Source organism: Allobosea sp. FG18 (assembly GCF_057809495.1).
In genome coordinates, this window is sequence record NZ_JBMDKB010000008.1 from 1 (window position 1) to 113480 (window position 113480).

98 protein-coding genes and 1 riboswitch (1 of these 99 running past the window's edge) are annotated in these 113480 nt (G+C 66.2%); of the genes, 52 read left to right on the forward strand and 46 right to left on the reverse strand.

Features of this window, described 5'->3' with window-relative positions:
* Positions 1-293: hypothetical protein (locus ACODTJ_RS10735; protein WP_488848662.1), on the forward strand; the 293-nt coding region annotated here is incomplete at its 5' end.
* A 251-nt stretch (positions 294-544) separates the two neighbouring features.
* Here the strand turns inward: ACODTJ_RS10735 and ACODTJ_RS10740 are convergent.
* Complete coding sequence (locus ACODTJ_RS10740; protein ID WP_454659055.1) at positions 545-2170, reverse strand: long-chain-fatty-acid--CoA ligase; 1626 nt, start codon at positions 2168-2170, stop codon at positions 545-547.
* 134 nt (positions 2171-2304) lie between these two features.
* Here ACODTJ_RS10740 and ACODTJ_RS10745 point away from each other — a divergent pair, with 134 nt between their 5' ends.
* The 4 genes from ACODTJ_RS10745 to ACODTJ_RS10760 all read left to right on the forward strand — a co-directional run bounded on the left by ACODTJ_RS10745 (position 2305) and on the right by ACODTJ_RS10760 (position 6335).
* Complete coding sequence (locus ACODTJ_RS10745; RefSeq protein WP_454658408.1) at positions 2305-2769, forward strand: MarR family winged helix-turn-helix transcriptional regulator; 465 nt, start codon at positions 2305-2307, stop codon at positions 2767-2769.
* Between the two features lie 6 nt (positions 2770-2775).
* Complete coding sequence (locus ACODTJ_RS10750; RefSeq protein WP_454658409.1) at positions 2776-4239, forward strand: amidase; 1464 nt, start codon at positions 2776-2778, stop codon at positions 4237-4239.
* A gap of 301 nt (positions 4240-4540) precedes the next feature.
* Positions 4541-5917, forward strand: a complete 1377-nt coding sequence (locus ACODTJ_RS10755) for an aspartate aminotransferase family protein (protein ID WP_454658410.1) — start codon at positions 4541-4543, stop codon at positions 5915-5917.
* 208 nt (positions 5918-6125) lie between these two features.
* Positions 6126-6335 carry a hypothetical protein gene (locus ACODTJ_RS10760; protein WP_454658411.1) on the forward strand — a complete coding sequence of 70 codons (210 nt, stop codon included), beginning with the start codon at positions 6126-6128 and terminating at the stop codon, positions 6333-6335.
* Positions 6336-6649: 314 nt separating this feature from the next.
* Here the strand turns inward: ACODTJ_RS10760 and ACODTJ_RS10765 are convergent, their stop codons facing one another.
* Positions 6650-7246 carry a L,D-transpeptidase gene (locus ACODTJ_RS10765; RefSeq protein WP_454658412.1) on the reverse strand — a complete coding sequence of 199 codons (597 nt, stop codon included), beginning with the start codon at positions 7244-7246 and terminating at the stop codon, positions 6650-6652.
* Positions 7247-7468: 222 nt separating this feature from the next.
* Between ACODTJ_RS10765 and ACODTJ_RS10770 the strand changes: the two genes are divergently transcribed.
* Positions 7469-8398, forward strand: a complete 930-nt coding sequence (locus ACODTJ_RS10770; protein ID WP_454658413.1) for a histone deacetylase family protein — start codon at positions 7469-7471, stop codon at positions 8396-8398.
* A 161-nt stretch (positions 8399-8559) separates the two neighbouring features.
* Here ACODTJ_RS10770 and ribB read toward each other — a convergent pair whose 3' ends face one another.
* Both ribB and aroC read right to left on the reverse strand, forming a co-directional pair.
* On the reverse strand, positions 8560-9840 hold the full coding sequence (gene ribB / locus ACODTJ_RS10775) for a 3,4-dihydroxy-2-butanone-4-phosphate synthase (RefSeq protein WP_454658414.1): 1281 nt from the start codon (positions 9838-9840) through the stop codon (positions 8560-8562).
* Between the two features lie 183 nt (positions 9841-10023).
* Complete coding sequence (aroC, locus tag ACODTJ_RS10780) at positions 10024-11142, reverse strand: chorismate synthase (protein ID WP_454658415.1); 1119 nt, start codon at positions 11140-11142, stop codon at positions 10024-10026.
* 388 nt (positions 11143-11530) lie between these two features.
* Here aroC and ACODTJ_RS10785 point away from each other — a divergent pair, with 388 nt between their 5' ends.
* Positions 11531-12316: a pseudouridine synthase gene (locus ACODTJ_RS10785; RefSeq protein WP_488848667.1), complete on the forward strand. Its 786-nt coding sequence runs from the start codon at positions 11531-11533 to the stop codon at positions 12314-12316.
* A gap of 15 nt (positions 12317-12331) precedes the next feature.
* Here ACODTJ_RS10785 and ACODTJ_RS10790 read toward each other — a convergent pair whose 3' ends face one another.
* Both ACODTJ_RS10790 and ACODTJ_RS10795 read right to left on the reverse strand, forming a co-directional pair.
* Positions 12332-16351: a Pls/PosA family non-ribosomal peptide synthetase gene (locus ACODTJ_RS10790; protein WP_488848669.1), complete on the reverse strand. Its 4020-nt coding sequence runs from the start codon at positions 16349-16351 to the stop codon at positions 12332-12334.
* 251 nt (positions 16352-16602) lie between these two features.
* Complete coding sequence (locus tag ACODTJ_RS10795) at positions 16603-17214, reverse strand: histidine phosphatase family protein (RefSeq protein WP_488848672.1); 612 nt, start codon at positions 17212-17214, stop codon at positions 16603-16605.
* Positions 17215-17339: 125 nt separating this feature from the next.
* On the opposite strand from ACODTJ_RS10795, the gene folP reads away from it, so the two are divergent.
* From folP to folK, 3 genes are read left to right on the forward strand one after another with little or no spacing between them, the layout of a single operon-like run.
* Positions 17340-18182, forward strand: coding sequence for a dihydropteroate synthase (gene folP / locus ACODTJ_RS10800; protein WP_488848674.1), 843 nt, complete (start codon positions 17340-17342; stop codon positions 18180-18182).
* On the forward strand, positions 18179-18553 hold the full coding sequence (gene folB, locus ACODTJ_RS10805; RefSeq protein ID WP_488848676.1) for a dihydroneopterin aldolase: 375 nt from the start codon (positions 18179-18181) through the stop codon (positions 18551-18553). The genes folP and folB overlap by 4 nt, the downstream gene beginning before the upstream one ends.
* Entirely contained in the window at positions 18543-19058 is a 516-nt protein-coding gene (gene folK / locus ACODTJ_RS10810; protein ID WP_488848679.1) for a 2-amino-4-hydroxy-6-hydroxymethyldihydropteridine diphosphokinase, read from the forward strand. The genes folB and folK overlap by 11 nt, the downstream gene beginning before the upstream one ends.
* Before the next feature lie 60 nt (positions 19059-19118).
* On the opposite strand, the gene fabI is transcribed toward folK, so the two are convergent.
* From fabI to ACODTJ_RS10825, 3 genes are all read right to left on the reverse strand, one after another.
* On the reverse strand, positions 19119-19958 hold the full coding sequence (fabI, locus tag ACODTJ_RS10815; protein ID WP_488848681.1) for an enoyl-ACP reductase FabI: 840 nt from the start codon (positions 19956-19958) through the stop codon (positions 19119-19121).
* A 155-nt stretch (positions 19959-20113) separates the two neighbouring features.
* A complete protein-coding gene (locus ACODTJ_RS10820; RefSeq protein WP_488848683.1) occupies positions 20114-21049 on the reverse strand; it encodes a DnaJ C-terminal domain-containing protein in 936 nt (311 codons plus the stop codon).
* A 166-nt stretch (positions 21050-21215) separates the two neighbouring features.
* Complete coding sequence (locus tag ACODTJ_RS10825) at positions 21216-21671, reverse strand: RT0821/Lpp0805 family surface protein (RefSeq protein ID WP_488848685.1); 456 nt, start codon at positions 21669-21671, stop codon at positions 21216-21218.
* A 124-nt stretch (positions 21672-21795) separates the two neighbouring features.
* Here ACODTJ_RS10825 and pdxH point away from each other — a divergent pair, with 124 nt between their 5' ends.
* The 5 genes from pdxH (at position 21796) to ACODTJ_RS10850 (ending at position 24590) form a co-directional block, all read left to right on the forward strand.
* A complete protein-coding gene (gene pdxH / locus ACODTJ_RS10830; RefSeq protein ID WP_488848687.1) occupies positions 21796-22410 on the forward strand; it encodes a pyridoxamine 5'-phosphate oxidase in 615 nt (204 codons plus the stop codon).
* Between the two features lie 67 nt (positions 22411-22477).
* Positions 22478-23200, forward strand: coding sequence for an SDR family NAD(P)-dependent oxidoreductase (locus ACODTJ_RS10835; protein ID WP_488848873.1), 723 nt, complete (start codon positions 22478-22480; stop codon positions 23198-23200).
* 15 nt (positions 23201-23215) lie between these two features.
* The gene (locus ACODTJ_RS10840; protein WP_488848689.1) at positions 23216-23695 is read left to right on the forward strand and encodes an NUDIX hydrolase; all 480 of its coding nucleotides are present in this window, start codon (positions 23216-23218) and stop codon (positions 23693-23695) included.
* Positions 23692-24138 carry a TIGR02301 family protein gene (locus tag ACODTJ_RS10845; RefSeq protein ID WP_488848691.1) on the forward strand — a complete coding sequence of 149 codons (447 nt, stop codon included), beginning with the start codon at positions 23692-23694 and terminating at the stop codon, positions 24136-24138. Before ACODTJ_RS10840 ends, ACODTJ_RS10845 begins: the two co-directional genes overlap by 4 nt.
* 182 nt (positions 24139-24320) lie before the next feature.
* A complete protein-coding gene (locus ACODTJ_RS10850; protein WP_488848693.1) occupies positions 24321-24590 on the forward strand; it encodes a hypothetical protein in 270 nt (89 codons plus the stop codon).
* 9 nt (positions 24591-24599) lie between these two features.
* On the opposite strand, the gene ACODTJ_RS10855 is transcribed toward ACODTJ_RS10850, so the two are convergent.
* Positions 24600-25613, reverse strand: a complete 1014-nt coding sequence (locus ACODTJ_RS10855; RefSeq protein WP_488848875.1) for a Gfo/Idh/MocA family protein — start codon at positions 25611-25613, stop codon at positions 24600-24602.
* Between the two features lie 247 nt (positions 25614-25860).
* The gene (gene ggt / locus ACODTJ_RS10860; protein WP_454658429.1) at positions 25861-27456 is read right to left on the reverse strand and encodes a gamma-glutamyltransferase; all 1596 of its coding nucleotides are present in this window, start codon (positions 27454-27456) and stop codon (positions 25861-25863) included.
* 191 nt (positions 27457-27647) lie between these two features.
* Between ggt and ilvA the strand changes: the two genes are divergently transcribed.
* Both ilvA and ACODTJ_RS10870 read left to right on the forward strand, forming a co-directional pair.
* A complete protein-coding gene (gene ilvA / locus ACODTJ_RS10865) occupies positions 27648-29174 on the forward strand; it encodes a threonine ammonia-lyase, biosynthetic (RefSeq protein WP_454658430.1) in 1527 nt (508 codons plus the stop codon).
* Between the two features lie 19 nt (positions 29175-29193).
* Positions 29194-30072, forward strand: coding sequence for a LysR family transcriptional regulator (locus ACODTJ_RS10870; protein WP_454658431.1), 879 nt, complete (start codon positions 29194-29196; stop codon positions 30070-30072).
* Between the two features lie 3 nt (positions 30073-30075).
* On the opposite strand, the gene ocd is transcribed toward ACODTJ_RS10870, so the two are convergent.
* Positions 30076-31134 carry an ornithine cyclodeaminase gene (ocd, locus tag ACODTJ_RS10875; protein WP_454658432.1) on the reverse strand — a complete coding sequence of 353 codons (1059 nt, stop codon included), beginning with the start codon at positions 31132-31134 and terminating at the stop codon, positions 30076-30078.
* Positions 31135-31262: 128 nt separating this feature from the next.
* Here ocd and ACODTJ_RS10880 point away from each other — a divergent pair, with 128 nt between their 5' ends.
* The 3 genes from ACODTJ_RS10880 (at position 31263) to mgrA (ending at position 34661) form a co-directional block, all read left to right on the forward strand.
* Positions 31263-31700, forward strand: a complete 438-nt coding sequence (locus ACODTJ_RS10880) for an Lrp/AsnC family transcriptional regulator (protein WP_293799244.1) — start codon at positions 31263-31265, stop codon at positions 31698-31700.
* Between the two features lie 414 nt (positions 31701-32114).
* Positions 32115-33545: an aldehyde dehydrogenase family protein gene (locus ACODTJ_RS10885; RefSeq protein WP_488848696.1), complete on the forward strand. Its 1431-nt coding sequence runs from the start codon at positions 32115-32117 to the stop codon at positions 33543-33545.
* A gap of 93 nt (positions 33546-33638) precedes the next feature.
* On the forward strand, positions 33639-34661 hold the full coding sequence (gene mgrA, locus ACODTJ_RS10890) for an L-glyceraldehyde 3-phosphate reductase (RefSeq protein WP_488848698.1): 1023 nt from the start codon (positions 33639-33641) through the stop codon (positions 34659-34661).
* A gap of 15 nt (positions 34662-34676) precedes the next feature.
* Here the strand turns inward: mgrA and ACODTJ_RS10895 are convergent, their stop codons facing one another.
* Positions 34677-35165: an Lrp/AsnC family transcriptional regulator gene (locus ACODTJ_RS10895; RefSeq protein ID WP_488848700.1), complete on the reverse strand. Its 489-nt coding sequence runs from the start codon at positions 35163-35165 to the stop codon at positions 34677-34679.
* Between the two features lie 169 nt (positions 35166-35334).
* Here ACODTJ_RS10895 and ACODTJ_RS10900 point away from each other — a divergent pair, with 169 nt between their 5' ends.
* Complete coding sequence (locus ACODTJ_RS10900) at positions 35335-36696, forward strand: aminotransferase-like domain-containing protein (RefSeq protein ID WP_488848702.1); 1362 nt, start codon at positions 35335-35337, stop codon at positions 36694-36696.
* A gap of 15 nt (positions 36697-36711) precedes the next feature.
* Here the strand turns inward: ACODTJ_RS10900 and ACODTJ_RS10905 are convergent, their stop codons facing one another.
* The 5 genes from ACODTJ_RS10905 to ACODTJ_RS10925 all read right to left on the reverse strand — a co-directional run bounded on the left by ACODTJ_RS10905 (position 36712) and on the right by ACODTJ_RS10925 (position 42248).
* Positions 36712-37119, reverse strand: coding sequence for a DUF983 domain-containing protein (locus ACODTJ_RS10905; protein ID WP_488848703.1), 408 nt, complete (start codon positions 37117-37119; stop codon positions 36712-36714).
* A 124-nt stretch (positions 37120-37243) separates the two neighbouring features.
* Positions 37244-38641: a dihydrolipoyl dehydrogenase gene (gene lpdA, locus ACODTJ_RS10910; protein WP_488848705.1), complete on the reverse strand. Its 1398-nt coding sequence runs from the start codon at positions 38639-38641 to the stop codon at positions 37244-37246.
* 10 nt (positions 38642-38651) lie between these two features.
* The gene (locus tag ACODTJ_RS10915; RefSeq protein ID WP_488848708.1) at positions 38652-39968 is read right to left on the reverse strand and encodes a dihydrolipoamide acetyltransferase family protein; all 1317 of its coding nucleotides are present in this window, start codon (positions 39966-39968) and stop codon (positions 38652-38654) included.
* Complete coding sequence (locus tag ACODTJ_RS10920; RefSeq protein ID WP_488848711.1) at positions 39968-40984, reverse strand: alpha-ketoacid dehydrogenase subunit beta; 1017 nt, start codon at positions 40982-40984, stop codon at positions 39968-39970. Before ACODTJ_RS10920 ends, ACODTJ_RS10915 begins: the two co-directional genes overlap by 1 nt.
* 4 nt (positions 40985-40988) lie before the next feature.
* A complete protein-coding gene (locus ACODTJ_RS10925; RefSeq protein WP_091858827.1) occupies positions 40989-42248 on the reverse strand; it encodes a 3-methyl-2-oxobutanoate dehydrogenase (2-methylpropanoyl-transferring) subunit alpha in 1260 nt (419 codons plus the stop codon).
* Between the two features lie 204 nt (positions 42249-42452).
* Here ACODTJ_RS10925 and ACODTJ_RS10930 point away from each other — a divergent pair, with 204 nt between their 5' ends.
* Positions 42453-42974 carry an Lrp/AsnC family transcriptional regulator gene (locus tag ACODTJ_RS10930; RefSeq protein ID WP_488848713.1) on the forward strand — a complete coding sequence of 174 codons (522 nt, stop codon included), beginning with the start codon at positions 42453-42455 and terminating at the stop codon, positions 42972-42974.
* 58 nt (positions 42975-43032) lie between these two features.
* Here ACODTJ_RS10930 and ACODTJ_RS10935 read toward each other — a convergent pair whose 3' ends face one another.
* Positions 43033-44064: an LLM class flavin-dependent oxidoreductase gene (locus ACODTJ_RS10935; RefSeq protein WP_488848716.1), complete on the reverse strand. Its 1032-nt coding sequence runs from the start codon at positions 44062-44064 to the stop codon at positions 43033-43035.
* 209 nt (positions 44065-44273) lie between these two features.
* Between ACODTJ_RS10935 and ACODTJ_RS10940 the strand changes: the two genes are divergently transcribed.
* From ACODTJ_RS10940 to ACODTJ_RS10970, 7 genes are all read left to right on the forward strand, one after another.
* Positions 44274-45188 carry a LysR family transcriptional regulator gene (locus tag ACODTJ_RS10940; RefSeq protein WP_488848717.1) on the forward strand — a complete coding sequence of 305 codons (915 nt, stop codon included), beginning with the start codon at positions 44274-44276 and terminating at the stop codon, positions 45186-45188.
* A gap of 227 nt (positions 45189-45415) precedes the next feature.
* Positions 45416-45892 carry an NAD(P)H-dependent oxidoreductase subunit E gene (locus ACODTJ_RS10945; RefSeq protein WP_488848719.1) on the forward strand — a complete coding sequence of 159 codons (477 nt, stop codon included), beginning with the start codon at positions 45416-45418 and terminating at the stop codon, positions 45890-45892.
* Positions 45889-47454, forward strand: a complete 1566-nt coding sequence (locus tag ACODTJ_RS10950; RefSeq protein ID WP_488848721.1) for a formate dehydrogenase beta subunit — start codon at positions 45889-45891, stop codon at positions 47452-47454. Before ACODTJ_RS10945 ends, ACODTJ_RS10950 begins: the two co-directional genes overlap by 4 nt.
* 10 nt (positions 47455-47464) lie before the next feature.
* Complete coding sequence (fdhF, locus tag ACODTJ_RS10955; RefSeq protein ID WP_488848723.1) at positions 47465-50347, forward strand: formate dehydrogenase subunit alpha; 2883 nt, start codon at positions 47465-47467, stop codon at positions 50345-50347.
* Positions 50334-51176 (forward strand): formate dehydrogenase accessory sulfurtransferase FdhD, encoded by an 843-nt coding sequence (fdhD, locus tag ACODTJ_RS10960; RefSeq protein WP_488848725.1) that lies wholly within the window; start codon positions 50334-50336, stop codon positions 51174-51176. The genes fdhF and fdhD overlap by 14 nt, the downstream gene beginning before the upstream one ends.
* Entirely contained in the window at positions 51173-51430 is a 258-nt protein-coding gene (locus ACODTJ_RS10965) for a formate dehydrogenase subunit delta (protein WP_488848727.1), read from the forward strand. The genes fdhD and ACODTJ_RS10965 overlap by 4 nt, the downstream gene beginning before the upstream one ends.
* A 95-nt stretch (positions 51431-51525) precedes the next feature.
* Complete coding sequence (locus tag ACODTJ_RS10970) at positions 51526-53184, forward strand: OFA family MFS transporter (RefSeq protein ID WP_488848729.1); 1659 nt, start codon at positions 51526-51528, stop codon at positions 53182-53184.
* A gap of 85 nt (positions 53185-53269) precedes the next feature.
* Here ACODTJ_RS10970 and ACODTJ_RS10975 read toward each other — a convergent pair whose 3' ends face one another.
* Entirely contained in the window at positions 53270-53566 is a 297-nt protein-coding gene (locus ACODTJ_RS10975) for an antibiotic biosynthesis monooxygenase (protein WP_488848731.1), read from the reverse strand.
* Positions 53567-53726: 160 nt separating this feature from the next.
* Here ACODTJ_RS10975 and ACODTJ_RS10980 point away from each other — a divergent pair, with 160 nt between their 5' ends.
* Complete coding sequence (locus ACODTJ_RS10980; protein ID WP_488848734.1) at positions 53727-54158, forward strand: OsmC family protein; 432 nt, start codon at positions 53727-53729, stop codon at positions 54156-54158.
* 4 nt (positions 54159-54162) lie between these two features.
* Here the strand turns inward: ACODTJ_RS10980 and ACODTJ_RS10985 are convergent, their stop codons facing one another.
* From ACODTJ_RS10985 to ACODTJ_RS11015, 7 genes are all read right to left on the reverse strand, one after another.
* Positions 54163-55167, reverse strand: a complete 1005-nt coding sequence (locus tag ACODTJ_RS10985) for an ABC transporter ATP-binding protein (protein ID WP_488848736.1) — start codon at positions 55165-55167, stop codon at positions 54163-54165.
* Positions 55160-56149, reverse strand: coding sequence for an ABC transporter ATP-binding protein (locus ACODTJ_RS10990; RefSeq protein WP_488848738.1), 990 nt, complete (start codon positions 56147-56149; stop codon positions 55160-55162). The genes ACODTJ_RS10985 and ACODTJ_RS10990 overlap by 8 nt, the downstream gene beginning before the upstream one ends.
* Positions 56146-57609: an amidohydrolase family protein gene (locus ACODTJ_RS10995; RefSeq protein ID WP_488848877.1), complete on the reverse strand. Its 1464-nt coding sequence runs from the start codon at positions 57607-57609 to the stop codon at positions 56146-56148. The genes ACODTJ_RS10990 and ACODTJ_RS10995 overlap by 4 nt, the downstream gene beginning before the upstream one ends.
* 38 nt (positions 57610-57647) lie before the next feature.
* Positions 57648-58844, reverse strand: coding sequence for an amidohydrolase family protein (locus tag ACODTJ_RS11000; protein WP_488848740.1), 1197 nt, complete (start codon positions 58842-58844; stop codon positions 57648-57650).
* 32 nt (positions 58845-58876) lie between these two features.
* Positions 58877-59812, reverse strand: a complete 936-nt coding sequence (locus ACODTJ_RS11005; RefSeq protein WP_488848742.1) for an ABC transporter permease — start codon at positions 59810-59812, stop codon at positions 58877-58879.
* Entirely contained in the window at positions 59802-60794 is a 993-nt protein-coding gene (locus ACODTJ_RS11010) for an ABC transporter permease (protein ID WP_488848744.1), read from the reverse strand. The genes ACODTJ_RS11005 and ACODTJ_RS11010 overlap by 11 nt, the downstream gene beginning before the upstream one ends.
* Positions 60795-60926: 132 nt before the next feature.
* On the reverse strand, positions 60927-62495 hold the full coding sequence (locus ACODTJ_RS11015; RefSeq protein ID WP_488848745.1) for an ABC transporter substrate-binding protein: 1569 nt from the start codon (positions 62493-62495) through the stop codon (positions 60927-60929).
* 245 nt (positions 62496-62740) lie between these two features.
* Between ACODTJ_RS11015 and ACODTJ_RS11020 the strand changes: the two genes are divergently transcribed.
* The 5 genes from ACODTJ_RS11020 (at position 62741) to ACODTJ_RS11040 (ending at position 66985) form a co-directional block, all read left to right on the forward strand.
* Positions 62741-63448 (forward strand): GntR family transcriptional regulator, encoded by a 708-nt coding sequence (locus tag ACODTJ_RS11020; protein WP_488848746.1) that lies wholly within the window; start codon positions 62741-62743, stop codon positions 63446-63448.
* Between the two features lie 299 nt (positions 63449-63747).
* On the forward strand, positions 63748-64563 hold the full coding sequence (locus ACODTJ_RS11025) for an alpha/beta fold hydrolase (protein WP_488848747.1): 816 nt from the start codon (positions 63748-63750) through the stop codon (positions 64561-64563).
* Between the two features lie 89 nt (positions 64564-64652).
* Entirely contained in the window at positions 64653-65039 is a 387-nt protein-coding gene (locus tag ACODTJ_RS11030) for a c-type cytochrome (protein WP_488848749.1), read from the forward strand.
* 82 nt (positions 65040-65121) lie between these two features.
* Positions 65122-66333 (forward strand): Na+/H+ antiporter NhaA, encoded by a 1212-nt coding sequence (nhaA, locus tag ACODTJ_RS11035; RefSeq protein ID WP_488848751.1) that lies wholly within the window; start codon positions 65122-65124, stop codon positions 66331-66333.
* Positions 66334-66535: 202 nt separating this feature from the next.
* A complete protein-coding gene (locus ACODTJ_RS11040; protein ID WP_488848753.1) occupies positions 66536-66985 on the forward strand; it encodes an NUDIX hydrolase in 450 nt (149 codons plus the stop codon).
* Between the two features lie 9 nt (positions 66986-66994).
* Here ACODTJ_RS11040 and ACODTJ_RS11045 read toward each other — a convergent pair whose 3' ends face one another.
* Entirely contained in the window at positions 66995-67240 is a 246-nt protein-coding gene (locus ACODTJ_RS11045) for a hypothetical protein (protein ID WP_488848755.1), read from the reverse strand.
* A 630-nt stretch (positions 67241-67870) separates the two neighbouring features.
* Between ACODTJ_RS11045 and ACODTJ_RS11050 the strand changes: the two genes are divergently transcribed.
* Entirely contained in the window at positions 67871-68368 is a 498-nt protein-coding gene (locus ACODTJ_RS11050) for a GNAT family N-acetyltransferase (RefSeq protein ID WP_488848757.1), read from the forward strand.
* Positions 68369-68371: 3 nt separating this feature from the next.
* Here the strand turns inward: ACODTJ_RS11050 and ACODTJ_RS11055 are convergent, their stop codons facing one another.
* The 3 genes from ACODTJ_RS11055 to uvrB form a co-directional block, all read right to left on the reverse strand.
* Positions 68372-68791 carry a DUF2267 domain-containing protein gene (locus ACODTJ_RS11055; RefSeq protein WP_488848879.1) on the reverse strand — a complete coding sequence of 140 codons (420 nt, stop codon included), beginning with the start codon at positions 68789-68791 and terminating at the stop codon, positions 68372-68374.
* A 494-nt stretch (positions 68792-69285) separates the two neighbouring features.
* Positions 69286-70161, reverse strand: coding sequence for a hypothetical protein (locus ACODTJ_RS11060; RefSeq protein ID WP_488848759.1), 876 nt, complete (start codon positions 70159-70161; stop codon positions 69286-69288).
* A 125-nt stretch (positions 70162-70286) separates the two neighbouring features.
* Positions 70287-72992 carry an excinuclease ABC subunit UvrB gene (uvrB, locus tag ACODTJ_RS11065; RefSeq protein ID WP_488848761.1) on the reverse strand — a complete coding sequence of 902 codons (2706 nt, stop codon included), beginning with the start codon at positions 72990-72992 and terminating at the stop codon, positions 70287-70289.
* A gap of 142 nt (positions 72993-73134) precedes the next feature.
* Here uvrB and ACODTJ_RS11070 point away from each other — a divergent pair, with 142 nt between their 5' ends.
* A complete protein-coding gene (locus ACODTJ_RS11070) occupies positions 73135-76572 on the forward strand; it encodes a class I SAM-dependent DNA methyltransferase (RefSeq protein ID WP_488848763.1) in 3438 nt (1145 codons plus the stop codon).
* Positions 76573-76655: 83 nt separating this feature from the next.
* Here the strand turns inward: ACODTJ_RS11070 and ACODTJ_RS11075 are convergent, their stop codons facing one another.
* Entirely contained in the window at positions 76656-77879 is a 1224-nt protein-coding gene (locus ACODTJ_RS11075) for a TIGR03862 family flavoprotein (RefSeq protein WP_488848765.1), read from the reverse strand.
* 214 nt (positions 77880-78093) lie between these two features.
* Here ACODTJ_RS11075 and ACODTJ_RS11080 point away from each other — a divergent pair, with 214 nt between their 5' ends.
* A complete protein-coding gene (locus ACODTJ_RS11080) occupies positions 78094-78414 on the forward strand; it encodes a YnfA family protein (RefSeq protein ID WP_488848768.1) in 321 nt (106 codons plus the stop codon).
* A gap of 9 nt (positions 78415-78423) precedes the next feature.
* Here the strand turns inward: ACODTJ_RS11080 and ACODTJ_RS11085 are convergent, their stop codons facing one another.
* The 7 genes from ACODTJ_RS11085 to ACODTJ_RS11115 all read right to left on the reverse strand — a co-directional run bounded on the left by ACODTJ_RS11085 (position 78424) and on the right by ACODTJ_RS11115 (position 87615).
* Positions 78424-80151 carry a Na/Pi cotransporter family protein gene (locus tag ACODTJ_RS11085; RefSeq protein WP_488848770.1) on the reverse strand — a complete coding sequence of 576 codons (1728 nt, stop codon included), beginning with the start codon at positions 80149-80151 and terminating at the stop codon, positions 78424-78426.
* A 161-nt stretch (positions 80152-80312) separates the two neighbouring features.
* Positions 80313-81380: an ABC transporter ATP-binding protein gene (locus ACODTJ_RS11090; RefSeq protein ID WP_488848772.1), complete on the reverse strand. Its 1068-nt coding sequence runs from the start codon at positions 81378-81380 to the stop codon at positions 80313-80315.
* A 14-nt stretch (positions 81381-81394) separates the two neighbouring features.
* Positions 81395-83602: an ABC transporter permease gene (locus tag ACODTJ_RS11095; protein ID WP_488848774.1), complete on the reverse strand. Its 2208-nt coding sequence runs from the start codon at positions 83600-83602 to the stop codon at positions 81395-81397.
* Positions 83603-83832: 230 nt separating this feature from the next.
* On the reverse strand, positions 83833-84870 hold the full coding sequence (locus ACODTJ_RS11100; protein WP_488848776.1) for an ABC transporter substrate-binding protein: 1038 nt from the start codon (positions 84868-84870) through the stop codon (positions 83833-83835).
* A gap of 91 nt (positions 84871-84961) precedes the next feature.
* Complete coding sequence (locus tag ACODTJ_RS11105) at positions 84962-85744, reverse strand: inositol monophosphatase family protein (protein ID WP_488848778.1); 783 nt, start codon at positions 85742-85744, stop codon at positions 84962-84964.
* On the reverse strand, positions 85744-86754 hold the full coding sequence (gene iolG / locus ACODTJ_RS11110; protein WP_488848779.1) for an inositol 2-dehydrogenase: 1011 nt from the start codon (positions 86752-86754) through the stop codon (positions 85744-85746). Before iolG ends, ACODTJ_RS11105 begins: the two co-directional genes overlap by 1 nt.
* A 60-nt stretch (positions 86755-86814) precedes the next feature.
* Positions 86815-87615 carry an SDR family oxidoreductase gene (locus ACODTJ_RS11115; protein WP_488848780.1) on the reverse strand — a complete coding sequence of 267 codons (801 nt, stop codon included), beginning with the start codon at positions 87613-87615 and terminating at the stop codon, positions 86815-86817.
* A 475-nt stretch (positions 87616-88090) separates the two neighbouring features.
* Here ACODTJ_RS11115 and ACODTJ_RS11120 point away from each other — a divergent pair, with 475 nt between their 5' ends.
* The 4 genes from ACODTJ_RS11120 (at position 88091) to ACODTJ_RS11135 (ending at position 93761) form a co-directional block, all read left to right on the forward strand.
* Positions 88091-89878 carry a peptide ABC transporter substrate-binding protein gene (locus ACODTJ_RS11120; protein ID WP_488848782.1) on the forward strand — a complete coding sequence of 596 codons (1788 nt, stop codon included), beginning with the start codon at positions 88091-88093 and terminating at the stop codon, positions 89876-89878.
* A 146-nt stretch (positions 89879-90024) separates the two neighbouring features.
* Positions 90025-90984: an ABC transporter permease gene (locus tag ACODTJ_RS11125; protein ID WP_488848784.1), complete on the forward strand. Its 960-nt coding sequence runs from the start codon at positions 90025-90027 to the stop codon at positions 90982-90984.
* Positions 90950-91891, forward strand: coding sequence for an ABC transporter permease (locus tag ACODTJ_RS11130; protein ID WP_488848786.1), 942 nt, complete (start codon positions 90950-90952; stop codon positions 91889-91891). Before ACODTJ_RS11125 ends, ACODTJ_RS11130 begins: the two co-directional genes overlap by 35 nt.
* Before the next feature lie 19 nt (positions 91892-91910).
* Positions 91911-93761 (forward strand): ABC transporter ATP-binding protein, encoded by a 1851-nt coding sequence (locus ACODTJ_RS11135; protein ID WP_488848788.1) that lies wholly within the window; start codon positions 91911-91913, stop codon positions 93759-93761.
* Between the two features lie 120 nt (positions 93762-93881).
* Here the strand turns inward: ACODTJ_RS11135 and ACODTJ_RS11140 are convergent, their stop codons facing one another.
* Positions 93882-94811, reverse strand: coding sequence for a LysR family transcriptional regulator ArgP (locus ACODTJ_RS11140; protein WP_488848791.1), 930 nt, complete (start codon positions 94809-94811; stop codon positions 93882-93884).
* A 68-nt stretch (positions 94812-94879) separates the two neighbouring features.
* Between ACODTJ_RS11140 and ACODTJ_RS11145 the strand changes: the two genes are divergently transcribed.
* Positions 94880-95506: a LysE/ArgO family amino acid transporter gene (locus tag ACODTJ_RS11145; protein ID WP_488848793.1), complete on the forward strand. Its 627-nt coding sequence runs from the start codon at positions 94880-94882 to the stop codon at positions 95504-95506.
* A 46-nt stretch (positions 95507-95552) separates the two neighbouring features.
* On the opposite strand, the gene ACODTJ_RS11150 is transcribed toward ACODTJ_RS11145, so the two are convergent.
* A complete protein-coding gene (locus tag ACODTJ_RS11150; RefSeq protein WP_488848795.1) occupies positions 95553-96218 on the reverse strand; it encodes a class I SAM-dependent methyltransferase in 666 nt (221 codons plus the stop codon).
* A 231-nt stretch (positions 96219-96449) separates the two neighbouring features.
* On the opposite strand from ACODTJ_RS11150, the gene ACODTJ_RS11155 reads away from it, so the two are divergent.
* Positions 96450-97541 carry a YeiH family protein gene (locus ACODTJ_RS11155; protein WP_488848798.1) on the forward strand — a complete coding sequence of 364 codons (1092 nt, stop codon included), beginning with the start codon at positions 96450-96452 and terminating at the stop codon, positions 97539-97541.
* 123 nt (positions 97542-97664) lie between these two features.
* Here the strand turns inward: ACODTJ_RS11155 and ACODTJ_RS11160 are convergent, their stop codons facing one another.
* Together ACODTJ_RS11160 and ACODTJ_RS11165 are read right to left on the reverse strand one after the other, a co-directional pair.
* Positions 97665-98099 (reverse strand): 6,7-dimethyl-8-ribityllumazine synthase, encoded by a 435-nt coding sequence (locus tag ACODTJ_RS11160; RefSeq protein ID WP_488848800.1) that lies wholly within the window; start codon positions 98097-98099, stop codon positions 97665-97667.
* 77 nt (positions 98100-98176) lie between these two features.
* Positions 98177-98321, reverse strand: a riboswitch (FMN riboswitch).
* Between the two features lie 111 nt (positions 98322-98432).
* Positions 98433-100472 carry an NAD(+) synthase gene (locus ACODTJ_RS11165; protein ID WP_488848802.1) on the reverse strand — a complete coding sequence of 680 codons (2040 nt, stop codon included), beginning with the start codon at positions 100470-100472 and terminating at the stop codon, positions 98433-98435.
* A gap of 185 nt (positions 100473-100657) precedes the next feature.
* On the opposite strand from ACODTJ_RS11165, the gene ACODTJ_RS11170 reads away from it, so the two are divergent.
* From ACODTJ_RS11170 to ACODTJ_RS11200, 7 genes are all read left to right on the forward strand, one after another.
* Positions 100658-101086, forward strand: a complete 429-nt coding sequence (locus tag ACODTJ_RS11170) for a hypothetical protein (RefSeq protein ID WP_488848804.1) — start codon at positions 100658-100660, stop codon at positions 101084-101086.
* A gap of 248 nt (positions 101087-101334) precedes the next feature.
* Positions 101335-102702 carry a nucleotide sugar dehydrogenase gene (locus ACODTJ_RS11175; RefSeq protein WP_488848806.1) on the forward strand — a complete coding sequence of 456 codons (1368 nt, stop codon included), beginning with the start codon at positions 101335-101337 and terminating at the stop codon, positions 102700-102702.
* 34 nt (positions 102703-102736) lie between these two features.
* Positions 102737-103675, forward strand: a complete 939-nt coding sequence (locus ACODTJ_RS11180) for a Gfo/Idh/MocA family oxidoreductase (RefSeq protein WP_488848808.1) — start codon at positions 102737-102739, stop codon at positions 103673-103675.
* 3 nt (positions 103676-103678) lie between these two features.
* On the forward strand, positions 103679-104281 hold the full coding sequence (locus ACODTJ_RS11185) for an acyltransferase (protein ID WP_488848809.1): 603 nt from the start codon (positions 103679-103681) through the stop codon (positions 104279-104281).
* Positions 104281-105438: a DegT/DnrJ/EryC1/StrS family aminotransferase gene (locus tag ACODTJ_RS11190; protein WP_488848811.1), complete on the forward strand. Its 1158-nt coding sequence runs from the start codon at positions 104281-104283 to the stop codon at positions 105436-105438. The genes ACODTJ_RS11185 and ACODTJ_RS11190 overlap by 1 nt, the downstream gene beginning before the upstream one ends.
* Positions 105435-106532: a glycosyltransferase gene (locus tag ACODTJ_RS11195; RefSeq protein WP_488848813.1), complete on the forward strand. Its 1098-nt coding sequence runs from the start codon at positions 105435-105437 to the stop codon at positions 106530-106532. The genes ACODTJ_RS11190 and ACODTJ_RS11195 overlap by 4 nt, the downstream gene beginning before the upstream one ends.
* A 224-nt stretch (positions 106533-106756) precedes the next feature.
* The gene (locus ACODTJ_RS11200) at positions 106757-107923 is read left to right on the forward strand and encodes a glycosyltransferase (protein WP_488848814.1); all 1167 of its coding nucleotides are present in this window, start codon (positions 106757-106759) and stop codon (positions 107921-107923) included.
* Between the two features lie 16 nt (positions 107924-107939).
* On the opposite strand, the gene ACODTJ_RS11205 is transcribed toward ACODTJ_RS11200, so the two are convergent.
* The 3 genes from ACODTJ_RS11205 to ACODTJ_RS11215 all read right to left on the reverse strand — a co-directional run bounded on the left by ACODTJ_RS11205 (position 107940) and on the right by ACODTJ_RS11215 (position 112261).
* The gene (locus ACODTJ_RS11205) at positions 107940-109289 is read right to left on the reverse strand and encodes a glycosyltransferase family protein (protein WP_488848815.1); all 1350 of its coding nucleotides are present in this window, start codon (positions 109287-109289) and stop codon (positions 107940-107942) included.
* 142 nt (positions 109290-109431) lie between these two features.
* Complete coding sequence (locus ACODTJ_RS11210) at positions 109432-112047, reverse strand: glycosyltransferase (protein ID WP_488848816.1); 2616 nt, start codon at positions 112045-112047, stop codon at positions 109432-109434.
* Between the two features lie 16 nt (positions 112048-112063).
* Entirely contained in the window at positions 112064-112261 is a 198-nt protein-coding gene (locus tag ACODTJ_RS11215) for a hypothetical protein (protein ID WP_488848817.1), read from the reverse strand.
* A 301-nt stretch (positions 112262-112562) separates the two neighbouring features.
* On the opposite strand from ACODTJ_RS11215, the gene wecB reads away from it, so the two are divergent.
* Positions 112563-113480, forward strand: the 5' portion of a protein-coding gene (gene wecB / locus ACODTJ_RS11220; RefSeq protein ID WP_488848819.1) for a non-hydrolyzing UDP-N-acetylglucosamine 2-epimerase. It continues 120 nt past the right edge of the window; only the first 918 of its 1038 coding nucleotides appear in the window; its start codon is at positions 112563-112565; the stop codon falls past the right edge of the window.

A 113480-nucleotide genomic window follows, 5' to 3' on the forward strand; every position in this document is an offset into this window, starting at 1 on the left:
CGCTGTCCGGCCGGATCGAACAGCTCAACGCGCTGGTCGCAACCTTCAAGACCAACCGTGAGGCTGCAGGCCAGACGGCTTACGCCCAGCCGGCGACGGGACCGCGCGCCGTCAAGGCGCCGATGCGGGCGGCGCGGCCTGCTCCCGTTGCCGTGTCCGACTCCGGCGAGCCGGCGCGGCTGCGCCAGCTGGCCGAGGCCGCCTTCGTCCAATCCAAGGCCATGCCCGCCCCGCGCAAGGTCGCCAATGGCGGCAGCGGCCGGGCCAGCGACTCCGGATGGGAAGAGTTCTGAGGCAACAAGCCCCCGAACGGCTCGAACATGACTCGCGGCGCCCCAAAAGGGCGCCGTTTGTGTTTGCGGCCTCAACTGGTGCTCTTCGACTACGCTTTGAAACACGACGGTCATCCCGGGCGACCGCAGGGAGACCCGGGATCCATGCCTGAACCTTCATCGGAAGCGCTCCGGCATGGATCCCGGATCTCCCTGCGCTCCGTCCGGGATGACGTGCTCCTTTTGAGGATGCTGAGGGAAGCCCCCTCCGATCACCCCGGCAGCCGATAATCCCGGAACATCTCGCGCAGCTTCGTCTTCTGGATCTTGCCGGTCGCGGTGTGGGGGATGGCCTCGACCAGCACGACATCGTCCGGCAGCCACCATTTCGCGATCTTGCCGGTCATGAACGCCAGCATCTCCTCCTTGCCCGGCTTGCGCCCCGGCTTCGGCACGATCACCAGCAGCGGCCGCTCGTCCCATTTCGGATGGGCGACGCCGATCACCGCGGCTTCCGCGACATCGGGGTGCCCGACGGCGAGGTTTTCGAGGTCGATCGAGGAGATCCACTCGCCGCCGGACTTGATCACGTCCTTCGAGCGGTCGGTGACCTGCATGTAGCCGGCGGGATCGATGGTCGCGACGTCGCCGGTGTCGAAGAAGCCGTGATCGTCGAGGATACCGTCCTCGCTGCGGTAATAGGCGCCCGCGACCGCCGGCCCGCGCACCTTGAGCCGGCCGAAGGTCTTGCCGTCCCAGGGCAGGTCCGCGCCGGCATCGTCGGTGAGCCGGAACTCGACGGTGAAGGGAGGATGGCCCTGCTTGACCTTGAGATCGTAGAGCGCATCGCCCGAGAGCCCTTCATAGACCGGCTTCAGCGAGCAGAAGGAGCCGAGCGGGCTCATCTCGGTCATGCCCCAGGCATGGGCGACAGTGACGCCGTATTTGCGCTCAAAGGTCTCGGTCATCGCGCGCGGGCAGGCCGAGCCGCCGATGACGACGCGCTTCAGCGTCGAGAGCGTGCCGTTCGTCGCCTCCAGATGCTGGAGGAGGCCGAGCCAGACGGTCGGCACCGCCGCCGTCATGGTCACGCCCTCCTCCTCCAGCAACTGGTGCAGCGAGGGGCCGTCGAGCTTCGCGCCAGGCATGACCAGCTTGGCGCCGGTCATCGGCGCCGAATAGGCCAGCGACCAGCTATTGGCGTGGAAGAGCGGCACGACAGGCAGCACCGTGTCGCGCGCCGACAGGCCCATGAAATCCGGCGCGGCGCAGGCGAGCGCATGCAGCACGTTCGAGCGATGCGAATAGAGCACGCCCTTCGGCCCGCCGGTCGTGCCCGAGGTGTAGCAGAGCCCGGCCGCCGTATTCTCGTCGAAGCGACCCCAGGCGAAATCGTCGTCCGCCTCCGCCAGCCAATCCTCATAGGCGACGGCGTTCTTGAGACCGCATTGCTGCAGATGGGCAGCGTCGGTCAGGACGACATAGCGCTCGACGCTCGATAGCTTGTCCTGAAGCGCCTCGATCATCGGCACGAAGGTGAGGTCGAGGAAGAGCAGCCGGTCATGCGCGTGATCGACGATCCAGGCGATCTGCTCCGGGAACAGCCGCGGATTCACCGTATGCGTGATCGCGCCGATGCCGCTGATCCCGTACCAGAGTTCGAGATGGCGGTCGGTGTTCCAGGCGAGCGTCGCGACCCGGTCGCCGAGCGCAATGCCCTGGCGCTGGAGCCGCTTCGCAACCTTCAAGGCGCGGCTGCGGATCTCGACATAGCTGCGTCGCCTGAGGGCGCCATCCTCGACGGCGCGGCTCACGACCTCGCGCGTGCCGTGCTGAATCGCGGCGTGGTCGATGATGCGGTGGAGCAGAAGGGGCCAGTCCTGCATCAGGCCGAGCATGCGCATGTCCTCCCAGATCCGTTTTGCCGAGAGGATAGCGAGGGGCTTCCGGGAAAGGGAAGTCATCCCATCGAAGGCTCGCCTGCACGCGCGAGATGGTTTAGGTCTAATCCGTCAAAAGCGGGGGGAACGCCATGACCGCAGCGAAAGCCGTGCCGCAGGCAGCGACGGAACCGGACCGGGTCTGGTTCCGCTTCATGCGGCTGCACCAGCGCATGTTGATGCAGATGACCGGGCGCATCCGCACGCTCGGGCTCTCGATCCCGCAATTCGACCTGCTCTCGACCCTGACCGAGCAGGAGGGCATCAGCCAGAGCGAGCTGGCCGAGAAGCTCTATGTCACCAAGGGCAATGTCTCCGGCCTCGTCGACCGGCTGGTGCAGGCCGGTCTGGTCGAGCGCCGCGCCATCGCCGGCGACCGGCGCTCCTATGCGATGCACCTGACGTCGGAAGGCCGCCGGCTCGCCGAGGCCGGCATCGCCGCCCAGCGCGATTTCGTCGCCAGCACGCTCGGCAAGCTGAAGCCGGACGACCTCGCCGAGCTCGACCGGCTCGTGCTGCTCTGGCGCGATCTCGCCCGCGCCGTCGATGCCGAGTGAGCGGGCATGGCCGACGGCATCGATCTGACCGCCTCCGCCACCACGTTGCGCGCGGCGCTGCTCGCCCGCCGCTTCAGCGCCACCGATCTCCTTGAGGCGACCTTTGCCCGCATCGATGCGCTGAACCCGCGCCTCAACGCGATCGTTGCGCAGGATCGCGAGGCCGCCCGTGCGATGGCGAAAGCCTCGGATGAGCGCCTCGCCAACGGCACGGCTCGCCCGCTCGAAGGGCTGCCGATCACGATCAAGGATGCCTTCGACGTCGCCGGCCTGCCTTCATCGGGTGGACTGCCGGCCTATCGCGAGCGTGTCCCCACTGAGGATGCTGCCGCAGTCGCAAGGCTGCGGGCGGCCGGCGCGGTGATCATCGGCAAGACCAACGTCCCGGTCTTCTCCGGCGATTTCCAGAGCTACAATCCGGCCCATGGCGTGACCAACAATCCCTGGGACGAGACGCGCTCGCCCGGCGGCTCGTCGGGCGGTGCGGCGGTTGCGGTCGCCACCGGCATGAGCGCCTTCGAGCTCGGCTCCGATCTTGGCAGCTCGATCCGCTGGCCGGCCCATGCCTGCGGCGTCTTCGGCCTGAAGACGAGCTGGGGGCTGGTCTCGACCTGGGGTGCGATCCCGCCGCCGCCCGAGCGGCGCACGCTGCGCAATGTCGACCTGATGGTCGCCGGGCCGATCACCCGCGCCACTGAAGATCTCGACCTGACCCTGCCGGTGATCGCGGGACCGCGCGACACCGCCCTGCCCGGTCCCGCCCTGCCGGAGCCGCGACAGACTGGCGCGAAAGGCCTGCGCGTCGCTGTTTGGGCCGACGATCCCTTCGCGCCCGTCAATCGGGAGGTATCCGATGCCGTGCGCGAAGCGGCCCACCGCTTGGCCGAGGCGGGGGCAATCGTCGACGAGACGGCCCGCCCCTCGATCCGTTTCGCCGACGCGTTCGAGGTTTATGCGCTGCTGAACCATGCCGTCGTGGCCTATGGCCTGCCGCCGAAGGTGCGCGCCCGCATCCAGGCGCAAGCCGCGCGCTTCAGCCCGAACGACCTGTCGCATCAGGCTCTTCAGGCGCGCGGCGCGCGAATGACACCCGGCTTCTATCAGCAGATCGACCAGCGCCGCCGCGCCCAGAAGCGGCAATGGGCGAGCTTCTTTGCGCGTTACGACGTGGTGCTCTGCCCGCCGGCGCCCGTCGCCGCGATCCCGCACGACCATGGCCCGGATATCCATGCGCGGCGCCTGATCGTGAACGGCGAGCCGCGGCCCTATCTCGATTTCCTGCTCTGGGCGGCGCTGGCGACGGGAGCCGACCTGCCGGCGCTCTCGGCGCCGGTCACGCGCTCGCGCGACGGCCTGCCGCTCGGCGTCCAGATCATCGCGCCCTTCGGCGAGGACCGCACCGCCATCGCCGTCGGCGCGATGCTGGAGAAGCTGGGCGGTCGTTTCATCCCGCCGCCGGTCGCACCATAGGTCATTTCCTGAGAAACCACACCGTCATCCCGGGCTTGCCCCGGGATCCATCGAAAGGCGTCGTACTCAATGATGGATCCCGGATCTCCGCTTCGCTGCGTCCGGGATGACGCGCGCTTTCCCCCGGGGCTCGGCTTGTTTTCAGGCCGCGTGAGCGGCCCCTTCGCCCGTTTGGCGCGAAGCCTTTCCGTTGCGCTCGCCCTGCGGCAGAGTCTACCGTCCCTTGCATCAAAATCGCTCAACATTTGCGGTCAATTCAGATTACACTGGCAAGAATATTAAACAGAACCGGGAGCCCATCATGCTGTCGAATGTCGCCGTCAGGGATATCGAGACCCTCGTCCATCCCTATACCAACCTCGCCACGCATCGGCAGACGGGCCCGCTCGTGCTGGAAAGCGGCAAGGGCATCTATGTCTACGACTCCGCCGGCAAGGAATATATCGAGGGCATGGCGGGGCTCTGGTGCACCTCGCTCGGCTATTCCAACCAGGAACTGGTCGAGACCGCCTATGAGCAGATGAAGAAGCTGCCCTTCACCCATATCTTCGGCGGGCGCAGCCATGATCCGGCGATCGAGCTGGCCGAGAAGCTGAAGGAGATCGCCCCGGTTCCGATCTCCAAAGTGTTCTACGGCGCCTCCGGCTCCGACGCGAACGACACCCAGGTCAAGATCGTCTGGTATCTCAACAACGCGCTCGGCCGTCCGCAGAAGAAGAAGATCATCTCGCGGCTGAAGGGCTATCATGGCGTCACCGTCGCCTCGGCCTCGCTGACCGGCCTGCCGAACAACCATATCGATTTCGACCTGCCGCTGCCCGGCATCCTGCACACCTCCTGCCCGCACCATTACCGCTTCGCGGAGCCGGGCGAGAGCGAGCAGGATTATTCGTCGCGCCTCGCCGCCGAGCTGGAAGAGATGATCCTGCGCGAGGGGCCGGACACGGTCGCCGCCTTCATCGCCGAGCCGGTGATGGGCGCCGGCGGCGCGATCATCCCGCCGGAGGGCTATTTCGAAAAGATCAATGCCGTGCTCGCCAAGTACGACATCCTGTTCATCTCGGACGAGGTCATCACCGGCTTCGGCCGCACCGGCAAGATGTTCGGCACCGAGACCTACGGGCTCAACGCCGACTCGATCTCGCTCGCCAAGCAAATCACCTCGGCCTATTTCCCGCTCAGCGCCGTGATGATGAACGACAAGATCTATGACGTTCTGGTCGACCAGAGCCGCAAGATCGGTACCTTCGGCCATGGCAACACCTATGCCGGCCACCCGGTCGGCTGCGCCGTCGCGGTGAAGACGCTGGAAATCTACCAGCGCGAGAAGATCGTCGACCATGTCGAGAAGGTCTCGCCGACCTTCCTGCGCCGCCTCAGCAAGCTGAACGAGCATCCGCTCGTCGGCGAAGCCAAGGGCGTCGGCCTGATCGGCGGCGCCGAGCTGGTCAAGGACAAGCAGACCAAGGCCTCCTTCGAAGGCAAGAAGGGCGTCGGCGCCAAGGCCGTGGCCTATGCGCTGGAAGAGGGCTTCATCACCCGCGCCATGGGCGATCGCCTCGCCTTCTGCCCGCCGCTCGTGATCAACGAGGCCGAGATCGAGGAAATGTTCAACCGCTGCGAGCGCGCCCTCGACAAGACCCTGAACTGGGCCAAGGCCGAAGGCCTGCTGGCCTGAGCGCACCGACATCGCCAGAAGACACAAGGCCGGGCGGCAGCGCCCGGCCTTTTTCGTGTCCGGCAATGTGGCGAAATCCGGGATCACCGCCCGAAAACGCCACGAGCAGATCACAGAGGCGCCCCGGCGCCGTCCCGATCCGGCGTCAGACAAGCGCAGTCGGCAGGCGCGAGCCGCCGGCGCGAGGTCCACAGCTTGAGTAGAAGCCATGCTTCAACGCGACGCCCATTCCCCGACACCGGTCAGCAAGGGTTTCCACGACGCCACGGCGCGGGTGATCTATGCGACCTTCTTCCGCCCGATCGCACTTCAGGCGGTCGCCGCGGGAACCCGACAGATGTCACCTGCGTTGAAGCAGCACGGTGAAGCGCGCAAGGCCGAGTTGCCCGGCGTTCTCCGCCACGGTTTCTACGACTGAAACCTCCCCTTCGAGACCCTTCACTTGGCCGGTGCGGAGCTTGCTCTCACCGGCCTTTTTCTTGGGCTATCCCCAAGTTCACCCCAGAGCGAGCCCTTCGTCATTCCGGGGCATGCCGCAGGCATGAACCCGGAACCCACGACTGAGCGCAACGCTCGGCTTCACTGATCGGGCAAGCGCTCGCCCAGTCGTGGGTTCCGGGTTCTTCGCTGCGCGAAGCCCCGGAATGACAAAGGGGCTCAACCAAAAGCATACCCAAACGAAAACGGGCGGCCCCGAGGCCGCCCGCCGAATTCTCCGGATCGTCCGATCGCTCAGACGACGATGACCTTCGCGCCGACCGGCACGCGGTTGAACAGGTCGATCGCGTCGATGTTGCGCATCCGGATGCAGCCGGACGAGGCCGAGCGGCCGATCGTCTCCGGCTCGTTGGTGCCGTGGATGCGGTAGAGCGTGTCGTGGCCGTTCTGGTAGAGATAGAGCGCGCGCGCGCCGAGCGGGTTTTCCGGCCCGCCATTCATCCCGCCGGCAACCGGCTTCAGATGCGGCCAGCGCTTGACCATCTCGGCCGGCGGCGTCCAGCGCGGCCACTCGGCCTTGCGCTGCACGACGGCTTCACCGGTCCAACCGAAAGCCTCGTCACCGGTGGCGACGCCGTAGCGGATGGCCTTCTTGTTCGGCAGGACGAGATAGAGGAACTTCTCCTTCGTATCGACATAGACCGTGCCGGGCGGCTGCCCGGTCGGATCGGCGATCTCGTAGGGAAGATAGGGCAGGTAGGTGTCGAACTTGGGGACGAGCGCGATATATTCCGCGTCACGGGCTGACAGCTCCGGAGCAGCCACGCTCTTATACTGGCAGGCGCCCAACAGGGCCGACAGCGCCAGTGCAACGAAAGCGGTCTTCTTCATAGCCTCCACCCAGCCGACCCTAAGGCAGCCTTTATGATGAATCGAACGTTAACGCTTCGTGTCGCCAGAGCGCTTCCCCACGAGCGGCGGCTCGGCGAAGCACTAGGCCTCAAACGGCGATGGTGCAATCCGGTTCCCGCCGCACTGTCCAGAAGGGCGTTTGGCGTGGCAAAGCGGCCACGCATGGCGTTGCAGCCTGCCCTCATACAGGGATAGCCGGCTTTGACGACCTTGCTCTTCACCCATCCGGCCAGCCTCGCGCATGCGATGCCAGCGGGCCATCCCGAATGCGCCGACCGGATCAAGGCGGTCGAGAACGCGCTCGAAGCCGAGCGTTTCGCAGCACTGATTCGGTTGGAGGCGCCGCTCGGCACGCTCGATCAGGTCGCGCTTTGCCATCCGGAAGCCTATGCACGGGCGCTGATCGCATCCTCTCCTGCCGCCGGCTTCGTCCAGGTCGATGCGGACACGCTGATGTCGCCCGGCACGATCGAAGCGGCGCTGCGCGGTGTCGGCGGCGCGGTCGCCGCCGTCGATGAGGTCATGACCGGCAAGGCCCGCAACGCCTTCGTCGCGATGCGCCCGCCCGGCCACCATGCCGAGCGCGAGCGTGCCATGGGCTTCTGCTTCTTCAACCATGCCGCGATCGCGGCGCGTCACGCGCAGAAGGCGCATGGGGCGGAGCGCGTCGCCATCGTCGACTGGGATGTGCATCACGGCAACGGCACGCAGGACATCTTCTGGGACGATGCCTCGGTGCTCTACGCCTCCGTGCATGAGATGCCGCTCTATCCCGGCACAGGCTCTGCCATGGAGCGCGGCACGCAGGGCACGATCGTCAACGCCCCCTTGCGGGCCGGGGACGGTTCCGACGAATTCCGTGAAGCCTTCGAGACGGTGGTCCTGCCGCGACTCGATGCGTTCCGCCCCGATCTCGTGGTGATCTCGGCCGGGTTCGACGCGCATTGGCGGGACCCGCTCGCCGACCTCAACCTGCGCGAGACCGATTTCGCCTGGGCGACGCAAAAGCTGATGGAGACCGCCGACCGCCATGCCGGCGGCCGGATCGTCTCGGTGCTGGAGGGCGGCTACGATCTCGACGCGCTGGCGAAATCGACAGCCGCCCATGTCTCGGCGCTGATGGAAGGTTGAACGCAGCCGAACTCCCATTCCGCGTCAACAAGCACGAGTCATCCCGGACGGAGCGAAGCGACGATCCGGGATCCATGCCTGAGCCTTTATCGGAAACGCTCCGGAATGGATCCCGGATCTCCCTTCGGTCGCCCGGGATGACCCGCGCTTTCTGTTAGCGACTATTCGAGCGGCGCCGTCCCGGCGATCTCGATGCCGAAGCCGGACAGACCGACGAAGGAGCGCGGCGAGGAGGCGAGGTTCACGATCGAGCGGACGCCGAGATCGCGCAGGATCTGCGCGCCCAAGCCGACCTCGCGCCATTGCTGGCTGCGCAGCGCGTCGGAATTCTCGTCATCGACGGGCTTGATCGGCACGCCGGCGCTGCCGTCGCGCAGATAGATCAGCACGCCCTTGCCTTCCTGCTGGAAGCGACGCAGCGCGCACTGGATCGAGCCGGCGCCGCCGAGCACGTCGGCGACGACATCGGCACGGTGCAGACGAGCCGGCACCTTCTCGCCATCGCCGAGCTTGCCCATGACGAAAGCGAAATGCTGGGTGCTGTCGAAGGGCGTGACATAGACATGGCCGGTCACGTCGCCGAACTCGGTCTTGACCGGGAAGGAATGCACCCGCTCGACCAGCTTCTCGCGCGACTGGCGATAGGCGATCAGGTCGGCGACAGTGATCTGCTTCAAGCCATGCTTCTCGGCGAAGGCCGTGATCTGCGCGCCCTTCATCACCGTGCCGTCGTCATTGGCGAGCTCGCAGATGACGCCGACCTGCGGCAGGTCGGCGAGCTTGCAGAGGTCGACGGCCGCTTCTGTATGGCCGGAGCGCATCAGAACGCCGCCGTCCTTGGCGATGAGCGGGAAGACATGGCCGGGCCGGACGAAATCGGCGGCGCCCATGTTGCCGTTGGCGAGCGCGCGGACCGTGTTGGTGCGCTGCTCGGCCGAAATGCCGGTGGTCAGCCCGTGCTTGACGTCCACCGTGATGGTGAAGGCGGTGCCGAGCGGGGCGTCGTTCGACGAGACCATCGGGTCGAGCCGCAGGCGCCGTGCCTCGGCAGCTGTCAGCGGCGCGCAGACGATGCCGCAGGTGTTACGGATGATGAAGGCCATCTTCTCCGGCGTGCAGAGGGAGGCAGCGACGATGAGATCGCCCTCGTTCTCGCGATCGTCGTCATCGGTGACGATGACGATCTCGCCGCGGGCGAAGGCATCGATGGTCTCGGCGACATTGTTGGACATGGCAGCCTCGCGCGGCCCGGACAGGCCGAGGAAATCATTGGGGGTGACCGCGCCGCCGGTGGCGGCGGTGATGCGCTCGGCGCTTTCGCGGGAAATCCAGGCAGCGGGATCGTTGCAAAGCGCGGTCACGCTGGCCGGCGACAGGCCGACCTGTTTCGCGAAGGCGCTGCGCGCGATCTTGTTCTGCCGGAGCCAGGCGTCGAGCTTCATGCCGTGAAGCTAATACGGCGCCGCTTCATCCGCAATGAATGATCGACGCATTTTCAGTATTGCTGAAATGCAAGATGCTGAACCGTCATGCTCGCCCTTGTGGCGAGCATCCACGTCTTGACCACCACCTTCGATAAACGAAGGCGTGGATGATCGGGACAAGCCCGACCATGACGCCTTCCGTCACTCCTGGAACGGCCAGCGCGGCTCGACGACGCCGACCTGCCCGCGATGGCGCAGATACTGGTCGGCCAGCACGCAGGCGACCATCGCCTCGCCGACCGGCACGGCGCGGATGCCGACGCAGGGGTCGTGGCGGCCCTTGGTGAACATCTCGGCCTCGCCGCCGGTGCGGGTCACGGTCGCGCGCGTCGCCAGGATCGAGGAGGTCGGCTTGACTGCAAACCGCGCGACGATCGGCTGGCCGGTCGAAATGCCGCCAAGGACGCCGCCAGCATGGTTCGAGAGGAACAGCGGCTTGCCGTCATTGCCGGCGCGCATCTCGTCGGCATTCTCCTCGCCGGAGAGTTCGGCCGCGCCAAAGCCTTCGCCGATCTCGACGCCCTTGACCGCGTTGATGCTCATCAGCGCGGCGGCGATCTCGGAATCGAGCTTGCCGTAGATCGGGGCGCCCAGCCCCGGCGGCACACCTTCCGCGACGATCTCCAGCACGGCGCCGATCGAGGAGCCGGACTTCCTGATACCATCGAGATAGCCCTCGAAGAAGGCAGCGGCCTTGGCGTCCGGGCAGAAGAAGGGGTTGCGGCCGACCTCCTCCCAGTCCCAATTGGCGCGGTCGATCTTGTGCGGCCCCATCTGGACGAGTGCGCCGCGCACGATCATGCCGGGAACGACCTTGCGGGCGATGGCTCCGGCGGCGACGCGCATCGCCGTCTCGCGCGCCGAGGAACGCCCGCCGCCGCGATAGTCGCGGATGCCGTATTTGACGTCATAGGTGTAGTCGGCATGGCCGGGCCGGTACTTGTCCTTGATGTCGGAATAGTCTTTCGAGCGCTGGTCGACATTGTCGATCAGGAGCCCGATCGAGGTGCCGGTCGTGACCTGAACGCCGTCGCTCTCGCGGGCGAAGACGCCGGAGACGATACGGACCTCGTCCGGCTCCTGGCGCTGCGTGGTGAAGCGCGACTGGCCGGGCCGGCGGCGGTCGAGATCGCCCTGGATGTCGGCCGCGGTCAGCGGCAGCAGCGGCGGGCAACCATCGACGACGCAGCCGATGGCGGGCCCATGGCTCTCGCCGAAGGTAGTGACGCGGAAGAGATGGCCGAAGCTGTTATGCGACATGGGAGCCCGATTGCGTTTCCTACCGGCTCTTAAGCCGGATCGGCGCGCGGCGAAACCCCGCAAGGGTCGCGATGGTCATTGACAAGGCCGGGCGCTACCGGCTTCAAGCACGGCCATGAGCCGGACGCCCAGCCCTTCGCGCTCCTGGCGCCCCGGGAGCCCCATCATCGCGGGAGCCTAGCCCCGAGCCGCCCGGCAGGGCCGCTTCGGGGTCGATCCGGCTTTCGACCAGCCTGCCCGCAGGCGGCGAGCCACGCGTTTTCCGACATCGACAGGCTTCCGCATCGAAGCCATCCGCCGCCGAGCATGGCAGCGACCGGCCGTTGCCGTTCAAGCGCGGGCGGCCGGCGCGCCTGCCCGCGCTGCCGCGAGCCATACCAGACTCATCATGAGATTTCTTCGCAAGCGTACCGCCCCCGCATCGACGGCAACCGTCAGCCTTGCCCGCGCGCTGTCGAAGCTCGGCTATTGCTCCCGGACGCAGGCCGAGAAGCTGGTGCGCGAGGGGCGCGTCACGGTCGACGGTCGCGCCGCGCTCCACCCCGAATTGCGCCTCGATCTGCAGCGGGCGCGGCTGGCGGTCGACGGCCAGCCGGTGACGGCGGCGCGCCGCATCTACCTGATGCTCAACAAGCCGCGCGGCATGGTGACCACGGCCAGCGACCCGGAAGGGCGCCGGACCGTCTATGCCTGCCTGGAAGGGCTCGACCTGCCGCATCTCGCCCCGGTCGGCCGTCTCGACATGGCGAGCGAGGGCCTGCTGCTGATGACCAACGATACGCGCTGGGCCCAGCGCATCCTCGATCCCGCTTCCGGGGTCGACAAGACCTACCATGTCCAGATCGACCGTGTGCCGGACGAGACCTTCATGGCCCGGTTGCGGCAGGGAGCGGTCGACGGAGACGAAGTGCTGTCGATCCGCTCGGCCGCGCTGCTGCGCTGCGGAGAGCGCAATGCCTGGATCGAGATGGTGATCGACGAAGGCCGCAACCGGCAGGTCAGGCGGATCGTCGAGGCGGCCGGCGCCGAGGTGCTGCGTCTCGTGCGGGTCAGGATCGGAGCGCTCGCGCTGGGCGAACTCGCCAAGGGCGCCATCCGCGAGCTGCGCCCCGAAGAGACGGCCCTGCCGCTTGCCGGCGCCCTCACCGGCAAGCGTGGTGTCGACGCAAGCTGAGCAGCAGCCTGCGGATCAGTGCGCCGGCCCCTTCGCCGGCGCCGCAGGCGCGCCCTCCCAGCGCGTATGCGCCGGCAGGTTCTCGCCCTTCATGATGACGGTGAGCAGGCCGATCTGGGCGTAATCGCCGACATGAGTGTCGTAGAGCACGGTCGCGCCCGCGCCGACGCAGACGCCCTTGCCCAGCCGCACGCGGCCGACCTTCATCACCCGGTCCTCGTAGAGGTGGGTCTGCAGGGCCGAATGGGCGTTCACCGTGCAGAAATCGCCGACCTTGATGCAGTCGAACTCGGTGATATCCGTCGAATCGAGCCAGACGCCCTTGCCGTATTTCGCGCCGAACAGCATCAGGAACCAGGGCAGGAACGGCGTGCCGCGCAGATAGTCGAACAGCACCTTGCCGCCGAGGCCCCAGTACATCACCGCGACGGCCTCGGTGCGCATCGCCCACCACGACCACATCGGCTTCATCACGGGCCGATAGACGCCCATCATCAGCCATTTGACGGCGGCGCAGATCAGCGCCTGCACGATGGCGATCGCCATGGCGACGCCCATGAAGGAGAGGACGAGCCCGACCCAGTCGCCCTCGTTGATCTTCTGCTGCAAGACCATGTCGACCGCGATCGTGCCGAAGGTGATGAACAGCATCGCCGGGAACGAGGTGTGCAACGCCTCGAAGACGCCGCGCCCGAACTGCTTGGCGAAGGAGGGCTTGTAGGTCCAGTCGGCGCCGAGATCGACCTTCTGCCGCGTCGGCAGGCAGATCGGCGGCGAGCCGAACCAGGTCTCGCCCGGCTGCATGCGGTCATTGGCCGGAGGTTTCGACTTGATGCCGATCAGGACGCGGTCGGGAATGACGGCGCCCGGCGGCACCACCGCGTCGTTGCCGACGAAGACCTGATCGCCGGTGCGCGTCGCGTCGAGGCGCATATAGCCGCGGCGCATGTCCTCATCGCCGAAGACGACCTCGTCGGCGATGAAGTTGCCGGCGCCGATCCCGGTCAGGTCATAGCGCCCGGAGAGATTGGTCGAGATCTCCGCGCCCTTGCCAATCTGCGCGCCCATCAAACGGTACCAGGCGCGCATGTAGATCGTGGCGAAGAGCGAGGAGAGCGTTTCCAGCGTGACCTCGGTCGCCAGGGCTACCGTCCATTTGCGGGCATAGAAGCCGGAATGGATCGAGTAGGAGCCGGAGGTCACGCGCGGCAGGATCGCCCAGCGCAGGGCCGCCATCAGCAGCACGGTGAAGGCGATCAGGCCGATCGCGGTCGGCCAGGTCAGCAGCGGCAGGAACCAGAGATAGCTGATATCGGTCCAGCCGGCGATGAAGTAGTCGATCTTGTCGAACAGCCAGAAGGCCGGGAAGATCGGCAGCAGGCTGACCGGCGGCAGCACGATCAGCATCAGGATGTAGAACGCCGTCATCAGCGCGCGCCGGCCGGGCGAAGCCTCGGCCTGCGGCGGCAGGGCCGCGACATCGACCATGCCGATCTTGCGGCCGGGCGTGCCGTCCCAGATCTCGGCCTCGCCGACATGGGCGCCGGGCGGAATCGCGGTGAGGTCACCGATCTCGGCATGATCGCCGATCACCGAGCCATGGCCGAACACGACCGAAGCACCGGCGGAGACGTCCTTGCCGATGGTGATGCGGCCGATCACCAGCTTGTCGCCGATCGCCTCGCCATTGGCGAAGGTGGTCTTGGAGCCGAAGGTCGTGAAATCGCCGATCTCGATCAGGTCGATGGCGCCGGCCTCGTAATCGGAGATGATGACGTCGCGCCCGACCTTGGCGCCGAGCAGGCGCCAGTAGAAGCGCATCACCGGCGTGCCCTGCAGCCACTTGATATGCACGAGGCCCGCGACGCGCGCAGCGAACCACCAGCGGAAGTAGTAGACGCCCCAGAGCGGGTAGATTCCGGGCCTGGTCCGGCCGAGCACGAGCCATTTCAATGCGATCGCGATGAGGCCGGTCACCACGACGATGCCGACATAGACGCCGAGCAGCGCGGCGATCTGGCCGGGCAGGGACAGGTCCTCGCCCGAGATGATCATGTAGGTGACGAAGACGCCGAGCCATTGGGCCGTGGAGAGCCCGATGATCACCGGCAGCGCCACGGCCTGGGCGAGACCGCAGAGAAAGCGGCGCAGGAAGGGCGGCGGGGTGAAGGACAGATCCTCGGCCGCGGCGACGCCACGCTCGTCGAGAAGGGCTGCCATCGCCCTCAGCGTGCGGGCGGCGTAGACGTCCTGCAGGGTGATGCCGGCATAGGCCGGCGTCTCGCGCACGATCGAGATGAAGCGTGCGGCGAGCAGCGAATGGCCGCCGAGATCGACGAAGAAATCCGCCTCCAGCGGCAGGCTCGCCGTGCCGAGCACGCGCTTGGCGGCCTCCAGCAGCGCGGCCTCGGTCGCATTGCGCGGCGGCTCCTGCTCGCCCTCGGCGCTCGGCGCCGTCAGCGGCGCCGCCTTGAGCATCTTGCGGTCGACCTTGCCGGAAACCATCCGCGGCAGGGAGCCGGCAGCCTCGAAATGCGCCGGCACCATATAGGGCGGCAGCTTCTCGCGCAGCGCCGCCCTGAGCGCCGGACCGTCGACCGCGACGCCGGGCTCGGGCACGACGAAGGCGACGAGCCGCTCGATGCTGTCATCGGTGCGCAGCACGACCGCCGCCTGCGCCACGCCGGGTTCGTCGGCGAGCTTCGACTCGATCTCGCCGAGCTCGACGCGGAAGCCGCGGATCTTGATCTGGTCGTCGATGCGGCCGTGGAAGACGATGTTGCCGTTCTCGTCGAGGCTGACGGCATCGCCCGAGCGGTAGAGGATCGGATCGCCCCCGCCCGCGACGCTGGCGAAGGGGTTGGCGATGAACTTCTCGGCCGTCAGCTCCGGCCGGCCGTGATAGCCCTTGGCCACACCGGGTCCGCCGATCAGCAACTCGCCCTGCTCGCCCGGCTGGACGAGGCGCAGGTCCTCGCTGACGACATAGGCGGTGTAGTTCGGGATCGGCTTGCCGATGGTGACGGTCTCGCCGGGCACGACTTCGGCCGCGGTCGCCACCACCGTCGCCTCGGTCGGACCGTAGGTGTTCAGGATGCGCCGGCCCGGCTTCGACCATTTCTGCACGATCGCCGGCGGCAGCGCCTCGCCGCCGAGCAGGATCAGCTTCAGCGAGGGCACGTCGGCCGGCAGGATGCCGAGCAGCGTCGGCACGGTATCGATGATGGTGACGCCGGCCTGGTTGAGGATCGTCGGCAGCTTCTCGGCATCGCCCATCATCTCCGGCGAGGCGACGAACAGCGTCGCGCCGACGAGATAAGGCGTCCAGATCTCCTCCATCGAGAGATCGAAGGCGACCGAGGCGCCCTGGAACGCGACATCCTCCGGCCCGAAGCCGTAGAGCGCGTTTCCGGAACGCAGGAAATGGCAGATATTGCGGTGGCTGATGACGATCGCCTTGGGCGTGCCCGTCGAGCCGGAGGTGTAGATCAGATAGGCGGGGTGATCCGGGGTCAGGCCCGCCGGGCGCGCCGGCGGCTCCGTCCCGTCCGCACCGGCGGCCAACCCGTCCGGCGTCCAGACCTTGCGGCCGGTATCCTCGGCGCGCACGACCCAACCGGCGCAGGTGACGAGGCCCTTGGCGTCGGCATCGTTCAGGCAGGTCGCGATGCGCTCGACCGGCGCCTCCGCATCGAAGGGAATCCAGGCGGCACCAGCCCGCGTGATCGCGATCTGCGCGACGAGAAGGTCGATGCCACGCGGCATCCACAGGCCGACCATGTCGCCCGGGACGATGCCGGCAAGCTGGAGGCCGCGCGCCTGGCGCCCGGCTTTCGCCCAGACCTCTGCATAGGTCAGGCGGCGATCGAGATCAGTCAGCGCCGGATGGTCGGGGCGGAGCGCGGTCGTCGCCGCGAAAATCTCGGCCAGCACCTCGTCCCGAATCAAATCGGGACGCTTCTCGCCGGCCAGCATGGCGAGGGGATTGGCGGCAGCCGCGTCAGACGCCGCCGACAGCTTCGTCATATCGTTCATCGCGCCCCGCTGCGCTGAAAGGCCCGTCGCTGATGCCGCGGCAGACCCTGCCTTCGGCCCTGTGGCGCCTTATCACGCACCTTGTGAAGAAAACCGGAATCGTCGCTCCCGCATCGCGAGACCCGCGTGAGCCCCCCGGCCGGGCAGGCCGCCGCATCACGCTGTCTCGCTAGCATATTCTCCCTGCAAAATCACGCGTGAACCCGCGATGAATACCCCTTCGGCCGGCTGCGAACCCAGCTAAAGGCAACTCAGAGCCAGTCCGCCTTGTTCCCGCTGACGACGAGCAGCTTGCCTTGCCAGATCTCGACCATCGAGGCCTCGCGCGGCGCCACCGCGCCGACAAGCGCCAGAACCGCACGCGCGACGCCACCATGGCTGACGATCACCGTCTCGCGGGTGAGTTCTTCCAGAACAGGGCGAATGCGCTCGGCCAGCATGCGGTAGCTCTCGCCGCCCGGCGGCACGAAGCCCCATTTGTCACGCTCGCGCAGATGCGCCTGCTCGCGCTCCGCCTTGCGGATATCGCGCCAGGTAAAGCCTTCCCACTCGCCGAAAGTGAGCTCGCGCAGACGGTCGTCGATACGGTATTCGCCAGCCGGCAAGCCGAGCTCGCGCCGGAGGATGTCCATGGTCTCGCGCGCCCGCTGCATCGGCGAGCCGATATAATCGAGATCGGCGTAAGCCGGCTCCAGCGCCTTCAGCCGGCCGGCAGCCTCGGCAGCCTGACGACGGCCGAGATCGTTCAGCGGAATGTCCTGCCCACCCTGCAGGCGGCCCTCCCGGTTCCAGTCGGTTTCGCCATGACGGACGAGGATGAGACGGTGAGGCAGCGAGAGCGGGACCATATGGGGCTTCTGCACGCTGGCACCGACAGGGTCAAAGCTCTTCCCCACGCTTTCCGCCGATGGCGACAATCAGCCGCTTTCTGTGGCCGAATTTACACGGGCTGTGTATAGCGCCCTTGCCCAATCACCGGCGGAACCGCATGCCCCCTGCCCTCACCTTGCCCGACGGCCGCAACCTCGCGCTTCCCGCGATGCCGCTCGTCATGGGCATCGTCAACATCACGCCCGATTCGTTCTCGGATGGCGGGCTTCTGGCGAATGCCGAGGCGGCGATCGCCCATGGCGCGCGCCTTGCCGCCGAAGGCGCGAGCATCGTCGATATCGGCGGTGAATCGACGAGGCCCGGCCATGCCGCCGTCGATGCCGCGACCGAGCTGGGGCGCGTGCTGCCGGTCATCGCCGGCCTGAAGGCGCGGATCGACACGCCGATCTCGATCGACAGCTACAAGGCCGAGGTGGCGGAAGCCGCGCTCACTGCGGGCGCCGCGATCGTGAACGACGTTTGGGGCGCACAGCGCGACCCGCGCATCGCCGAGGTCGCGGCACGGGCCGGCGCTCCGATCATCCTGATGCATAATCGCGAGACGGTGGATGCCGCGCTCGACATCTTCGACGAGGTGCTGCGCTTCCTCGAACGCTCGATCGCGATCGCGACAAAGGCCGGCGTGCCGCAGAGCCAGATCGTCGTCGACCCCGGCATCGGTTTCGGCAAGACGGCGCGCCAGAATCTCGACCTGATCCGCCATCTCGACCGGCTCGCCGTGCTCGGCTGTCCGATCCTGCTCGGCGCCTCCCGGAAATCGACCCTCGGGCGCATCACTGGCCGCGAAGTTCCGGCCGAGCGGCTCGCCGCCAGCATCGCCGCGCATCTCTACGGCGCGAGCCGCGGCGCCGCCATCATCCGCGCCCATGACGTCGCGCCGCATATCGACGCGCTCAAGACCTGGGCGGCCATCGAAGACAGCATGAAAGCAGACCTGTGAGCGAAACCGGCCGCATCCTGATCGAGAAACTCGATATCTACGCCTATCACGGCTTCTTCTCGGAAGAGGAGCGGCTCGGCCAGCGCTTCGTCCTCGACCTCGTGCTCGACGTCGATCTGCGCGCGGCCGCCGCCAGCGACCGCCTGGCCGACACCGTCGATTACGGCCGCGCCGTCACGATCGTGGCCGAGGCCTTCACGGCCCGCCGCTATCACCTGCTGGAAGGCGCCGCGCGAGCCGTGGCGCTGGCGATCTTCGACGCATTCGCCCCTGTCGAGGCCGTCGAGGTCACGCTGCGCAAGCCCGCGCCGCCGATTCCGGCGACGCTCGGCTCGGTCGGCATACAGTTGAGGTTCCAGCGTGAAGGTTGAGGCCGCACTCGCCTTCGGCGGCAATATCGGCGACCCCGTCGCGGCCTTCGCCGCGGCGCTGAAGGGGCTGAGCGCCCATCCGGACGTCACGCTCGGCCGGCTGTCCTCGATCTATCGCACGCCGCCCTGGGGCAAGACCGACCAGCCGGAATTCCTCAACATGGCCGTGCTGGTCGAGACTACGCTGCAGCCGCAGGATCTGCTCGCCTTCTGCCTGGAGCTGGAGCGTGCCGGCGGCCGCGAGCGCCGCGAACGCTGGGGGCCGCGCACGCTCGATATCGACATCCTGACCTATGGCGAGGCGATCATCGACCAGGCGCGCCTGCAGATCCCGCATCCGCGGATCCCGGAGCGCGCCTTCGTGCTGACGCCGCTGGCCGAGATCCTGCCGCAACGCCGGATCGGCGGGCGCAGCGTGGCCGAGCTGCTCGCCGCTGCCACAGACGAAACGATCCGCCGCGACGAGGCCGCGACGGATCGGTTGAAGGCTCTGCTGGAAGCTTAGCTCACCACTTCGACTCCGGGTCGAGCAGGCGGATGCTGCCTGCCGCTCCGGGAAGCGGGGTCACTCGCCCTTGTCGAGGGAGATATCCGGCGCGGTCGGCACCTTCATGCCGACGACATGATAGCCGGCGTCGACATGCATGATCTCACCGGTGATGCCGCGCGACATGTCGGAGACGAGGAAGACCGCGGTCTCGCCGACCTCCTCGATGGTGACCGTGCGCCGCAGCGGCGAGTTGTACTCGTTCCAGCGCAGGATGTAGCGGAAATCGCCGATGCCAGAGGCAGCCAGCGTCTTGATCGGGCCGGCCGAGATCGCGTTGACGCGGATCTTCGAGGGGCCGAGATCGGCAGCAAGATACTGCACGCTCGATTCCAGAGCGGCCTTGGCGACGCCCATGACGTTGTAATGCGGCATCCACTTCTCGGCGCCGTAATAGGTCAGCGTCAGCAGCGAGCCGCCATCGGGCATCAGCTTCTCGGCGCGCTGGGTGATCGCGGTGAAGGAATAGCAGGAGATCAGCAGCGACTTGGAGAAATTCGCCTCGCTGGTCTCGACATAACGGCCGGTCAATTCGTCCTTGTCGGAGAAGGCGATGCAGTGGACGACGAAGTCGAGCTTGCCCCAGAGCTTCTCGATCTCGGCGAAGACCGCGTCGATCGTGGCGCCGTCCGTGACGTCGCAATGGCCGACGACATGGCCGCCGAGCTCCCTGGCGAGCGGCTCGACCCGCTTCTTCAGCGCGTCGCCCTGATAGGTGAAGGCGAGCTCCGCGCCGGCGTCGGCCGCGGCCTTGGCAATGCCCCAGGCGATGGAGCGGTTGTTCGCGACGCCCATCACGAGCCCGCGCTTGCCCTTGAGGAGATTGGCGGTCGGCGAAACGGCGTTGGAATCAGGCATGGGAAACCCGCAGATGAACGATGAGCAGGTCTCTTAGAACAGTCGCAGAGAAACGGGAACCGCTTTGATGCCCGCCTCCACGGCTGAATCATGCATGAAGGCGCGATCCGCGGCCTGTGCGCCCCGTTTTCGGCTGCGTCGGCGTCTGAGCCGGCTCAGTTCGCCTCATCCCGCGCCTTCATCAGAGCGGTGAGTTCGGCGTCGCTCGCCGGCATCTCGATATCGATGGCGACGAAGAGATCGCCGACCGCCCCCTTCTCGCCCTTGAGGCCCTTGCCGCGCAGCCGGAACTGCCGGGCCGTGCCGGTCATCGGCGGGATGTTCATCTCGACGGCGCCCGTCAGGGTCGGCACATGCAATGGGCCGCCCAGCACCGCCTTGGCGAGCGGCACCGCGACGCGGGTGCGCAGGTCGTTGCCATCGACGATGAAGCGGGAATCCGGCTTGATCTTGATCGTCATCATCACGTCGCCGGTCTCGCCCGAGAACGCATCGGTCTGGCCGAGCCCGCGCAGGCGCATGACCTTGCCGTCGCTCACCCCCTCGGGGATGGTGATCTCGACCTCGCGGCCGCCCGGCAGCTTGACCCGGCGCGTGCCGCCGGTGGCAGCCTGCGCCAGCGTGACCTCCAGCGTGAAGCTCTGCTCCGGCGGCTTCTGCGGCTCAGGCTTGCCGCGCGCACGCCGACCGGCCTCGCCGAAGAGCGAGGAGAAGATGTCGGAGGCATCGAAGCCGGCATCGCCCGCCCCGCCGCCCGGGCCGGCGCGGCCGCCGAAGGGATGGCCGCCGCCCTGGCCGAAATTGAACTCGAAGCCGCCGCTGCGCCCACCGCGGCCGGCGCCCATCCCCTCGAAGCCCTGGAAGCGCGGCTTGCCTTCGGCATCGATCTCGCCACGGTCGAACTGCTTGCGCTTGGGCTCGTCGCCCAGGATCTCATAGGCGGTGTTGAGCTCGGCGAACTTGTCCTGCGCCTTGGGATCCTCCCGGTTGCGGTCCGGGTGCAGCTCCTTGGCGCGGCGGCGGAAAGCCTTCTTGATTTCCGCGTCGCTCGCGCCGCGGGCGACGCCCAGAACCTGATAGGGATCGCGCATCCAAAACCTCGTTTCCACGCAAAATCGAACGGCCGGCGCGAGAGCCGCCAGCCGTCCGTCTCGCCCTATGTGGGGGCGGTGTGGCGCGTGCGCAACACCTCTTCGACGCCGTTCTGCACCCGGTGAAGCAACGAGGCAAGCGGCGTGAAAAGCCCGGGGTGTCGCCTCAGCCCAGGTCCTTCCAGGGGCCCATGTCCTTGACCGCCCATTCGCCGCCCGAAGGGCGGCAGGCCGTGCGCTGCAGCTTGACCGGCTTCGCCTGCGTCTGGACGCTGGCGATGAAGGCACGGCAGATCTCGTCGGAGCGCAGGAACGGGCCGCCGACGGGGATGAAGGAGCCTTTGATGCCGGTCTGGGGATTGTCCCAGGAAACGGCGGCACCATTGCCCTGGGGATCGAGCGCGACGCCCATCGCGCCGTCGGCGCGGCGCATGTCCTCCGGCCCGAGATCGGAGGAGAGGCCGGCAAGCGCGCCGGACCGGTCGCCGCCGCGCACCGGCAGGATCGCCGAGGTCGTCGCGACTTCGTCCTCGCTTTTGCTCGACAGACCGAGAATCGGGAAGGAGACCGAGCAGCCAGCGCTGAACGCGGCCAGCAGCACGACGGCAGCCAGCGGGCGCATGGGGGCTGCGCAACGGTTGAGGCTTTGGAACGCCCCCGCCCCTGCCCTATATAAACCAGCCGCCCGAATCCGGATCACTTCTGCGCTCGCCCAACGCCATCTCTCACTGACCGAGGATTAGAACGTGCAACCGTTAACGAGCGGTGACTTCACCGAGGAAAACGAGCCTTTCACCTTGTTCCAGAAGTGGTTGGACGAGGCGACGAAATCCGAGCCGAACGACCCGACCGGCATGGCGCTCTCGACCGTCGACGCCGACGGCATGCCGAACAGCCGCATGGTGCTGCTCAAAGGCCACGGGCCGGACGGTTTCGTGTTCTACACCAACACCGAAAGCCAGAAGGGCCAGGAACTGCTGGGCCAGCCCAAGGCCGCCGCCCTGTTCCACTGGAAGAGCCTGCGCCGGCAGATCCGTATCCGCGGCACGGTGACCCAGGTCACCGACGCCGAGTCGGATGCCTATTACCAGTCCCGCCCGCGCGACAGCCGCATCGGTGCCTGGGCTTCACAGCAGTCGCGCCCGCTGGAGAGCCGCTTCGCGCTGGAGAAGGCGGTAGCGAGCTACACCCTGAAATTCGGCATCGGCGAGATTCCGCGCCCGCCCTACTGGCGCGGGTTTCGCATCACCCCGACCTATATCGAGTTCTGGCGCGACGGCGCCTTCCGCCTGCATGACCGCATCGTCTTCCGCCGCGACGCATCCGACGCGCCCTGGACGAAGACGCGCTTCTATCCCTGAGGAAATCAGCCCCATGGCGATGCCCAAATTCGATTTCCCGAAGACCGAGGCCGGCAAGCGCCCGGTGATGCTGCTGACCGGGGCGAGCCGCGGCATCGGCCATGCAACGGTGATGCAGTTCGCCATGGCGGGCTGGCGCATCCTGTCCTGCTCGCGCCAGGCCTTTTCCGACAAGTGCCCCTGGCCGTCGGGCGCCGACGACCATGTCCAGATCGATCTCGGCGACCCCGAGGACACGATGCGCGGCATCGCCGAGATCAAGAAGCGACTCGCCGCCGAAGGCGGCAAGCTGCATGCGCTGGTCAACAATGCCGGCATCTCGCCGAAGGGGCGCAATGGCGAGCGGCTCGGCGCCGCCACCACCTCCTTCAACGACTGGCACAAGGTTTTCCAGGTCAATTTCTTCGCGCCGATCATGCTGGCGCGCGGATTGCTCGACGAACTCACCGCCGCCAAGGGCGCGATCGTCAACGTCTCCTCGATCGCGGGCTCGCGGGTCCACCCCTTCGCCGGGGCGGCCTATGCGACCTCGAAGGCGGCGCTCGCCAGCCTGACCCGCGAGATGGCCGCCGATTTCGGTCCGCTCGGCGTGCGCGTCAACGCGATCTCGCCCGGCGAGATCGACACCTCGATCCTGTCGCCCGGCACCGAGAAGATCGTCGCGACCCTGCCGATGCAGCGGCTCGGCAAGCCCGACGAGGTCGCCAAGGCGATCTATTTCCTGTGCACGGACGCCTCGAGCTACGTCACCGGCTCGGAGCTGCACATCAATGGCGGGCAGCACGTTTGACGGTGGTCGGCACCCATGAGTGAGGACGGCGGCCAGGTCATCCGCTTCCCCACGCCCGGCCGGGCGGCGGCGCGGCCGGTGCTGGCGGCTTCCGTCGCGGTCTTCCGTGACGGCAAGGTGCTGCTGGCGACGCGCACCAAGCCCCCGGCCGACCAGCTCTGGTCGCTGCCGGGCGGCAAGGTCGAGGCCGGCGAGACGCTTGAGGAAGCGGCCCTGCGCGAGCTGGAGGAAGAGGTCGGCGTCAGCGCTCGCATCCTCGGCTTCAACCGCCATGTCGAGATCTTTGGCCGCGACGGCAAGCGCGCCGTGACCCATCATTTCGTCGTCGCTTCCTTCGTCGGCGAATGGCTCTCGGGCGAGCCGCGCACGGGGCCGGAGGCCGGGGCGGTGATGTGGGCCGATCCGCTGAAGCTCGGCGGGCTCGCGACCACGCGCGAACTCGGCGACGTGCTGCGGCGCGCCCATCAGATTTTCACAGCGGGTGTGCCCGTATGAGATCCCGGCGTCGCCATCGGGCGCTCCTGATCGCCCTGCTCCTGATGCCGCTCACGGCGCAAGCGCAGCAGCGGCCCCAGCAGCCGGCCGCGAAGCCTCCCGCGGCCAAGCCGGCCGAGCAGCCCACGCCGGAACCGGCAGGCCCGCCCTATGAGCCGCAGCTCCTGCAATTATCCGAGATCATGGGCTCGCTCGCCTATCTCAGGACGCTTTGCGGCGGCCGGGAAGCGCAGGACTGGCGCGCCCGGATGGCGGCGCTGATCGAGGCCGAGGGCCGGACGCCACAGCGGCGAGACCGGTTAACCGCAGCCTTCAATCGCGGCTTCAAGGCCTATTCCCTGACGCATCGCTCCTGTACCGAGGCCAGCCAGGAAGCCTCCTCCCGCCTCGCGGCCGAGGGCGAGGTGCTCTCGCGGGCGCTCGCCGGGCGCTATGGCGGATAGGCAACAGCTGTTGCCGTAACGCGTCTTCCACCGGATTTTCCCGGTCGCGTTAACCTTTCTTAAAGGCCACGGTAGCGTGCCGCTCTGGCACGGCTTATGTCTTGAGCATCGCCCAAACGTCGCGATCCGGAGCAGAAGCGCCGCGATTCGCGCCAGACAGAAGGCTCAAGAGTCCCGTTTCGATGCCGATCCAGCCAGACGACACGATGCTCGACCCGAATCTCGCCGAGGACCATGGCGACGTCCGCCGCGTAGCTTATGGCTATGTCGAGGACGCCTTCGCCGAGGCGCAGCAGGACGGGCTCGATTCCGACGCCATGGCTCATGCCGCCCTGTTCGCGGCCCTGCGCACGCTGGTCGAGACCTATGGCGAGGATGCGACCGCGACCTTCGCCGAGACGCTGGCCGACAAGGTCCGCTGCGGCGCCTTCACCTGCGGCACCCGCCACTGAGCCGATGCCTCAGGGCGTCGCTGCCGGCTTCGCCCGCACAGCTTCGATGATCCGCAGGACGGCCGCGCTCTCGCCGAGAGGCATCTCCGCGCAAGCGACTTTTCCCGCACGAATCGCCGCCATCGCCGCTTCCGCCTGGAATTGAAGGCCGTTGCCGGCGAAGGCGTAGCCCTCGCTGACCCGCCCTGACCGAGGCATACGGTCTAGCAGGCGCGCCACGCCCCCCGCTCCGCGCTCATAGGCTGCCACTGCACGGCCGGCTTCGGCATACCAGCTCAATCGCTGGGCCTTCAGGAACGGCGCCTCGAAGATCACTCCGCCGCGCTCGCCCTCGACCAGCAGCCGGTTCGTGCCGTCCCGGTCGAAGCCGCAGGACAGCTCTGCGATCGCAGCCGGATAATCCAGCCGGAAACTGCTGCGCCGGTCGACACCGGTTCCGGCCGCAAGCCAGCTTCCGTCTACGGCCGTTGGCTCACCCAGCAGATGCAGCGTCAACGACAGCGGATAGACGCCGAGATCGAACGCTGCGCCGCCGCCCAGGGCGGGATCGAAGAAGCGGCTGCCCGGCTCCTCGGAATGGAGATAGGAGAGATCGGCACGGATGCGCCGGACCTTGCCGATGCGGCCCGCGGCGATCTGCTCGCGCGCCCGACGCACCGCCGGCAGGAAGCGGCTCCAGAGCGCCTCCATCGCGAAGACGCCATGCTCGCCTGCCGCCCGCGCGATCGCCTCGACATCGGCGCTTGCCAACGCGATCGGCTTCTCGATCAGGACGGGCTTGCCGGCGGCGATGGCTTTGAGCGCCTGCGCGGCATGGAGATGGTTGGGCGTCGCGATATAGACCGCCTCGATCGCCGGATCGGCGATGAAGGCGGCCTCGTCGTCATAGGCCCTCGCCTCGCCGAAACGCGCGGCGAAGCCCTGCGCCTTCTCCAGCGACCGTGAATGCACGGCCGCGACACGCGCCTGCGGCAACAGGCCGAGATCGGAAGCGAAGAGCCCGGCGATGGCGCCGGTGCCCATGATCCCCCAGCCGAATGGCTTGTCCTGCGCCAAGCGCCCCTCCCTCGCTGGCGACGAGCGATAACGGAGGGGCGTTAAGGCCGGGTGAGCGCGACGTCGTTTGCCCCGTCCGCGGTCCGCAAAAACACGCCGTCGTCCCGGGCTTGTCCCGGGATCCATCGAAAGGCGCTGCGCTCTACGATGGATCCCGGAGCTCCGCTGCGTTCCGTCCGGGATGACACCGTGGTTCCCAGCGAATCCGGCAGCCTCACACCGCCAGCGCGAAGCCGTCCTTGCGGTGGTCGGAGGCGCCGAACATCACGCCGCGCTTGTGGTCGACCCAGATCGCCTGACAGCCGCCGAGCGGCTCCTCGGACCAGACCACGTCATGGCCGCGCGCCTTCAGGTCGGCGGCGATGCTGGCGGGGATCGTCGTCTCCAGCGAGAGCTTGCCGTCATAGGCGAAGCTGCGCGGCGCATCCGAGGCCTGCTGCGGGTCGAAACCGCGGTCGAGGATGCCGGAGAGGAAATGGGCATGGCCGGTCGACTGGTACTGGCCGCCCATCACGCCGAACGGCATGATCGGCTTGCCGTCCTTGGCGAGCATGCCCGGAATGATCGTGTGGAACGGGCGCTTGCGCGGGGCGATGGCGTTGGGATGGCCCTCGATCAGGCGGAAGCCCGAGCCGCGGTTCTGCAGCATGACGCCGGCCTTCGCCGCGTAGATGCCGCTGCCGAAGGCGGAGAACAGCGAGTTGATGAAGGAGACCATGTTGCCCTGGCCGTCGACGACGCAGAGATAGATCGTGTCCTTGTGCAGGGGCATGTCGAAGACTTCGGGCGCCGCCGCCTTCTCCAGGCTGATCTGCTGGCGGATGCGGCCGACGAACTGGTCGGAGAGGAAGGCTTCCGTGTCGAAGGGGCTGACAGCCGGGTCGGCGACCAGCGCATCGCGCTGGCGGTAGGCGGCCTTGCTGGCCTCGGCGAGCAGATGGATGCGGTCGGCCTCGCCGAGCTTCCCGTCCTTCATGTCGAAGCCTTCGAGGATGCGCGCGATCAGCAGCGCCGCGATGCCCTGGCCGTTCGGCGGGCATTCCCAGAGGCGGTGGCCGCGATAATCGGCGCCGATCGGATCGACATAATCCGGCTTCGAGGCGGCGAAATCCTCGAGGCTGATCAGGCTGCCGGCCGCGTTCAGCACGGAGACCATGTCCTGAGCCAGCTCGCCCTCGTAGAAGGCCGAGCGGCCCTCGCGGGCGATGCGGCGCAGCATGTTGCCGAGCGCGGGATGGACCATCTTGTCACCGACGGCCGGGGGATTGCCGCCCGGCAGATAGACGGCATTGCCGAGGCCGTGCTTCTCGATGCGGCCACGCGCCTTGGCCCAGTCGAGCGCGACGCGCGGCGTCACCACGAAGCCTTCCTCGGCGGCGCGGATCGCGGGCGCGAAGATCTCGTCCAGGCTCTTGCTGCCATGGTCGGCGACAAGGCGGCACCAGGCGTCGATGGCGCCGGGCACCGTGACGGCGTGGGGCGAATCCGCCGCGATCGCGGTCATGCCCTGATCGAGGAACCAGCCGAGCTCGGCCTTGGCGGCCGAGCGGCCCGAGCCGTTGATCGCGACCATCTTGCCATTGGCCGGGGCATAGATCGCGAAGCAGTCGCCGCCGATACCGGTCATGTGCGGATCGACCACCGCCTGGACGGCGACGGCCGCTATTGCCGCGTCGATGGCGTTGCCGCCATTGCGCAGGATTTCGACTGCGGCCAACGTCGAGGCCGGATGCGAAGTCGCCGCCATGCCGCGATCGCCGACCGCAACCGGGCGGCCCGGCACCATGAAATCGCGAACGCCCCAGCTCATGCCCGTCTCCACCTCTGCGGCGCCATCGCTGCGCGGCACCTTGTTTCACCCAACGCTTTGGCGCGCCGGCCGGGGGCTTGGCAATCCCGCCCGACGCATGGCCGACGCCGGCTGCCCCTCGCCGCACGCAACTGTCGCGGTTGACATCCCGGCATGGAGGACTATCGCCGCGTCCGAAGGACGGGCCGGCCATGCAAGACTACATCCGCAAGATCATCGGGGCGCGCGTCTATGACGTTGCGATCGAAAGCCCGCTCGATCCGCTGCCGCGCCTGTCCGCCCGGCTCGGCGGCAGCGCGCTCCTCAAGCGCGAGGATCTGCAGCCCGTCTTCTCGTTCAAGCTGCGCGGCGCCTACAACAAGATCGCGGGTCTCTCCACGGTCGAGGCCGAGCGCGGCGTGATCTGCGCCTCCGCCGGCAATCATGCGCAGGGCGTGGCGCTGGCGGCAAAGAAGCTCGGCATCAAGGCGACCATCGTGATGCCGCGCACCACGCCGGACATCAAGGTTCAGGCGGTGCGCAGCCTCGGCGGGCGCGTCGTGCTGCATGGCGAGAGCTTCGACGAGGCCTACGGCCATGCCCGCAAGCTCGAAGCCGAGAAGGGTCTGACCTTCGTCCATCCCTATGACGACCCGGATGTCATCGCCGGCCAGGGCACGGTCGGCATGGAAATCCTGCGCCAGCATTCCGAGCCGATCGAGGCGATCTTCGTGCCGATCGGCGGCGGCGGGCTCGCGGCCGGCGTCGCGGTCTACGCCAAGTTCCTGCGGCCCGAGATCAAGGTGATCGGCGTCGAGCCGGAAGACGCCGCCTCCATGGCCGGCGCCATCGCGGCGGGCGAGCGCGTCGTGCTCGATCAGGTCGGGCTCTTCGCCGACGGCGTCGCGGTGCGGCAGGCCGGCGAGGAGACGTTCAGGCTCTGCCGCGAACTGCTCGACGAAGTCGTCACCGTCTCGACCGACGAGATCTGCGCGGCGGTGAAGGACATCTTCGAGGATACCCGCGCCATCGCCGAGCCTTCGGGCGCGGTCAGCCTCGCGGGCCTCAAGGCCTATGCGGTGCGCGAAGCGAAGCGCACCGGCGCGCTGATCGCGATCAACAGCGGCGCCAACATGAATTTCGACCGGCTGCGCCATATCGCCGAGCGGGCCGAGATCGGCGAGCATCGCGAGGCGTTGCTGGCGGTGACCATCCCGGAGAAGCCCGGCGCCTATCGTGCCTTCATCGAGTTGCTCGGCCGGCGCGCGATCACTGAATTCAACTACCGCTATTCCGATCCGAAAGCCGCGCGCATCTTCGTCGGCGTCCAGCTTTCGGAGGGCGATGCCGAGAAGCGCCAGATCATCGCGATGCTGTCCGAGCACGGCTATCCCGTACTCGACATGAGCGACAACGAGCTCGCCAAGCTGCATATCCGCTACATGGTAGGCGGCAAGGCGCCGGGGCTCGGCGACGAACTGATCTTCCGCTTCCAGTTTCCGGAGCGGCCGGGCGCACTGCTGAAGTTCCTCAACAGCCTCTCGGCCGACTGGAACATCTCGCTGTTCCACTACCGCAACCACGGCGCCGATTACGGCCGCATCCTCGCCGGCATCCAGATTCCGCCTGCCCAGCGCGGCCAGCTTGCCAAGCGGCTCGATGCGCTCGGCTATCCCTATTGGAGCGAGAGCGACAACCCGGCCTATCTCTCGTTCCTGGCGGAGATGCCGGCTCCGTGAATCCGCGTAGGATGGAAGCATGACGCTCGAACAGCTTCGCATCTTCGTCGCCGTCGCCGAGCGCGAGCACCTGACGCAGGGCGCCCGCGCCCTCAACCTCACGCAATCGGCGGTCAGTTCCGCGATCACGACGCTGGAGGCGCGCTACGCGACCAAGCTGTTCGACCGGATCGGCCGGCGGATCGCCCTGACCGAAGCCGGCAAGCTCTTCCTGATCGAGGCCCGCGCGGTACTGGCGCGGGCCGCGGCGGCGGAAGCCGTGCTCGCCGATCTCTCGGGCTTGGCGCGCGGCTCGCTCGCCCTGATGGCGAGTCAGACGGTTGCCAATTACTGGCTGCCGCCGCTGATCCAGCGCTTCCGCCGCGAGCACCCCGGCATCACCGTCTCGCTCGCGATCGGGAACACGGAGACGGTGAGTGCCGCCATCCGTGACGGCGTGGCCGATCTCGGCTTCATCGAAGGCGAGATCGACGACCCGGCTCTGGCCATGACGGCGGTGGATGAAGACGAACTCGTCATCGTCGTGCCGACCGGCCATCCCTGGACAAAGACCGTCCCCCCAGCCCAAGAGCTGTCGCAAGGTGCCTGGGTCCTGCGCGAAGCGGGCTCGGGGACGCGAGCGATGTTCGAGGCGGCACTGCCGGCATTCGGCCTCGCCGCGAACGATCTCACCGTAGCGCTGGAACTGCCGTCCAACGAGGCGATCTGCGCCGCCGTCGCCTCCGGCGCAGGCGCGACCGCGATCTCGCGGCTCGTCGCAGCCAATGCCATCGCCGCCGGGCGCCTCGCCACGGTGGCGCTGCCGCTGCCGAAGCGCCGCTTCCTCGCCTTGCGCCACAAGGAACGCTACCTCGCCAAAGCGGCGGCGGCGTTCCTCGCGCTCAGTCAGGCTGGCTGACGCTCAGGCCGCGGCGGCGGCGCCCGGCGCGGCGCGCATCAGCATGCCGAACAGATCACGGGAATCGTCGGGGTCGGCGATCAGGTCGAGATCGACATAGGTGCCGGCCTCGCGGATGCGCTCATAGACATAGCGCAGCGCCGAAAAATCCTCGATCGCGAAGCCGACCGAGTCGAACATGGTGATCTGGCTGTTATCAGTGCGACCCTGAGCCGTGCCAGCAATGACCTTCCAGAGCTCCTCGACCGGATGGTCGGCGTCGAGCTGCTGGATATCGCCCTCGATGCGGGTCTGCGGGGGATATTCGACGAAGATCGACGAGCGCAGCAGCACGTCGCGATGGATCTCGGTCTTGCCGGGGCAGTCGCCGCCGACCGCGTTGATATGGATGCCGGCGCCGACCATGTTGTCGGTCAAGATCGTCGCGTATTGCTTGTCGGCCGTGACGGTGGTGACGATCCCGGCACCCTCGACCGCTTCCATCGCGGTGGCGCAGCGGGTGATCCTGAAGCCGTGGCGCGCAAGATTGCGGGCGCATTTCTCGGTCGCGGCGGGATCGACATCGTAAAGGCGCAAGTTCTCGATACCGAGGATCGCGCGGAAGGCGAAAGCCTGGAACTCGGACTGCGCGCCATTGCCGATGATCGCCATGGTCGACGCGTTCTTCGGGGCGAGATGCTTCGCCGCCACCGCCGACATTGCCGCCGTGCGTAGCGCGGTCAGGATGGTCATCTCGGAGAGCAGGACGGGATAGCCGGTCGCGACATCCGAGAGCAGGCCGAAGGCCGTGACCGTCTGCAGGCCGGCCTTCATGTTCTTCGGGTGGCCGTTGACGTATTTGAAGCCGTAGAGCTTGCCGTCGCTGGTCGGCATCAGTTCGATCACGCCTTCGAGGCTATGCGAGGCGATGCGCGGGGTCTTGTCGAAGATTTCCCAGCGCCGGAAATCATCCTCGATGTAACCCGCGATCTCGGACAGCATCCGCTCGATACCGATCGCATGGACCAGCTTCATCATGTGGTCGACGCTGACGAAAGGCACGACGTTGAGCTGCTGAATCATGTTTCCCCGCGCTGTTCTCGTTGAAGGAGCGATTGTCCCTGTTTTCGGCGGCAGGCGATAGAAGCCAAAATGACCAGATCGGGACCAAGATTGATCGATATGGCAAAGTCATCTATCCATTTCGGACAATGGACGATCTCGACCGCAAGCTCATCACCCTGCTGCGCCATGACGGGCGCCGCAGCATCTCGGACCTCGCCGCCGATCTCGGCCTGACGCGGGCGACGGTGCGGGCGCGGCTGGAGAAGCTGGAGCAATCCGGCGAGATCATCGGCTTCACGGTGATCCTGCGCTCGGATGCGATCGACCTGCCCGTGCGCGGCATCACCATGATCGAGATCGCGGGCCAGGCGGCGGATTCGGTGATCGACGCGCTCTCCGGCTTCACCGAGGTCTCCAGCATCCACACCACCAACGGCAACTGGGACCTCGTGGTCGAGCTCGGCACCTCCGACCTGATCGCCTTCGACCAGGTGCTCCGCCGCATCCGCATGATCCCCGGCGTCACCAACAGCGAGACCAGCCTGCTGCTGGCGACGCCGCGCAGCGTCAAGGCGCGGCTCTGAGCGGACTCAACCTCCATCGTCGTCCCGGGCGTAGCGAAGCGTAGACCCGGGATCCATTCCGGAGCCTTTCCAAATGGGGTTCCGGAATGGATCCCGGATCGGCGCCGCTAACGCGGCTTGTCCGGGATGACGCCGAGGATCAGGCGAAAGTCGCCCCCACCACATGCCCACAAGAAGCGCCGCTGCATGGCGGCCATCCGCAAACGCGGCGCAGCGCCCCGTGACAGGCGCGCATCCGCCCCCTAACGTTGTGCTCCGTCGGATAAAGCGTTGGTGGCGGCCGGCGATGCATGATCGCGCAAGGCCGCCCGCTCGCGTCGGACACCCACAGTTCCCGCTCGGGGCATCGATATCCGGCCGCTTCCGGCAGGTTGTCCGCGCCCCCGAGCCAAGACTAAGGCAGGAGACCAGACCATGGCGCATGAGCTCGAATTCTACATCGACGGCCAGTGGGTGAAGCCGTCCGGCAATCGCACGCTCGGCGTGATCGATCCGTCGAACGAGGAGGTCTTCGCCACGATCGCGCTCGGCGAACAGGCCGATGTCGACAAGGCGGTCGCCGCCGCCCGCGCCGCCTTCCCGGCCTTCGCCGCGACCTCCAAGGCCGAGCGCCTGGCGCTGATGCGCCGCCTCGCCGAGGCCTACAAGAAGCGCTACGACGACATCGCCAACATCCTCTCGCGCGAGATGGGCGCGCCGAAGGAACTGGCCCACCGGGCGCAGGCCGCGAAGGGTACCGCCCATCTCGCCAAGATGATCGAGACCCTCGAGAACTTCGAGTTCGAGGAGCTGCGCGGCACCACACTCATCGCCAAGGAGCCGATCGGCGTCGTCGGCATGATCACGCCGTGGAACTGGCCGCTCAACCAGATCATGTGCAAGGTCGCGCCCGCGCTCGCCGCCGGCTGCACCATGGTGCTGAAACCCTCCGAGATCGCGCCGCTCAACGCCATCATCTTCGCCGAGGCGATGGAAGAGGCCGGCGTGCCGAAGGGCGTGTTCAACCTCGTCAACGGCGACGGCCCGACGGTCGGCGAGGCGATCTCGCGCCATCCGGGCGTCGACATGGTCTCCTTCACCGGCTCGACGCGCGCCGGCATCCTCGTCGCCAAGGCGGCGGCGGATACGGTCAAGCGCGTGCATCAGGAGCTCGGCGGCAAGTCGGCCAACATCATCCTGGACGATGCCGACCTGAAGAAGTCGGTGAAGCTCGGCGTCGAGAGCGTGATGCGCAACTCGGGCCAGTCCTGCAACGCGCCGACCCGGATGTTCGTGCCGGAGAAGCTGCATGAGGAAGCCCTCGCGATCGCCAAGCAGGTGGCCGAGCCGCTCAAGGTCGGCGCTCCCTCGGCGGACGGCGTCTTCCTCGGCCCGGTCGTCAGCGAGGCGCAGTACGAGAAGGTGCAGCGCCTGATCGAGGCCGGCATCAAGGAAGGCGCGACGCTGGTCACCGGCGGCGCCGGCCGTCCGGAAGGCCTGAACCGCGGCTATTATGTCCGCCCGACCGTGTTCGGCGGCGTCACCGACGAGATGACGATCGCCCGCGAGGAGATCTTCGGCCCCGTGCTGTCGATCCTGCCTTACAAGAGCGACGACGAAGTGGTCTCGCGCGCCAACGACACGCCCTATGGCCTGGCCGCCTATGTCCAGTCCGGCTCGCAGGAGCGCGCCCGCAAGGTCGCGGGCCAGATGCGCGCAGGCAATGTCTACATCAACTATCCGGCCTGGGACGCCGGCGCGCCCTTCGGTGGCTACAAGCAGTCCGGCAACGGCCGCGAATATGCCGATTTCGGCCTCGAGGAATTCCTCGAGATCAAGGGCACGGTCGGCTACGCCGCGGCCTGATCGGATAGACGCCTGACGACAACGAGGCCCGGTGGACGCGAAGCCACCGGGCCTTCATTTTATGTCCGTTTCAATCGATTGAGAGCTTGAGCCATGGTCAATCCGAACCGCTATGACGCGATGCGCTACAACCGCTGCGGCCGCAGCGGCTTGCAATTGCCCGCGCTCTCGCTCGGCCTCTGGCAGAATTTCGGCGAGACCGGGAGCCACGCGAACATGCGCGAGATCTGCCGCACGGCTTTCGATCTCGGCATCACTCATTTCGACCTCGCCAATAATTACGGGCCCCCGCCCGGCTCGGCCGAGACCGCTTTCGGCGAAATCCTCGGCCAGGATTTCGCCGGCTATCGCGACGAGCTCGTGATCTCGACGAAGGCCGGCTACCGGATGTGGCCCGGCCCCTATGGCGAATGGGGCAGCCGCAAATACCTGATCTCCAGCCTCGACCAGAGCCTGAAGCGGATGAAGCTCGACTATGTCGACATCTTCTATTCGCACCGCTTCGACCCGAACACGCCGCTGGAGGAGACGATGGGCGCGCTCGATTCCATCGTGCGCCAGGGCAAGGCGCTCTATGTCGGCCTGTCCTCCTACAACGCCAAGCGCACGCAGGAAGCGGTCGCGATCCTGCGCCGGCTCGGCACGCCCTGCCTGATCCACCAGCCGAGCTATTCGATGCTCAACCGCTGGATCGAGCAGGATGGCCTGCTCGACACGCTCGACGCGGAGGGCATCGGCTCGATCGTGTTCTCGCCGCTGGCGCAGGGCATGCTGACCGACAAGTACCTGAAAGGAGTGCCGGCCGGCAGCCGCGCCGACAAGAAGGCGCCCTCCTTCCGCGACGGCTTCCTCAGCGAGGCCAATCTCAAGAGCATCGCGGCGTTGAACGAGATCGCGGCGGCGCGTGGCCAGAGCCTCGCGCAGATGGCGATCGCCTGGGTGCTGCGCGGCGGGCGGGTTACTTCAGCGCTGATCGGCGCGAGCCGGCCGGAGCAGGTGACGGATTGCGTCGCGGCGCTGAAGAACCCGGAATTCGCGGCCGAGGAGCTTGCCGCGATCGACAAGCATGCCGTCGATGGCGGGATCAATATCTGGGCGGCTTCGGCGGAGCGGTAGACCGCTCCATCGCCGTCATTCCTCCTCCGGCACCACCGCGATCGGCAAGGCACTGGAACGCTTCACCTGCCCCAGCGCGAAGCTCGACTCGATCGAGGCGACGCCGTCGAGGCGGGTGAGCTTGTCCTTGAGGAAGCGCTCATAGGCCGGCAGATCGCGCACGACGATGCGCATGAGATAATCGCGCTGGCCGGTCATCAGGTAGCAATCGACCACCTCGGGCCAGCGCGCCACGGCCTGCGAGAAGCGGTCGAGCTCGTCCTCGCGCTGGCGCTCCAGCTTGATCGAGACGAAGACGCTGATCGGCAGGCCGACCTTGGTCTGGTCGATGATCGCGGCGTAGCCGGTGATGACCCCGGCCTCCTCCAGGATGCGGATCCGCCGCGCGCAGGGCGAGGCCGACAGGCCCACGCGCTCGGCCAGATCCTGCACCGAGAGGCGCGAATTGATCTGCAATTCCGCGATGATCTTGCGGTCGAGCGCATCGAGGCGCAGGCGTGCCATACCATGTCTCCGGTCCCGGCTGAGACCGCTCTATGACAGGAGAACAATCCCGCCACCACCGGCAGCTTCGCGAAGGCCGACGGCAGCGACGGCATGGCACTGGCGCTGAAAGCCCGGCCGCGCTATGCGATACCTACAATCCAACGAATGTATGGAAATCAATTTGGCGATGGCCGACAACGATGACGGGCTTCACTGGGCCGGCCGGCTCGATCCGGCAGCGGGGCCGCGCTACCTGCAGATCGTTACCCAGCTCGAACAGGCCGTCGCGAGCGGGCTGCTGCGGCCGGGCGATCGCCTCCCGCCGCAACGGCGACTGGCCGAGCATCTCGCGGTCGACCTGACCACGGTCACGCGCGCCTTCGGCGAGGCGCGCGAGCGCGGTTTGATCGATGCGGTGACCGGGCGCGGCTCCTTCATCTCGGCGCGGCAGGAGCAGGAGGGCCCGCCGCTCGATCTCAGCATGACGATCCCGCCGGCGCCGAAGGGCCTGCGGCTGGGCGAGCTGATGCAGCGCGGCATCGCCGAAATCCTGGCGCGCAGCGATGCCGACCAGTTGATGAACTATCATGGCGGCGCGGGTTCGCTGGCGGAGCGCGCGGCCGGGGCCGCATGGCTGTCGCCTCTGATGGGCGCGATCCCGCCGCAGCGCATTGCCGTGGTGCCGGGAGCGCAGACCGCGCTCAATGCCCTGCTCTCGCTATTGGCCCGGCCCGGCGACGCGGTCCTGATGGAGCCGCTGACCTATCCGGGCCTGATCGGTGCAGCGAGGCAGCGCGGGCTCGCCATCGCATCCGTGGCGACCGATGCCGATGGTCCATTGCCGGAGGCGCTCGACCAGGTTGCCGAGCGCTCCGGCGCACGGCTGTTCGCTTTGACGCCGACGCTGCAGAACCCGACATGCGTCACGGTTCCGAAAAGACGCCGGCAGGAACTCGTCGCCGTCGCACGCCAGCACGGCCTCATCCTGATCGAGGATGACCCCTACAGCTTGCTCGCCGGCGATGCGCCGGCTCCGCTGGCCGCGCTGGCGCCGGAACGGACCTGGCATGTCGCGACGCTGTCGAAGACGCTGACGCCTGGCTTGCGCACGGCCTTCGTCGTCATGCCGGAAGGAAGCGACAATGCGCCATTTCTCGCCGCGCTACGCGCAACGGCGCTGATGCCCGCGCCCCTGATGACGGCACTTGCAGCGCACTGGATCAGGATCGGCGCCGCCAAGGACTTGCTTGAGGGCGTGCGGCGCGAGGCGGCCGAGCGGCAGTCGCTGGCGCGGGGAATTCTGCCCGCCACGATGCAGAGCCACCCCCATGCCCTGCATGTCTGGCAGCCCCTCCCGCCGCATTGGAAGCGCGACAGCCTGATCGAGCGCGCCCGCCTGGCCGGGCTCGGCGTGATGGCCGCCGATGCGTTCAGCACGGGCGGCGCGGCGCCAGACGCGATCCGGATCGCGCTAGGCGCGATCCCTGAGCGAGCGCGATTGGCGGAAGCGCTCGGCCTGCTCGCCGGATTGATCCGCGACGGGCACTGAGCGCGCCGGGCCGCCTCAGTTCGAGACGACAGGCTTGTCCTGCGGCACCGGTCGGGCGAGCCGGCCTTCCTCGGCCTTGTGGAAATATTGCGAGGCGATCAGCCAGCCCTTGAGCGGCTGCAGGGGCGGGATGCAGGTCGCCAGGATCAGCGGCAATGTCGTGACCAGATGCACCCAGGTCGGCGGGTTGTAGTTCAGCTCCAGCCAGAGCGGGAAGGCCACCGCCGGAATGCAAAGGAACATCATCACGAAGAAGGCCGGGCCATCCGCGGGGTCGGCGAAGGCATAATCCAGGCCGCAATTCTCGCATTTCGGCTTCAGCTTCAGAAAGCCCTCGAACATCTTGCCCTGCCCGCAGCGCGGGCAGCGGGCGCGCAGGCCGGTCTGGAGCGGAGAGAGTGGCGGCCAGTGCTCGCCGGACATGGAATGTCTCCTCGGGACGGCGCCGTTCGTTCGGCGTCGCCCTTCAGATCGCGCCCGATGCAGACAATGTCAAGATTGTATGCATCTTAGCTGGCTGCCTGCGCGGATCGGTCGCGGGCAGCGCTCAGATATGCAGCGCGTGGCCGAGCGCCTTCATCGCCGCTTCCGGGAAGGCCTCGCCCAGCGTCGGATGGGCGTGGATCGTGCCGGCGATGTCCTGCAAGGTCGCACCCATCTCGATCGCGAGGCCGAAGGCTGCCGAGAGCTCCGAGACGCCCTGCCCCACCGCCTGGATGCCGAGCACCAGTTCGCTGCCGGCCTGCGCGACGACGCGGACGAAGCCGGCCTCGGCATGGCGGGTCATGGCGCGGCCATTCGCGGCGAAGGGGAACTGGCCGATCTTCAGCTCATGGCCGGCACGCTTGGCCTCGTCCGGCGAGAGGCCGACCGAGACGATCTCGGGATCGGTGAAGCAGATCGCCGCGATGCCGCGCTTGTCCCAGGCGCGCGGCAGGCCGGCGACGATCTCCGCCACCATTTCGCCCTGCGCCATGGCGCGATGCGCCAGCATCGGCTCGCCGGTGACGTCACCGATGGCATAGATGCCGCGCATCGCGGTCTCGCAACGCTCGCCGATGCGGATGAAGCGGCCATCCATGTCGAGCACGAGGTTTTCGAGCCCGAGGCCATCCGTGACCGGCTTGCGGCCGACCGTGACCAGGATCTTGTCGGCCGGCAGGCTGCGCTCCTTGCCGTCCGCCGTCTCAATGCGCAGGCCGTCGCCCTTGGGCGTCGGGCCGAGCGCCTTGGCTCCGGTCAGCACCTCGACGCCGAGCGCGGTCAGACGCTTGGAGATGGGGCCGGTCAGCTCCGCATCGTAGAGCGGCAGGATCTTGTCCTGCGCCTCGACGACCGTGACCTTGGCGCCGAGCTTGGCGAAAGCAGTGCCGAGTTCCAACCCGATATAGCCACCGCCGACCACGACGAGGCGCTTGGGAACCTCGGTCAGCGCCAGCGCGCCGGTCGAGGAGATCACGTTCCCGCCGAAGGGCAGGAAGGGCAGTTCGACAGGCGCCGAGCCGGTCGCGATGACGATCGCCTCGGCCTGGATCGTCTTCGGGCCGGTCTCGGTCTCGACGACCACGGTCTTGCCGTCGCGGAAGCGGGCCTTGCCATGGACGATCTTGACCTTGGCCTTGCGCAGCAGGCCGGCGACGCCGTTGTTGAGGCGCTGGACGATGCCGTCCTTCCAGACCACGGCCTGCTTCAGGTCGAGCTTCGGCTCGGCCGCGGTCAGGCCGAAGGGCGTCTTGCCGGCGGCAGCCTCGGCCGCCTTCTCGAATTCCTCAGCGACATGGATCATCGCCTTGGAGGGGATGCAGCCGACATTGAGGCAGGAACCGCCGAGCTTGGTGCTCTCGACGATGACGGTGTCGATGCCGAGCTGGCCGGCGCGGATGGCGCAGACATAGCCGCCGGGGCCGGCGCCGATGACGAGGAGCTTGCAGGTGATTTCGGTCATGGCACGCTCCTCAGATGTCCACGAAGAGCGTGGCCGGGTTCTCCAGCAGCTCCTTCAGCCGCTGCACGAAGACGGCGGCGTCCCAGCCATCGATGACGCGGTGGTCGAAGCTGGAGGAGAGGTTCATCATCTTGCGCGGCACGAAGGTGGTGCCGTCCCAGACCGGGCGCACAACCATTTTGTTGACGCCGACGATGGCGACTTCCGGATAATTGATCACCGGCGTCGTCGCGATGCCGCCGAGCGCACCGAGCGAGGTGATGGTGATGGTCGAGCCGGTCAGCTCGTCTCGCGTCGCGGTGCCGTCGCGGCCGCGCTCGGCGAGGCGGGCGAGCTCGATGCCGCAGCCCCAGAGGTCGCGCGCCTCGGCATGCTTGACCACCGGCACGATCAGGCCGGTCGGCGTCTGCGTGGCGATGCCGATATTGATCGCGGCATGCTGGCGCACGATGCCGGCCTCGTCGTCGTAGAGCGCGTTCAGCGCCGGCTGCTCGGCGAGCGCCTTGACCATGGCGCGCATCAGGAAGGGCAGCAGCGTCAGCTTCGGCCGCTCCGGCGTCGGCTTCTTGTTCAGCGTCGCGCGCAAATCCTCCAGCGGCGAGACGTTGATCTCCTCGACGATGGTGATGTGCGGGATGCGCGATTTCGACAGCGCCATCTTCTCGGCGATGCGGCGACGCAGGCCGACGACCTTGACCTCGGTGACGGCGCTCTGCTCGACAAGCCCACCGCCGCGCGCCGGCTCGGGGCCGCGCAACAGGAAGGCGTCGATATCCTGATGGGTGATACGGCCAGCGGGTCCGGTACCCTGGACCTGGCGCAGATCGACCCCGGCCTCGCGCGCCTTCAGGCGCACGGCCGGCGAAGCCAGCGGCTTCTCGCCCGGCGCACGGCGCTGGGCAGGAGCTGCGTCAGCGCGCACGGGCTTGGGAGCCGGCTGAGGCGGTGAGGCAGGCTTGGCCGCGGCAGCGGGTGCCGCGGGCTTGGCCGCCTTGGGCGGGGCCGGCGGCGCGGCTGGCTTGTCGGCCGGGGCTTCTTGCGCGCCCTCGTCCGCGACGGATTGCTCCGCCGCCGCGCCGCTCTCCCCTGCAACCTTCAACTTCACGATGGCCGAACCGATCGCGACGGTGTCACCGACCTCGGCGCCGACCCAGGTGACTTCGCCCTCGACCGGCGAGGGAATCTCCACCGTCGCCTTGTCGGTCATCACGGCGGCGAGCAGGTCGTCCTCGCGGACGATGTCGCCGACCTTGACGTGCCACTCGACGAGCTCGGCTTCCGCGATGCCCTCGCCGACATCCGGCAGCTTGATGATGCGCTCGGCCATCAGCGTGCCTCCATGATGTCGCGCAGCGCCTGTCCAAGGCGAGCGGGCCCGGGGAAATAGTCCCATTCCTGCGCATGCGGATAGGGCGTGTCCCAACCGGTGACGCGCATGACCGGCGCCTCCAGATGATAGAAGCAGTGCTCCTGCACCAGCGCCGTCAGCTCGCCGCCGAAGCCGGATGTGAGCGTCGCCTCATGCAGCACGATGCAGCGGCCGGTCTTCTGGACCGAGGCAACGATCGCCTCGAGATCGAGCGGGACGAGGGTGCGCAGGTCGATGACCTCGGCATCGATGCCGGTATCCTCGGCGGCGGCCAGCGCGACATGAACCATGGTGCCATAGGCGAGGATGGTGACGGCCGAGCCCTCGCGCCGCGTCACCGCCTTGCCGAGCGGCACGGTGTAATGGCCTTCCGGCACCTCGGAGAGCTCATGCTTCGACCAGGCCGTGACGGGCCGGTCGTGATGGCCGTCGAAGGGGCCGTTATAGAGCCGCTTCGGTTCGAGGAAGATCACCGGGTCGGGGTCCTCGATCGCCGCGATCAGCAGGCCCTTGGCGTCGTAGGGATTAGACGGAACGATCGTCTTCAGGCCGGAGACATGGGTGAAGAGCGCTTCCGGGCTCTGGCTATGGGTCTGGCCGCCGAAGATGCCGCCGCCGGTCGGCATGCGGATCACCATCGGGCAGGTGAAATCGCCGGCCGAACGGTAGCGCAGGCGGGCGGCCTCCGAGACGATCTGGTCATAGGCCGGGTACATGTAGTCGGCGAACTGGATCTCGATGCAGGGCTTGAGGCCGTAAGAGGCCATGCCGATCGCGGTGCCAACAATGCCGGCCTCGCTGATCGGCGCATCGAAGCAGCGGGACATCCCGTATTTCTGCTGCAAACCGTGAGTGCAGCGGAAGACGCCGCCGAAGAAGCCGACGTCCTCGCCGAAGACCACGACATCGTCATCGCGGCCCATGGAGACGTCCATGGCGGAGCGGATCGCCTCGATCATCGTCATCTTGGCCATGGCGTCAGACTCCGATCTGCTGGCGCTGGCGGCGCAGATGCGGCGGGAGTTCCGCATAGACGTCCTCGAAGATGTCGCGCGCCGAGGGCTTGCCCCCGGAATGCAGGGTGCCGAAGCTCTCGGCCTCCTTCTGCGCGGCGATGACGGTGGCGAGGATTTCGGCCTCTGCCTGCTTGTGGCGTTCCTCCGACCAGGCGCCGACCGCGATCAGGTGCTGCTTCAGCCGGATCAGCGGATCGCCAAGCGGCCAGTCGTCGGATTCGTGCTTGGGCCGGTAGGCGGACGGGTCGTCCGATGTGGAATGGGCACCGGCGCGATAGGTGACGTACTCGACCAGCGTCGGACCGAGATTGCGGCGGGCGCGCTCGACCGCCCATTGCGCGACGGCATAGACCGCGAGGTAGTCGTTGCCATCGACGCGCAAGGCCGGGATGCCGAAACCGAGCCCGCGCGCCGCGAAGGTGCCGGAGCCACCGCGCGCGATGCCCTGGAAGGTCGAGATCGCCCACTGGTTGTTGACGACGTTGAGGACGACCGGCGCCTTGTAGGTCGAGGCGAAGACGAGCGCCGCATGGAAATCCGATTCCGCCGTCGAGCCGTCACCGATCCAGGCGGCGGCGATGCGGGTGTCGTTCTTGATCGCCGAGGCCATCGCCCAGCCGACGGCCTGCACGTATTGGGTCGCGAGATTGCCCGAGATCGAGAAGAAGCCGTGCTCCTTGGAGGAGTACATCACCGGCAATTGCCGGCCCTTCATCGGGTCGCGCTCGTTCGAGTAGATCTGGCACATCATGTCGACGAGCGGATAGTCGTGCGCGATCAGCAGGCCGGCCTGGCGATAGGTCGGAAAGTTCATGTCGCCGGGCTGGAGCGCGATGCGGAAGGCGCAAGACACCGCCTCCTCGCCGGTGTGCTGCATGTAGAACGAGGTCTTGCCCTGGCGCTGCGCCATCTGCATGCGCCCGTCGAAGGTGCGCAGCGTCATCATGTGGCGCAGGCCGCGGATCAGGTCCTCATGCGAGAGATCGGGCACCCAAGGGCCGACCGCCTCGCCCTCGCGGTTGAGCACACGGATGATCGAATAGGCGAGGTCGCGGATATCCTTGGGATCGACATCGACCGGCGGCCGCGCCACCGAGCCCGCCTTCGGGATCACGACATGCGAGAAGTCGGGCTTCTCGCCCGGACGGCTCGCCGGTTTGGGGACATGGAACTGCAGTGGCTGGGTTGCTGCCGGCGCTTGGCCTGACTTGTCGCTGCTCATGAGCGCCTCCATCCCTGACGCCACCAGCATTTCGCCTTCGCGCGCATCCCGCAAGCGCCTGTGGCGCTCTTCAGAGATGCGGCAGGACGCACAGCCGGCCGGCGATCGTTCCCCTTGCAACCAACGCTAGCGGGGACGGTCCAGAGGTTCATTCCGAATTTGCGGGAAAGGGCGAAATCTGACAGAAGAAACTACCGCTATAGAATGAATTTTCAGAAGGATTTCCCGAAGAACAAAAAGAGCCAGAACGGTCCTGCTCTCGATCTGATCGATCGCAAGATTCTCGCTGCGTTGCGGGACGACGGGCGCCTGACCACGCAGGCACTGGCCGAAAAGGTGGGGCTTTCGCCATCTCCGTGCTGGACGCGGGTGAAGCGACTGGAGGAGTCCGGCGCGATCGAGAAATATGTCGCGCTGCTCGACCACAAGGCGCTCGGCTATAACAACGTCGTCTTCGTCGAGATCACACTCGACAAGCATGACGACAAGGTGCTCGACCAATGCGGCGAAGCGCTGAACCGGGCGCCGGAGGTGGTCGAGGCCCATCTGGTCACCGGCGAATACGATTATCTCGCCAAGGTCGTGGTCAGCGGCACCGACCATTACGAGCGCTTCCTGCGCGGAACGATCTACCGCATTCCGGGCGTACGCCAGACGCGGACGACCTTCGGGCTCAGGGCGCTGAAGCGGACGCTGTCGGTCGATCCGCTGAAAGTTGCGGGGTAAGCATTCAAACGCCGTCATGCTCGGGCTTGAGCCGAACATGACGGCCTTTATGAACGCTTCAGGCCAGCATCTCCCGCACCAGCGGCACGACCTTCTCGCCGTAGAGCCGGATGCACTCCATCGCCTTCTCATGCGCCAGCGGGCCGGCGCTGTACTTGAGCTGGAAGCGGGCGATGCCCAGCCCCTTGGCTGTCGCGGCGATCTTGCGGGCCACCGTCTCGGGCGAGCCGAGATAGAGCGAGCCGCGCGCGACCTCCTGCTCGAAATCCTCGCGGCTCATCGGCGGCCAGCCGCGCTCGGCGCCGATGCGGTCGCGGTTAGCCTTGAAGGCCGGGAAGAACTCCTCCTTGGCCTGCTCGTCGGTCGCCGCGACATAGCCGGGCGAGTGCACGCCGACCGGTTTGGCCGGCTTGCCGATCTGTCCATAGGCGCGGTGGTACAGATCCACGAACGGCTTGAAGCGCAGCGGGTCGCCGCCGATGATGGCGAGCATCATCGGCAGGTCGTAGCGCACTGCGCGGACCACCGATTCCGGACTGCCGCCGACACCGATCCAGGTCTTGAGCGGGCCGTTCTCGACCGACGGATAGACGAGCTGGTCCTTCAGCGGCGGGCGGATCGAGCCCTGCCAGGTCAAAGGCTCCTGCGGCAGCAGGCCGGCGAAGAGGTCGAGCTTCTCCTCGAACAGCTTCTCGTAGTCGCGCAGATCGAGCCCGAAGAGCGGGAAGGACTCGGTGAAGGAGCCCCGGCCGAGGATGACCTCGGCGCGCCCGTTCGAGAGCGCATCGACCGTCGAGAAGCGCTGGAAGACGCGGATCGGATCGTCCGAGCTCAACACGGTGACGGCGGAACCCAGCTTGATCCGGCTGGTGCGCGTGGCCATGCCCGCCAGCACCGTCTCCGGCGAAGAGACCGCAAAATCGGCGCGATGATGCTCACCGACACCAAAGAAGTCGATGCCGACCTGATCAGCCAGGACGGCTTCGTCGACCAGGTTGCGGATCACCTGCGCATGCGGCAGCGGCTTGCCGTCCGCCCCGTTGGTGACGTCGCCGAAGGTGTCGAGCCCGAATTCCAGTTCCTGTGCCATGATCATCCCGAGGCCGCGACGCGGCCCTCTGCCTGCCGGCCATCCCGGCCTGCGGGAGTTAGGGTCGGGATTGCCCTAGCGCAATTCTCCAGGCGTTGCCCCGCCAGCAACAGCCTGTTTGCAGGAATGCAACCGCCGCGCTTGCATCGCCCGCCCAAGCTGCCGATGCTCGGGCGCGCGGCACCATCTGCCGCCTCCGAGCCGACGCCATGATCATTCGCCAACTGGTCTATCTCGACGCGCTCGCCCGCGAAAAGCATTTCCGCCGCGCGGCCGAGGCCTGCCATGTCTCGCAGCCGACGCTCTCGGCCGCGATCGCGCAGATCGAGGAAGAGCTTGGCGTGCTGATCGTCGAGCGCGGACGGCGCTTCCAGGGCTTCACCAAGGAGGGCGAGGTCGTGCTCGCCCATGCCAGGCGCATCCTGGCCGAGGCCGAGGTGATGAAGGATTCGATCGCCGAACTGCGCGAGGGCGTCTCCGGCCGCATCCGGCTCGGCGCGATCCCGACCGCATTGCCGATGATCGCCCATATCACCGCGCCATTCTCGGATCGCTATCCGGCGGTGTCGCTGACCGTGCTCTCGCTGACCTCGCAGGAGATCCAGGAGGGCATCGACAATTTCGAGCTCGATGTGGGGCTGACCTATCTCGACAACGAACCGCTCGACCGGGTGATCTCGAAGCCGATCTATCAGGAAGCCTATGTGCTGCTGACGCGCGAGGACGGGCCGTTCGGCGATCGCGACACCATCACCTGGGTCGAGGCGGCCGAGCAGAAGCTCTGCCTGCTGACCAGCGACATGCAGAACCGGCGGATCATCGACGGCATCTTCCGCTCGGTCGGCACGGCGCCGCGCCCGGTCATCGAGACCAATTCGATCTTCAACCTGTGCTCCCATGCCGGCATCCAGGGCGTCGCCAGCATCGTCTCGCTGCAGTTGCTGGAGTTCTTCGGCGTGCCGCTCGGTACCCGGGCGCTGTCGCTGGTCGAGCCGGAAGCGCAGCGCACGATCGGGCTGATCGTGGCGGATCGGCAGCCGGTGGCGCCGCTCGCGCGCAACCTCCTGATGATGACGAAGCCAGTGACTGACGCCGGGCTGCCTCGGCGACCCATCATACGATAGCCTTCGCCTATCGTCGTAGAAGCGCCGCAGCATTGTGCAGCGCAAAATGGGCACTTCGTGCAACTTTCAGAGCAGCGCCAGCCGTTGCTGGAGGAATAGCGACCTCACATCGCGCGGATTGATAGCTGCAGACTATCATGCAGTTGAAAGAATCGATTTGAAATCATTCCAGTTTCGACCACCCTTCCCTTAACGAACGTCCGGCGAACCGGGCCTATGGAGGAAAGATGGCGGGTTATCCGGCCTGGGATCAGGACAGCGCACGCATGATCGTCGCCGGTTTGGCGCATCTCGAAGGCGCGACGCTGCCGATGCTGCACGCCCTTCAGGACGAGTTCGGCTATGTCGACCCGCAGGCCGTGCCTTTGATCGCGGACGTGTTGAACCTGTCGCGCGCCGAGGTTCATGGCGCGATCTCCTTCTATCATGACTTCAAGACCGCCCCGCAGCCGGCGCGCATTATCAAGCTCTGCCGGGCGGAGGCCTGCCAGGCACTGGGCTGCGAAAGCGTCGTCGCCCAGCTCGCCCACACGTATGGTATCGCCGTCGGCGATCACCATGCGGGCGACGCCATCGTCGAAACGGTGTATTGTCTTGGCAATTGCGCGCTCGGGCCGTCCGCCCTGGTCGATGGCGAATTGATCGGGCGCGTCGATGCCGCCCGCATCGCCGGGCTCTGCCAGCACGGAAAGGCGCATTCATGAGCGCCACCCCGGTTCGCATCTTCGTCCCCATCGACGCCGCCGCCCTCTCGGTCGGCGCGGAAGCCGTCGCGCAGGCCGTTGCCAGCGAAGCCATGGCGCGCGGACTTGCCGTCGAGATCATCCGCAACGGCTCGCGCGGCATGCTCTGGCTGGAACCGCTGGTCGAGGTCGAGACGACGGAGGGCCGCATCGCCTACGGGCCGGTCGCGGCCAAGGACGTACCCTCGCTCTTCGACGCCGGCCTCGTCTCGGGCGGAGCCCATCCCTTGCGCCTCGGCAAGACCGAGGAACTCGACTGGATGAAGCGCCAGCAGCGTCTCACCTTCGAGCGCGTCGGCATCACCGACCCGCTCTCCATCGCCGATTACCGGGCGCTCGGCGGCTTCAAGGGGCTGGAGAAGGCGCTGGCCCTGACCGGCGGCGAAATCGTCGAGGCGGTGAAGGCATCGGGCCTGCGCGGGCGCGGCGGCGCCGGCTTCCCGACTGGGATCAAGTGGAAGACGGTCCACGACGCCAAGGCGGAGCAGAAATACATCGTCTGCAATGCCGACGAGGGCGACAGCGGCACCTTCGCCGACCGCATGCTGTTCGAAGGCGACCCCTATCTCGTGATCGAGGGCATGACTATCGCAGCCGTCGCCGTTGGTGCGACACGCGGCTACATCTATCTGCGCTCGGAATACCCGCATGCCCATGGCACGCTGCAACGCGCGATCCTGAAGGCGGAAGCCGCCGGATTGATTGGCGCTTCGGTGCTGGGCTCGGAGCACGCCTTCCATCTCGAAGTCAGGCTCGGCGCCGGCGCCTATATCTGCGGCGAGGAGACCTCGCTGCTCGAAAGCCTCGAAGGCAAGCGCGCCGTCGTCCGGGCCAAGCCGCCGCTGCCGGCGCTGCAGGGGCTCTTCGGCAAGCCGACCGTCGTCAACAACGTGCTCTCCTTCGCCGCCGTACCCTGGATCATGGATCATGGCGCGCAGGCCTATGCGGATTACGGCATGGGTCGCTCGCGCGGCACGCTGCCGGTCCAGCTCGGCGGCAATGTCAAGCGCGGCGGGCTGATCGAGCTCGCCTTCGGTATCTCCTTGCGCGAGATCATCGAGGACATGGGCGGCGGCACGCTCTCGGGACGGCCGATCAGGGCCGTGCAGGTCGGTGGGCCGCTCGGCGCCTATCTGACCGCCGAACAGCTCGACGTGCAGATGGATTACGAGGCGCTCGCGGCCATGCGCGCGATGCTCGGCCATGGCGGCATCGTCGTGTTCGACGACAGCGTCGACATGGCCAAGCAGGCGCGCTTCGCCTTCGAATTCTGCGCCAAGGAAAGCTGCGGCAAGTGCACGCCCTGCCGCATCGGCGCGACGCGCGGCGTCGAGGTGATGGACCGCATCATGGCCGGTGCCGAGGTGCCGAAGAACATCGCCGTGCTGCGCGATCTCTCGAAGCTGATGACCGACGCCTCGCTCTGCGCGATGGGCGGGCTGACCCCGATGCCGGTGCTGAGCGCGCTCAATCATTTTCCCGAGGATTTCGACCGTCCTCCGCTGCCGCTGGCGGCCGAGTGAGGAGGCTGAGATGAGCCTGATCAAGGAAATCGACTACGGCACGCCGATCCGGCTCTCCGAGAAGACGGTGACGCTGAGCATCGACGGCCAGAGCGTCACGGTCCCGGCCGGCACCTCCGTGATGGCCGCCGCCATGAGCCTTGGCACCAAGATCCCCAAGCTCTGCGCTACCGACTCGCTCGAGCCCTTCGGCTCCTGCCGACTCTGCCTCGTCGAGATCGAGGGACGGCGCGGCACGCCGGCCTCCTGCACCACGCCGGCCGAAGAGGGGATGATTGTCCGCACCCAGTCGGAGAACCTGTCCGGCCTGCGCAAGGGCGTGATGGAGCTCTATATCTCCGACCATCCGCTGGACTGCCTGACCTGCTCGGCCAATGGCGATTGCGAATTGCAGGACATGGCCGGCGCCGTGGGCCTGCGCGAGGTGCGCTATGGCTACGAGGGCGAGAACCACGTCTTCGCCAAGGGGGCAGACGGGCTCGCCAACGAGAACTGGCTCGCGAAGGATACCTCGAACCCCTATTTCACCTACGACCCGTCGAAATGCATCGTCTGCAATCGCTGCGTTCGGGCCTGCGAGGAGGTGCAGGGCACCTTCGCGCTGACGATCACCGGCCGCGGGTTCGACTCGCGCGTCGCAGCGGGGCCGACCGATTTCCTCGGTTCCGAATGCGTCTCCTGCGGCGCCTGCGTGCAGGCCTGCCCGACAGCGACGCTGATGGAGAACAAGGTCATCGAGCACGGCCAGCCCGAGCATTCGGTGATCACGACCTGCGCCTATTGCGGCGTCGGCTGCTCGTTCAAGGCGGAGATGCAGGGCGACCGCGTCATCCGCATGGTGCCCTACAAGGACGGCAAGGCCAACGAGGGCCATAGCTGCGTGAAGGGCCGCTTCGCCTGGGGCTATGCGACCCACAAGGACCGCATGACCAAGCCGATGATCCGGGCGAAGATCACGGACCCGTGGCGCGAAGTGTCATGGGAAGAGGCGATCAACTACGCGGCTTCCGAGTTCAAGCGCATTCAGGCCAAGTACGGCCGTGAATCGGTCGGCGCGATCACCTCGTCGCGCTGCACCAACGAGGAGGTTTTCCTCGTCCAGAAGCTGGTGCGCGCCGCCTTCCGCAACAACAATGTCGATACCTGCGCCCGCGTCTGCCATTCGCCGACCGGCTATGGCCTCAGGACGACGCTCGGCACCTCGGCCGGCACGCAGGACTTCAAGTCCGTCGCCAAATCCGACGTCATCCTGATCATCGGCGCCAATCCGACCGATGGCCACCCGGTCTTCGCCTCGCGGATGAAGAAGCGCATCCGCGAGGGCGCCCGCCTGATCGTCGCCGACCCCCGCAAGATCGACATGGTGCAGTCGCCGCATATCAAGGCGGACTACCACCTGCCGCTGCGGCCCGGCACCAATGTCGCGCTGCTCAATGCGCTCAGCCATGTCGTCGTCACCGAAGGGCTGATCGACGAGGCCTATGTGCGCGAGCGCTGCGATCTCGGCGATTTCGAGCACTGGGCCCGCTTCGTCGCCCGCGAGGAGAATTCTCCGGAAGCGAGCGAGCCCTATACCGGCGTGCCGGCGGCGGATGTGCGCGCCGCGGCGCGGCTCTATGCCACCGGCGGCAATGGCGCGATCTATTACGGGCTTGGCGTCACCGAGCACAGCCAGGGCTCGACCACGGTGATGGCGATGGCGAACCTCGCCATGGCGACCGGCAATATCGGGCGCGACGGCGTCGGCATCAATCCGCTGCGCGGGCAGAACAATGTCCAGGGCTCCTGTGACATGGGTTCCTTCCCGCATGAATTCTCGGGCTATCGCCACGTCTCCGACGATTCGACCCGGCAGGTCTTCGAGATGCTATGGGGCGTACCGCTCGATCCCGAACAGGGCCTGCGCATCAACAACATGCTGGACGAGGCGGTCGAGGGCACGTTCAAGGGGCTCTATGTCCAGGGCGAGGACATCGCCCAGTCCGATCCCAACACCAAGCATGTCACGGCGGGCCTGGCCGCGATGGAATGCGTCGTCATTCAGGACATCTTCCTGAACGAGACGGCGAAATACGCCCATGTCTTCCTGCCCGGCGCCTCCTTCCTGGAAAAGGACGGCACCTTCACCAATGCCGAGCGGCGCATCAACCGCGTGCGACAGGTCATGGCGCCGCTCTCCGGGAAGGACGAGTGGCAGGTCACGATCGAGCTGGCGCGGGCGCTCGGCTACGAGATGGGCTACAGCCACCCCAGCGAGATCATGGACGAGATCGCGCGGCTGACGCCGAGCTTCGCCGGCGTCTCCTATGACAAGCTGGAGAAGCTCGGCTCCGTGCAGTGGCCCTGCAACGACAAGGCGCCGACCGGCACGCCCCTGATGCATGTCGACCGCTTCGTGCGCGGCAAGGGCAAGTTCATGATCACGGAATATGTCCCGACCGACGAGCGGACGGGGCCGCGCTTCCCGCTGCTGCTCACGACCGGCCGCATCCTCTCGCAATACAATGTCGGCGCGCAGACCCGGCGCACCGAGAATGGCGCCTGGCATGACGAGGACGTGCTGGAGATCCACCCCTTCGACGCCGAGAGCCGCGGGATCCGCGACGGCGACCTCGTCGCGCTCGCCAGCCGCTCGGGCGATATCGCGCTCCGGGCCGTGATTTCCGAGCGGATGCAGCCGGGCGTGGTCTACACCACCTTCCACCACGCCAAGACCGGCGCCAACGTCATCACCACCGACTATTCGGACTGGGCGACGAACTGCCCGGAATACAAGGTCACCGCTGTCGACGTCCGGCGCACCAACGCCTATTCCGCCTGGCAGGAGAAGAATTTCGAGGAGGACGTGACCTTGCGCCGGATCGCGGAGCGGCTGCCCGATGCCGCGGAATAATCCACCGGCCCAGCCGCCGGCCTCCGCCGCGGTCACGGCTGAGCCGCTGCGCTTCGGCGCCGCGCGGGATGACGCACGCGAGATCGAGGTCGCGGTCGAGACTCCCATCAACATCGTCTACGGCAACATGCCCTATGCGGTGATGATGGCGAGCCCGTCGGACCTGGAGGATTTCGTCACAGGCTTCAGCCTGACCGAGGGCATCGTGCGCGGCGCAGGCGAGATCCGCAGCATCGCCGTCGAGCCCAAGGACGAGGGTGTCATCGTCACGATCGAGCTTGCGCCCGGCCGCTTCCGCGAGCATCTGGCGCGGCGGCGCAATCTCTCGGGCCGGACCTCCTGCGGGCTCTGCGGTGTCGAGACCATCGAGGAAATCCCGATGGCCGATGCGGCGACGCGGGCTTCGCGCGCCATCTCCGCCGCGGCGATCGAGACAGCACTCGCCGCGCTCGACAAGCACCAGCCGCTGAACCAGCTCACCCGCGCCGTTCATGGCGCCGCATGGTGCGATGCCTCGGGCGCGATCCTGGCCGTGCGCGAGGATGTCGGCCGGCATAACGCCCTCGACAAGCTGATCGGCGCCCGCTTACGCGCCGGAGCAGATGCAAACGAGGGCTTCCTGCTCGTCACCAGCCGCGCCTCCTTCGAGATGGTCGAGAAGGCGGCGATCTTCGGCGCCGGCACGCTGGTCGCGATATCCGCGCCGACCTCGCTCGCGATCGAGCGGGCTCGGCATCTCGGCCTGACGCTCGCGGCGGTCGCGCGGCGCGACGGCTGCATCGTCTTCACCGGTGCGCTGGCGCCCGAATCCGAGACCATCGCCCGATGACGGAGGCCGGCCTGACCACCGATCACCACGCTGAAAACGTCGAGAAGCTCCGGCGCATGGCCGGGCAGATCGTCGATTTCTTCAAGGCCTATCCCGAGGCGGAAGCGGCCGCTTCCGTCGCCGACCACATCAATCAGTTCTGGACCGGACGCATGCGCGGGGATTTCCTCGCCGCTTTCGCCAACCGGCCCGAAGACCTCCCGCCCCTGCTGCGGCATGCCCTGCCGCAGATCAAGCCGGGGCGCGGAGGTTAGCAGCCAGACGCCGGCCCTGCCGGCGGCAAGAGATGACAACGAGCCGGGAGCCTACCCGGCCCGAACGGCGAAGCCATGGGGAAAGGAACCGGGGAATGAGTGTCGCAGACGATATCGGACAGATCGGGGGCGGGATCGGCCTGCTCGACCGTGAACGGACCATCGCCAAGCCGGGCTTCAACCGCTGGCTCGTGCCGCCGGCCGCGCTCTGCATCCATCTGTGCATCGGCATGGCCTATGGCTTCTCGGTGTTCTGGCTGCCGCTGAGCCAGGCGATCGGCATCACCAAGCCCGTCGCCTGCGCGGCGGATGTCGGGCTGATCGGTTCGCTGTTCACCACCGCCTGCGACTGGAAGGTCGCCGATCTCGGCTGGATGTACATCCTGTTCTTCGTGCTGCTCGGCTCCTCGGCCGCGATCTGGGGCGGCTGGCTCGAACGCGTCGGCCCGCGCAAGGCGGCCTTCGTCTCGACGCTGTGCTGGTGTGGCGGCTTGCTGATCTCGGCGTTCGGCGTCTACTCGCACCAGCTCTGGCTGATGTGGCTCGGCTCCGGCGTGATCGGCGGCATCGGCCTCGGCCTCGGCTATATCTCGCCGGTCTCGACCCTGGTGAAATGGTTCCCGGACCGGCGCGGCATGGCGACCGGCATGGCGATCATGGGCTTCGGCGGCGGCGCGATGATCGGCTCGCCGCTGGCGGACATGCTGATGAACACTTTCAAGACGCCCGCCTCGGTCGGCGTCTGGCAGACCTTCGTCGCGATGGCCGCGATCTATTTCGTCTTCATGATGGCCGGCACCTTCGGCTACCGCATCCCGCCGGCGAACTGGCGCCCCGAGGGCTGGACCCCGCCGGCGACCCAGAACAAGATGATCACCTCCGGTCATGTCCATCTGAAGGACGCGCACAAGACGCCGCAGTTCTGGCTGATCTGGTCGGCGCTGACCCTCAACGTCTCGGCCGGCATCGGCGTGCTCGGCATGGCCTCCCCGATGCTGCAGGAGATCTTCGCGGGCTCGCTGATCGGCAAGCCGGAGATCGGCTTCGCCGCGCTCGATGCCGCGCAGAAGACACAGATCGCCACGATCGCGGCGGCCTTCGTCGGCCTGCTCTCGCTGTTCAACATCGCGGGGCGCTTCTTCTGGGCCTCGCTCTCGGACAAGATCGGCCGCAAGCTGACCTATGCCACCTTCTTCGGGCTCGGCATCCTGCTCTATGCGCTCTCGCCCTGGGCAGCGCATGCCGGGTCGCTGGCGCTGTTCGTCGGCTTCTTCTGCATCATCCTGTCGATGTATGGCGGCGGCTTCGCGACGGTACCGGCCTATCTCGCGGATATGTTCGGCACGCAGTTCGTCGGCGCGATCCATGGCCGCCTGCTGACGGCGTGGTCGACCGCCGGCATCATCGGCCCGGTCGTGGTCAACTATATCCGCGAGGCGCAGATCAATGCCGGCGTGCCGCGCGCTCAGGTCTATGACCGCACCATGTATATCCTCGCCGGCATGCTGGTGCTCGGTTTCCTCTGCAACCTGCTGGTCCGCCCCGTCGCGGCCAAATGGTTCATGAAGGATGCCGAGGTCGCCGCGCTGCAGGCCCGGACGGCCAATGCCAGCGCGACCACGCATTACGGCTCCTACGGCATCGGCAAGGGCGGCTTCGACGGCACGGCGCTCCTCGCCTGGGCCGTGGTCGGCCTGCCGATCGCCTGGGGCGTCTGGATCACGCTGTCGAAGTCGCTGGCGCTGTTCCGCTAAGCAGCGATAATCGGACGACCAGAGGGCCCGCATCGAGCGATCGGTGCGGGCCTTCGTCTTGGAGGGCAGCGCTTAACCCGCTGCTCTATTTCAACGACAGGGCAACCGTGCCGGCGATCGGATCGGTGACGCCAAGCCCGCCGCCGAGATCGTCGAGCGTGTGACGGAAGCCGTTGAGCGTGGCGATCATCTGCGGGCGGGCCCCCGCCATCGCGTCCATGCTCTCCCATTCCGCGATGATGCAGTAGCGCCCCTCGCCGGCCGCGACGATGTTCGCATGCCGCAGGCCCGGCCAGTCGGCGGCGACATTGCGATGAGCGTCGAGAAAGGCGGTCTCCATTCCCGGCTTCACCTTGAAACGAACGGCATTGAATGCAGTCATGACAGCCTCCAGCGTTCGGAACGATGACCTTACGGCAATTCAGCGTTTCTGTCCTCGTCGCACTCATATGCCGATGAACCAGGCAGGCGCTGGGCCGTTGTCAAAAGGTAGCTTTCCGGAAGCAGGATAGCCCTCCGAAACCCGAACAGGAGACAGCATCATGGCGATCAACAAGACCGGCGCGGCCCATTGGGAAGGCGGCATCAAGGACGGCAAGGGCACGATCTCGACCGAGACCAAGGCGCTCGACGCGTATCCTTACGGCTTCGCCAGCCGCTTCGAGGGCAAGCCCGGCAGCAATCCCGAGGAGCTGATCGGCGCGGCACATGCCGCCTGCTTCACGATGGCTCTTTCGCTGATCCTTGGCGAGGCCAATCTCAAGGCCGACGCGCTCGACACCACGGCGCGGGTGACCCTCGACAAGCTCGATGACGGCTACGCGATCACCGCGATCCACCTGACGCTCAAGGGCAAGGTGCCCGGCGCCGACCAGGCGACTTTCGAGTCGCTGGCCGGCAAGGCCAAGGCCGGCTGCCCGGTCTCGAAGCTGTTCAAGGCGCCGATCACGCTGGAAGCGACGTTGGTCAGCTAACGCCTCAGGCGAAGTGGCAGGACACCTCGACACCACCCAGTTGCCGCAGCTCCGGCCGCTCGACGCGGCAGCGATCGGCTGCCTGCGCGCAGCGCGGGTTGAAGGTGCAGCCGGCTGGCGGGCTGATCGGACTCGGCACCTCGCCGGACATCGGCCGGCGCTCCCGGTTCGGACGCTCGACATCAGGGATCGTGTCGAGCAACAGGCGGGTATAAGGGTGCTGCGGTTTGGTGAAGACCTGCTCGGCCGGCCCCGCCTCGACGAAGCGGCCCAGATACATAATCGCGAGATCGTCCGACATATGCCGGACGACCGAGAGATTATGGCTGATGAAGAGATAGGTCAGCCCGAATTCCTTCTGCAGCCGGACCATCAGGTTGAGGATCTGCGCCTGCACGGAGACGTCGAGCGCCGAGGTCGGCTCGTCGCAGACGAGGAAATCGGCTTCGGTCGCGAGCGCACGCGCAATCGAGATGCGCTGACGCTGGCCGCCCGAGAAGGCATGCGGATAGCGGCTCGCATCGGTGCGCGAGAGGCCGACGGTTTCCAGGAGATCGCCGACGCGCTGCTGGATCGCGACCTCGTCGGCGCGCAGGCCCAACTCGCGGATCGGTTCGGCGATGATGTCGCCGACACGCCAGCGCGGGTTGAGCGAGGCATAGGGGTCCTGGAAGATCATCTGCACGCGCGGCGGACCGATCGTGCCGTCGGCGCGGCGGATGTCGCGGAAGCTGAGCTGGCCCTCTGTCGGCCGCTGCAGACCGACGACCATGCGAGCAAGCGTCGATTTCCCGCAGCCGGACTCGCCGACGATGCTGAAGGTGGTGCCGCGCCTGACCGTGAAGGAGACGTTCTCGACGGCGCGCAGGATGCGTCGCGGTTCCTTCGAGAACAGCCGTGACAGGGCCGGCGCCGAGACGTCGAAGCGGCAGCAGGCCGCCTCGACATCGAGGATGATGTCGTCACCCGCTGCCTTGGCGGGGGCGAGGGTCGAAGCCTGCTCAAGCATGGGCAGCCTCCTTCAGGGGGAAATGGCAGGCCGCGGCATGCCCGGAGAGGGGCAGGCCGGGCTTGTGCTTGCGGCAGAAATCCTCCGCCTTGCCGCAGCGCGGATTGAAGGCGCAGCCCGGCGGGATGGCGTTGAGGCGCGGCATGGCGCCATCGATCTGGTTGAGATGCTCGTGGCGCACATGGACGCTCGGGATCGAGGCCATCAGCCCGGCGGTGTAGGGGTGGCTCGGCCGGCGCGTCACCTCCTCGACCGGGCCGATCTCGACGATGCGGCCGGCATACATCACCGCGACGCGGTCGGCGGTCTCGGCGATGACGCCCATGTCGTGGGTGACCAGCATGATAGCCGTGCCGTGCTCGCGGCAGAGCCGCTTCAGCAAGGTGGTGATCTGGGCCTGGATCGAGACGTCGAGCGCCGTCGTCGGCTCGTCGGCGATGATCAGCGAGGGCTCGGCGCAGAGCGCGAGCGCGATGACGACGCGCTGGCGCATGCCGCCGGAGAACTGATGCGGGAAATGGTCGATCCGCGTCTCGGCGGCCGGGATGCCGACCTCCTTGAGCAGGTCGAGCGCGCGCTTGCGCGCTTCCGTCCGGCTGACCGGCAGATGGGTCAGGATGGTCTCGACGAGCTGGTCGCCGACCTTGAGCAGCGGGTGCAGCGAGGTCAGCGGGTCCTGGAAGATCGCGCCGATGCGCCGGCCGCGCAGCTTGCGCATCTGCTCCGCCGGCAGGTTGTCGATGCGCTGGCCGGCGAGGTGGATCTCGCCGCCCGCGATGCGGCCCGGCGGATCGAGCAGGCCGATCACCGCCGTGCCGGTGAGGGACTTGCCCGCCCCGGACTCGCCGACCATGCCGAGGATCTCGCCCGGCGCGATGTCGAAGGAGACGCCGTCCAGCGCGGTCAACGGGCCGTGGCGGCCATCGAAGACGATGCGCAGGTCGCGGACGGACAGGAGAGGCTGGGCGGCGGGTGCGGTCATGCAGAGGCCTCGCTGCGTTCGACGGCATAGCTCGACGAGAATATCTCGCTCATCGGCGGGTGGCCGAGCGTGCGCTCGGGATAGCGCGCCATCACGCCCTCGAACTGCTTCTGGGCGCGGGCATTGTCGGCGGCCTCGTCCTGGCCGGGGATCGCCCGGTTCTCCATGACGAAGCGGCCATCGATCACCACGGTCGCGAAATCGCGGCCATGGCCGGTCAGCATCATCGTCTGGATGGGGTCGATGACCTGCCCGCTATGCGGTCGGTCGAATTCGAAGACGGTGATATCGGCGCGCGAGCCCGGCTGGAGACGGCCGAGATCGGGCCGCTGCAGCGCATCGGCACCGCCGATGGTCGCGGCGTCGTAGTAATCTTCGGAGCGCACGGCACCGACATTGCCGGCCATGGTGCGGGCGAGGATCATGCCGGTCTGCATGTTCATCACCATGTCAGGCGGGCTCGTATCCGTGCCCATAGCGATGTTCAGGCCCATGGCGCGATAGCTGCCGAGATGGTTGATGGTGTTGCCGTGCCGGCCCGAGACCAGCGGGCAATGCACGATGCTGGCGCCGGAATCGCGGATGATCTCGAGATCTCGGCCGGGGCGGTCGATCAGGCGACTGCCGGAGACGACTGTGCCGTGCGGCAGCAGGCAGCGCTCGTTGAGGAAGCCGAGGCTCTCCAGCCATTCCGGCGGGCTCATGCCGTGCTGGGCAAGGACGAGATCGTACTCGATCTTCGACTGGCAGCAATGCAGCCGGACGGGGATGTCCAGATCGCGCGAGGCGGCCGCCGTGCGACGCAGAAGCTCGGCCGTCGAGGTCTCGATGCGGTCGGGCGCGAACATGGCGCGGATCAGCCCGCCGGCCTGTCCCTCATGACGCCTCGCGAAGTCGATCGCCGCATCGAGCTCGGCAAGGCCGCGCTCCTCCTCGTAATAGGTGACGACGCGCCCGTCGCTCTCGACCACCTGATTGCCGGTGCGATAGGCCGGGCCGAGATAGGCGCGCATGCCGAGATCGGCTGCGGCTTCCGCGGCATCCTCGAATTCCTGCACCGTCTCGCCCCAGGCGCGGTAGAACAGCGAGGCGATCGGCAGCGCCGTGGTGATGCCGTTGCGGATGAGCTGGGAGAAGGCATAGCGCTTCTGGAAGGCCAGTTCCTCGCGCGTGTACATCTCGTAGGGGCCGGCCTCGAGATAGCTGCGCGGCCAGACGCGGCCCTTCTTCCAGGCCGGCTGGTTGTCATAGCCAAGGATGGTGGTGTCGAGGTCGGAGAGCGCGTCGCAATCGACGAAGCCCGGCCCGATCAGGGCATGGCCGTAATCGATGCGACGTGCGACTTCGCCCGGAAAGCCATGGCCGACGAAGACGATCTCGCCGTTCTCGAACACGACCTCGCCGTTCTCGTAGAGACGATGGCGGCCGTCCTTATGGCCGACCACCCAGCGCGCGGTCATCAGGATGCGGCCTTCGGGCCGCTTCTTGGCTTGCAGGCTCACGGGGCAGTCCTCACGGAAACGCCGTCACGGGCGACGATCTTGCCGCGCTTGATCACGCGGCGCTTGGGCGAACGGGTCACGACGATATCGGTCAGGCTCTGGCCCGGCATGATCACGAGATCGGCGATCTTGCCCTCGGCGAGACCATAATCGGCGATCTCCATCACCTGGGCGCCGCCGGTCGTGCAGACATGCAGGCCGAGCTCAACCTCGTCGTCGCGGCGGAAATTGTTGCGCAGGCCGATGAACATGGCGCGCTCGACCATGTCGGCATTGCCATAGGGACCCCAGGTGTCGCGGATGCCGTCCGAGCCCGAGCAGACGCGGATGCCGGCATCGAGCAGCTTCTTGACGGCGGGCGCGGTGTTGCGGGCCGGTGCCGTCGTCATGATCGCGATGTCGAGTTCGGCGAGCTGCGGGATCACGGGATCGACCAGTTCCGGCGCGGTGCCCAGGCAGAAGGCATGGCTGACGGTGACCTTGCCCTTCATGCCGAGCGCGCGGGTGCGCTCGATGATCAGGTCGAGCGAGAACAAGCCCATTTCGCCGGGCTCGTGCAGGTGGATGTCGAGCGGGCGGCCATAGGTCTGGCAGAGCCCGAAGATCGCATCGAGATGGCCCTTGGGGTCGCGATCGATGGCGCAGGGGTCGAGGCCGCCGACGATCTCGCAGCCGGCCTTCATCGCCTCGTGCATCAGTTCCAGCGTGCCCGGACGGCGCAGCAAGCCCGATTGCGGGAAGGCGACGAGCTCGATGTCCATGATGTCCGCGTAATCCTCGCGGGTCTTCATGATGCCCTCGACGCCCCAGAGGCCGAGCTCGGTATCGACATCGACATGGCTGCGGGTATGGGTCGAGCCCATCATCGAGGACTGGACGGTCTGGCGCGCCGACTGCCGGGCCGGGTCGAGATCGAGGCGCTTCTTGCTCTCACGCTCGTTGTCGATCTTGTCGAGCAGCTTCGGGCCGACCTCGTTGACGTACCAGGTCATGCCCCAGAGGCTCTTGTCGAGATGGGCGTGCGCCTCGACCAGGCCGGGGATGGCGATATCGCCGCGGCCATCCTCGACCGTCGCACCCGCCGGGGCGGCGATGTCCTTCGCCATCCGGCTGATGCGGCCGTTCTCGATCAGGATATCGAGCGCCGGCCCGGCATTCGGCCTGACATTGCGGATCAGGAGGGAGGCAGTCATCGCAGGCGTATCCTCGCGGTTTCTTATGATGGTCAGCGCAGCTTCGGGTTCAGCGCGTCGCGCAGCCAGTCGCCGAGCAGGTTGACCGAGAGCACGATCAGGCCGAGCTGCAGCGAGGGGAAGACGACGAGCCACCAGGAGCCGGAGAACAGGTACTGGTTGCCGATGCGGATCAACGTGCCGAGCGAAGGCTGGGTGATCGGCATGCCGACGCCAAGGAAGGAGAGCGTCGCCTCCGAGAGGATGGCGAGGCCGAGACTGAGCGTGGCCGAGACCAGCACCGGCGTCATCGTGTTGGGCAGGATGTGGCGGCCCATGATCCGCACGGCGGGCACCTTGATGATGCGGGCGGCGAGCACGTATTCCTTCCGGCGCTCGACCATGGTCAGCGCGCGCACGGTGCGGGCGTACTGGACCCAGCTCGTCAGCGCGATCGAGAGCACCAGCACCACGGCAGAGAAGGGCTCGCGCAGGGCCGGCGGCAGCATCTCGCGGAAGATCGCCGAGACCAGGATCGCCATCAGCAGGGTCGGGATCGAGAGCACGGTGTCGCCAAGCCGCATCAGCAGATTGTCGACGCGCCCGCCATAGAAGCCGGCGGCAAGCCCGATCGAGACCCCGATCAGCATCGAGACCAGCACAGCCGCGAAGCCGATGATCAGCGAGATGCGCGAGCCGTAGAGAATGGCCGAGAGCACGTCGCGCCCTTGTGGGTCGGTGCCGAGCAGGAAAGGCCATTCGCCGTTTTCCTGCCAGATCGGCGGGATCTCGGCCTTATCGATGAAGACCTGGGCGAGATCGTAGGGGTTCTGCGGCGCGATCAGCGGGGCGAAGAGCGCGGTCAGGACGAGCAGCGCCAGCACCAGCGCCGAGAGCCAGGCCACCGGCGTGTGGCAGAAGCTCCAGCCGATATCGCTGTCGAGGAAGCGGCGCAGGCGGCCGGGTTTCTTTAGGGTGTCAGCGGGCATTTGCGCCTCCCGTCAGCGCGTCCTCGCGCAGGCGCGGATCGACCCAGGCATAGGTCAGGTCGACCAGCGTGTTGAGCGTGACGAAGATGAAGGAGACGACGATCAGATAGGCCGCCATCACCGGGATATCGACGAAGGTCACGGCCTGGACGAAGAGCATGCCCATGCCCGGCCACTGGAACACCGTCTCGGTGACCAGCGCGAAGGCGATGAGATTGCCGATCTGCAGGCCGGTGACGGTGATGACCGGCATCAGGCAGTTGCGCAGTGCGTGGCCGAAATGGACAGCGCGGGAGGGCAGGCCGCGCGCCCGGGCGAAGCGGATGAAGTCGGTGCGCATGGTCTCCAGCATCTCGGCCCGCACGAGGCGCATCACCAGCGTGATCTGGAAGAGCGAGAGCGTGATGCCGGGCAGGATCAGCGCCTTGCGGCCGGACGCGGTGAGCAGGCCCGTGCTCCACCAGCCGATCTGCACGACCTCGCCGCGCCCGAAGGCCGGCAGCCATTGCAGCGTCACCGAGAAGATCAGGATGAACAGGATACCGAGTGCGAAGCTCGGCAGGGAGACCCCAAGCACCGAGACGAATTGCAGGGTCTTGGCCAGGAAACTGTCTCGTCGGATCGCCGTGTAGACGCCCAGGGGAATACCGACCGCGAGCGACAGGAAGGTCGCGACCAGCACGAGCTCGAAAGTCGCCGGAAAGCGCTCCGAGATCAGCGTGAAGACGTCCTGCTGGTTGCGGTAGGAGATACCGAAATCGCCGCGCACGGCATTGCCGACGAAGGTCGCGTATTGCAGCACGAAGCCCTTGTCGAGGCCGAGGCGGACGCGCAATTCATCGCGCTGCTGCTGGCTCGCCTGCTCGTTCAGCATCAGCTCGACGGGGTCGCCGACGAAGCGGAAGATCAGGAAGGCGAGAAAGGCCACCGCCAGCATCACGCCAGCGGCGTTGAGCAGTCGCTTCAAGAGAAAAGCCGGCATGGGAACTCCTGCGTTCCGGCGTCATTCCCGGGCCTCGTCACGCGGAGACCCGGGAACTTCAGGAGAAGAGGCGCTGGTTTCCGAGATGGCCGGGGGTCAAGCCCCGGCCATGACGGCAGAACCGCTTCAGCCTCACTTCATCACGGTCAGCCAGAGCCGCGGCTTGTTGTCCGAGGCCTGCACCGTCGAGACGACCGTGTTGCGCATCGCCCAGGCCATCGGCTGCTGGTGCAGCGGAATGAAGAGCTGCTCCTGCTTGGCGATCTTGAGCGCCTCCTTCATCATCTCGATGCGCTTGGGCGTATCGAGCTCGACGCCGGCCTTGTCGATCAATGCGTCGATGCGCGGATCGCCCCAGTTACCCCAGTTGAAGACGCCGCTCGTGCCGTTCTTGGAGTGCAGCACCTGCACCAGCAGCGAGTAGGCGTCGATCATCGGCTCATTGGCCCAGCCGAAGGAGATGACGTCGAAATCGCCCTTGACGCGCTTCGGCGTCTGCTGGCTGCGCGGCGCCATGCTGAGGTTCGGCTTCAGACCGGCGCGCGACCACATCGCCGCCACCGCCTGGCAGAACTCTTCCTCGTTGACGAGCGAGTCGCTCTGGCAGTTGATCTGGAACGAGAAGCCGTTGGGATAGCCGGCATCGGCCAGCAGCTTCTTGGCGCCGGGGAGGTCGAAGGGCAGGCGCTCGTCCTGCGAGGGCTCGTAACCAGGGATTGCCGGGGCGACGAGCGCGCCGGTGTTGCGCGACAGCCCGCGCATCGCGCGCTTCTGGACCGCGTCGATATCGATCGCGCGGTAGAGCGCCTCGCGGACACGGATGTCCTTGAAGGGGTTCTTGTCCTTGACGTCGCTCTCGATCAGCTTGTCGCCGAGATTGAGCGCGAAGAAGACCGAGCGCAATTCGTTGGTCTGCAGCACCTTGACGTCCGGCGAGGCGGAGAGGCGCGGCAGATCCTGAAGCGGGGCGACATTGGTGTAGTCGATCTCGCCGGAAAGCACCGCCGCGACGCGGGTCGAGGACGAGGTGATCGGCGTGAACTCGATCCGGTCGATGTTGTGCTTCGGCTTGTCCCACCAGTCCGGGTTCTTGACGAAGACGGTCTTGGCGTCGGCGCGGCGGCTCTCGACCTTGAACGGACCGGTGCCGTTGGCGTTGTCGGTGGCGTAGCCCTTCACGCCCTTGCCGGAATCGGTCGGAAGCAGCGAGTTGTTCGCCTCCATCCACTCCTTGTCGAAGATGAAGATGTTGGTGAGGTCGTTCAGGAGCAGCGGATAGGGGCCGTTGACCTCGAGCTCGATCGTGTAGTCGTCGATCTTCTTCGAGCTCTTATAGGCCGGCAGATTGCCCTTGAGCGGCGAGGTTTCGTGCGTGACGCGCGCCAGCGAGGCGATAACGTCATCGGCGGTGAAGGGGTTGCCGTTGTGGAACTTCACGCCCTGGCGCAATTTGAAGCGCCAGACGGTCGGCGAGACGGTCTCCCATGATTCCGCCAGGGCCGGCTCGATCTTGAGGTCGCCGGTATAGCGCACCAGCCCCTCATAAACATGGTTCAGCACAGCGAGCGTGAAGGTCTCGCCATAGGAATAGGGGTCGAGCGAGGCGATCTCGCGCGCCGCGCCCCATTTCAGCGTCTTGGCTTCAGCCGCGCCGGTGAGCGCAAAGGCGGCGACCGCCGCCAGCAACCAGGCCTTCTTCATCGACTTCTCCCCTTTTTGTCTCGGCGTGCCTGCGGCGCCGCCGAATCTCGATCGCTTTCTGCTGTCCCGTTATGCACCTGACGCTTTGCGCGCCATTGTCGTGTGCGATTATGAAGCATACTTGCATACGATATGATGATCGTATTGTATGCGATTATTGAACACAAGCGGAAACTGGCGTGGAGCCCGCTATCGTGACATTGAACCCCCCGGACACAGCCGTTCCAGCACGAGGGAAAGACACGATGGGCGAGAAGCGAACCCCGGTTCTGCGCGCCGAATCCGTCTACCGGGCACTGCGGCGGGCGATCATCGAGCAGGCGCTGAAGCCCGGCATGAAGCTGCCGGAGGATTCCATCGGCGAGCAGCTCGGCGTCAGCCGCACGCTGGTCCGCGAAGCTTTCGGACGGCTCGCCGTCGAGGGCCTCGTCGAGCTCAAGCCCAATCGCGGCGCCTCCGTCGCCTATCCCACGCTGGAAGAGGCGCGCGATGTGTTCGAGGTCCGGCGCGGCCTCGAGCGACTGGTGGCGGAGAGCCTCGCCGGCTGCATCACCTCCGTCCAGATCGCGGAGCTGGAAGCCCATGTCCGCCAGGAGGAGAAGGCGCATGAGCAGGACGGACCGGAATCGATCCGCCTCTCCGGCGAGTTCCACATCAAGCTCGCGAAGATGACCGGCAACGCGCTGCTGCTGCGCTATGTCCAGGAGGCCTCGTCGCGCTGCTCGCTGATCCTGGCGATCTATGGGCGCCCGCACTCGACCGAATGCGCCGTCTCCGAGCATCGCCAGTTGATCGATGCGCTGCGGGCCGGCGATGCCGCCCGGGCCGCCGACCTGATGGACCACCATCTGCGGGCCGTCGTCACCCGCGCGCTGCTGACCCCGCGGATCGAGCGCGATATCCGCGACGTGCTCGCGCCCTACGCCCTCAGCGAAGGACTGAATCCGTCCTGACCCCGTGACCGAGCATGGCAGCATGGGACAACCCGCTGCATCGCGCACAAAGATATGCATCAGACGCAGGCCAATTAGTCTTTGGTCTATTTGATCTGCGTCAAGAACATTGCGCCCCCTGCGCTCAAGCCATGGCGGGGGCGGGGCCGATGCGCCATCCTGCCACGAAGCGATCTCATCGGCCAAATCAAGACCGAGCGATCGGGGGCGGACGACCACTATTCCTGGGAGGATGGGGCCATGGACGAGATCATGCGCCGGCAGCGCAGCATTCGGCATCTCCATCCGCGAGGTGACGCATGACGGCCACCACCGAGATCACCGATTTCAGGGTCGAGACGCCGGACGGCGCCACGCTGCACGCCTTCAAGGAAGGCCACGGCCAGCCGCTGCTGCTCGTCAGCGGGCTCAGCGGCAGCGCCGCCTTCTGGAGCGACATCGCCGCGACCCTCTCGCGGTCCTTCCAGATCATCCGCTTCGACCAGCGCGGCATCGGCGCGAGCACGCGCGGCGAAGCGCCCTGCTCGATCGAGCTGCTGGCACAGGACAGCCTCGCCGTCCTCGATGCCGCCGGCATCTCGCGGGCCGTGGTGCTCGGCCATTCCACCGGCGGCTGCATCGCCCAGGCGATCGCCAAGCTTGCGCCCGGCCGGCTCGACGGCCTGATCCTGAGCGCGAGCTGGCTGAAATCCGGCCGCTATCTCAACGCCGTCTTCGGCGCCCGGCGCGCCATCCTGGGCTGCGACCCGCATGCCTACGCCGCCACGTCGGTACTGAGCGGCTACCAGCCGCGCTGGATCGAGGCGAACTGGCATGTCTACGACGCCGCGATCGAAGCCGCGCCCGTCAGCGAGCATGCCCGAACGGTGACGCGCGAGCGCCTCGACGCGCTGCTCGCCTTCGACGGAACCGCCGATATCGACTCGCTGCTGATGCCGGTCCTGGTCCTCGGCACGCGCGACGACATGGTCGTGCCGGTCTATCATCAGGAAGCGCTCGCCGCCGCCCTCCCCGGCTGCCGCCGCGCGATCATGGAAACCGGCGGGCATCTCTTCCCGATCTCCCGGCCGGACGCCTTTACCGCGACCGTGGCGGAATGGATCGGCGAGCTGTGACAGGCGCGCCGGCGCGTCGAAATGGCTCATGCCACCGCCACGCGACTCGGCGCTAAGTTGAGAATGCCTCCAAGTCGAAAGACGTGATCATGCGAGCCATTCTCTCCAGCCTTGTTCTCCTCCTCCCCTTCCTCGCCCAGCCCGCTGCGGCGCAGGATGCCTCCGCCGGCGAACGCTCCTTTGCCAAATGCCGCGCCTGCCACCAGATCGGCGAAGGCGCGCGCAATCTGGTCGGCCCCGAGCTCAACGGCCTGATCGGCCGGCATTCCGGCGCGGTCGAGGGCTATAGCTACTCCGCCGCCAACAAGAATTCCGGCCTGACCTGGGACGAGGCGACCTTCGCCGAGTACATCAAGGACCCGAAGGCCAAGATCCCAGGCACCAAGATGATCTTCGCCGGCATCAAGAGCGAGAAGGAGATCAAGGACCTGACCGCCTTCCTCAAGCAGTTCGACAAGGACGGCAAGAAGTCCTGAGGCCGCCTGCGGCATCGGCAAACTTGGTCATCGGCGGCGGCCTGTCGTATCTCTCCCCGTCTGATCGACGAAGGAGAGCTTGATGGCCGCCCCCGCGCCCCGGACGAAACCCCTTTCCGCCCTGCGGGACTTCCTCCATGGCGAAGCAGCCGGCGGCATCGTCCTGATGGCGGTCGCGGCGCTTGCCCTCGTCGTCGCCAATTCGCCGGCCGCCCCGCTCTATTTCGGCGTGCTGAAGAGCTATGTGCTCGGGCTCTCGGTCCTGCACTGGATCAACGATGCGCTGATGGCGGTGTTCTTCCTGCTCGTCGGCCTCGAGATCAAGCGCGAGATGCTGGACGGACAGCTCTCGACATGGGCGCGCCGGGCGCTGCCCGGCTTCGCTGCGCTCGGCGGCATGATCGCGCCGGCGCTGGTCTATGTCGGCTTCAATCTCGGCTCGCCGGAAACGCTGCGCGGCTGGGCGATCCCCGCCGCCACCGACATCGCCTTCGCGCTCGGCGTCCTCTCGCTCTTGGGCTCGCGCGTGCCGGCCTCGCTCAAGGTCTTCCTGACGGCGCTGGCCATCCTCGACGATCTGGGCGCGGTGATCATCATCGCGATCTTCTACACCGCCGAACTCTCCGGCCTGCATCTCGGGCTCGCCGCGGCGACGCTCGCCGCGCTGATTGCGCTCAATCGCTTCGGCGTGATGCGGCTCGCTCCCTACTGCTTTCTCGGCGCAGCGCTCTGGTACTTCACCCTCAAATCCGGCGTGCATGCGACCTTGGCCGGTGTCGCGCTGGCACTGACCATCCCGCTCACGCCCTCGCCCGCGAAACCCGACAGCGCCTCCTCGCCGCTGCACCGGCTGGAGCACGGCCTGCACCCTTGGGTCGCCTTCCTGATCATCCCGATCTTCGGCTTCGCCAATGCCGGCGTCTCCTTCGCCGGGCTCGGGCTGGCGACGCTCAGTCAGGCCGTGCCGCTCGGCATCATGCTCGGGCTGTTCCTCGGCAAGCAGATCGGCGTCTTCGGCTTCGGCTGGCTGGCGATCCGGGCCGGGCTCGCCGACCTGCCGGCGAAAGCCTCCTGGGCGCAGTTCTACGGCATCGCCCTGCTCTGCGGCATCGGCTTCACCATGAGCCTGTTCATCGGGCTGCTCGCCTTCCCCGCCTCGGAAGCCCTGCAGGACCAGACCAAGATCGGCGTGCTCGCGGGATCGCTGCTTTCCGGCGTCTGCGGCTGGCTGCTGCTGAGGCTGGCGCAACCGGAGGCTGTCCTTAACCAAGGCATGCACGAATCGAAAGGCTGATGCGATTCTGCGGAACGCCTCTTCCATTTTTCCGGATCGATGCAATATTTATTCGCTCCGGCGAACATCTGTGATTCGAGGCCGGACGAATGTGCAGCCGCTCGATCGCCTATGGCGATCCAGCTCTTTGGTTATGGCATCGGGTTTCTCCGAAAAGTGCATTCCACTTTTCGGCCCGATGCCGAGGGAGCGTCCAGCGCCGATGAAGAAGGCCAAGCGGAAACCGGGGGAGAAGCGGTCGCAGATCGCCGCCATGCCGATCCGCCACGCCGCCGACGGCTCGACCGAGATTCTGCTCGTCACCTCCCGCACCACGCGCCGCTGGATCGTGCCCAAGGGCTGGCCGATGAAGGGCCTGAAGGACCGCGACGCCGCCGCGCGCGAGGCCTATGAGGAGGCCGGCGTCGTCGGCCGCGTCAGCGAGAAGCCGGCCGGGCGCTACACCTACTGGAAGCGGATGAGCGACCATTTCGCGCTCTGCGAGGTCAAGCTCTACCTGCTGGAGGTCGAGAGGCAGCTCGACAGCTGGGCCGAGCAGCACCAGCGCGACCTGCACTGGTTCAAGCTGGCGGATGCCGCCGACATCGTCGACGAGCCCGAGCTCAGCACCGCGATCCGCAAGCTCGACACGCAGCTCGCCGTCGCGGCCTGACTGTTCGTCTCAGAGATCGTCGAAGGGCGTGCGGCCGTCGACCGCCATCATGCGCTCGCAAGCGATCCGATCGGCATCGGCCGGGCTCGCGCCGGCGCTCCGGGCGGTGATCACCAGCCGGACATATTGCTTGAGATCTTCGGGCATCGTCACGAAGAAGGCGCTCAGGCAGAGCGACGGCCGCTCGTTGCCGCAGCTGTTCTGGCGCTGGCAGCCCTTGCGCGGGCAGAACGCCCAGATCTGCAGCCGGTCCACCAGGCTGCGATATTCCCGGACCCGCCGGGCCTCGTAATCCGCCTGTCACTGCGCCTGCTCCGGCGTCTGCCAGTTCAGCCTCGCCATGATCCGCTCCTGCAACGCGCGCCTGCGCGAAAGCTCATAGGTCTTTGGCCGCCCGGCTCGCGCGCGGGCGTTCGTGGATGACGAGGGGCAGCGGAGCGCCGCGAGGCGCGGGGTATCGGCCGCTTCCCTTGAGCCAGGACGCGGCGCGGATGGATTGAGCCACCATCCGCACGCCCCGTGGCGCTCCGCTTGTCGGCGTTCTTGAAAACTGCGGGCCGCGCTTCCGTTGGGCGGAGCGTCGATCGCGGACGGACAGGGCGTGCCAGCTTCCCTCAGCGGGTCGTCGCACGCCTGCCGCCTCACAACCGCCGCACCGCCTCTCCTAGCGAGGCTCCTCGCGCAGGGGCCGTAGTACCCCCAGGGCGGTTCCCGCAGCCTCCCGAGTCCGGGGTGCAAACCCGGCCGCAGGGCGCCGCCCTCATCCCGCCATGCAGCATGCCTCCGGATGGCCGCCCCTCGGGATGAGGTGAGCCGAGAATAGGCATGGGTCGCATGGGCGGGGATTAGTTTTCATCGGCGACATCGGCATGGCATAAGCCCCGCATGCGAATCCGCCCCGAACAGCCCGCCGATTCCGACGCCATCCGCACCCTGACCACGGAGGCCTTCGCGACGGCGCCGCATAGCAGCGGCACCGAAGCGGCGATCGTCGATGCCCTACGCGCGGCCGGGGCGCTGACGCTCTCGCTCGTCGCCGTCGAAGACGGGGAGATCGTCGGCCATGTCGCCTTCTCGCCGGTAACGATCGACGGGGCGGAGCGCGATTGGTTCGGGCTCGGGCCGGTCTCGGTACAGCCGGGCCGGCAGCGCGGCGGCATCGGCTCGGGGCTGATCCGCGAAGGCCTGCGGCGCCTGCGCGAAATGGGCGCCGGTGGCTGCGTCCTGCTCGGCGACCCCACCTATTACGGCCGCTTCGGCTTCGCCAACGATCCGGCACTCGTGCTGGCGGGCGTGCCGCCGGAATACTTCATGCGCCTCGGTTTCGGCGCGGAGCTGCCGGCCGGCACGGTGCGCTATCACGCGGCTTTCGACGGGGCCTGAGGCTCAGACCGCCCAGAACTCCCGTGCGCCCGGCGGCAGCTTGGCCAGCGCGCGCTCGAAGGCTTGCGGCTCGACATGCCGGCGCAGCGCCCGGGCGACATCGGCGATGCCGCTTTCGGGCAGGATGCTGTGGTCGCCGCGAAACGCCATCGCCTCCCGCGCCAGCGTCGCGCGGTCGGCGAAGGGCCTTGTCGGCTGGCCGAGGTCCCAGTCCTGCAGGACCATAGCCGCGAGCAGCGGTGGCAGCGCGTCGGCGAAGGCGAGCCCTTCGGCCGGCGTCAGGCGCGCCCGGAAGGTGACGAGCACGGCCAGCACCGACTGCCAGGTCTGATGCGTGGTGGCATGGCCCAGCTCATCGCGCGCATCGAGCAGGAAGCGTTCGAGATCGCGCGAGGCGTGGACGAAGGTGGACGGGACGGTCATGGCGGCGAGGATAGGCGATGGCACCTCCGCCGTCATGGTCAGGTTTGTTCCAACCATCCGCGTTTTACCGTGGCTGTACGAGCCATCCCCAACAAGGGCTGCCGAAGAAGCAAAAGTGCCGACTCGACTCAAGACCGAGTTAGGCAGAATATCTAGTCTGCGTTTGGTCGAATCACCTTCTCTCGCGCTTGCCAACAACGGGGGGCAAGCCCCGGAAAGGAGGTGATATTGATGGCTACACGCAAAATTGGTCGTAACGCGAGTTCCGGCAAGTTCACGTCGGTGAAAACCGCCACGAACAAGCCGAAAACGCACGTTGTTGAAACGATCAAGCCCTCGAAGAAGTAACATTCTTCTTGGCGGAGCGGCGGCGAGTCACAACCTCGTCGCCGCTTTCATCAAACCCCACCATGATTAAATAAAGGCTTAATGCCTCACCGCCCTTGCTGTGCTTCGATCTTCGCCTCGGCGATCCGCAACTCCAGCTTTTGTCATTAGCCTGCTTTGTCGTTACTAACGACCAAGGCGAGGGAGGGCTCCGACTCCGCTCGTTTTTTGATCATTTCCGCAGCCATCGCCGACATCGCCACCTTGGAGGCAGCTAACAGTATGTCAGCATCCGTCGCCGTCAAATCGGCCCTGAGATGGCTCAACGGATTTCGCTCATAATCCTTGAGGTGCTTAATGTGGCCTATGGTTTTGGCATCCGGCTCTTTTGCACCTTTGATTTTTTCAAGACCCGCCAAGAGTATACCCCAACTCTCTGTCCCATCATCTGCTGAATCAGTCAGCGACCTATAATATGCTCTCAGCATTGCCTCTGCGGCGCGGCAGCAATGATACCCCGAAGCCGTAAAAAGCCCGAACGCATAACAACGTCCAGCGGATCTATACTCTGAAAGCGCTTGCTCACCAAAAACTTGTTTTAAATCAATTTGAAACGTGTCATCCGCTCTATCGACTAAATCACCCAGATCATAAGTGCCCCTTTTGGGAACCAGATAGGTAGCAGCTCGCTGCATTTCAGTTTGAAATACCGTCTCAAACGCCTCAATTGCGTTCTTAAGATTCCAAAGCTCCCAACTAGCAATTACTGTTTCCGGCGCAGAACCAAAACTTACGTTCCCATCAGAATTCCTAAAATACTTAAGCCCCAACGCATTGATTTCAGATCGCAATTTCTCCGCAGCAGGACGGCAGAAATCCAACCTTACAGGGCCATCTACAGACAGAAGCTCATCTATTGCCCTACCAGAGTTCCATAGTGGCAGAAAAAAATCGCCGACCGTCGTGTCGGCTCTGGTAGCAGTGATAAGGGGATGTAACTCTGAACCAATTACATAGAGTCTATAGAGGTCAATTCTATCCACGCTTTGGCGCCCCTGCGTTAGCAGTGAAGGGGAGTTTCTAGCATACTATTTGCAAAAACCGGAATGCTAGCCTGCGTGGCTCATGTTGATCCGTCACAGCCGCCATTCAAGGGCATAGTTCTGTTCTAAGAACTTCTCCTTCTCCGCCTCTCCCCCGCCCCCTTCGGCCGCGACTCTGGCACCGGGCCCATCTCATCCAGGGTCGGCTTCCGCACCCGTGAGGTGCCGGTCAGCAACGGGTTCGGCTTCTCGCCGGCTTTCGGCTTGCCCTCGCCGCCGCCCCAGTTATGCGGGCCCATGTCCTCGTCGGTGGGTTTGCGGGCGCGGGTCGGCGGCAGATTGGCGCTGGAGCCGTAAGACCGCTCGCCCTTGTACTTGCCGGCGGAGGCCTCGACATCGCCCTGCCGGGCGAGCGGATCGTCCGCGATCGCCAGCTCCGTCGCCTGCAGGCGCTTGATCTCGTCGCGCAGGCGGGCCGCCGTCTCGAATTCGAGATCGGCCGCGGCCTCGCGCATGCGCTTCTCGAGATCGGCGATCGCGGCCTTGAGGTTGTGGCCCGAGGCCGGCGCCACCAGCCCCTTGTCGACCGTGACATGGTCGCGCTCATAGACCGAGCCGAGGATGTCGCCGATATTCTTCTTCACCGTCTGCGGCGTGATGCCGTTCGCCTCGTTATAGGCGACCTGCTTCTCGCGGCGGCGATTGGTCTCCGCCATCGCCCGCTCCATCGAGCCGGTGACGTGGTCGGCATAGAGGATGACCTTGCCGTCGACGTTGCGGGCGGCGCGGCCGATGGTCTGGATCAGCGAGGTTTCGGAGCGGAGGAAGCCCTCCTTGTCGGCGTCCAAGATGGCGACGAAGCCGCATTCGGGGATGTCGAGACCCTCGCGCAGCAGGTTGATGCCGACCAGCACGTCGAAGGCGCCGAGGCGCAGGTCTCTGAGGATCTCGATGCGCTCGATCGTGTCGATATCCGAGTGCATGTAGCGCACGCGCACGCCGTTCTCGTGCAGATATTCGGTCAGGTCCTCGGCCATGCGCTTGGTCAGCACGGTGACCAGCGTGCGGTAGCCACGCTCGGTGACCTCCTTGACCTCGTCCAGCAGGTCCGCGACCTGATGCTTGGCCGGGCGGATCTCGACCGGCGGGTCGATCAGGCCGGTCGGACGAATGACCTGCTCGGTGAAGACGCCGCCGGTCTGGTCCATCTCCCAGCCGCCGGGCGTGGCCGAGACATGCACCGACTGCGGCCGCATCGCGTCCCACTCCTCGAAGCGCAGCGGCCGGTTGTCCATGCAGGAGGGCAGGCGGAAGCCGTATTCGGCCAGCGTCGCCTTGCGGCGGAAGTCGCCCCGGTACATGCCGCCGATCTGCGGCACGGTGACATGGCTCTCGTCGGTGAAGACCAGCGCGTTGTCGGGCAGGTATTCGAACAGCGTCGGCGGCGGCTCGCCCGGCTTGCGGCCGGTGAGATAGCGCGAGTAGTTCTCGATGCCGTTGCAGGAGCCGGTGGCCTCGATCATCTCGATGTCGAAGGTGCAGCGCTGGTCGAGCCTTTGCGCCTCCAGGAAGCGGCCCATGCGGTTGAGCTCGTCGAGGCGGGCCTTGAGCTCCTCCTTGATCGACTTCACCGCCTGGGTCAGCGTCGGGCGCGGCGTGGTGTAGTGCGAATTGCCGTAGACCTTGATGAATTCGAGCTCGCCGGTCTTCTGGCCGGTCAGCGGGTCGAACTCGGCGATCGACTCGACCTCGTCGCCGAACAGGCCGATGCGCCAGGCGCGGTCCTCATAGTGCGCCGGGTAGAGCTCGATCACGTCGCCGCGCACCCGGAAGGTGCCGCGCGCGAAGTCGTGCTGGGTGCGCTTGTACTGGAGCGCGACGAGATCGGCGATGAGCTGGCGCTGCTCGATGCGCTCGCCGAGCTTGATCGAGAAGGTCATCGCCGTATAGGTCTCGACCGAGCCGATACCGTAGATGCAGGAGACCGAGGCGACGATGATCACGTCGTCGCGTTCGAGCAGGGAGCGCGTCGCCGAGTGGCGCATGCGGTCGATCTGCTCGTTGATCGAGGATTCCTTCTCGATATAGGTGTCCGAGCGCGGGACGTACGCCTCCGGCTGGTAATAGTCGTAATAGGAGACGAAGTACTCGACCGCGTTGTCGGGGAAGAAGCTCTTGAACTCCCCGTAAAGCTGCGCCGCCAGCGTCTTGTTGGGCGCGAGGATCAGCGCCGGGCGCTGCGTCTCCTCGATCACTTTCGCCATGGTGAAGGTCTTGCCCGAGCCGGTGACGCCGAGCAGCACCTGGTCGCGCTCCTGCCGGCGGATGCCGTCGACGAGGTCGGCGATCGCGGTCGGCTGGTCGCCCGAGGGGGAGAAATCCGACTTCATCGTGAAGGCGATGCCGCCTTCGGATTTCTCGGGTCGCTCCGGCCTATGCGGCGTCCAGGGCTTGCCGGGCTGGATGAAGGGGCTGCCGGTCTCCAGCAGATGCTGCAGCGAGCTCGCCGTCGCGGCGGCCGCGCCCTCGGCGCCGATGAAGGCCGAGTCCGCCTTCTTGGAGAGCTTGCGCTTGGGCCTCTCCTCGCCGCCGGGCCGTTCCAGCGCGTAATCCGTCTTCGCCTCGTAGCCGGCCTGCGGCCTGTCGCTGAAGCCCGAGGCGCCGCCCGGCACCGCCGTGCCGCGGTTGATCGCCGGGTTCAGCAGGTCGGCGAGATAGCCTTCGAGCGGCTTCAGCTCGGGCTTGGTCGCCTTGGAATTCGGCGTGCGGGCCGAAGAGGGCTTCTTCGCCGCCTTGGGCTTGGTCGCGGTGGTGTCGGAGCTTTTCGGCATGGCCGCAATATGGGGCGGAACGCGCGATGATGCGAGGGGGTGCAGCGCATCGCGGGGCTGATTGGTGACAGGAGTTGACAGGAACAGATAATGCAACTTTTAATTGTATTATCGAGATGACAACAACCTGAGGAGACGGACCATGTCGGGGGGCGGGTCCGAGGCCGAGGCGGCGGCGGTCGAGGCTTTCATTGCGCGCTGGCGCCTCTCGGAAGGGGCGGAGCGGGCCGCCTATGCGCAGTTCCTCAGCGAGTTCTGCCGATTGATCGGCGTCGAGCCACCGCAGCCGCCGACCAGCGATTCCGATGCCGTCACCTATCGCTTCGAATATCCCGTGCGCTTTCCGGATGGACAGGGCGGACACAGCACCGGCCGCATCGACCTCTACCGGAAAGGCGCCTTCGTCCTCGAAGCCAAGCAGAGCCGCCTGAAGGGACAGGCCAAGGAGGTGCTGCCGGCGCAAGGCGCCCTGCCTTTCACGGAGCCAACCGGACCGCGCGGCCGGCGCGGAGCCGATCGTGCCTGGGACGTGCTGATGCTCAACGCCAGGCGCCAGGCGGAGGACTATGCCAAGGCATTGCCAGCGAGCCATGGCTGGCCGCCCTTCCTGATCGTCTGCGATGTCGGGCATTGCTTCGAGTTCTATGCCGACTTCACCGGGCAAGGTAAGAACTACGTCCAGTTTCCCGATCGGCAGAGCTATCGCGTCTATCTCGACGACCTGCGCGATCCGGCGCTGCGTCGGCGCCTGGCAGCGATCTGGACCGAGCCACTGGCGCTCGACCCCGCCCGCCATGCGGCGCGCGTCACCCGTGCCATCGCCGGGCGGCTTGCCGCCGTCTCCCGGGTGCTGGAGCGCGAGCACGACCCGGAAGAGGTCGCGCTCTTCCTGATGCGCTGCCTGTTCACGATGTTCGCCGAGGATGTCGGGCTGATCCGCAAGGACGCCTTCAAGACCCTGCTGCGCGAATGCCGCGATGCGCCGGATTCCTTCCTGCCGCTGGTCTCCGAGCTGTGGCAGGCGATGGACAAGGGCGAGTACTCGACCTCCGTGCGCGAGCGGATGAAGCGCTTCAACGGCAAGCTCTACGAGGATGCGCAGGTCTTCCCGCTCGGGCGGGAGGAAATCGGTGAATTGCTGGCCGCCGCCGAGCACGACTGGAAGGAGGTCGAGCCCGCGATCTTCGGCACGCTGCTGGAGCAGGCGCTCGATCCTCAGGAGCGGGCCCGCCTCGGCGCGCATTACACGCCGCGCGCCTATGTCGAGCGGCTGGTCGTCGAGACGGTGATCGGCCCACTGCGCGAAGACTGGCGCGCGGTTCTCGGCGCCGCGCAGCAGGCCCGCGACGGCGGCGATGCCCGGAAGGCCCTGACGCTGGTCGAGGATTTCCACGAAACGCTCTGCACCACGCGGATTCTCGATCCGGCCTGCGGGACGGGGAATTTCCTGCACGTCTCACAAGAGCTCATGAAAAAGCTGGAGGGAGAGGTGCTCGATGCCGCCGGCGAGCTCGGCCGCAACGAGGAACTCTCCGGCTTCGCGGCGCATCAGGTCGGGCCGCATCAGTTCCTCGGCCTGGAGACCAACCGCCGGGCCGTGGCCATCGCCGATCTCGTGCTCTGGATCGGCCATCTGCAATGGCATTTCCGCACCCGCCCACACGCCCCGCGCGAGCCGATCCTCGAGAAGCTCGACCATATCTACAAGCGGGACGCGGTGCTTGATTGGGACGGCTGTCCGGTTCCGGGGTGGCGCGACGGCCATGAGGCCCTGCCGAATCCGCGCCGGCCAGACTGGCCCGAAGCCGAGTTCATCATCGGAAACCCGCCCTTCATCGGCGGCAAGGACCTACGCGCCCGGCTCGGGTCCACCTATGTCGAGGCGCTCTGGGCGGCGCATCCGCAGATGAACGAGAGCGCCGATCTCGTGATGTACTGGTGGGACCATGCGGCCGAACTGCTGACGCAGCCGGGCACGCGTCTGCGCCGCTTCGGCTTCGTCACCACGAACTCGATCACCCAGCTCTTCCAGCGCCGGACGGTCGAGCGGCATCTGGCCGGCAAGCGGCCGCTCTCGATCGTCATGGCAGTTCCCGACCATCCCTGGACGAAGGCCGGGCGGGACAGCGCCGCCGTCCGGATCGCGATGACAGTCGCGCGGGCTGGATCCCATGACGGCAAGCTCTGCTCGGTCCTGTCCGAAACCGGGCTCGACACCGACCAGCCCCAGATCGAACTCGGCGTCAGCGAGGGACGGATTAATTCGGATCTGACGATAGGCGTGGACATGACCCAGGCTGCGCCTTTGCGGAGCAATCACGGACTGTGCTCGCCCGGCGTGAAGCTGCACGGCGCGGGCTTCATTGTGACGCCTGCCGAGGCACGGGCTCTCGGCCTCGGCCTCCGGAAGGGCTTGGAAGATCATGTCCGCGACTATCGCAACGGGCGTGATCTGACGGCGCGCTCGCGTGACGTCATGGTGATCGATCTGTTCGGGCTTGCTGCGGAAGAGGTTCGGGAACGATTCCCGGAAGTCTATCAGTACCTCAAACGGACGGTGAAGGAGGAAAAGGACGGCAACGGAAAACTCATCGGCCGGGATGCAAACCGGCGCGAAAGCTACCGCGAACTCTGGTGGGTTTTCGGCGAACCGCGCCGCGAGCTGCGCCCCGCCCTCGCACCCCTCCAGCGCTATATCGCCACGGTCGAGACGGCGAAGCACCGTGTCTTCCAGTTCCTCGACGCCTCGATCCTGCCGGACAACATGCTGGTCGCCGTAGCGCTGTCCGACGCCTTCCATCTGGGCGTGCTGTCATCGCGTATCCACGTCGTCTGGGCGCTGCGCGCGGGCGGCTGGCTCGGCGTCGGGAACGATCCGCGCTACTCGAAATCGCGCTGCTTCGATCCCTTCCCCTTCCCCGATGCAACCGAACATCAAAAGGAGGCCATCCGCCTCGCGGCGGAGGCACTAGACGCCATACGCAAGCAGGTCTTGCTGGAACACCCCGGCCTGACACTGACCAAGCTTTACAATGTGCGCGAGGCGCTCCTTGCCGGATACGCGCTAAAGGCTACCGAAGTGGATGTACGCGACCGCGGTTTAGTGATGATCATCGACGAACATCACGAAGCGCTCGATGCCGCCGTCGCCGCCGCCTATGGCTGGCCGGTCGATCTCGACGAGGAAGAGGTTCTGGCCCGGCTCGTCGCCCTCAACCGGCAGCGCGTTCAGGAGGAAACGCAGGGCCTGATCCGCTGGCTGCGGCCGGACTATCAGCGCCCGCGCTTCGGCACGCCCGGTCGCATGGGTGACCAGCTCGAAGCGAGCTTGCCGATCGCGGTGGCAGCGAGCAAGCCGGCCTTCCCGAGCGATGCCGTGGGCCGTGTCGCAGCCGTGCTTGCGACGCTGGCCGGAACACCCGCGCCGATCGATGCAGCGACAATCGCGAGGCAGTTCCGCCAGGGTCTCAGGGTGGAGCGGGCGATCCGCGACATCCTGATCTCCCTGGCGCGCGTCGGTGAAATCTCTACGCTCGACGGCGGTCACAGCTTCGCGCGCCGGCTGCTTGCGAGTGGTTGAGGAAAGCGGCGCCGCATCAACTCGACGGCCCAGACCGTCGACGAGAAGGAGCCTGCGGACCGAGCAGGAGCAACTCCGGTGCTCTAGGGCCGCGCCAGCCATGCCTCGATGCCGGCGGCCGCGGCCACGCCGGTCGCGAAGCTGGCCTGCAACAGGTAGCCGCCCGTCGGGGCTTCCCAATCGAGCATCTCGCCGGCGACGAAGATGCCCGGCAGACGCTTGAGCATGAAGCCTGCATCAACCTCGTCACGCGCGATGCCGCCGGCCGTCGAGATGGCGCGCGCGATCGGCATCGATGTTTCAAGTCGCAGCGCCGCCGCCTTGATCAGGATCGCCAACGCATCTGGCGCGTCGGGGAGCTTCCCGCCAGAGGCATCCCGCAGCAGAGCGATCGCGACGGGGGAAAGCCCTCCCGCCTTGCGCAGATGATTGCTCAAAGTCTCGCCCTTGCGCCGCCTCGTCAGGCGGGCGGCAAGCTCCGGCGCCGCGAGATCGGGCCGCAGATCGACCTCTATCGTAGCCGCGCCGTGGCGCTCGATCGCCTCGCGGATCGACGCCGACAGCGCATAGATCGCGCCGCCCTCGATGCCGGCGGCGTCGATCATCGCCTCGCCAGCAGCTTGCTCGCCCGCGCAACGGATGACGATGCGCTTCAAGGGCTGGCCGACGAAGCGCTCCTTCATCTGCGGCGACCAGGCGACCGTGAAGCCGCCATTGGCGGGGCGGAGAGACGACACCGAGACGCCGCGCGCAGCGAGGAACGGCGCCCAGCCGCCATCGGAACCGAGCCGCGGCCAGCTCGCGCCGCCGAGCGCCAGCAGCGTGGCATCCGGGCGGACCGTCTCGGTTTCGTCGGCGACGAGGCGGAATGTCAGGGCGCCATCGGCATCCCAGCCGGTCCAGAGCCGGCCCGCGGAGAGCTTCACACCCAGCGTGCCGAGCCGGCCGAGCCAGGCCCGCAGCAGCGGAGAGGCCTTCATCGCGCGGGGGAAGACGCGACCGCTGGAGCCGATGAAAGTCTCCGCGCCAAGTTCATCGGCCCAGTTGCGCAGCGCCTGCGGTGGAAAGGCGCGCAAGGCCGGCTCCAGCCAGTCGCTCGCCTCGCGATAGCGGCGAAGGAAGGTGTCGAACGGCTCGGAATGTGTGAGGTTCAGGCCGCCGCGGCCGGCGAGCAGGAACTTGCGGGCCGGCGAGGCCATGCGCTCGTAGACCGTGACGCGATGCCCGGCGCCTGCCAGTCGCTCGGCGGCGATCAGCCCCGCAGGGCCGGCACCGATGATGGCGATGTTGCGTATCGGCTTTTCCACCGCAGCCCTGTCTCGTCTAGGCGCGTCATCCCGGGCGCAGCGAAGCGAAGACCCGGGATCCATGCCTGAACCTTTTTCGGAAACGTTCCGGCATGGAGCCGGATCGGCGCCGCTGGCGCGGCTTGTCCGGGATGACGGCGTGTTTCCGTTCGAAGACTGACCGCTTTAGACTGGTGCCCTCGTCGCGAAAAGCCCTGCAACGGACAAAGCCTTCATGCCGACCCTCGCCGCCTATATCGGCGCCGCCCTCTTCGAGATCGCCGGCTGCTTCGCCTTCTGGGGCTGGCTTCGGCTCGGCAAGCCGGTCTGGTGGCTGCTGCCGGGCTTCGTCTCGCTCGGATTGTTCGCCTGGCTGCTGACGCTGGTCGAGAGCGCCGCGGCGGGCCGCGCCTTCGCAGCCTATGGCGGGATCTATATCGCCGCCTCGCTCGGCTGGCTCTGGGCGGTCGAAGGGGTGAGGCCCGACCGCTGGGACCTGACCGGCGGCGCCATCTGCCTCGCCGGCGCCGCGATCATCCTGGCGACGCCGCGCTGAGAATCGCCCTTAGCCGCCCGAATGCGGGGCCGGAATCAGCACCGACGGCATCTCGCGCTGCTCGGCGGCGGCCTTCGTGTCGCGCAGGCGGCTCTCGCGCAGTTCGTTGGCGCTCTCCAGGATCGGATAGGCGATCGAGACGATATGGCCGTGGATGCGCTTCAGGTCGCGGATGATGTCGAGATGGATCGCGCTGGTCTCGATCGATTCCGGCCGGCCGGAGCGCAGGCGCTGGAAATGGCTGTCGGTGGCGCGACGCTCGGCATCGCGCATCGCCGCCTTGTCGGCGAAGAGCTGGCGGGCGAGCACGATGTCGCGCGTCGCGAAGACGTTGAGCGCCAGTGCCAGCGCCGAAGCGACGCGATGGTGGAAATCGCGGATTTCGGCCAGCCCCTCCGGCGAGAAGGCGTAGCGCTTGCGGATCTTCTTCTCGGCGAGCTCGCGCAGGTTCTTGTCGATGATGTCGCCGATATGCTCGAGATTGGTGATCAGGGTGATGATCTCGAACAGGCGCCGGCTCTCCTCTTCGGAGAGCTCGTTGCGGGAGACCTTGACCAGATAGAGCTTGATCGACTCGTGGATCGTGTCGACGCCGTCATCGGCCTGGGCGATGGCACGCGAGAGCTTGAGCTCGTCCTTCTCCAGCAGCGTCATGGTATCGCGCAGCATGCCCTCGACGCGGTCGCCGAGGCGCAGGGCCTCGCGCATCGCGCCGGCGAGCGCCTCGGTCGGGCTGTCGAGCGCGTTCGGGTCGAGATAGCGCGGGGTCACCGCCTCCGCCTTGTCCTCCTTGCCGGGCATGAAGCGCTCGACCAACGCCGAGATCGGCCCCACGAAAGGCAGGAAGACCAGGGCACCGACAACGTTCAGCAGGACGTGGAACTCGATCGCGAGCCTGGCCTCGGACGAGGAGAAGCCGATGAGCCAGGTCGAGAGCGGGCCGACGAAGGGCAGCACGGCGAGCGCCAGGATCAGGCGCGTCAGCAGGTTGCCGACGGCGGCGCGACGCTGGGCGGCAGGCGCGCCGAGCTGGTCGAGCACCGGGATCACGGCATTGCCGAGATTGGCGCCGATAACCAGCGTCAGCGCCGTCGCCGGCGGGAACAGGCCGGAGGCCGCGAAAGTGGCGACGAGCAGGATGATCGCGATCGAGGAATGCACGAGCCAGGTCGCGGCGATGGCGGCGAGGATGCCGAGCAGCGGCTCCGAGCCCATGGCGGCGAGCACGACGCGGAAGGTCGGCGACTGCGCCAGCGGGGCCGCAGCGGTATTCAGCTCGATCAGCGAGAGCAGGATCAGGCCGATACCGACCAGCACGCGGCCGATATTGCGCGGGCGCTCCATCGCCTCGCTGGAGAGATACATGGCGACGCCGATGGCGACGCAGAGCCCCCAGAGCCAGCCCAGATCCATCGAGATCACGAAGGCGGCGAGCGCCGTGCCGAGATTGGCGCCGAGCAGCACGGCGAGCGCCATGGCCGGCACGATCAGGGCCTGACCGGCGAAGGAGGAGACGAGCAGCGTCGTCGCCGTCGAGCTCTGCAGCACCATGGTGACAGTGACGCCGCTGCCGAAAGCAGCGAAGCGGTTACGCGTGAAACTCTGCAGCGCCTGCCTGAGCTGGGAGCCGAAAGCACGCATCGCGCCGGTTCGCACCAGCCTGACCGCCCAGATCAGCAGCGCGACGCCGCCGGCGAGATGGATCAGGATATTGGTTGCGCTCTCGCCCGTGGCCATTTTCGTGCGGTCTTTCCCCGATTCAGGTGACGATCTTCGGCTGAATCTATCAATTTTTGATTAGCCAACTCAACAGAAATACGCGCTGAAAGTGCTGATAATTGGGCAGCACGCCCAGCTTTACGGTCCGATAAACGGAAGCGTGTCGATTCCGGCGCCGATCAGGCCGGCGGAATCAGCGTCACGCCCGACTTGGCGAAAGAAACCGAGACCGGGCTGCCGGGCTCCAGCATCTCGCGCCCGCCATATTGCACGACGAAGAGCTCGCCGACCTCGGTCTCGACCATGATGTCGAGGTGATTGCCGAGATAGGCGCATTTGCGGATCGTACCGGGCAGCGAGCCACCCTGCCCCGGCTCGCCCAGCAGCAGCGCCTCCGGCCGGATCGCGACCTTGGCCGGGCCTGCGCCGAGCCCACGCGCCGGCAAGCTGACCGTGGCGGAGCCGATCGCGACATCGGCGCGGCCATCCGCCACCGCCTTCACGATGACGTCGACCAGATTGGCATCGCCGATGAAGTCGGCGACGAAGGCGTTCGAAGGCTGCTCGTAGAGGTCGCGCGGCGCGCCTTCCTGCGCGATCCGAGCGTTCGACATCACGATGATGCGGTCGGAGACGGCGAGCGCCTCCTCCTGGTCGTGGGTGACATAGGCCACGGTCAGGTTGAGATCCTGCTGCAATTCGCGGATTTCCTCACGGACGCGGCGGCGGAGTTTCGCGTCGAGATTGGAGAGCGGCTCGTCGAAGAGCAGCACCTGCGGCTCCAGCACCAGCGCGCGGGCGACCGCGACGCGCTGCTGCTGGCCGCCCGAGAGCTCGGACGGATAGCGGTTCTCGAAGCCCTTCAGGCCGACCAGCGCCAGCTTCTCCAGCGCCATCTGCTTGGCCTCGTCCTTGCCGACGCCCTTCACGGTCGGGCCATAGGCGGCATTGTCGAGCACGCTCATATGCGGGAAGAGCGCGTAGGACTGGAACACCATGGAGACGTCGCGATCGGCGGCCGAAAGCTTGGTCACGTCCTTGCCGCCGATCAGGATCTGTCCGTCGCTAGCGATCTCCAGACCCGCGATCATGCGCAGGGTCGTGGTCTTGCCGCAGCCGGACGGGCCGAGCAGGGTCACGAGCTTGCCGGCCTCGATGGTGAAATTGATGTTGTCGACCGCGGTCACCGCGCCATAGCGCATGGAGACGTTGCGGAATTCGACGGAAGCGGGTCCGGCCTTGGCCATCTCTCTGTGAATCCTTATCCGATCGCGGGAGCGGGCGCCGGGGCCGTCACGGTGGTGGCGCTGGCGCGGCGGCCGAGCTTGCGCTCGCCGACGGTGAACTGGATGAGCGCGATGCCGAGCGCCATGAAGACGATCAGCACCGAGGAATAGGCGATGGCGAGGCCGAATTCGCCGGCCTCGACGCGCCCGACGATATAGGCGGTGGAGAGGTTATACTCGGCCGAGACCAGGAAGATCACGGCGCTGACCGCCGTCATCGAGCGCACGAAGGAGTAGACCAGCGCCGAGACCAAAGCAGGCTTGAGCAGCGGCAGCACCACGCGCCAGAGCGTGGTGAAGCTGCGGGCGCGCAGCGTGGTCGAAGCCTCGTCCAGGCTCTTGTCGATCTGCGACAGGCCGGCAATGCCGGAGCGCACGCCGACCGGCATGTTGCGGAAGACGAAGGCGATGACGAGGATCAGGCCGGTGCCGGTGATCTCCACCGGCGGCACGTTGAAGGCGAGGATATAGGCGACGCCGAGCACCGTGCCGGGAATGGCGAAGGAGAGCATCGTCGCGAATTCGAGCCCGGCCCGGCCGCGGAAGCGCTGGCGTGTCAGCAGATAGGCGGTGAGCAGGCCGATCACCGCCGTCAATGGCGCCGAGATCGCCGCCACCTTCACCGTGGTGAAGAAGGACGACCAGGCCGAGCCCTGGAAATAGATGCCGTTGCTGAAATCGATGGCGAAGCCGGTGATGTAGTGCTGCAGGGTCGGCGTGTAGTCGCGGCCCATGTTGCGGACGAAGCCGCCGACAAGGATGACGACGTAGATCACCAGCGTCAGCGCGACCCAGGGCACGATCACCGCAGTCGAGAGCCAGGTGATGCGGCGCGGCAGCGGCGTCGGCAGGCCGGCATCGCCCTTGCCCGTGACCGTCGTGTAGGATTTGCCGCCGAGCCAGCGCTGCTGCACCCAGAAGGCGCCGAGCGTGAAGGCGAGCAGCACGATGGCGAGCACCGCCGCCTGCCCCTGATTGTAGGAGGCGCCGACCACCGCGAAGAAGATCTTGGTCGAGAGCACCTCGAAATTGCCGCCGAGCACCAGCGGATTGCCGAAATCGGCCATGCTCTCGACGAAGCCGAGCAGGAAGGCATTGGCAATGCCGGGCTTCAGCAATGGCCAGGTCACGGTGCGGAAGGTCTGCCAGCGCTTGGCGCCGAGCGTCTGCGAGGCTTCCTCGAGGCTGGGCGAAATGCCCTGCACGACACCGATCAAGACGAGGAAGGCGATCGGCGCGAAGGCCAGCACCTGCGCCAGCAGCACGCCGGGAAGGCCGTAGAGCCAGCGCGAGCGCGGAATGTCGAACCACTCGTAGAGAACGGTCGAGACGGCGCCGGCGCGGCCGAAGAGCAGGATCAGCGCAAGGCCAATGACGAAGGGCGGGGTGATGATCGGCAGCACCGTCAGCGCCCGCATGATGCGCTTGCCGGGCATGCCGGTGCGCAGGATCAGCAGGGCGCAGGCAAGACCGAGCAAGGTGGTGATGACGCCGCAGAGCACGGCGAGGATCAGCGTGTTCCAGGCAACGCCGCAATTGACGTTGGCGCTGAGGCAGCCCAGCCCCCAGATCGAGGAATCGAGGAAGCGTTCGATAAAGGCCGAGGGCGCGAAGGCGCCGCTCTGGTCGACCAGCGCGCTTTTCAGGATGATCGCGACCGGGAAGAAGATGAAGATGCCGATCAGCAGGACGACGAGGCCGATCGTCGAGACCGTGAAGAGATCGCCGCGGCAGACGCCGCGATAGGCCAGGCCATGGCAGAGCAGGAAGAGCAGCGACAGAAGCGTGAAGAAGGCGCCGCCGCCGATGCCGCGCTGGGAGGCGCCGGCGCCGCCGAGCAGGGCAGCAAGCCAGGAGATACCCTGGTCCTTCAGGACGATCGAGAAGGCCTGGGCGAAGAACAGGACCATGCCGAGAAGACCGGCCCAGAGCAGCACGGTCGCCGTGCGCTGGCGGTCGGCGCTGCCCCAGAATACGGTCGCGACTGCCAGCGCGACGCCGATCGGCAGAAGCCAGGGCGTCTGGCCGGAAAGGGCGAGCGCCAGCGCGCTGCCGGCCTTGCCGAACGGATATTCGCCGAGCCAGCCCCAGTCCGTCAGGCTCATGCCCTCGACGAGATACCAGGGCATCAGCGCATAGCCGAGCCAGCCGATCAGCAGCACGAGTCTCGTCGCTGGCGCCATGGTTGCCCTGCCCTCACATTTCCCGTCGGCCCGAACCGGTTGTCCCGGCTTTCACGGCACAGCCCTTGTCTTGCACCCGAACCTCCAGCGTCATCCCGGACGCAGCGAAGCGGAGATCCGGGATCCATGCCGGAGCGCATCCGGCGGAGGTTCAGGCATGGATCCCGGGTCAAGCCCGGGATGACGGCGTGTTTCCGGAATTACCTGGAAACACGCCGGAGAGACGAGCCCTACTTCGGCAGCGCCTTGACTTCCTTGTCCCACTTGGCGAGCAGGCGAGTACGCTCGGCCGAGGAGCCGTATTTCACGAAGTCGTAGTTGATCAGCTTCATCTGATCCATTTTCGGCGACTGCGCCGGGACCGGCGAAGCCTTGTTCGACGGCACCTGATAGGACTTCGCGGGAGCAGCGAGCGCCTGCGCGGCCGGGGTCAGGGCCCAGTCGTAGAACTTCTTGGCGTTCTCCAGATTGCGCGCGCCCTTGACGATCGACATCGAGCCGATCTCGTAGCCCGTGCCCTCGCAAGGCGCGACCGGCTTGATCGGGTCGCCCTGCACGGCGAAGACCACCGCGTCATGGATGAAGACGATGCCGACGGCGGTCTCGCCGAGGCTCGCGGCCTTGGCCGGGGCAGCGCCCGACTTGGTGTACTGGCTGACGTTCTTGTGCAGGGCCTTGAGATACTCGAAGCCCTTGTCCTCACCCATCAACTGCACGACGGTCGCGAGCAGGTTGTAGGCGGTACCGGAGGAGTTCGGGTCGGCGACCTGGACGTCGTCCTTCAGCTTGGGATTGAGCAGGTCGGCCCAGCATTTCGGCTCGGGGATGCCTTTCGCCTTGATCTGCTCGGTGTTGAAGCCGAAACCGAGCGCGCCGGCATAGATGCCGACCGAGCGATGCTTGGCGGCCTTCCACTGGTCGAGCGCCCAGCTATGCAGCTCCCTGTTCTTCGGCGATTCATAGTCCTGGGTGAGCCCCTCCTCCGCCGCCTGGAGATGCGGATCGCCCGTGCCGCCCCACCAGATGTCGCCGCGCGGATTGGAGGATTCAGCCTTGAGCTGGGCATAGATCTCGCCTGCCGACTTGCGGGTCATCGCGACCTTGATGCCGGTCTCCTTCTCGAAGGCGTTCGACATGGCGCGGCACCATTCCTCCTGGACGCCGCAATACATGACGAGCGAGCCCTGAGCCCGGGCCGGAGTGGCGGCGAAGGCCGCGGTGGCAAGCGCGGCGAAGAGCCCCGCCTTGAGCCAGGATTTCGTGTGCATATGAACCTCCCTGTTCGGATCTTTCGTTTCTTGCCGTTTGAGACGAAGCTGAGATGAATTTTTGCGAAAGATCAATGCAATATCGCGCTGGCTAAAGGATTCCGGTGATCTCCTGCAGCGGCCCGGTGAGACCCGGCGTGCAGCACAGCACCGGATTGCCCTTCGCGATCCCTTCGCCGGCGAAGAAGTCGTTGATATGGGCGCCCGCCTCGCTGGCGATGGCGATGCCGGCAGCGACGTCCCAGGCGTTGATGTGAAGCTCGGCATAGGCATCGCTCGAGCCATTGGCGACATGGCAGAGGCCGAGCGTGCCCGAGCCGCCGCGCTTCATCGCCGCGCCCGCCGTGTAGCCGCGCTCGATCACCTTGAGGTAGTTCTGCGCGGGAATGCGGGTCGACCAGCCAAGCTCGACCGAAGCGCGCGCGATATCGGCTGCGCCGGAGACCTTGATCGGGTCGCCGTTCAGGGTCGCGCCAGCGCCGCGCCGCGCGGCATAGACCTCGCCGAGAGCCGGCGCCGCCACGACGCCGATCTCCGGCCTGCGGTTCACCAGGAAGCCGATGGAGATGCACCAGTTGCGGTCGCCATGGGCGAAATTCGCAGTGCCGTCGATCGGATCGAGAATCCAGACCGCATCGGAAGCCTGGCCGCCGCCCTCCTCGCCGATGACGGTATCGCTCGGGAAAAGCTCCGAGAGCCGGCGACGCAGGAAGTCCTCGACCTTGCCGTCGGCGACGGTCAGCCAATCCTGCGCACCCTTCATGGTGATGCCGAGCGACTCGCGCTTGCTGAAGTAACCCAGCGCCAGATGGCTCGCCTCGGTCGCGAGCCCGAGAGCCGCGTAATAGCGCAGGTCGCGCTCCGCCGGAGTCATCACTTGGCTCCCAGGTCGACGCGGACGGGCTTGCCGGTCTGCGCGGATTCGGTGGCGGCATCGGCGAGAATCTGGGCCTTCAACCCGTCGAGCCCGGTCGGCGAGGCCGCGGCCTTGCCATTGCAGGCGGCGATGAAGGCGTCGAGCTCGGCGCGGTAGGCGGCGGCATAGCGCTCCAGGAAGAAATTCTGCACGGGATCGGCGCGGAAGCCCTGCCCGGTCGCGATCTCGACCGTCGTCTCGTGGATATTGCCGGCGCGCAGCATGCCCTTCGAGCCATGGACCTCGATGCGCTGGTCGTAGCCATAGGTGGCGCGGCGCGAGTTCGAGATCTGGGCGATCCGGCCGGAAGCCGTCTTCATGACGACCGCGGCGGTATCGACGTCGCCGGCCTCGCCGATCGCCTTGTCGACAAGAGCGGAGCCGAGCGCGAAGACCTCGACCGGCTCCTCGGCCAGAAGGAAGCGCGCTATGTCGAAATCATGGATCATCATGTCGCGGAAGAGCCCGCCCGAGCGCTTGACGTAATCGACCGGCGGCGGCGAGGGATCGCGCGAGATCACCGTGACGATCTCGATCGCGCCGGCCTCGCCCGCGCGCAGACGCTTTTCCAGCGCGGCGAAATTGGGATCGAAGCGGCGGTTGAAGCCGATCATCAATGGCTTGCCGGACTTCTCGACCGTGGCAAGGCAGCGGCGGATGCGGGCGGCGTCGAGATCGACCGGCTTCTCGCAGAACACGGCCTTGCCGGCGGAGACGGCCTGCTCGATCAGGTCGGCATGGGTATCGGTCGGCGTGCAGATCAGCACGGCGTCGATCGCGGCATCCGCGAGGATCGCCTCGATCGTCGTCGCCTTCGCACCGGTCGCGGCTGCGAGCGAGGCGGCGGCCTCCGGCATCGCGTCGGTGACGGCGACCAGCTCGGCATCGCCGCGCGCGGCGACGTTCAGCCCATGGATGCGCCCGATCCGGCCGGCGCCCAGCAATCCGATCTTCATGGTCTTGGTCATTTCCGTCGTCGCGTCTCGTCAAGCAGTGTCGTGGCCTTGCGCCGCCGTGACATCCGGCGGCTAGTCGTGCGCGCCCAGAATGGTCTGGTCGAAATCGATGTTGGAGCCGGTCATCAGCCCGGATTCCGCGGAGGCGAGATAGGCGACCGCCTTGGCCACTTCGCTGGGATCGATCAGGCGCCCGAAAGGCTGGGAGGCGTTGGCCTCCTCCAGCCAGCCATCCTTGGCATCGTGGCGCAGCTTCATGATCGCATCCTCGCCCGGCGTCGCCATCCAGCCGATATTGAGGCCGTTGACGCGGATGCGGTGTTTCAGCAGCCCGTAGGCGGCATTCCTGGTCAGCGCGGCCAGAGCCGCCTTCGAGACGCTGTAGGCGGAGAGGAAGGGCTGGCCGCCATGGGCCGACATCGACTGGATGTTGACGACGGCGCCGGGGATATCCTGCCGGCGCATCAGGCTAGCGGCATCCTGGATCAGGAAGAAGGGCGCGCGCAGGTTGACCGCCATGATGCGCTCGTAGAGCGCGGGCGAGGTGTCGAAGATCGTGCCGCGATCGGTATCGCCGGCGGCGTTCACGAGAATGTCGAGATGGCCGAAAGCCTGCTCCGCCGCCGGCACGACCTGCCGGACCGCATCGAGATCGGCGAGATCGACCTGGTGGAAACGGGCATCGCAGCCAGCCGCGCGCAGACTTTCCGCCACGGCCTCGCCGCGCGTCGCGTTACGGCCGGTCAGGAGAAGCCCATGCGCGCCTCGTTCGGCGAACTCACGAGCGATCGCCTCGCCCAGACCTTGGCTGCCGCCGGTGACGATGGCAACCTTGCCGTGGAGATCACGGCTGAACGAACCGGCTTGCGACAACGACCCGCCTCCCGAAGCGAAACGGCAGGAATTTTTTAGACCTCCCGCGAGTTGGAATAAACATTCCATTCTTGGCACGGTCGAGTCAAGACGAGCCGATCGCCCGCCCACCGCGGCCGATGCTCACGGCGCCGAGCTACCGGGTACTGCGACTAAGCGTCGTTTATGACGCGGCGTGACCGCGCGGACCGAGCAACTCCGCCTATCCTCCGTTTCGTGGAGGTCGACAGCATTCTCAACGGAAAGAAAACTGTCGTCTTCATCCGACAACCGGCATAATGTTGCGCCTCTGAAATGAAATACGGCACATTCATGCAATGATCGCCGTTCGAAAACCCGGCCCGCGCGACAGACGCGCATCTGCCCTGCGCTGCACAGTTGACGCTTTCGTTGGCACATGCCTTGCTGGGCCATCAACGAGAACACGGTGCGAAGGCGCCGGGGATAAATTTTGTTTAAAGGTGGAGGCACTTCGATGAAAGAGCAGGAAATCCGCGGCCTGGTCGCGGATGTGAAGGAAGGCACGCTGTCGCGACGCTCCTTCATGCAGAGAATGGCGGCCGTCGGCATCGCCGCGCCGCTCGCAACCCAGATCCTGATCTGGAACGACGTCGCGCTGGCGAATGCCACGCTGCAATACAAGCCGACCAAGGCCGGCGGCGGCGGCCCGCTGAAGATGCTGCTCTGGCAGGCTCCGACCCTGCTGAACCCGCACTTCGCCTCGGGCACCAAGGACCAGATCGCCTCGCGCATCTTCTACGAGCCGCTCGCCGGCTGGGACAAGGAAGGCAACCTGATCCCGCAGCTCGCTGCCGAAGTCCCGACCAAGGCCAATGGCGGCCTGTCGGCTGACGGCAAGGTCGTGACCTGGAAGATCAAGCAGGGCGTGAAATGGCATGACGGCAAGCCGCTGACGGCCGATGACGTCGTCTTCACCTGGGAATATGCCGCCGATCCGGCGACCGCCGCCTACACGACCGGTTCCTACAAGGACATCAAGGTCGAGAAGGTCGACGATCACACCGTCAAGGTGATCTTCCAGGAAGCCACGCCGTTCTGGGCCGATCCCTATGTCGGCGTCGCCGGCATGATCATCCCGAAGCACCTTTTCGGCGAGTACAAGGGCGCGAAGTCGCGCGAGGCCCCGGCCAACCTGAAGCCCGTCGGCACCGGCCCCTACAAGTTCGCCGACTTCAAGCCGGGCGACATCCTGACCGGTACCCGCAACGAGGACTACCACGTCAAGGTCCAGCCGCATTTCGACACGATCGAGGTGAAGGGCGGCGGTGACGCGGTCTCGGCGGCTCGCGCCGTCCTCCAGACCGGCGAATACGATTATGCCTGGAACCTGCAGGTCGAGGACGAGGTCCTCAAGCGCATGGAGACCGGCGGCCGCGGCAAGATCAGCGCCGTGGCTTCGGGCGACATCGAGTTCATCATCCTGAACACAACCGATCCGTGGACCGAGGTCGACGGCGAACGCTCGAGCATCAAGACCAAGCACCCGACCCTGACGGACCCGGCCGTGCGCCAGGCGATCAACCTGCTGATCGACCGCGACTCGGTTCAGAAGTTCATCTATGGCCGCGGCGGCATCGCGACGGCGAGCTTCGTCAACGAACCCAAGCAGTTCAAGTCGACCAAGCTCAAATACGAGTTCAACATCGACAAGGCCAACAAGATCCTCGACGACGCCGGCTGGAAGAAGGGTTCCGACGGCATCCGCGAAAAGGACGGCAAGAAGCTCAAATACGTCTTCCAGACCTCGATCAACGCCCCGCGCCAGAAGACCCAGGCCATCATCAAGCAGGCCTGCCAGCGCGCCGGCATCGACCTCGAGCTGAAGTCGGTAACCGCTTCGGTGTTCTTCTCGTCGGACGTCGCCAACCCCGACACCTACACCAAGCTGTACGTGGACATGGAGATGTACACGACGACGCAGCCGCAGCCCGATCCGGAGCGCTTCCTCAACCAGTTCGTCTCCTGGGAGATCGCCAACAAGGAGAACAAGTGGCTGGGCCGCAACGTCTCGCGCTACTCCGACCCGGAAGCGGACAAGGCCTACAAGGCCGCCCAGAAGGAACTCGACCCGGCCAAGCGCGCCGCGCTGCTGATCAAGGTCAACGAGATCTTCTGCGAGGCCAACGTCATCCTGCCGCTGCTGTCGCGCACCCGCGTCGCCGCCTCGCTGAACAACCTGTCGCATGACCACAGCGGCTGGGACGTTGATAGCTGGAACATCGCGGCCTGGTATCGTAGCTAAGTCCCCGATTCTCCCTCGCGGCAGCTCCCGCTGCCGTGGGGGCGACAAACGCGCCGGCCCGCCCCCGCGGCTCCCAAAGCAGCGAGGGCGGGCCGACCGTCATCAACACCAGTCCGCGGCCCTGCCGCGCGTACAGAGACTATTTCATGGCGACATATCTCATCAGGCGGCTGCTCATCGCCATTCCCAGCCTGCTTGGCATCAGTATCATCCTGTTCACGATCCTGGCGCTCGCGCCGGGCGACCCGTTCTCGGAAATGGCGACGAATCCGAACGTCCCGCCCGAGGTGCGCGAGGCGCTGCGCGCCAGCTTCGGTCTCAACGACCCGATCATGGTGCGCTACCTGCGCTGGCTCTCGAACATGGCGCAGGGTGACTGGGGCTTCTCCTTCGCCAGCCGCATCAATGTCGACCAGCTGATCCTGCAGCGGGTCCCGACCACGCTCTTCGTCGTCGGCTCCTCGCAGATCCTGGCGCTGTGCGTCGCCCTGCCTGTCGGCATCTACGCGGCGACGCGGCCCTATTCGGTCTTCGACCAGATCGCCAACACGCTCGCCTTCGTCGGCTTCTCGCTGCCGACCTTCTTTACCGGCCTGCTCTTCATCCTGATCTTCTCGGTCTCGCTCGACTGGTTCCCCTTCGTCTACCGCTCCGACATCGCGGCGACGGGCTGGCGCTGGTACTGGGAGATGTTCCGCCAGGCGATCATGCCGATCATGGTGCTCGGCCTGTTCCAGGCAGCCTCCTATACGCGCTATGTCCGCTCGGCCGTGCTCGACGTCATCCGGCTCGACTACGTCACGACGGCGCGCGCCAAGGGCCTCAGCGAGCGCAAGGTCACGCTCCGGCACATCACGCGCAACGCGCTGATCCCGGTCGTGACCCTGGTCGCGCTGCAGATGCCGGCCGTGTTCGGCGGCGCCATCGTCACCGAGCAAATCTTCCGTATTCCGGGTATCGGATCGCTGTTGATCGACGCGATCCTGGCTAACGACACCCCGGTGATCATGGCAGTGACTTTCGTCTTCTCCTGCCTGGTCGTTCTGTTCAATCTCATCGCGGACCTTCTTTATGGCTGGCTCGACCCTCGCATCTCCTTCGGCTAATCCGGCCGGAGGCGCCGTCGCGGCCAATGTCTCGGTCTCGCCGGCACGTGACACATGGCGGCGCTTCCGCCGCCACCGCCTGGCCATGGCGAGCACCGTCGTGCTCGGCCTGCTCGTGCTGGGCGTCATCGTCGGCCCCTGGCTGTGGCCGGTCGCGATCAACGACATCGACTTCTCGGCGCAGCTCCAGGGCCCGTCCTGGGCGCATCCGTTCGGGACCGACGATCTCGGCCAGGATATCCTGGCGCGCATGATGTATGGCGGACGGATCTCGCTCGCCGTCGGCCTCGCGGCGATGGTGGTGGCGACGATCGTCGGCGTCCTGATCGGCGCATTGGCCGGCATGTCGCGCAAATATGCCGACCCGATCCTGATGTGGGTGACGGACCTGTTCCTATCGCTGCCGCAACTGCCGCTGCTGCTGCTGATCATCTACCTGTTCCGCGAGCAGCTCAAAGCCCTGTTCGGCGTCGAGGGCGGCGTCTTCGTGCTGATCGTCATCGTCATCGGCGGCCTGCGCTGGATGCCGGTGGCCCGCCTGGTGCGCGCGCAGTTCCTGTCGCTGCGCGAGAAGGAATTCGTCGAAGCGGCCCGCGCCCAGGGCGCGACCAAGATGCGCCAGATGATGCGGCACATCCTGCCCAACGCGCTCGGGCCGGTCATCGTCGCCTCGACGATCGAGGTGTCCTCGGCGATCATCGCCGAATCGACGCTCTCCTTCCTCGGCCTCGGCTTCCCGCCGGACATCCCGACCTGGGGTCGCCTGCTGTTCGACGCCAAGGACCAGCTCGACACCGCCCCGCACTGGGCGCTGTTCCCAGGCGCGGCGATCTTCCTTACCGTGCTCTCGATCAACTTCATCGGCGACGGCCTGCGCGATGCGCTCGACCCGCGTCGCGTCATCTGATCCCAGGGAAGGGCTAGACATGACCTCACCGATCCTGACCGTCTCGAACCTCACGACCTCCTTCCGGGTCGAAGGCCAGTGGAAGTCGGTCGTCCGCAACATCTCCTTCGACATCAAGCCGAAGGAGACGCTCGCGGTCGTCGGCGAATCCGGCTCCGGCAAGAGCGTGACCGCGCTGTCGATCATGCGCCTGACCCCGCCGCAGTCGAGCAAGATCGAAGGCTCGATCAAGCTCAACGGCAAGGAGCTGCTGACGCTGCCGGATTCCGAGATGCGGCATATCCGCGGCAACGAGATCGCGATGATCTTCCAGGAGCCGATGACCTCGCTCAACCCGGTGCTGACCATCGGCTTCCAGATCGCGGAAGCGCTGATCCTGCACCGCGGCCTGTCGCGTTCGGAAGCCGAGGCCGAGACCGTGCGCCTGCTGGAGAAGGTGCGCATCCCCGCCGCCAAGTCCCGCTTCCATGAATATCCGCACCGCTTCTCGGGCGGCATGCGCCAGCGCGTGATGATCGCGATGGCGCTGGCCTGCAAGCCGAAGCTGCTGATCGCCGACGAGCCGACCACCGCGCTCGACGTGACCATCCAGGCGCAGACGCTGGAGCTGATCAAGACGCTGCAGGAGGAGGAAGGCATGTCCGTCCTCTTCATCACCCACGACATGGGCGTCGTCGCCGAGATCGCCGACCGTACGGTCGTGATGTACAACGGCGACGAGGTCGAGACCGGTGCGACCGAGGACATCTTCCGCAACCCGAAGAAGCCCTACACCAAGGCGCTGATCTCGGCGGTGCCGCGCCTCGGCTCGATGATCGGCAAGGAGCGCCCGATGCGCTTCCCGGTGGTCGACCGCAATACCGGCGAATCCGACGTGCCGGTCGAGGTTCCCGACACCGTCAAGGCGGCCGAGCGCCCCGTGCTCGAAGTCGCCGGCCTGACGACGCGCTTCGAGATCCGCGGCGGCCTGCTCTCCTCGGTTCGCGGCCGCGTGCACGCGGTCGAGAACGTCTCCTTCAGCCTGAAGGCCGGCGAGACATTGGCGCTGGTCGGCGAATCCGGCTGCGGCAAGTCGACGACCGGCCGCTCGGTGATGCGCCTGATCGAGCCGCTCGCGGGCTCGGTGCTGCTCGACGGCGTCGACGTCCTGAAGCTCAGCCAGAACGAGCTGCGCGAGCAGCGCAAGCGGATGCAGATGATCTTCCAGGATCCGTTCGCCTCGCTCAACCCGCGCATGAATGTCGGCACCGCCGTCGCCGAGCCGTTGCTGATCAACAACCTCGCCAGCCGCTCGGAAGCACGCGACAAGGTCGCCGACCTCCTGAAGCGCGTCGGCCTGTCGCCGGACATGGCCAACCGCTTCCCGCACGAGTTCTCGGGCGGCCAGCGCCAGCGCATCTGCATCGCGCGTGCGCTCGCGGTCGAGCCGCGGCTGATCGTGGCGGACGAGGCGGTCTCGGCGCTCGACGTCTCGGTGAAGGCGCAGGTGGTCAACCTGATGCTCGACCTGCAGGCCCGCATGGGGCTGGGCTATCTCTTCATCTCGCACGACATGGCGGTGGTGGAGCGCGTCAGCCATCGCGTCGCGGTGATGTATCTCGGCGAAATCGTCGAGATCGGCCCGCGCGAGTCGATCTTCCAGAACCCGCAGCACCCCTACACCAAGCGGCTGCTCGCGGCGGTGCCGATCGCCGATCCAGCCCGACGCCTGCAGAAGCGCCCGGTTTCGAACGACGAGATCAAGAGCCCGGTCCGTCCGGCCGACTATGTGCCGCCGGTGCGCCAGTACCGCGAGGTCTCGCCGGGCCATGCCGTGATGATCTGGGGCGAGGAATGGGAGAAGAAGGACCCGGCCGCGATCGCAGCCTGAGCCTTCTGGAGACCTGAAACGTTCAGCCCGCGGCGCGAGCCGCGGGCTTTTTTGATCGGGCCGGGCGGAAAGCCTGCCGGGTTCGAAAGCGGAGCGGCGCTTCTCCACGGGCGGTGACGCTCATTGCGCAATCCGGCCGGTTTCAGTCCGCATCTCGACGGGCCGAAGCCACTGCGCCGCGACCTGCCTGACGGCCCGGGTCATGACATCGAGCAGTTGCGTGTTCAGCCGCGTGCGTTGCCAGTTCAACGGTACGGCGATCCGATATGGCGGCTGCAGCTCGACGAGGCGGCCTTGCGCGAACAGCGGCGCGGCCATGCTGATCGGCGCCATCGACCAGCCCAGCCCGGCCAGCGTCAGTTCGAGCATCCCATGCGTCGAGGGAGTCCAATGCGTCGGCGGCAAGACGATCTCGCCGCAGGCTTCCCGCATCCAGCGGAACTGCAGTTCGTCGCGCCGATCGAAGCGCAGCATCGGAGCAGACCGCAGATTCCGGACAGCGACCCCATTGGCGAAATGCTCGGCATGGAAGGCGGGGCTTGCAACGGCAGCATAGTCCAAGGCGCCCAGCGGATGGGTCTTGCAGCCGGCCACAGGGGCCAGATCGGCGCTGACTGCAGCCATGACCTCGCCGGTCCGCAGCCTTTCGGCCGTATGCGCTTCGTCGTCCAGCACCAGTTCGAGCAGCGCGCCACTGGCTGCCGTGAACTGCGCGGCGGCGTACGGGAACCATGTGGCGAGGCTGTCGGAATTGACCGCGACCCGCAGGGTCGGCTTTTCATCCCTCTGTCCGGCCAAGCCCTCCAGCTCGCCCGAGATATCGGCCTCCAACAGCCTGACGCGCTCAAGATGGGCGCAGAGCTTCGCGCCGATGGGGGTCGCAAGGCACGGCGCCCCTCGCGTCAACAACGCAACCCCAAGACGCTCCTCCAACCCTTTCACACGCTGAGAGACCGCCGACGGCGTGACCCCGAGGACAGCTGCAGCCTTGTCGAAACTGCCTTCACGCAGGACCGCCGCCACGGAAGCGAGCGCCAGATAGTCGAGCATTAGCTATCCTAATTCTGCCTTAGGTATTTTAGTTAGACTACGCTCTTCCGCTGCCGCATCAAGCGGCCATGGACACGGCTTTCCTCCCCGCCCTCTTCAAGGGCTTCATGCTTTCGGCCGGCTTGATCATGGCCATCGGCGCACAAAACATGTTCGTGCTCAGGCAAGGGCTCAAGCGCGAGCATGTCTGGCCGATCGTGATGTTCTGTGCGGCAGCCGACGCCATGCTGATCGTCGCCGGCGTCAACGGGCTGGGTGCATTGCTCTCGGCAGTGCCCGGCCTTTCGACGGCGCTGAGCCTCGGCGGAGCGGCCTTCCTGACCTGGTACGGCTACGGCGCGCTGCGTCGCTCCATGACCCCGGCGAGCCTGATCGTCGATCGCCAGGCCGGCCTCTCTCTGACAGCCGCCCTCGCCAGCACGGCCGCCTTCACGTTTCTCAACCCTCATGTCTATATCGACACGGTCATGCTGATGGGCACGATCGGGACCAGCCTGCCGGTGAATGAGCGGCCATGGTTCGTGCTGGGGGCTGCCTCGGCCAGTTTCGCCTGGTTTGCATCGCTCGGCTTCGGAGCCCGCTTTCTGGCTCCGCTCTTCGCGCAACCGATCACCTGGCGGATGCTCGATCTGCTCATCGCCCTGATGATGGTGGCCTTGGCCGTCAGCCTCCTCCGGGACGCCTTGATCGGCTGATCCAGCCTGCACGCGCTGCCCGCGATAAGGCGGAAGCGGAAATGCCTCAGGCGTAAGCGACCCAGCCTCGAAAAGCGAAGCCGACGTAGAAGAGACTGACGCCGCTGAAGCCCGCCTCGCGCAGCAATTGTTCGTCGGCGCCGGGAGAGAGGATCGGCAGGCGCTCGGCGATTCCCGCGCGCGCGGCATTTGCCTGCGCGGGATCGATCCCCGACGTGATCGAGAAGGCAGCAGAACGCGACAGCCACAGCTCAAGCTCGCCTTCGGGAATGCTGTAATGGGCGGCGACGAAGGGAGCGCCGGGCTTCAAGCGACGCCGCACCTGTTCGAGGGTGCGCAACCGCTCTTCGGGCTCGATGAAATGAAGGGTCAGGATGCAGGTTGCGCCATCGAACGGGCCTTCCGGCGCGCTATGGACGAAACCCTCGTGAAACCGCGTCCGACCAGCGTGATCGCCGAGGGTGGTCCGAGCAAGGTCGAGCATTGCAGCGGCGGGATCGACCCCGACGAACGACCACCTGGGCTGTCCTTCGGAAAACAGCTTGAGTTCAAGGCCGCCACCAGCACCGACAACTAACATATGGGCGTCTGCCGGAGCGCGTTCCGCGAGGAGGAGCATGGCCATCCGCTGCATGTCAGCATAGCCCGGCACCATGCGAGGCGGGTTCTCAGCATAGCGGGCAACAGCTTGCGGGTCGGAGAATGCAGCCATAGCAATGCTATACCGTAACGCATTCCGCGCCGTATAGGCCTGTCCAGGGTCTCCAGCAGACAATGGACGCGCCTGGCATCAGAGCAGCCGTCTCGCGACACCGAGAAACTTATCGTGGAATCCCGCGGCAGGGCACTGGACCGTTCGATCAAATCGAATAGAGCGATCGAAACAATGCGATAGACAGCATAAACCTTCTCCGACTAGGTCGAGGGAGAAGAAGGTTCTCCTATGACCACGCATTCCTCCACTCCGTTGCCCGCCCCCTCCAGCTCGCTCTTGCGGAGCGCAGGGCGCATTCTGCCGGGCCTCGCCCTCTGCGCCGGCATCAGCGCGCTTGCCTTCGCGCTGGAGCATCTCGAAGCCTTCGCCACGGGCCGCGCCTGGCTCGAAGCGCTGGTGCTGGCGATCCTGATCGGCACCGTTATCCGCACCGTCTGGACACCTTCCGACCTCTGGCGCCCGGGCATCGCCTTCTCGGCGAAGATGGTTCTGGAAATCGCCATCGTGCTGCTCGGCGCATCCTTGAACGTGGCGATGATCATCGCCGCCGGGCCGGCATTGCTCGCCGGAATCGCGGCGGTGGTGGCGCTCGCGCTCGTCGCCAGCTTCCTGCTCGGCCGGGCGCTCGGTCTGCCGAAGCGCATGGCCGTCCTCGTCGCCTGCGGCAACTCGATCTGCGGCAACTCCGCCATCGCCGCCGTCGCGCCGGTAATCGGCGCAGACGGCAAGGACGTCGCCGCCTCCATCGCCTTCACTGCGGTTCTGGGTGTGCTGGTCGTGCTCGGGCTGCCGCTCCTCGTCCCGCTGCTCAGCCTGAGCGAAACCCAGTATGGCGTGCTCGCGGGGCTGACCGTCTATGCCGTCCCGCAGGTCCTCGCCGCGACCGCGCCCGTTGCGGCGGCGAGCGTCCAGATCGGCACCCTCGTCAAGCTCGTCCGCGTCCTCATGCTGGGGCCCGTCGTGCTTGCTCTCTCCATCCTGGGGCATCGGCTGCGGGAGGATACGGACGCGCCCGGCACGGCTGGCGCCAAGCCGGCGTCGCGGCGCGTGGCTGTGAACAAGCTCGTTCCCTGGTTCATCATCGCCTTCCTGGGCATGGCGGCGCTGCGCAGCCATGGCGTCATCCCGGAGGTCGCACTCGCCCCCATCGCCAAGACCGCGACCATCTTCACCATCATCTCGATGGCGGCGCTCGGCCTGGGCGTCGATGTCCGTGTGGTAGCCAGAGCCGGCGGGCGCGTCACGGCCGCCGTCACCCTGTCCCTGATCGCCCTGGCGGCCGTCAGTCTCGGCCTCATCCGCCTGCTCGGCATCAGCTGAATCGCGGGCATTCCGCAGCAATCGGCCCGCGGCAGAAGCCGCGGGCCTTTTTGTTGCAACTGAGAATAGGCTGTCGGGCGGCAAGCCCCCCCAAGAACAGGGGCAACCGCCTTCCTGACGGTGTCAGGCCGCCAGGCGAGCGCGCGTGCGCAGGATCATCAACGCCGCCTCGGCGGCCTCGCGCCCCTTGGTGACGAAATGCGCCCGGTAGATATCGCCGTGATGCGCGCCCTCGCGATAATGATGCGGGGTGAGCGAGACCGAGAGCACCGGCACGCCCGAGTCCAGGCCCGCTCGCATCAGGCCATCGACCACGGCCTGCGCCACGAATTCGTGGCGGTAGATGCCACCATCGACGACCAGGGCCGCGGCAGCGACAGCGGCATAGCGGCCGGTCATTGCGAGGTCGCGAGCCAGCAAAGGCATCTCGAAAGCACCGGGCACGTCGAAGACATCGACCTGATCGGCGGGAATGACCTCACAAAAGCCCTTGAGCGCCTGATCGACGATATCGGCGTGCCAGGCGGCTTTGATGAAGGCGTAACGGGCGAGTGTCATGGTGATCTCCTTTCGCGACAGACACGTCACCCAAGGCGATCACGAGCCGACGCCGCGCAGGATTGCGCGGACGGCGGACACGTTCTCTTTCATCCGGACTGTGACCGTCGGCTCAGGCCTCGCACCTGATCTGCTGACCCCTCCGCACGGAGGGCGCTCGCGGGCTCGCGGCCAAGACCGCATACCGCCGGTGGGGAATTCCGCCCCGCCCTGAGAACGCGATCACGATAGACGCTTCGCGAAGCGCGCGACAAGGATAGGACATGCGCTGGCGAGCAAGACTGCCATGCGCGCAATGCTCGTTGCGCGCGGCCTGCTCCTCTACGCCCGCGCTCAGTCGGGAATGCGTTCCCAATCCTTCAACCAGGGTGCGGCCGAAGCATCGCTCGGCGCACGCCAGTCGCCCCGCGGCGAGAGCGAGCCGCCGGAGGAGACCTTCGGGCCGTTCGGCACGGCCGAGCGCTTGAACTGGCTGGTCTCGAAGAAGCGGCGGATGAAGACGCCGAGCCAGCGCTTGATCACGGCTAAGTCGTAGGCGACGCGCTTGCCCACCTCCATGTTCGGCGGCCAGTCCCCGGCCGAAGCGTCGCGCCAGGCGTGTTCGGAGAGGAAGGCGATCTTGCTGGGCCTAAAGCCGTAGCGGGTCGTGTAGAACAGGTTGAAATCCTGCAGCGCGTAGGGGCCGACGAAATCCTCGGTCTTCTGGGCCGGCTTGTCGCCGTCGCCGGGCACCAGCTCGGGCGAGATCTCGGTGGCAAGGATGTCGAGCATCACGTCCGACGCCTCGGCGCCGAAACGGCCGGATTGGGCGACCCAGCGGATCAGGTGCTGGATCAGCGTCTTCGGCACCGAGCCGTTGACGTTGTAATGCGACATGTGATCGCCGACGCCATAGGTGCACCAGCCGAGCGCCAGCTCCGAGAGATCGCCGGTACCCATCACCAGGCCATTGTGCCGGTTGGCTAGACGGAAGAGCACCGAGGTGCGCGCACCCGCCTGCACATTCTCGAACGTAATGTCGTAGACGGGCTCGCCCTTGGCGAAGGGATGGCCGATATCGACCAGCATCTGCCGGCAGGCCGGCGTCATGTCGATTTCCTGCGCACTGACGCCGAGCGCCCGCATCAGACGCCAGGCATTGTCCTTGGTGTCCTTGCTCGTCGCGAAGGCCGGCAGCGTATAGGCGAGAATGTTCTCGCGGGGCAGGCCGAGCGCGTCGAAGGTATGGGCTGCGACGATCAGGGCCTGCGTCGAATCGAGGCCACCGGAGACACCGATCACCACCTTGTCGAGCCGCGTGCTCTCCAGCCGCTTGCGCAGGCCGTGCGACTGGATGTTGTAGGCCTCGAAGCAGAGCTCGTTCAGCCTTGCGTCGTCATTGGGTACGAAGGGGAAGCGCTCAACCTCGCGGGCCAGCCCGAGATCGCTGTCGCGGTCCGGCTCCAGCGCGAACTCGATGCGGCGGAAGCCGAGCCGGTCGCGGTTGAGATCGGCGCTGTCGCCGAAGGTGTTCTGGCGGATGCGGTCCATCGCCAGCCGCTCGAGATCGATATCGGCGAGGATGAGCTGCGGCTCGGTGGCGAAGCGCTCGGCCTCGGCCAGCAGCGCGCCGTTCTCGTAGATCATCGCCTGCCCGTCCCAGGCGAGATCGGTGGTCGATTCACCCGTACCCGCGGCGGAATAGGCGTAAGCCGCGATACAGCGCCCTGAATGGGCCTTGCAGAGCGCATGGCGCCAGTCGGACTTGCCGATCGTGACGTTGGAGGCCGAGAGGTTGAGCAGCAGCGTCGCGCCGGCGAGCGCGGCGTAGGACGAGGGCGGGATCGGCGTCCAGACGTCCTCGCAGATTTCCATATGGACGGCGAGATCGGGGATGTCGGTCGCCGTCAGCAGGATATCCGTGCCGAACGGAACCTCCTGCCCGCAGAGATCGATATAGAGCGCGCCGGCCCGCTCGCCGGAGGCGAACTGGCGGCGCTCGTAGAATTCGCGATAGTTCGGCAGATAGGTCTTGGGGACGGCTGCGAGGATGCGGCCGCGATGGACCGCGACGGCGCAGTTGAACAGCCGCCCCTCGACCCGCAAGGGCGCACCGACCACGGCGATGCAGCGCAGGCTCCGGGTCTCGGCAACAAGCTTCGCGAGAGCGTCCTTCACCGCATCGAGCAAGGCGTTCTGCTGCAGCAGGTCGTCGATCGCATAGGCGCTGACACCGAGCTCCGGGAACAGGCAGAGCGAGGCGCCGCCTTCGTCCGCGCGCTGCAGCATCGCGATGGTCTCAGCCATGTTGAAGGCCGGGTCAGCAACCTTGAGCCGCGGCGCGGCGCAGGCGATCCGGACAAGGCCGTGAGCGTGGATGTTGCGGAAACTCATGCAGACCTCTCGAAGCGCCCCGGCCCGGCGCAGCGGCGAGCAAGGGACACGTGATCATATGCCGTCCGGCGCCCGACAGACATGCCTCGCCCGGAGCAACACTGCATATATGAAGCGTCTTCGTTCTTCAGCAGGGAACCGTTCAGAATCGCATGCGTATCTTCCGTGCTGAAGGAGTCATAGCCATGCGATCATTCCTGCGGAACGTTGCCCTGGCCGTATTCGCGCTCGGGGCATCTCAAGCCAATGCCCTGCCGATCACCGCGATGCAGGTCGATGCCGGCATCACGCAGGTCCAGCTCCAGTGCACGGCCGCAAGCTGCATCGATCCGCGCACCGGCGTCTATACGCAGTCGACTTGCGACCGCTACGGCTGCCGGCCGATCAGCGGACCGGTCGGCCGGATCGGCGGACCAGCCTACGGCGCTCCGCCGCCGCAACAATGGGGCGGTGGCGGCTATGGAGGCGGAGGCTACGGTGGTGGTGGCTATGGCAGAGGCGGTTTCGACTGCAACGCGAGCCGCTGCATCGATGGAAACGGCCGCGTCTGGGAAAGCACCTGCAATCGCCGCGGCTGCCGGCCTCTCAGGCCCGCTCGCGGCCAGCGCTGGTAGATCGCGCCCTGCCCGACCCGATTGGGTCGGGCACCATTCACCTGCCGGCACCGACCGGGTTGCGGGTCGCACCAAAGCTCTCGACCGTCCCTGAGCGCCGCAGCGCCTGCGCCAAATTTGCAGGAGCGCTCACTTCGCTTCGATGCGCTGAGTATGGCCGCTGGTTGACATCCTTCTAAGGCGGCGGCAAAGCCAGCGATATCCTTGCTTGCCGCATCCAGCACGCCTTCCCACGCAGAAAGCTGATCATGTCTTCATCGCCGACGCCGTCCGTTTCTGACAGGCCCGCGAATCTGAGCGATCAACTCGCGCGTATCGTCGAGAAAGACTATCGGATCGGCATCATCGGGCTCGGTTATGTCGGCATCCCACTCGCGCTGACCGCCTGCAAGGCCAGTTTCCCGGTCGTCGGTTTCGATATCGACGCCAAGCGCGTCGCGCAGATCAACCGCGGCGAGAGCTTCATCAAACATATCCCGACCGAGGCCATCGCCGCCGCGATCAAGGCAGAGCGCTTCCGCGCCACCACCGATTTCGACGAGCTGCGCGACGTCGACGCCATCATCATCGCGGTGCCGACGCCGCTGACCAAGCATCGCGAACCCGATCTCAGCTATGTCGAGGCGACAGCGCGCGCGATCGCACCGCGCCTGCGCAAGGGCCATCTCGTCGTGCTGGAATCGACGACCTGGCCCGGCACGACCGACGAGATCATGCGCCCGATCTTCGAGAAGACCGGCCTGAAGAGCGGCGTCGATTTCTACCTCGCTTTCTCGCCCGAGCGCGAGGATCCCGGCAATCCGGATTTCGGCACCTCGACCATCCCGAAGGTCGTCGGCGGCGATGGTGCCGACGCGCTGAAGCTGGCCAACGCGGTCTACAGCGCACTCGTGGTCAAGACCGTGCCGGTCTCCTCCTCGGCGACGGCCGAGGCCGTGAAGCTGACCGAGAACATCTTCCGCGCCGTCAACATCGCGCTCGTGAACGAGCTCAAGGTGATCTACGGCAAGATGGGCATCGATGTCTGGGAGGTGATCGACGCCGCCAAGACCAAGCCCTTCGGCTTCATGCCGTTCTATCCGGGCCCCGGCCTCGGCGGGCACTGCATCCCGATCGACCCGTTCTACCTGACCTGGAAGGCGCGCGAGTTCGACGTCACCACGCGCTTCATCGAGCTCGCCGGGCAGATCAACACGGCCATGCCGCATTGGCTGGTCGACCGCGTCGCCGAGGCGCTCGACCGCCAGCAGGGCCGCGGCCTGAGCAAGGCGAAGATCCTGGTGATGGGCATCGCCTACAAGAAGAACATCGACGACATGCGCGAGAGCCCCTCGCTGCGCCTGATCGAATTGCTCGAGGAGCGCGGCGCCAAGGCCGACTATCACGACCCGCATGTGCCAGTGATCCCGCCGACCCGCGAGCATGCCAACCTGACCGGCCGCGCCTCGGTCGCGCTTTCGCCCGAGACGATCAAGGGCTATGACGCCATCCTGATCGCGACGGACCATGACGCGGTCGACTACAAGGCGCTCGTCGCTGCGGCCCGCCTCGTCGTCGACACGCGCAATGCCTGCGCCAAGGCCGGCCTGACCGGCGACACTATCGTCAAGGCCTGAGCCGAGACGCCCGGGAAACGCCAGAGACCACATCATGACGTCATTCGCACTGATCGGTGCCGCCGGCTATATCGCGCCGCGCCATATGAAGGCCATCAAGGCCGTCGGCGGCGACCTCAAGGTCGCCTTCGATCCCAACGATTCCGTCGGAATCATCGACAGCCACTTTCCGCAAGCGCATTTCTTCACCGAATTCGAGCGCTTCGACCGCCATGTCGACAAGCTGCGCCGCCGCGACGAACGCATCGACTATGTCTCGATCTGCTCGCCGAACTACCTGCACGACGCCCATATCCGCTTCGGCCTGCGCGCCGGCAGCGACGTGATCTGCGAGAAGCCGCTCGTCCTCAATCCCTGGAATATCGACGGGCTGATCGAGATCGAGCGCGACTCGGGCCGCAAGGTCAACACCATCCTGCAATTGCGCCTGCATCCAGCGATCCAGGCGCTGAAGGAGCGTGTCGCCGCCTCCAACAAGCGCCATTCCGTCGACCTGACCTACATCACCTCGCGCGGGCGCTGGTACCACGCCTCCTGGAAGGGCGACGATGCCAAGTCCGGTGGCGTCGCCACCAATATCGGCGTCCATTTCTTCGACATGCTCGCCTATGTCTTCGGGCCGCTGCAGTCGCAGACCGCGAATCTGCGCGAGGGCGAGCGCGCCGGCGGCCTGCTCTCCTACGAGAAGGCCGATGTGCGCTGGTTCCTCTCGGTTGATGCCAACGACCTGCCCGACAGCGTCAAGGGCCAGAAGACGACCTATCGCTCGATCACCATGGACGGCGAGGAGGTCGAGTTCTCCGACGGCTTCACCGACCTTCATACCCGCAGCTACGAGGAAATCCTGGCCGGCAAGGGCTATGGCCTCGAGGATGTCCGCTTCTCGATCGAGGTGGTCTCGCAGTTCCGCAACGCGCCGGTCGTGACCGCGGGCGAGACGCATCCCTTCGTCGCCAAGTACCTCAAGGGCTGAATCATGGCCGGCGCGTCGCAGATGCGGGAAGACCCGCGCTTTCCCGGCGCGCTCGTCCATGAAAGCGCCTATGTCGACGAGGGCGCGACGCTCGGCACCGGCACGAAAATCTGGCACTTCGTGCATGTGCTCGGCCAGACCACGATCGGCCGCGACTGCGTGCTCGGCCAGAACGTCATGGCCGGACCACGGGTGACCATCGGCGACGGCTGCAAGATCCAGAACAATGTCGCGCTCTATGACGGCGTCGAGCTGGAGGCGGACGTGTTCTGCGGCCCCTCCTGCGTCTTCACCAATGTCAACAACCCGCGCGCCTTCATGAACCGCAAGGCCGAGTTCCGCCGCACGCTGGTGAAGCGCGGCGCGAGCATCGGGGCGAACGCGACCATCGTCTGCGGGCACACGCTCGGGGCGTATTGCTTCATTGCCGCCGGCGCGGTGGTGACCAGGGACGTGCCGGACTATGCTCTGATGGCTGGCGTGCCGGCGCGCCGGATCGGCTGGATGAGCAAGGCCGGCGAGAGACTCGGGCCGGACCTGACCTGTCCGCTGACCGGAACACGCTACCGGGAAACCAGCCCGGAGCATCTGGAGGAGATGGCCTGATGAGCGAGCGTCCCGTGATCGAATTCATCGACCTCAAGGCCCAGCGCCAGCATATCGGCAAGGCCATGGACGAGGCGATCCTCAAGGTCGTCCATGACGGCAACTACATCCTTGGCCAGCAGGTCCAGCAGTTCGAGACCGAGCTCGCCGCCTTCTGCGGGGCCAAGCACGCGATCGGCGTCGCCAACGGCACGGACGCGCTGATCCTCGTTCTTGAAGCGCTCGGCATCGGCCCCGGCGATGCCGTGATCTGCCCGAGCTTCACCTTCGCGGCGACCGCCGAGGTCGTGGCCTGGATGGGCGCAACGCCCGTCTTCGCCGAAATCGACGAAGCGACCTACAATATCGATCCGAAGAGCCTCGGTGCCGCCCTCGAAACCGCGAAGCAGCACAAGCTGAACCCGCGCGCGCTGATCAGCGTCGACCTGTTCGGCCAGGCCTGCGACTACGAGCCGATCGAAGCCTTCTGCAAGCAGAACGGCCTCGCGCTGATCTCGGATTCGGCACAGGGCTACGGCGCCCGCTACAAGGGCCGGGTCGCCGGCGCGATCGGTGATTTCGCAACCACCAGCTTCTTCCCGGCCAAGCCGCTCGGCTGCTATGGCGACGGCGGCGCCATTCTCACCGACAACGACGAGCAAGCCGCGCTGTTGATGTCGCTGCGTTTCCACGGCAAGGGCTCTTACAAGTACGACAATGTCCGCGTCGGCGTGAATTCGCGGCTCGACACCATCCAGGCCGCCGTGCTGATCGAGAAGCTCAAGGTCTATGCCGAGGAGATCGAGAAGCGGCAGGTCGTGGCGCAGCGCTACACCGCGGCGCTCAAGGACCTCGTCGTGACGCCGCATGTCATGGCCGATTGCGTCTCGACCTGGGCCCAGTACACGATCCGTGTCGCAGCCGACCGGCGCGACGCCTTCCAGGCAGCGCTGAAGGCCAAGGGCGTACCGACCACGGTCTATTATCCGAAGCCCCTGCATCAGCAGACCGCCTACAAGCACTACCCCGTGGCCGGAAACGGCCTGCCGATCTCCGAGCGCGTCGCGCAGGAGGTCGTGGCGCTGCCGATGCACCCTTACCTCGACGAAGAGACGCAGGACTACATCATCGCAGCGGTGCGCGAGGCTCTGGCCGCACCGGTGGCCGCGGTGGCATGAGCCGGCCCTTGCGGCTGGCTTATCTCTCGCTGGAAACGCCGAGGCCGGGACAAGCTTCGCAAACCCATATCGACGAGATCATCTCCGGCCTTAAGGCCAGCGGCTGGCAGGTCGAGCTGTTCGCCACGCGCAGCGGCGGCGCGAGCACGCGTTCCTCATTCCTGCGCCGACTGCTCGATTATGGCCGGGTGCAAGCCAAGCTGGGCTTGCGGCTGCGTGAATTCGACGCCGTCTTCATCCGCTCGCATTTCATGGCATTGCCCCTGGTCCTGTGGGCGCTCCGGCGCAAGATCCCGGTGGTTCAGGAGATCAACGGCACCCCGGCGGATATCGGTGTGACCTATCGCTTCCTGAAGCCGCTCTCGCCCCTCTTTTCCTGGCTCTATCGCACACAGTACCGACAGGCCGCGCATCTGCTCGCGGTCACACCCGGGCTTGCTGACTGGGCCAAGACCTTCTCCGGGCATAGCCGGGTCAGCCTCGTCTCGAACGGCGCCAATACCGAGCTCTTCAGGCCGGGCGGCCCAGCCAGCCCCGTCGAGGGGCAATATGTCGTCTTCGTCGGCGGGCTGGTCGCCTGGCACGGCATCGGCACCATGCTGGCAGCCCTGAAGGAACCGGACTGGCCCGCCGATCTGCGGCTTGTCATCGTCGGCGACGGCATCGAGCGCGGCAAGGTCGAGCAAGCCCTTTCCGATCCCCGGCTCGCCTGGCTCGGCCGGCAGCCCTACGACGCTATTCCTGCGCTCGTGCGCGGCGCCCTGGCGTCGCTTTGCGTCATCGAGAACCAGGATGGCCGCTCCGCTTCGGGCGTGGCGCCTCTGAAGCTGTTCGAGGCCATGGCGTGCGGCGTTCCCGTCATCGCCAGCGACCTGCCCTTCCAGGCCGAGCTCGTCCGCGAGGCCAATGCCGGACTGATCGTGCCGCCGGCTGCCGCGCCGGCCATCGCATCAGCCGTGAAGACCCTCGCCGACGCCCCTGAGAAAGCCCGGTTGCTGGGCCGCAACGGCGCCGCCTATGTCGCCCGTGAAGCGAGCTGGCACCATCGCGGCCAGGAGATCGATCGCATTCTGCGATCGGTCATCTCACGATAAACCGCGAGCGTGATTTCGGCCGCTCCGCAAGGTGGATTTCTTGAGATATCGGCAAACTTCGACGGGTGCTCTGCAGTTCGGGATTGTATTGCGCCAAGGACCTGATAGCGCCAACCGGCTTTGCTCAAGAATCTCAAAACAGTGAACCGAGGGAACGGCCGCGCCGACATGACTGCCCTCGCCCCCTTGCCGGCGCTTGTCCTCGAACGGACCCGGCCGCAGCCATGACACGAATCGCACTCGTCTGCGTTTCGCCTCTGCAGCACGACTCGCGCGTGCTGCGTCATGCGGGGCTGCTCGCCGGCGCCGGCTATGACGTCCGCATCTTCGCGCAAGCGCCCTTGCCTGAAGTGCCCCCGGCCCCCGTCACGGTCATCCCCGGCCCGGGTAGCGATACACGTGTCCGCCTCGGCATGGTGCTCCGTCAGGCACCAGCTTCGCTCGTCCCGGCCAGTGCGGACCTCCTCTACTGGCTTTCACCAAGCCGGCTGTCGGCACGCAGGAACCTGCTCCGCTTCAAGCCCGATCTCGTCATCGCCAATGACTGGCGGGCACTGCCCCTCGCCTTTGCGGCCAAGCACGGCTGCGGGGCCCGCATCATCTACGACAGTCACGAATTTGCTCCGGAGGAATTCGCCGATAGCTGGCGCTGGCGCGTTCTCGCCCGGCAGCATGTCGTCAGGATCGAGGATCGCTATATCCGCGAGGCCGATGCGGTCGCGACCGTGAGCGACGGCATCGCCGATGCGCTCGCCGAGCGCTATGGCCTGACGCGACCAACCGTGATCTCCAACACGCCCACCTGGCAAGAGACCGCTTTCCGTCCCACCGGGCGGTCCATTACCGTGCTCTATCACGGCGCTGTCGTCCCCCGACGCGGCCTCGAGACCTTGATCGAGAGCGTCCCGCTCTGGCCGGACGCATTCCGGCTGGTGATCCGCGGGCCGGCCCAGGGCGGCTTCGACCAGCATCTGCATAGCCTCGCCGCGCCGTTCCGCGACCGTATCGCGCTGGAGCCGCCGGTCCCGGCCGATCGGCTGGTATCCGCAGCCGCACAAGCCGATATCGGCATCTTCCTCCTGTCGAACAGCACCACACATGCGCGGTTCGCCATGCCGAACAAGATCTTCGAGTACATGCAGGCGGGCCTGATGGTGATCAGCAGCGACCTGCCCGAGATCCGCAAGGTGGTTGAAACCGCGGGCTGCGGGCTCCTGCTTCCTCAGGACACGCCGCAGGCGATCGCCGCCTGCCTTGCCAGCCTCGACCACGCCCGTATCGACGCCAGCAAGCAGGCTGCCCTTCTCCGGGCCCGGGAGCTCAATTTCGCGGGGGAAGGTGCCAAGCTACTCGCGCTCGTGGCTCAGTTCGCCCTCGCCGAAAACTCCTGACAGCTTTGCCTCGAAGTCATCGCGGCGCGTCGTGCCCCGCGCGACCGGCCGACATCGTCACCCGCTCGATCGCCTTGAACAGGCGATCCGATTCTGCCTCCCAGTTCAACAGCTTGGCGGCTTCGAGAGAGCGTCTCTTGCAAGCGTCGATGTCGACGCGCGTGAAGCTATTGATCGCAACGGCGATCGCTTGCGGCGTAGCCTCGGGTATCGACCGGCCGAGATCGTGCTGACTCAGCAACGCCGTCATCTCCGGCAGGTCGGATACACATAGCGCAAGCCCGGCCATGGTATATTCGAAGAACTTGTTCGGCAGGACGTGAAGATTCTGCTTCGAATGGCCGGGCAGCGCAAACAGGCCGACATCGAAGCTGGAAGCCTCTTTCACCAAGTCGATCATCGGCACGGGCGGCGCCAATGTCACCCTGGCGTCAAGACCCGCCGCCCTGATCAGCCCAGCCAGCTTCTGGATATATTCAGCCGGCCCGGGCCCGCGGATCGTCAGATGAAATTCGGGGCGCCAGAATGCGACGCTCTCGATGCAAGCTTCGAGACCACGGCCGACATTGACCACGCCGTGATAGAGAACGCGAATCTGCTCGCCGCATGGCCGAAATGGATGCGCTTCGTAACACGGCATATTGCGAATTAGCAGCGGCTTTTCCGGCAAGGCGTAAAGCCCATGCAGGCGGTCGGCGATACCCTGCGACACGCAACTGGCAACGGCGGAGCCCGCGAAGCCCTCTCGTTCGATCGCAGCGATGACCGGACGCTGGACCAGCCGCCAGACGAGACGTTGAGCATATTCATCGACCGCCAGTTCATGCGTATCGTACGCATAGGGCACGCCCTGTTCGGCCGCGAGCCGGCGAGCAATGGGCAGCGCCGTCCAGTCGTTGGCGAGCCAGATATCGACCTTTTCCGGCCGCGCCACTTGGTAGAGCTGGCCGAACCCCTCGTTCAACCGCCAATAGGCGCGGCCCGCATGCTCTTGGACGACGTAAACCAGAGCGACGTCCTTCAGGCGCTTCGCCCGCCGCAGCACTGGCGCAATCGCACGCCCGTAGACCCTGGTCAACGCCTTGGGAAACCAGCGAGGCCGCGCCCGCGGCAGCGGGTTCAATGGACGGCCTGCTGCGCGGCCGACACCGTTCTCGCCGGCAAGGTGGCTCGCGGGACTGTCGGCTTCGATCACCAGGCACGGCCAGTCCGGTGGCCGCGAACGGGCTTCCGGCAGGCCGACCGCAATTACGTCCCATCCGCGCGAATGGAAAAGATCGCCTTGGCGACGAACGCGCGGGTCGTCCGGAATCGCCGAGAAGCAGATCAGTCCGATGCGCGGCCGGCGCGCCGGCGAAATGGCCATGTTCGAGGAATCTTTCAAAAGAGACGTTCGTCGGCGAAAGTCGCCGGACCGAAGCCTGCCTACCACGTCAATCGCCGCTCAACGGCTATGATCCATTCGTCTTCTTCACGAGAGCCGGCGCCCACTTCTCTCGAACAATATTCTAGCGACCGCCCAGGCGCATATGGACCGCCTTTCTGATGGCCGCAGGAAGGAGCTTCCAAAACAAGAGAACGAGCTTCGTATGCGGCCGCAGCCGCTCATCTGCCGGGTAAAGCGAGACGCGATTGATGAATGCCATCGCATCGACTGCACCATACCGGGCTCGCATTGGTAACGCTCGCCACAATCGCCTCAGTCCCCGCCGTATTGATCGAGCCCCTCTTCTATCCTTCGGAGACGGGTTCGCACAATCGAACAGAAGTGCTTGCACCGCCGCTCTGGCAAAAGCCGGCTGGATGATTTGATTGGAAACCACCTTGGGCGCGCCCTGAGCCGGCCATGCAGCTACTGGCAATTGGTCTGCAAATGCAGCCGCGATCGGAATTGAATAGAGGCGCGCCCGTCGCCGGGGAGCGGTTCGTTGGTCCAGGTAAGCATCCACGCCATGAACAAATGCCGCATATGAATATCGATCGGTGGCGATGACGTCTCGATAAGCCCGATCCGTCATACCTCGCAAAAACTCGTCATCCCGCAGCTTTTCAACAATATCATCGAAATTTGAATAATCGGCCTTCAACGGAAGATAATGGACATCTGGCTTCACAACGCCTGAATATTCACCTTCAAAAAGCACAAGGGCAGTACGAAGCCTGATCGACTCGAATATTTTTGGAGAAACTTGGTTCATGCGAACCTCACCCTCGCGCCCTTGAAGGAAGCGCTGAGCGAAATCCTTATACGGCATATCCTTGTTCGCCAGAGCTGCGATGCGCAAAGATCCGTCGTGATCAAAGATGTTCGCGCCGCTCTCCGTTCCGAGCGTGGCTCGCGCCGAGCCCAGAAAGCGATACCAATCGTCGCCATAAATGCGCTTGGCGTCATCGACTTCCACGTCGACAGGCAATCCGCGCTCTGCCGAGAGCCGCTTCACCTCTACGCCAATCTGATATTTCTGCTGCCCAAGATCACCGTAATGATAAGGCAGCATGCGACCGCGATAAGCGATAAGCGTCTTTCGTTCTGCCAATGGCAGGGCAAAGTCGTCTATTTGAGGGTCTTCGGGAACATATCCTGTTAAGGTCGGCACGAAATCGACCATTGGAAAGCGGGATCGAGGATAGACTTTTTCAATTTCGTCCATCGGCACGTTTGTAAACACCGCGTCCACGCCGAGCCGTTCGATCCAGGCCCGCGCCGTTTCGGTGCCTTCGTATTCATCCTGCGCGAACAGGAGCTTCGGCCCGTCGTAGCGCGCGATAACCGACGCCATGGGATCGAGGATATGATCCAGAATCGAAACCCTGACCGAATAGTGGATCAGCACGGCATCGAAAGGGGAAAAATCCAAACCATCCGTGTCGACATGTCCTGTGATCGGCATCATAAAAACATCATGCCGCGAATACTTCTGGAAGGCTTCCAGATGCTCGAATATCGTTTTGACGTGGGTTGAGCCATCATCGTACAGAACGAGAATGTTGAGGCGAATCTTCTTACGTGACCTCAACGCAACCGCGTCGACAACCGTCCTGCTGAGCTCAGCGAAACGCCCGTCATAAGACTGCCTATCGCCGGCATCGCGGCGGATTTCGAGATATGCCGGCTCTGATCTTGTCGGTGCCAGCTCTCGCAGCTTCTGAGCGAATTCAACCGCCGTTTCGGCAATGCTAAAAAGCTGCGGCTCGTTTTCGAGCGCATCGATCGGAACGCTGACGACAGGAAGCCCGCAAGCAACGTATTCGTAGGCTTTCAAAGGCAGCGACTGCCGGATCAAGGGACCTTTCAGGAACGGAATCAGGCCAACCGTTGCGCTCTTGGCGAGCTCCGCAATCTGCTTGGGAGACAGTTCTCCCTTATATTCGACATTTGGTAGAGCAGAGAGAACGCTCCATTGCGGTCCGGCATCTTTGATGTGCCCGCAATACCAAAAGCGCCATTCTGGCATCTGCTGCGCCAACTCGATCACAAGCGGGTAATCGAGCCTGGCATTGATGCCGCCTTGGTAAAGAGCGATGTTGCCGGCTGAGGCATCGTGCTCGGCCGCGCCACTATCCCGCCAAAAAGCGAAGTCGCAGCCATTGGCCAACGTGATCGCCCTGCCGGAGTATTGGGAGAGATCGCGATAGGTTCGGGTCAAGGCTTTCGACACGCCAACCACGAGGTCGACGCGAGAAAGAACCCGCAAGAGCGGCGCGCGTACGGAACGGTCCGAAACCGCCCATTGGTCGTCGTCCAACAGGTAATTTTCTGTCGCGTGATAGACCGCATATCGGGCGTTCGATCGTGCGATATAGTTTTCAAAGAAGACGTTATAAATCCACAATAACGGTCGCCGGACGCCACGTTCATTGAGTGCAGCCGCCAAACCCGCGGCCGCTTTCGGCGTGTAGTGGGGGGGTGCGTGGACGATCGTCACATTGGGATGGTCGGAGGCCTCGAAGGAAACCTCTGTGCCGACAGCATCCGGCTGTACGAAGAAGACCGGGAGCACGCGCGCAAATCGGGAAGCGTAATGGAAACGGTTGCTTCGCGGCTCGGTCCTCCAATCCGACCAGGTCAACATCACGACCGCATCGAACAGCGATGCGAGTGAGGGTTCGTCGTGATCTAACATTGGCGCTCAGCTAGAATCAGGGCATCCCACGCATGGAAGCGTAGTGCGCTGCGACGTCGGCCGTAATAGTGGGACGAAATGCGGCTTTGCCGATGCCGATAATGGAAATTGTGGGGACCGTGCGCCCAATAGAAAGGTTTTGCAAACCTTCCGGCTGGGATGCAGCGGCGTAGACACACCGCAACTTGCAAAGTTCTTCTTCGACGGCGGCCATGTTGTTCGCCTCTATGCCTTTCTGATCGGCGGGTTCGTCTAGCATGTACGCGCGGTCGCGTCAGCACGAATGAGCCTCAGGTGCCCATTTTGATCGGTGCCCGATTTGTAAGGCAATTTTATGCGGTTGCCCGCGCCTGTTACAGAGAAGGCTCGCGGCAGTATCGCACCCGGCTCGACCGAACCGCGCAAGCGGACAAGATGCAGCCGCTCGCGCTGCGGCGAGTGCAATTCCGCCGTTCTCCGAATCGCGAAAGCGCTCTAGACACGTGAAGCAGTGGAAGGCCGGCAGCGGAACGATCATGATTCAGGTTTTCACCGTCCTCGGTGCCCGGCCGCAGTTCATCAAGGCCGCACCCGTCAGCCGCGCGATCGCCCAGATGGGGTTGACCGAAACCATCGCCCATACCGGCCAACACTTCGATGCCTTGATGTCGGATGTCTTCTTCGAAGAGCTGTCAATCCCGAAGCCTGCTTATCATCTTGAGATCAACAGCCTCGGCCATGGCGCCATGACCGGCAGAATGCTGGAGAAGCTCGAAGGGGCCATGCTGGCCGAGAATCCCGATATCGTGCTCGTTTACGGCGACACCAATTCGACCGTGGCTGGGGCCTTGGCCGCAGCAAAGCTGCACATTCCGGTGGCGCATGTCGAGGCTGGTCTGCGCTCTTTCAATCGGCAGATGCCGGAGGAAATTAACCGCGTCGTCACCGATCACGTCAGTACCCTGCTCTTCTGTCCGACGCAGACCGCCGTTCACAACCTGACGCAGGAAGGCATCGTTGCCGGTGTCCACGCAACCGGTGATGTCATGTTCGACACGACAATCGCTGCGATCGAACGGGCGAGAGGGCGCTCTACCATCCTGACCGATCTCGCAATCCAGCCCAAACGCTATGCCGTGGCGACGGTTCATCGAGCCGAGAATACCGACGATCCAGCTCGCTTTGCCCGTGTCGTTGCCTGGCTGGAAGATGCGGCTCGCTCCATTCCCATCATCATGCCGGTCCACCCGCGCACCCGGAAACTGCTGACGCAACGCGGAGTGGTACCTGCCGGGCTGAGGTTGATCGACCCGATCGGCTATCTCGACATGGCGTGGCTGGTGAACCAGTCCGCGGCCGTATTCACGGATTCGGGCGGCCTGCAGAAAGAAGCCTATTTTCATCGCGTGCCCTGTGTCACGCTACGCGACGAGACGGAATGGGTCGAAACGATC

Coding starts and splice junctions, on each gene's coding strand:
- ACODTJ_RS11095 (WP_488848774.1), bottom strand. CDS start 83,602: ATGGCGCCAGCGACGAGACTCGTGCTGCTGATCGGCTGGCTCGGCTAT.
- ACODTJ_RS10950 (WP_488848721.1), top strand. CDS start 45,889: ATGAGCGCCACCCCGGTTCGCATCTTCGTCCCCATCGACGCCGCCGCC.
- ACODTJ_RS10900 (WP_488848702.1), top strand. CDS start 35,335: ATGGCCGACAACGATGACGGGCTTCACTGGGCCGGCCGGCTCGATCCG.
- ACODTJ_RS10755 (WP_454658410.1), top strand. CDS start 4,541: ATGCTGTCGAATGTCGCCGTCAGGGATATCGAGACCCTCGTCCATCCC.
- aroC (WP_454658415.1), bottom strand. CDS start 11,142: ATGTCGCATAACAGCTTCGGCCATCTCTTCCGCGTCACTACCTTCGGC.
- ACODTJ_RS10920 (WP_488848711.1), bottom strand. CDS start 40,984: ATGGCCAAGATGACGATGATCGAGGCGATCCGCTCCGCCATGGACGTC.
- ACODTJ_RS10820 (WP_488848683.1), bottom strand. CDS start 21,049: ATGCGCGATCCCTATCAGGTTCTGGGCGTCGCCCGCGGCGCGAGCGAC.
- ACODTJ_RS10915 (WP_488848708.1), bottom strand. CDS start 39,968: ATGGCCGAGCGCATCATCAAGCTGCCGGATGTCGGCGAGGGCATCGCG.
- folP (WP_488848674.1), top strand. CDS start 17,340: ATGCCCCCTGCCCTCACCTTGCCCGACGGCCGCAACCTCGCGCTTCCC.
- ACODTJ_RS11195 (WP_488848813.1), top strand. CDS start 105,435: ATGAGCCGGCCCTTGCGGCTGGCTTATCTCTCGCTGGAAACGCCGAGG.
- ACODTJ_RS10760 (WP_454658411.1), top strand. CDS start 6,126: ATGCTTCAACGCGACGCCCATTCCCCGACACCGGTCAGCAAGGGTTTC.
- ACODTJ_RS10975 (WP_488848731.1), bottom strand. CDS start 53,566: ATGACTGCATTCAATGCCGTTCGTTTCAAGGTGAAGCCGGGAATGGAG.
- ACODTJ_RS10980 (WP_488848734.1), top strand. CDS start 53,727: ATGGCGATCAACAAGACCGGCGCGGCCCATTGGGAAGGCGGCATCAAG.
- ACODTJ_RS10995 (WP_488848877.1), bottom strand. CDS start 57,609: ATGACCGCGCGCTGGGTGGTCGGCCATAAGGACGGCCGCCATCGTCTC.
- ACODTJ_RS10985 (WP_488848736.1), bottom strand. CDS start 55,167: ATGCTTGAGCAGGCTTCGACCCTCGCCCCCGCCAAGGCAGCGGGTGAC.
- fdhF (WP_488848723.1), top strand. CDS start 47,465: ATGAGCCTGATCAAGGAAATCGACTACGGCACGCCGATCCGGCTCTCC.
- lpdA (WP_488848705.1), bottom strand. CDS start 38,641: ATGACCGAAATCACCTGCAAGCTCCTCGTCATCGGCGCCGGCCCCGGC.
- ACODTJ_RS11170 (WP_488848804.1), top strand. CDS start 100,658: ATGCGATCATTCCTGCGGAACGTTGCCCTGGCCGTATTCGCGCTCGGG.
- ACODTJ_RS11145 (WP_488848793.1), top strand. CDS start 94,880: ATGGACACGGCTTTCCTCCCCGCCCTCTTCAAGGGCTTCATGCTTTCG.
- ocd (WP_454658432.1), bottom strand. CDS start 31,134: ATGATTCAGCAGCTCAACGTCGTGCCTTTCGTCAGCGTCGACCACATG.
- ACODTJ_RS11090 (WP_488848772.1), bottom strand. CDS start 81,380: ATGGCCAAGGCCGGACCCGCTTCCGTCGAATTCCGCAACGTCTCCATG.
- ACODTJ_RS11210 (WP_488848816.1), bottom strand. CDS start 112,047: ATGTTAGATCACGACGAACCCTCACTCGCATCGCTGTTCGATGCGGTC.
- ACODTJ_RS10790 (WP_488848669.1), bottom strand. CDS start 16,351: ATGAACGATATGACGAAGCTGTCGGCGGCGTCTGACGCGGCTGCCGCC.
- ACODTJ_RS10965 (WP_488848727.1), top strand. CDS start 51,173: ATGACGGAGGCCGGCCTGACCACCGATCACCACGCTGAAAACGTCGAG.
- iolG (WP_488848779.1), bottom strand. CDS start 86,754: ATGACCAAGACCATGAAGATCGGATTGCTGGGCGCCGGCCGGATCGGG.
- ACODTJ_RS11105 (WP_488848778.1), bottom strand. CDS start 85,744: ATGACTCCGGCGGAGCGCGACCTGCGCTATTACGCGGCTCTCGGGCTC.
- ACODTJ_RS11130 (WP_488848786.1), top strand. CDS start 90,950: ATGGCTGGCTCGACCCTCGCATCTCCTTCGGCTAATCCGGCCGGAGGC.
- ACODTJ_RS10940 (WP_488848717.1), top strand. CDS start 44,274: ATGATCATTCGCCAACTGGTCTATCTCGACGCGCTCGCCCGCGAAAAG.
- ACODTJ_RS10825 (WP_488848685.1), bottom strand. CDS start 21,671: ATGCGCCCGCTGGCTGCCGTCGTGCTGCTGGCCGCGTTCAGCGCTGGC.
- ACODTJ_RS11040 (WP_488848753.1), top strand. CDS start 66,536: ATGAAGAAGGCCAAGCGGAAACCGGGGGAGAAGCGGTCGCAGATCGCC.
- ACODTJ_RS11000 (WP_488848740.1), bottom strand. CDS start 58,844: ATGACTGCCTCCCTCCTGATCCGCAATGTCAGGCCGAATGCCGGGCCG.
- ACODTJ_RS10870 (WP_454658431.1), top strand. CDS start 29,194: ATGACGCTCGAACAGCTTCGCATCTTCGTCGCCGTCGCCGAGCGCGAG.
- ACODTJ_RS11020 (WP_488848746.1), top strand. CDS start 62,741: ATGGGCGAGAAGCGAACCCCGGTTCTGCGCGCCGAATCCGTCTACCGG.
- ACODTJ_RS11120 (WP_488848782.1), top strand. CDS start 88,091: ATGAAAGAGCAGGAAATCCGCGGCCTGGTCGCGGATGTGAAGGAAGGC.
- nhaA (WP_488848751.1), top strand. CDS start 65,122: ATGGCCGCCCCCGCGCCCCGGACGAAACCCCTTTCCGCCCTGCGGGAC.
- ACODTJ_RS10740 (WP_454659055.1), bottom strand. CDS start 2,170: ATGCTCGGCCTGATGCAGGACTGGCCCCTTCTGCTCCACCGCATCATC.
- ACODTJ_RS11150 (WP_488848795.1), bottom strand. CDS start 96,218: ATGGCTGCATTCTCCGACCCGCAAGCTGTTGCCCGCTATGCTGAGAAC.
- ACODTJ_RS11135 (WP_488848788.1), top strand. CDS start 91,911: ATGACCTCACCGATCCTGACCGTCTCGAACCTCACGACCTCCTTCCGG.
- ACODTJ_RS11215 (WP_488848817.1), bottom strand. CDS start 112,261: ATGGCCGCCGTCGAAGAAGAACTTTGCAAGTTGCGGTGTGTCTACGCC.
- ACODTJ_RS11200 (WP_488848814.1), top strand. CDS start 106,757: ATGACACGAATCGCACTCGTCTGCGTTTCGCCTCTGCAGCACGACTCG.
- ACODTJ_RS11205 (WP_488848815.1), bottom strand. CDS start 109,289: ATGGCCATTTCGCCGGCGCGCCGGCCGCGCATCGGACTGATCTGCTTC.
- ACODTJ_RS10970 (WP_488848729.1), top strand. CDS start 51,526: ATGAGTGTCGCAGACGATATCGGACAGATCGGGGGCGGGATCGGCCTG.
- ggt (WP_454658429.1), bottom strand. CDS start 27,456: ATGAGCTGGGGCGTTCGCGATTTCATGGTGCCGGGCCGCCCGGTTGCG.
- ACODTJ_RS10845 (WP_488848691.1), top strand. CDS start 23,692: ATGAGATCCCGGCGTCGCCATCGGGCGCTCCTGATCGCCCTGCTCCTG.
- ACODTJ_RS11160 (WP_488848800.1), bottom strand. CDS start 98,099: ATGACACTCGCCCGTTACGCCTTCATCAAAGCCGCCTGGCACGCCGAT.
- ACODTJ_RS11190 (WP_488848811.1), top strand. CDS start 104,281: ATGAGCGAGCGTCCCGTGATCGAATTCATCGACCTCAAGGCCCAGCGC.
- ACODTJ_RS11055 (WP_488848879.1), bottom strand. CDS start 68,791: ATGACCGTCCCGTCCACCTTCGTCCACGCCTCGCGCGATCTCGAACGC.
- ACODTJ_RS10850 (WP_488848693.1), top strand. CDS start 24,321: ATGCCGATCCAGCCAGACGACACGATGCTCGACCCGAATCTCGCCGAG.
- ACODTJ_RS11050 (WP_488848757.1), top strand. CDS start 67,871: ATGCGAATCCGCCCCGAACAGCCCGCCGATTCCGACGCCATCCGCACC.
- ACODTJ_RS11010 (WP_488848744.1), bottom strand. CDS start 60,794: ATGCCGGCTTTTCTCTTGAAGCGACTGCTCAACGCCGCTGGCGTGATG.
- ACODTJ_RS11185 (WP_488848809.1), top strand. CDS start 103,679: ATGGCCGGCGCGTCGCAGATGCGGGAAGACCCGCGCTTTCCCGGCGCG.
- ACODTJ_RS11085 (WP_488848770.1), bottom strand. CDS start 80,151: ATGGCCACGGGCGAGAGCGCAACCAATATCCTGATCCATCTCGCCGGC.
- uvrB (WP_488848761.1), bottom strand. CDS start 72,992: ATGCCGAAAAGCTCCGACACCACCGCGACCAAGCCCAAGGCGGCGAAG.
- ACODTJ_RS10880 (WP_293799244.1), top strand. CDS start 31,263: ATGGACGATCTCGACCGCAAGCTCATCACCCTGCTGCGCCATGACGGG.
- ACODTJ_RS10895 (WP_488848700.1), bottom strand. CDS start 35,165: ATGGCACGCCTGCGCCTCGATGCGCTCGACCGCAAGATCATCGCGGAA.
- ribB (WP_454658414.1), bottom strand. CDS start 9,840: ATGAAGCTCGACGCCTGGCTCCGGCAGAACAAGATCGCGCGCAGCGCC.
- ACODTJ_RS10855 (WP_488848875.1), bottom strand. CDS start 25,613: ATGGGCACCGGCGCCATCGCCGGGCTCTTCGCTTCCGATCTCGGCCTG.
- fabI (WP_488848681.1), bottom strand. CDS start 19,958: ATGCCTGATTCCAACGCCGTTTCGCCGACCGCCAATCTCCTCAAGGGC.
- ACODTJ_RS10835 (WP_488848873.1), top strand. CDS start 22,478: ATGCTGCTGACCGGGGCGAGCCGCGGCATCGGCCATGCAACGGTGATG.
- ACODTJ_RS11080 (WP_488848768.1), top strand. CDS start 78,094: ATGCCGACCCTCGCCGCCTATATCGGCGCCGCCCTCTTCGAGATCGCC.
- ACODTJ_RS11070 (WP_488848763.1), top strand. CDS start 73,135: ATGTCGGGGGGCGGGTCCGAGGCCGAGGCGGCGGCGGTCGAGGCTTTC.
- ACODTJ_RS11165 (WP_488848802.1), bottom strand. CDS start 100,472: ATGAGTTTCCGCAACATCCACGCTCACGGCCTTGTCCGGATCGCCTGC.
- ACODTJ_RS10935 (WP_488848716.1), bottom strand. CDS start 44,064: ATGGCACAGGAACTGGAATTCGGGCTCGACACCTTCGGCGACGTCACC.
- ilvA (WP_454658430.1), top strand. CDS start 27,648: ATGCAAGACTACATCCGCAAGATCATCGGGGCGCGCGTCTATGACGTT.
- ACODTJ_RS10930 (WP_488848713.1), top strand. CDS start 42,453: ATGAATTTTCAGAAGGATTTCCCGAAGAACAAAAAGAGCCAGAACGGT.
- ACODTJ_RS10765 (WP_454658412.1), bottom strand. CDS start 7,246: ATGAAGAAGACCGCTTTCGTTGCACTGGCGCTGTCGGCCCTGTTGGGC.
- ACODTJ_RS11100 (WP_488848776.1), bottom strand. CDS start 84,870: ATGCACACGAAATCCTGGCTCAAGGCGGGGCTCTTCGCCGCGCTTGCC.
- ACODTJ_RS10945 (WP_488848719.1), top strand. CDS start 45,416: ATGGCGGGTTATCCGGCCTGGGATCAGGACAGCGCACGCATGATCGTC.
- ACODTJ_RS10750 (WP_454658409.1), top strand. CDS start 2,776: ATGGCCGACGGCATCGATCTGACCGCCTCCGCCACCACGTTGCGCGCG.
- ACODTJ_RS11125 (WP_488848784.1), top strand. CDS start 90,025: ATGGCGACATATCTCATCAGGCGGCTGCTCATCGCCATTCCCAGCCTG.
- fdhD (WP_488848725.1), top strand. CDS start 50,334: ATGCCGCGGAATAATCCACCGGCCCAGCCGCCGGCCTCCGCCGCGGTC.
- ACODTJ_RS11180 (WP_488848808.1), top strand. CDS start 102,737: ATGACGTCATTCGCACTGATCGGTGCCGCCGGCTATATCGCGCCGCGC.
- ACODTJ_RS11155 (WP_488848798.1), top strand. CDS start 96,450: ATGACCACGCATTCCTCCACTCCGTTGCCCGCCCCCTCCAGCTCGCTC.
- ACODTJ_RS10990 (WP_488848738.1), bottom strand. CDS start 56,149: ATGACCGCACCCGCCGCCCAGCCTCTCCTGTCCGTCCGCGACCTGCGC.
- ACODTJ_RS11015 (WP_488848745.1), bottom strand. CDS start 62,495: ATGAAGAAGGCCTGGTTGCTGGCGGCGGTCGCCGCCTTTGCGCTCACC.
- ACODTJ_RS11030 (WP_488848749.1), top strand. CDS start 64,653: ATGCGAGCCATTCTCTCCAGCCTTGTTCTCCTCCTCCCCTTCCTCGCC.
- ACODTJ_RS10785 (WP_488848667.1), top strand. CDS start 11,531: ATGAGATTTCTTCGCAAGCGTACCGCCCCCGCATCGACGGCAACCGTC.
- ACODTJ_RS10840 (WP_488848689.1), top strand. CDS start 23,216: ATGAGTGAGGACGGCGGCCAGGTCATCCGCTTCCCCACGCCCGGCCGG.
- ACODTJ_RS10745 (WP_454658408.1), top strand. CDS start 2,305: ATGACCGCAGCGAAAGCCGTGCCGCAGGCAGCGACGGAACCGGACCGG.
- ACODTJ_RS10925 (WP_091858827.1), bottom strand. CDS start 42,248: ATGAGCAGCGACAAGTCAGGCCAAGCGCCGGCAGCAACCCAGCCACTG.
- ACODTJ_RS10885 (WP_488848696.1), top strand. CDS start 32,115: ATGGCGCATGAGCTCGAATTCTACATCGACGGCCAGTGGGTGAAGCCG.
- ACODTJ_RS11025 (WP_488848747.1), top strand. CDS start 63,748: ATGACGGCCACCACCGAGATCACCGATTTCAGGGTCGAGACGCCGGAC.
- ACODTJ_RS10905 (WP_488848703.1), bottom strand. CDS start 37,119: ATGTCCGGCGAGCACTGGCCGCCACTCTCTCCGCTCCAGACCGGCCTG.
- ACODTJ_RS11005 (WP_488848742.1), bottom strand. CDS start 59,812: ATGCCCGCTGACACCCTAAAGAAACCCGGCCGCCTGCGCCGCTTCCTC.
- ACODTJ_RS11140 (WP_488848791.1), bottom strand. CDS start 94,811: ATGCTCGACTATCTGGCGCTCGCTTCCGTGGCGGCGGTCCTGCGTGAA.
- mgrA (WP_488848698.1), top strand. CDS start 33,639: ATGGTCAATCCGAACCGCTATGACGCGATGCGCTACAACCGCTGCGGC.
- ACODTJ_RS11175 (WP_488848806.1), top strand. CDS start 101,335: ATGTCTTCATCGCCGACGCCGTCCGTTTCTGACAGGCCCGCGAATCTG.